Origin of the sequence: Actinoplanes sp. NBRC 101535, assembly GCF_030269225.1 — a bacterium.
Lineage (GTDB): Bacteria > Actinomycetota > Actinomycetes > Mycobacteriales > Micromonosporaceae > Actinoplanes > Actinoplanes rectilineatus.
In genome coordinates, this window is record NZ_BSSY01000001.1 from 115344 (window position 1) to 228873 (window position 113530).

Annotated in this window: 103 protein-coding genes and 7 tRNA genes (2 of these 110 only partly in view); 61 read left to right on the top strand and 49 right to left on the bottom strand. The window is 70.5% G+C overall.

Going from position 1 to position 113530, the window contains the following annotated elements:
• Positions 1 to 902, bottom strand: the 5' portion of a protein-coding gene (locus QSK32_RS00495; protein ID WP_285470913.1) for a cation:dicarboxylate symporter family transporter. It extends 457 nt beyond the left edge of the window; 902 of the gene's 1359 nt are visible here — the first part of the coding sequence; the start codon lies at positions 900 to 902; its stop codon lies beyond the left edge, outside the window.
• A 90-nt stretch (positions 903 to 992) separates the two neighbouring features.
• Between QSK32_RS00495 and QSK32_RS00500 the strand changes: the two genes are divergently transcribed.
• Together QSK32_RS00500 and QSK32_RS00505 are read left to right on the top strand one after the other, a co-directional pair.
• Positions 993 to 2546, top strand: coding sequence for a sensor histidine kinase (locus QSK32_RS00500; protein WP_285470914.1), 1554 nt, complete (start codon positions 993 to 995; stop codon positions 2544 to 2546).
• The gene (locus tag QSK32_RS00505) at positions 2543 to 3232 is read left to right on the top strand and encodes a response regulator (RefSeq protein ID WP_045742151.1); all 690 of its coding nucleotides are present in this window, start codon (positions 2543 to 2545) and stop codon (positions 3230 to 3232) included. Before QSK32_RS00500 ends, QSK32_RS00505 begins: the two co-directional genes overlap by 4 nt.
• On the opposite strand, the gene QSK32_RS00510 is transcribed toward QSK32_RS00505, so the two are convergent.
• Positions 3187 to 3993 (bottom strand): class I SAM-dependent methyltransferase, encoded by an 807-nt coding sequence (locus QSK32_RS00510; protein WP_285470915.1) that lies wholly within the window; start codon positions 3991 to 3993, stop codon positions 3187 to 3189. The genes QSK32_RS00505 and QSK32_RS00510 overlap by 46 nt on opposite strands.
• A 52-nt stretch (positions 3994 to 4045) precedes the next feature.
• Between QSK32_RS00510 and QSK32_RS00515 the strand changes: the two genes are divergently transcribed.
• The 3 genes from QSK32_RS00515 to QSK32_RS45435 all read left to right on the top strand — a co-directional run bounded on the left by QSK32_RS00515 (position 4046) and on the right by QSK32_RS45435 (position 5935).
• Positions 4046 to 4609, top strand: coding sequence for a TetR/AcrR family transcriptional regulator (locus QSK32_RS00515; RefSeq protein ID WP_045742149.1), 564 nt, complete (start codon positions 4046 to 4048; stop codon positions 4607 to 4609).
• A gap of 10 nt (positions 4610 to 4619) precedes the next feature.
• The gene (locus tag QSK32_RS00520; RefSeq protein WP_285470916.1) at positions 4620 to 5165 is read left to right on the top strand and encodes a hypothetical protein; all 546 of its coding nucleotides are present in this window, start codon (positions 4620 to 4622) and stop codon (positions 5163 to 5165) included.
• A 392-nt stretch (positions 5166 to 5557) separates the two neighbouring features.
• Entirely contained in the window at positions 5558 to 5935 is a 378-nt protein-coding gene (locus QSK32_RS45435; protein ID WP_353050955.1) for a DUF6262 family protein, read from the top strand.
• A gap of 61 nt (positions 5936 to 5996) precedes the next feature.
• Here QSK32_RS45435 and QSK32_RS00525 read toward each other — a convergent pair whose 3' ends face one another.
• On the bottom strand, positions 5997 to 6392 hold the full coding sequence (locus QSK32_RS00525; protein WP_285470917.1) for an Imm1 family immunity protein: 396 nt from the start codon (positions 6390 to 6392) through the stop codon (positions 5997 to 5999).
• A 144-nt stretch (positions 6393 to 6536) separates the two neighbouring features.
• On the opposite strand from QSK32_RS00525, the gene QSK32_RS00530 reads away from it, so the two are divergent.
• Positions 6537 to 7307, top strand: coding sequence for a hypothetical protein (locus QSK32_RS00530; RefSeq protein WP_285470918.1), 771 nt, complete (start codon positions 6537 to 6539; stop codon positions 7305 to 7307).
• Positions 7308 to 7358: 51 nt separating this feature from the next.
• Here QSK32_RS00530 and QSK32_RS00535 read toward each other — a convergent pair.
• The 8 genes from QSK32_RS00535 to QSK32_RS00570 all read right to left on the bottom strand — a co-directional run bounded on the left by QSK32_RS00535 (position 7359) and on the right by QSK32_RS00570 (position 9013).
• Positions 7359 to 7432, bottom strand: a tRNA-Pro gene (locus QSK32_RS00535).
• Between the two features lie 137 nt (positions 7433 to 7569).
• Positions 7570 to 7643 (bottom strand) — tRNA-Met (locus QSK32_RS00540).
• An 8-nt stretch (positions 7644 to 7651) separates the two neighbouring features.
• Positions 7652 to 7742: transfer RNA gene (locus tag QSK32_RS00545), tRNA-Ser, on the bottom strand.
• Between the two features lie 40 nt (positions 7743 to 7782).
• Positions 7783 to 7855, bottom strand: a tRNA-Ala gene (locus QSK32_RS00550).
• A 5-nt stretch (positions 7856 to 7860) separates the two neighbouring features.
• Positions 7861 to 7935 (bottom strand) — tRNA-Leu (locus QSK32_RS00555).
• A gap of 17 nt (positions 7936 to 7952) precedes the next feature.
• A tRNA-Leu gene (locus tag QSK32_RS00560) sits at positions 7953 to 8026 on the bottom strand.
• Between the two features lie 57 nt (positions 8027 to 8083).
• Positions 8084 to 8156, bottom strand: a tRNA-Arg gene (locus QSK32_RS00565).
• 296 nt (positions 8157 to 8452) lie between these two features.
• Complete coding sequence (locus tag QSK32_RS00570; RefSeq protein ID WP_045742147.1) at positions 8453 to 9013, bottom strand: NUDIX domain-containing protein; 561 nt, start codon at positions 9011 to 9013, stop codon at positions 8453 to 8455.
• Positions 9014 to 9053: 40 nt separating this feature from the next.
• Here QSK32_RS00570 and QSK32_RS00575 point away from each other — a divergent pair, with 40 nt between their 5' ends.
• The 6 genes from QSK32_RS00575 to QSK32_RS00600 all read left to right on the top strand — a co-directional run bounded on the left by QSK32_RS00575 (position 9054) and on the right by QSK32_RS00600 (position 14754).
• Positions 9054 to 9815 (top strand): class I SAM-dependent methyltransferase, encoded by a 762-nt coding sequence (locus QSK32_RS00575; RefSeq protein WP_045742146.1) that lies wholly within the window; start codon positions 9054 to 9056, stop codon positions 9813 to 9815.
• Positions 9816 to 9896: 81 nt separating this feature from the next.
• Positions 9897 to 10931: a hypothetical protein gene (locus QSK32_RS00580; RefSeq protein WP_285470919.1), complete on the top strand. Its 1035-nt coding sequence runs from the start codon at positions 9897 to 9899 to the stop codon at positions 10929 to 10931.
• 49 nt (positions 10932 to 10980) lie between these two features.
• A complete protein-coding gene (locus QSK32_RS00585) occupies positions 10981 to 12456 on the top strand; it encodes a nucleotidyl transferase AbiEii/AbiGii toxin family protein (protein WP_285470920.1) in 1476 nt (491 codons plus the stop codon).
• Entirely contained in the window at positions 12453 to 14009 is a 1557-nt protein-coding gene (locus tag QSK32_RS00590; RefSeq protein ID WP_285470921.1) for a nucleotidyl transferase AbiEii/AbiGii toxin family protein, read from the top strand. Before QSK32_RS00585 ends, QSK32_RS00590 begins: the two co-directional genes overlap by 4 nt.
• A 197-nt stretch (positions 14010 to 14206) precedes the next feature.
• Positions 14207 to 14422, top strand: a complete 216-nt coding sequence (locus QSK32_RS00595; protein WP_083448977.1) for a hypothetical protein — start codon at positions 14207 to 14209, stop codon at positions 14420 to 14422.
• The gene (locus QSK32_RS00600; RefSeq protein ID WP_045742234.1) at positions 14419 to 14754 is read left to right on the top strand and encodes a type II toxin-antitoxin system PemK/MazF family toxin; all 336 of its coding nucleotides are present in this window, start codon (positions 14419 to 14421) and stop codon (positions 14752 to 14754) included. The genes QSK32_RS00595 and QSK32_RS00600 overlap by 4 nt, the downstream gene beginning before the upstream one ends.
• A gap of 37 nt (positions 14755 to 14791) precedes the next feature.
• Here the strand turns inward: QSK32_RS00600 and QSK32_RS00605 are convergent, their stop codons facing one another.
• Positions 14792 to 16657, bottom strand: a complete 1866-nt coding sequence (locus QSK32_RS00605; RefSeq protein WP_285470922.1) for an elongation factor G — start codon at positions 16655 to 16657, stop codon at positions 14792 to 14794.
• Positions 16658 to 16918: 261 nt separating this feature from the next.
• On the opposite strand from QSK32_RS00605, the gene QSK32_RS00610 reads away from it, so the two are divergent.
• Entirely contained in the window at positions 16919 to 17551 is a 633-nt protein-coding gene (locus QSK32_RS00610; RefSeq protein ID WP_285470923.1) for a CPBP family intramembrane glutamic endopeptidase, read from the top strand.
• A 188-nt stretch (positions 17552 to 17739) separates the two neighbouring features.
• The gene (locus tag QSK32_RS00615; protein WP_045742140.1) at positions 17740 to 19317 is read left to right on the top strand and encodes a DHA2 family efflux MFS transporter permease subunit; all 1578 of its coding nucleotides are present in this window, start codon (positions 17740 to 17742) and stop codon (positions 19315 to 19317) included.
• Positions 19318 to 20751: 1434 nt separating this feature from the next.
• Here QSK32_RS00615 and QSK32_RS00620 read toward each other — a convergent pair.
• The 3 genes from QSK32_RS00620 to QSK32_RS00630 form a co-directional block, all read right to left on the bottom strand.
• Complete coding sequence (locus QSK32_RS00620) at positions 20752 to 21924, bottom strand: vWA domain-containing protein (protein ID WP_285470924.1); 1173 nt, start codon at positions 21922 to 21924, stop codon at positions 20752 to 20754.
• Positions 21921 to 23084, bottom strand: a complete 1164-nt coding sequence (locus QSK32_RS00625; protein ID WP_285470925.1) for an AAA family ATPase — start codon at positions 23082 to 23084, stop codon at positions 21921 to 21923. The genes QSK32_RS00620 and QSK32_RS00625 overlap by 4 nt, the downstream gene beginning before the upstream one ends.
• Positions 23085 to 23229: 145 nt before the next feature.
• On the bottom strand, positions 23230 to 24546 hold the full coding sequence (locus QSK32_RS00630) for a hypothetical protein (RefSeq protein ID WP_285470926.1): 1317 nt from the start codon (positions 24544 to 24546) through the stop codon (positions 23230 to 23232).
• Between the two features lie 688 nt (positions 24547 to 25234).
• On the opposite strand from QSK32_RS00630, the gene QSK32_RS00635 reads away from it, so the two are divergent.
• Together QSK32_RS00635 and QSK32_RS00640 are read left to right on the top strand one after the other, a co-directional pair.
• A complete protein-coding gene (locus tag QSK32_RS00635) occupies positions 25235 to 25840 on the top strand; it encodes a response regulator transcription factor (protein ID WP_045742231.1) in 606 nt (201 codons plus the stop codon).
• Positions 25841 to 25862: 22 nt separating this feature from the next.
• Entirely contained in the window at positions 25863 to 26444 is a 582-nt protein-coding gene (locus QSK32_RS00640; protein WP_285470927.1) for a VanZ family protein, read from the top strand.
• Here the strand turns inward: QSK32_RS00640 and QSK32_RS00645 are convergent.
• The gene (locus QSK32_RS00645) at positions 26359 to 27543 is read right to left on the bottom strand and encodes a glycosyltransferase (protein ID WP_045742136.1); all 1185 of its coding nucleotides are present in this window, start codon (positions 27541 to 27543) and stop codon (positions 26359 to 26361) included. The two genes, QSK32_RS00640 and QSK32_RS00645, sit on opposite strands and share 86 nt — an antisense overlap.
• Positions 27544 to 27948: 405 nt before the next feature.
• Here QSK32_RS00645 and QSK32_RS00650 point away from each other — a divergent pair, with 405 nt between their 5' ends.
• From QSK32_RS00650 to fdhA, 6 genes are all read left to right on the top strand, one after another.
• Positions 27949 to 29925 carry a nucleoside-diphosphate sugar epimerase/dehydratase gene (locus tag QSK32_RS00650; protein ID WP_063775505.1) on the top strand — a complete coding sequence of 659 codons (1977 nt, stop codon included), beginning with the start codon at positions 27949 to 27951 and terminating at the stop codon, positions 29923 to 29925.
• Positions 29926 to 29978: 53 nt separating this feature from the next.
• Positions 29979 to 31235 carry a nucleotide sugar dehydrogenase gene (locus QSK32_RS00655; RefSeq protein ID WP_045742229.1) on the top strand — a complete coding sequence of 419 codons (1257 nt, stop codon included), beginning with the start codon at positions 29979 to 29981 and terminating at the stop codon, positions 31233 to 31235.
• Between the two features lie 9 nt (positions 31236 to 31244).
• On the top strand, positions 31245 to 31958 hold the full coding sequence (locus tag QSK32_RS00660) for a sugar transferase (protein WP_285470928.1): 714 nt from the start codon (positions 31245 to 31247) through the stop codon (positions 31956 to 31958).
• Positions 31948 to 32997 carry a hypothetical protein gene (locus tag QSK32_RS00665; protein WP_285470929.1) on the top strand — a complete coding sequence of 350 codons (1050 nt, stop codon included), beginning with the start codon at positions 31948 to 31950 and terminating at the stop codon, positions 32995 to 32997. The genes QSK32_RS00660 and QSK32_RS00665 overlap by 11 nt, the downstream gene beginning before the upstream one ends.
• Before the next feature lie 71 nt (positions 32998 to 33068).
• The gene (locus QSK32_RS00670) at positions 33069 to 34418 is read left to right on the top strand and encodes a hypothetical protein (RefSeq protein ID WP_285470930.1); all 1350 of its coding nucleotides are present in this window, start codon (positions 33069 to 33071) and stop codon (positions 34416 to 34418) included.
• Positions 34419 to 35768: 1350 nt separating this feature from the next.
• Positions 35769 to 37007, top strand: a complete 1239-nt coding sequence (gene fdhA / locus QSK32_RS00675) for a formaldehyde dehydrogenase, glutathione-independent (protein WP_045747337.1) — start codon at positions 35769 to 35771, stop codon at positions 37005 to 37007.
• Between the two features lie 50 nt (positions 37008 to 37057).
• On the opposite strand, the gene QSK32_RS00680 is transcribed toward fdhA, so the two are convergent.
• Together QSK32_RS00680 and QSK32_RS00685 are read right to left on the bottom strand one after the other, a co-directional pair.
• Positions 37058 to 37870, bottom strand: coding sequence for an intradiol ring-cleavage dioxygenase (locus QSK32_RS00680; protein ID WP_045747336.1), 813 nt, complete (start codon positions 37868 to 37870; stop codon positions 37058 to 37060).
• A 197-nt stretch (positions 37871 to 38067) separates the two neighbouring features.
• Entirely contained in the window at positions 38068 to 39087 is a 1020-nt protein-coding gene (locus QSK32_RS00685) for an oxidoreductase (RefSeq protein ID WP_285470931.1), read from the bottom strand.
• Positions 39088 to 39148: 61 nt separating this feature from the next.
• Here QSK32_RS00685 and QSK32_RS00690 point away from each other — a divergent pair, with 61 nt between their 5' ends.
• Positions 39149 to 39517, top strand: coding sequence for a MerR family transcriptional regulator (locus tag QSK32_RS00690; RefSeq protein WP_045747332.1), 369 nt, complete (start codon positions 39149 to 39151; stop codon positions 39515 to 39517).
• Here QSK32_RS00690 and QSK32_RS00695 read toward each other — a convergent pair.
• Genes QSK32_RS00695 through QSK32_RS00740 form a run of 10 tightly spaced genes read right to left on the bottom strand, consistent with a single transcriptional unit; the run spans position 39486 to position 51101 of the window.
• Positions 39486 to 40496 carry a GNAT family N-acetyltransferase gene (locus QSK32_RS00695; RefSeq protein WP_285470932.1) on the bottom strand — a complete coding sequence of 337 codons (1011 nt, stop codon included), beginning with the start codon at positions 40494 to 40496 and terminating at the stop codon, positions 39486 to 39488. The two genes, QSK32_RS00690 and QSK32_RS00695, sit on opposite strands and share 32 nt — an antisense overlap.
• A 35-nt stretch (positions 40497 to 40531) precedes the next feature.
• Positions 40532 to 41761 carry an FAD-dependent monooxygenase gene (locus QSK32_RS00700; protein ID WP_285470933.1) on the bottom strand — a complete coding sequence of 410 codons (1230 nt, stop codon included), beginning with the start codon at positions 41759 to 41761 and terminating at the stop codon, positions 40532 to 40534.
• A gap of 9 nt (positions 41762 to 41770) precedes the next feature.
• The gene (locus tag QSK32_RS00705) at positions 41771 to 42793 is read right to left on the bottom strand and encodes a GNAT family N-acetyltransferase (RefSeq protein ID WP_285470934.1); all 1023 of its coding nucleotides are present in this window, start codon (positions 42791 to 42793) and stop codon (positions 41771 to 41773) included.
• 25 nt (positions 42794 to 42818) lie between these two features.
• The gene (locus QSK32_RS00710) at positions 42819 to 43958 is read right to left on the bottom strand and encodes a hypothetical protein (RefSeq protein WP_285470935.1); all 1140 of its coding nucleotides are present in this window, start codon (positions 43956 to 43958) and stop codon (positions 42819 to 42821) included.
• Positions 43955 to 45178 carry an O-antigen ligase family protein gene (locus tag QSK32_RS00715; protein WP_045747327.1) on the bottom strand — a complete coding sequence of 408 codons (1224 nt, stop codon included), beginning with the start codon at positions 45176 to 45178 and terminating at the stop codon, positions 43955 to 43957. The genes QSK32_RS00710 and QSK32_RS00715 overlap by 4 nt, the downstream gene beginning before the upstream one ends.
• Positions 45175 to 46467, bottom strand: coding sequence for a lipopolysaccharide biosynthesis protein (locus QSK32_RS00720; RefSeq protein ID WP_285470936.1), 1293 nt, complete (start codon positions 46465 to 46467; stop codon positions 45175 to 45177). Before QSK32_RS00720 ends, QSK32_RS00715 begins: the two co-directional genes overlap by 4 nt.
• On the bottom strand, positions 46460 to 47947 hold the full coding sequence (locus QSK32_RS00725; protein WP_285470937.1) for a tyrosine-protein kinase domain-containing protein: 1488 nt from the start codon (positions 47945 to 47947) through the stop codon (positions 46460 to 46462). Before QSK32_RS00725 ends, QSK32_RS00720 begins: the two co-directional genes overlap by 8 nt.
• A 21-nt stretch (positions 47948 to 47968) precedes the next feature.
• Positions 47969 to 49201: a glycosyltransferase family 4 protein gene (locus QSK32_RS00730; RefSeq protein ID WP_045747326.1), complete on the bottom strand. Its 1233-nt coding sequence runs from the start codon at positions 49199 to 49201 to the stop codon at positions 47969 to 47971.
• 3 nt (positions 49202 to 49204) lie between these two features.
• Positions 49205 to 50338: an aminotransferase class I/II-fold pyridoxal phosphate-dependent enzyme gene (locus QSK32_RS00735; RefSeq protein ID WP_045747325.1), complete on the bottom strand. Its 1134-nt coding sequence runs from the start codon at positions 50336 to 50338 to the stop codon at positions 49205 to 49207.
• Positions 50331 to 51101: a polysaccharide deacetylase family protein gene (locus QSK32_RS00740; RefSeq protein ID WP_045747342.1), complete on the bottom strand. Its 771-nt coding sequence runs from the start codon at positions 51099 to 51101 to the stop codon at positions 50331 to 50333. The genes QSK32_RS00735 and QSK32_RS00740 overlap by 8 nt, the downstream gene beginning before the upstream one ends.
• Positions 51102 to 51335: 234 nt before the next feature.
• Between QSK32_RS00740 and QSK32_RS00745 the strand changes: the two genes are divergently transcribed.
• Positions 51336 to 52343, top strand: coding sequence for a GNAT family N-acetyltransferase (locus QSK32_RS00745; protein ID WP_285470938.1), 1008 nt, complete (start codon positions 51336 to 51338; stop codon positions 52341 to 52343).
• Positions 52344 to 53613: 1270 nt separating this feature from the next.
• Entirely contained in the window at positions 53614 to 53847 is a 234-nt protein-coding gene (locus QSK32_RS00750; protein WP_285470939.1) for a zinc-ribbon domain-containing protein, read from the top strand.
• 8 nt (positions 53848 to 53855) lie between these two features.
• Here the strand turns inward: QSK32_RS00750 and glpK (QSK32_RS00755) are convergent, their stop codons facing one another.
• Entirely contained in the window at positions 53856 to 55349 is a 1494-nt protein-coding gene (gene glpK, locus QSK32_RS00755; RefSeq protein WP_045747340.1) for a glycerol kinase GlpK, read from the bottom strand.
• 17 nt (positions 55350 to 55366) lie between these two features.
• Complete coding sequence (locus QSK32_RS00760) at positions 55367 to 56125, bottom strand: IclR family transcriptional regulator (protein WP_045747323.1); 759 nt, start codon at positions 56123 to 56125, stop codon at positions 55367 to 55369.
• Between the two features lie 137 nt (positions 56126 to 56262).
• On the opposite strand from QSK32_RS00760, the gene QSK32_RS00765 reads away from it, so the two are divergent.
• The 3 genes from QSK32_RS00765 to QSK32_RS00775 are packed head-to-tail and all read left to right on the top strand — an operon-like array spanning position 56263 to position 60300.
• A complete protein-coding gene (locus tag QSK32_RS00765; RefSeq protein ID WP_045747322.1) occupies positions 56263 to 57102 on the top strand; it encodes an MIP/aquaporin family protein in 840 nt (279 codons plus the stop codon).
• Complete coding sequence (glpK, locus tag QSK32_RS00770) at positions 57095 to 58597, top strand: glycerol kinase GlpK (RefSeq protein ID WP_045747321.1); 1503 nt, start codon at positions 57095 to 57097, stop codon at positions 58595 to 58597. The genes QSK32_RS00765 and glpK (QSK32_RS00770) overlap by 8 nt, the downstream gene beginning before the upstream one ends.
• 2 nt (positions 58598 to 58599) lie before the next feature.
• On the top strand, positions 58600 to 60300 hold the full coding sequence (locus tag QSK32_RS00775) for a glycerol-3-phosphate dehydrogenase/oxidase (RefSeq protein ID WP_045747320.1): 1701 nt from the start codon (positions 58600 to 58602) through the stop codon (positions 60298 to 60300).
• Positions 60301 to 60348: 48 nt separating this feature from the next.
• Here the strand turns inward: QSK32_RS00775 and QSK32_RS00780 are convergent, their stop codons facing one another.
• From QSK32_RS00780 to QSK32_RS00790, 3 genes are all read right to left on the bottom strand, one after another.
• On the bottom strand, positions 60349 to 61257 hold the full coding sequence (locus QSK32_RS00780) for a CDP-alcohol phosphatidyltransferase family protein (protein WP_285470940.1): 909 nt from the start codon (positions 61255 to 61257) through the stop codon (positions 60349 to 60351).
• A gap of 235 nt (positions 61258 to 61492) precedes the next feature.
• Positions 61493 to 62131, bottom strand: coding sequence for a response regulator (locus tag QSK32_RS00785; RefSeq protein WP_281179133.1), 639 nt, complete (start codon positions 62129 to 62131; stop codon positions 61493 to 61495).
• Positions 62132 to 62583: 452 nt separating this feature from the next.
• On the bottom strand, positions 62584 to 63564 hold the full coding sequence (locus QSK32_RS00790; protein WP_045747318.1) for a sensor histidine kinase: 981 nt from the start codon (positions 63562 to 63564) through the stop codon (positions 62584 to 62586).
• A gap of 119 nt (positions 63565 to 63683) precedes the next feature.
• Here QSK32_RS00790 and QSK32_RS00795 point away from each other — a divergent pair, with 119 nt between their 5' ends.
• The 4 genes from QSK32_RS00795 to QSK32_RS00810 all read left to right on the top strand — a co-directional run bounded on the left by QSK32_RS00795 (position 63684) and on the right by QSK32_RS00810 (position 66021).
• Positions 63684 to 64391: an ABC transporter ATP-binding protein gene (locus tag QSK32_RS00795; protein WP_045747317.1), complete on the top strand. Its 708-nt coding sequence runs from the start codon at positions 63684 to 63686 to the stop codon at positions 64389 to 64391.
• Positions 64385 to 65137, top strand: coding sequence for a hypothetical protein (locus QSK32_RS00800; RefSeq protein WP_285470941.1), 753 nt, complete (start codon positions 64385 to 64387; stop codon positions 65135 to 65137). Before QSK32_RS00795 ends, QSK32_RS00800 begins: the two co-directional genes overlap by 7 nt.
• A gap of 76 nt (positions 65138 to 65213) precedes the next feature.
• Positions 65214 to 65798 carry a hypothetical protein gene (locus tag QSK32_RS00805; RefSeq protein WP_052721006.1) on the top strand — a complete coding sequence of 195 codons (585 nt, stop codon included), beginning with the start codon at positions 65214 to 65216 and terminating at the stop codon, positions 65796 to 65798.
• A 58-nt stretch (positions 65799 to 65856) separates the two neighbouring features.
• The gene (locus QSK32_RS00810; RefSeq protein ID WP_285470942.1) at positions 65857 to 66021 is read left to right on the top strand and encodes a hypothetical protein; all 165 of its coding nucleotides are present in this window, start codon (positions 65857 to 65859) and stop codon (positions 66019 to 66021) included.
• Between the two features lie 73 nt (positions 66022 to 66094).
• On the opposite strand, the gene QSK32_RS00815 is transcribed toward QSK32_RS00810, so the two are convergent.
• Positions 66095 to 66724 carry a DUF4360 domain-containing protein gene (locus QSK32_RS00815; RefSeq protein ID WP_045746257.1) on the bottom strand — a complete coding sequence of 210 codons (630 nt, stop codon included), beginning with the start codon at positions 66722 to 66724 and terminating at the stop codon, positions 66095 to 66097.
• A gap of 261 nt (positions 66725 to 66985) precedes the next feature.
• Between QSK32_RS00815 and QSK32_RS00820 the strand changes: the two genes are divergently transcribed.
• The 4 genes from QSK32_RS00820 (at position 66986) to QSK32_RS00835 (ending at position 71773) form a co-directional block, all read left to right on the top strand.
• Positions 66986 to 67330, top strand: coding sequence for a nuclear transport factor 2 family protein (locus QSK32_RS00820; RefSeq protein WP_052721007.1), 345 nt, complete (start codon positions 66986 to 66988; stop codon positions 67328 to 67330).
• 87 nt (positions 67331 to 67417) lie between these two features.
• Positions 67418 to 69628, top strand: coding sequence for a glycoside hydrolase family 43 protein (locus tag QSK32_RS00825; RefSeq protein ID WP_285470943.1), 2211 nt, complete (start codon positions 67418 to 67420; stop codon positions 69626 to 69628).
• 335 nt (positions 69629 to 69963) lie between these two features.
• Positions 69964 to 70536 carry a redoxin domain-containing protein gene (locus QSK32_RS00830; RefSeq protein WP_045746259.1) on the top strand — a complete coding sequence of 191 codons (573 nt, stop codon included), beginning with the start codon at positions 69964 to 69966 and terminating at the stop codon, positions 70534 to 70536.
• Positions 70537 to 70606: 70 nt separating this feature from the next.
• The gene (locus tag QSK32_RS00835; protein ID WP_285470944.1) at positions 70607 to 71773 is read left to right on the top strand and encodes a beta-1,3-glucanase family protein; all 1167 of its coding nucleotides are present in this window, start codon (positions 70607 to 70609) and stop codon (positions 71771 to 71773) included.
• Here QSK32_RS00835 and QSK32_RS00840 read toward each other — a convergent pair.
• Positions 71754 to 72341: a 3'-5' exoribonuclease domain-containing protein gene (locus QSK32_RS00840; RefSeq protein ID WP_285470945.1), complete on the bottom strand. Its 588-nt coding sequence runs from the start codon at positions 72339 to 72341 to the stop codon at positions 71754 to 71756. The genes QSK32_RS00835 and QSK32_RS00840 overlap by 20 nt on opposite strands.
• A 411-nt stretch (positions 72342 to 72752) precedes the next feature.
• Here QSK32_RS00840 and tuf point away from each other — a divergent pair, with 411 nt between their 5' ends.
• Complete coding sequence (tuf, locus tag QSK32_RS00845; RefSeq protein ID WP_285470946.1) at positions 72753 to 73943, top strand: elongation factor Tu; 1191 nt, start codon at positions 72753 to 72755, stop codon at positions 73941 to 73943.
• Positions 73944 to 74086: 143 nt separating this feature from the next.
• Complete coding sequence (locus QSK32_RS00850; RefSeq protein ID WP_045746263.1) at positions 74087 to 74839, top strand: DUF2382 domain-containing protein; 753 nt, start codon at positions 74087 to 74089, stop codon at positions 74837 to 74839.
• 158 nt (positions 74840 to 74997) lie between these two features.
• On the opposite strand, the gene QSK32_RS00855 is transcribed toward QSK32_RS00850, so the two are convergent.
• The 3 genes from QSK32_RS00855 to QSK32_RS00865 are packed head-to-tail and all read right to left on the bottom strand — an operon-like array spanning position 74998 to position 78336.
• The gene (locus QSK32_RS00855; protein WP_285470947.1) at positions 74998 to 77202 is read right to left on the bottom strand and encodes a heavy metal translocating P-type ATPase; all 2205 of its coding nucleotides are present in this window, start codon (positions 77200 to 77202) and stop codon (positions 74998 to 75000) included.
• 10 nt (positions 77203 to 77212) lie between these two features.
• The gene (locus QSK32_RS00860; protein ID WP_285470948.1) at positions 77213 to 78127 is read right to left on the bottom strand and encodes a DUF8832 domain-containing protein; all 915 of its coding nucleotides are present in this window, start codon (positions 78125 to 78127) and stop codon (positions 77213 to 77215) included.
• Entirely contained in the window at positions 78124 to 78336 is a 213-nt protein-coding gene (locus QSK32_RS00865) for a heavy-metal-associated domain-containing protein (RefSeq protein WP_045746266.1), read from the bottom strand. The genes QSK32_RS00860 and QSK32_RS00865 overlap by 4 nt, the downstream gene beginning before the upstream one ends.
• An 88-nt stretch (positions 78337 to 78424) precedes the next feature.
• Here QSK32_RS00865 and QSK32_RS00870 point away from each other — a divergent pair, with 88 nt between their 5' ends.
• Positions 78425 to 78721, top strand: coding sequence for a metal-sensitive transcriptional regulator (locus tag QSK32_RS00870; RefSeq protein ID WP_045746267.1), 297 nt, complete (start codon positions 78425 to 78427; stop codon positions 78719 to 78721).
• Position 78722: 1 nt separating this feature from the next.
• Here QSK32_RS00870 and QSK32_RS00875 read toward each other — a convergent pair whose 3' ends face one another.
• On the bottom strand, positions 78723 to 79775 hold the full coding sequence (locus tag QSK32_RS00875; RefSeq protein WP_045746268.1) for an XdhC family protein: 1053 nt from the start codon (positions 79773 to 79775) through the stop codon (positions 78723 to 78725).
• 76 nt (positions 79776 to 79851) lie between these two features.
• On the opposite strand from QSK32_RS00875, the gene QSK32_RS00880 reads away from it, so the two are divergent.
• The 8 genes from QSK32_RS00880 to QSK32_RS00915 are packed head-to-tail and all read left to right on the top strand — an operon-like array spanning position 79852 to position 88048.
• Positions 79852 to 80772: an FAD binding domain-containing protein gene (locus QSK32_RS00880; protein ID WP_285470949.1), complete on the top strand. Its 921-nt coding sequence runs from the start codon at positions 79852 to 79854 to the stop codon at positions 80770 to 80772.
• A gap of 4 nt (positions 80773 to 80776) precedes the next feature.
• Positions 80777 to 81253 carry a (2Fe-2S)-binding protein gene (locus QSK32_RS00885; protein ID WP_045746270.1) on the top strand — a complete coding sequence of 159 codons (477 nt, stop codon included), beginning with the start codon at positions 80777 to 80779 and terminating at the stop codon, positions 81251 to 81253.
• Complete coding sequence (locus QSK32_RS00890) at positions 81250 to 83622, top strand: aerobic carbon-monoxide dehydrogenase large subunit (RefSeq protein WP_285470950.1); 2373 nt, start codon at positions 81250 to 81252, stop codon at positions 83620 to 83622. The genes QSK32_RS00885 and QSK32_RS00890 overlap by 4 nt, the downstream gene beginning before the upstream one ends.
• Positions 83622 to 84530, top strand: coding sequence for an XdhC family protein (locus QSK32_RS00895; protein ID WP_083449468.1), 909 nt, complete (start codon positions 83622 to 83624; stop codon positions 84528 to 84530). Before QSK32_RS00890 ends, QSK32_RS00895 begins: the two co-directional genes overlap by 1 nt.
• Before the next feature lie 3 nt (positions 84531 to 84533).
• Positions 84534 to 85112 (top strand): nucleotidyltransferase family protein, encoded by a 579-nt coding sequence (locus QSK32_RS00900; RefSeq protein ID WP_045746272.1) that lies wholly within the window; start codon positions 84534 to 84536, stop codon positions 85110 to 85112.
• Entirely contained in the window at positions 85109 to 85972 is an 864-nt protein-coding gene (locus QSK32_RS00905) for an AAA family ATPase (protein ID WP_045746273.1), read from the top strand. The genes QSK32_RS00900 and QSK32_RS00905 overlap by 4 nt, the downstream gene beginning before the upstream one ends.
• Entirely contained in the window at positions 85969 to 86799 is an 831-nt protein-coding gene (locus QSK32_RS00910) for an SRPBCC family protein (RefSeq protein WP_285470951.1), read from the top strand. Before QSK32_RS00905 ends, QSK32_RS00910 begins: the two co-directional genes overlap by 4 nt.
• Positions 86786 to 88048 carry a vWA domain-containing protein gene (locus QSK32_RS00915; protein WP_285470952.1) on the top strand — a complete coding sequence of 421 codons (1263 nt, stop codon included), beginning with the start codon at positions 86786 to 86788 and terminating at the stop codon, positions 88046 to 88048. The genes QSK32_RS00910 and QSK32_RS00915 overlap by 14 nt, the downstream gene beginning before the upstream one ends.
• Here the strand turns inward: QSK32_RS00915 and QSK32_RS00920 are convergent.
• On the bottom strand, positions 88014 to 88970 hold the full coding sequence (locus QSK32_RS00920) for a LysR family transcriptional regulator (protein WP_045746276.1): 957 nt from the start codon (positions 88968 to 88970) through the stop codon (positions 88014 to 88016). The two genes, QSK32_RS00915 and QSK32_RS00920, sit on opposite strands and share 35 nt — an antisense overlap.
• A 150-nt stretch (positions 88971 to 89120) precedes the next feature.
• Between QSK32_RS00920 and QSK32_RS00925 the strand changes: the two genes are divergently transcribed.
• Together QSK32_RS00925 and QSK32_RS00930 are read left to right on the top strand one after the other, a co-directional pair.
• Positions 89121 to 89888, top strand: coding sequence for an alpha/beta fold hydrolase (locus tag QSK32_RS00925; protein ID WP_285470953.1), 768 nt, complete (start codon positions 89121 to 89123; stop codon positions 89886 to 89888).
• Positions 89889 to 90116: 228 nt separating this feature from the next.
• Entirely contained in the window at positions 90117 to 90824 is a 708-nt protein-coding gene (locus QSK32_RS00930) for a GntR family transcriptional regulator (protein WP_285470954.1), read from the top strand.
• Between the two features lie 122 nt (positions 90825 to 90946).
• On the opposite strand, the gene QSK32_RS00935 is transcribed toward QSK32_RS00930, so the two are convergent.
• The 4 genes from QSK32_RS00935 to QSK32_RS00950 are packed head-to-tail and all read right to left on the bottom strand — an operon-like array spanning position 90947 to position 94350.
• Entirely contained in the window at positions 90947 to 91897 is a 951-nt protein-coding gene (locus tag QSK32_RS00935; RefSeq protein ID WP_285470955.1) for a VOC family protein, read from the bottom strand.
• The gene (locus QSK32_RS00940) at positions 91890 to 92942 is read right to left on the bottom strand and encodes a 4-oxalomesaconate tautomerase (protein WP_285470956.1); all 1053 of its coding nucleotides are present in this window, start codon (positions 92940 to 92942) and stop codon (positions 91890 to 91892) included. Before QSK32_RS00940 ends, QSK32_RS00935 begins: the two co-directional genes overlap by 8 nt.
• Positions 92939 to 93631 (bottom strand): 4-carboxy-4-hydroxy-2-oxoadipate aldolase/oxaloacetate decarboxylase, encoded by a 693-nt coding sequence (locus QSK32_RS00945; protein ID WP_285470957.1) that lies wholly within the window; start codon positions 93629 to 93631, stop codon positions 92939 to 92941. The genes QSK32_RS00940 and QSK32_RS00945 overlap by 4 nt, the downstream gene beginning before the upstream one ends.
• Entirely contained in the window at positions 93628 to 94350 is a 723-nt protein-coding gene (locus QSK32_RS00950) for a PIG-L deacetylase family protein (protein ID WP_285470958.1), read from the bottom strand. Before QSK32_RS00950 ends, QSK32_RS00945 begins: the two co-directional genes overlap by 4 nt.
• A 175-nt stretch (positions 94351 to 94525) precedes the next feature.
• Here QSK32_RS00950 and QSK32_RS00955 point away from each other — a divergent pair, with 175 nt between their 5' ends.
• The 5 genes from QSK32_RS00955 (at position 94526) to QSK32_RS00975 (ending at position 98851) form a co-directional block, all read left to right on the top strand.
• Positions 94526 to 95329, top strand: a complete 804-nt coding sequence (locus QSK32_RS00955; protein WP_285470959.1) for a DUF1932 domain-containing protein — start codon at positions 94526 to 94528, stop codon at positions 95327 to 95329.
• On the top strand, positions 95326 to 96303 hold the full coding sequence (locus tag QSK32_RS00960) for an arabinan endo-1,5-alpha-L-arabinosidase (protein WP_285470960.1): 978 nt from the start codon (positions 95326 to 95328) through the stop codon (positions 96301 to 96303). The genes QSK32_RS00955 and QSK32_RS00960 overlap by 4 nt, the downstream gene beginning before the upstream one ends.
• Positions 96304 to 96414: 111 nt before the next feature.
• The gene (locus QSK32_RS00965; protein ID WP_045746300.1) at positions 96415 to 96933 is read left to right on the top strand and encodes a SigE family RNA polymerase sigma factor; all 519 of its coding nucleotides are present in this window, start codon (positions 96415 to 96417) and stop codon (positions 96931 to 96933) included.
• On the top strand, positions 96930 to 97787 hold the full coding sequence (locus tag QSK32_RS00970) for a hypothetical protein (RefSeq protein WP_045746282.1): 858 nt from the start codon (positions 96930 to 96932) through the stop codon (positions 97785 to 97787). The genes QSK32_RS00965 and QSK32_RS00970 overlap by 4 nt, the downstream gene beginning before the upstream one ends.
• Positions 97784 to 98851, top strand: a complete 1068-nt coding sequence (locus QSK32_RS00975; protein ID WP_285470961.1) for an amidoligase family protein — start codon at positions 97784 to 97786, stop codon at positions 98849 to 98851. The genes QSK32_RS00970 and QSK32_RS00975 overlap by 4 nt, the downstream gene beginning before the upstream one ends.
• Positions 98852 to 99104: 253 nt before the next feature.
• Here the strand turns inward: QSK32_RS00975 and QSK32_RS00980 are convergent, their stop codons facing one another.
• On the bottom strand, positions 99105 to 99500 hold the full coding sequence (locus QSK32_RS00980) for a spore germination protein GerW family protein (protein ID WP_045746284.1): 396 nt from the start codon (positions 99498 to 99500) through the stop codon (positions 99105 to 99107).
• A gap of 60 nt (positions 99501 to 99560) precedes the next feature.
• Positions 99561 to 100547, bottom strand: a complete 987-nt coding sequence (locus QSK32_RS00985; protein ID WP_045746285.1) for a LacI family DNA-binding transcriptional regulator — start codon at positions 100545 to 100547, stop codon at positions 99561 to 99563.
• 212 nt (positions 100548 to 100759) lie between these two features.
• On the opposite strand from QSK32_RS00985, the gene QSK32_RS00990 reads away from it, so the two are divergent.
• From QSK32_RS00990 to QSK32_RS01005, 4 genes are read left to right on the top strand one after another with little or no spacing between them, the layout of a single operon-like run.
• Positions 100760 to 101629: a carbohydrate ABC transporter permease gene (locus QSK32_RS00990; protein ID WP_045746286.1), complete on the top strand. Its 870-nt coding sequence runs from the start codon at positions 100760 to 100762 to the stop codon at positions 101627 to 101629.
• Positions 101626 to 102522, top strand: coding sequence for a carbohydrate ABC transporter permease (locus QSK32_RS00995; protein ID WP_045746287.1), 897 nt, complete (start codon positions 101626 to 101628; stop codon positions 102520 to 102522). Before QSK32_RS00990 ends, QSK32_RS00995 begins: the two co-directional genes overlap by 4 nt.
• A gap of 26 nt (positions 102523 to 102548) precedes the next feature.
• Positions 102549 to 103895, top strand: a complete 1347-nt coding sequence (locus QSK32_RS01000; RefSeq protein WP_045746288.1) for an ABC transporter substrate-binding protein — start codon at positions 102549 to 102551, stop codon at positions 103893 to 103895.
• Positions 103892 to 105892 (top strand): beta-galactosidase, encoded by a 2001-nt coding sequence (locus QSK32_RS01005; RefSeq protein ID WP_285470962.1) that lies wholly within the window; start codon positions 103892 to 103894, stop codon positions 105890 to 105892. Before QSK32_RS01000 ends, QSK32_RS01005 begins: the two co-directional genes overlap by 4 nt.
• Before the next feature lie 51 nt (positions 105893 to 105943).
• On the opposite strand, the gene QSK32_RS01010 is transcribed toward QSK32_RS01005, so the two are convergent.
• Positions 105944 to 106741 (bottom strand): AbfB domain-containing protein, encoded by a 798-nt coding sequence (locus QSK32_RS01010; RefSeq protein WP_285470963.1) that lies wholly within the window; start codon positions 106739 to 106741, stop codon positions 105944 to 105946.
• A gap of 510 nt (positions 106742 to 107251) precedes the next feature.
• Between QSK32_RS01010 and QSK32_RS01015 the strand changes: the two genes are divergently transcribed.
• The 3 genes from QSK32_RS01015 (at position 107252) to QSK32_RS01025 (ending at position 110153) form a co-directional block, all read left to right on the top strand.
• Positions 107252 to 108280, top strand: coding sequence for a hypothetical protein (locus tag QSK32_RS01015; protein ID WP_285470964.1), 1029 nt, complete (start codon positions 107252 to 107254; stop codon positions 108278 to 108280).
• Positions 108281 to 108324: 44 nt separating this feature from the next.
• Positions 108325 to 108927, top strand: a complete 603-nt coding sequence (locus tag QSK32_RS01020) for a class I SAM-dependent methyltransferase (RefSeq protein ID WP_285470965.1) — start codon at positions 108325 to 108327, stop codon at positions 108925 to 108927.
• Between the two features lie 203 nt (positions 108928 to 109130).
• The gene (locus QSK32_RS01025; protein WP_285470966.1) at positions 109131 to 110153 is read left to right on the top strand and encodes a glycoside hydrolase family 6 protein; all 1023 of its coding nucleotides are present in this window, start codon (positions 109131 to 109133) and stop codon (positions 110151 to 110153) included.
• A gap of 734 nt (positions 110154 to 110887) precedes the next feature.
• Here QSK32_RS01025 and glxA read toward each other — a convergent pair.
• Positions 110888 to 112837, bottom strand: coding sequence for a radical copper oxidase GlxA (gene glxA, locus QSK32_RS01030; RefSeq protein WP_285470967.1), 1950 nt, complete (start codon positions 112835 to 112837; stop codon positions 110888 to 110890).
• Positions 112834 to 113530, bottom strand: partial view of a glycosyltransferase family 2 protein gene (locus tag QSK32_RS01035; protein WP_285470968.1) — the 3' end only. 1091 nt of this gene lie beyond the right edge of the window; only the last 697 of its 1788 coding nucleotides appear in the window; its start codon lies beyond the right edge, outside the window; the stop codon is at positions 112834 to 112836. The genes glxA and QSK32_RS01035 overlap by 4 nt, the downstream gene beginning before the upstream one ends.

Below are 113530 nucleotides of genomic sequence, written 5' to 3' on the forward strand. Positions count from 1 at the left end.
ACCGTGATGCCGACGACCGGGCGGGAGACGCCGACGTGCTCCATCTTGGCGATCAGGCGGGGCAGCGCCGACTCGGACGACGACGTCGACACGATCAGCAGGAACTCGCGGGCCAGGTACTTGAACAGGGTGAAGATGTTGATCCGGGCGACCGCCCAGAGGATCGCGCCGAGCATGCCGAAGACGAAGAGGGCGCAGGTGATGTAGAAGCCGAGCATGATCTGCGCCAGGCTGATCAGGGCGTCGACGCCGGTCGCGCCGACCACCGCGGCCATCGCGCCGAACGCGCCGATCGGGGCCAGCCACATCAGCATGGCCAGCACCTTGAAGACGACCTTCTGGAAGTAACCGATGCCCCGCAGGATCGGCTCCGACACGGAACCCAGGCCCTGCAGCGCGAACCCGACCAGCAGCGCCGCGAGCAGCGTCTGCAGCACGTTGCCGTCGGTGAGCGGCGAGAGCAGGGTGGTCGGGATGATGCCGAGCAGGAAGTCGGCGGTGCTCTCCGTCGCGGTGTCACCGACCGCCTTCTGGCCGGCCTCGGCGATCGAGGCGTCCAGGTGCAGGCCGGCGCCGGGGTGGATGATGTTGCCGACGACCAGGCCGATGGCGAGGGCCACCGTGGACATCGTGAGGAAGTAACCGAGGGCCAGACCGCCGACCTTGCCGACCTTGGCGGCCTGCCGGACCGAGCCGACGCCGAGGACGATGGTGCAGAAGATGACCGGACTGATCATCATCTTGATCAGGTTGACGAAGCCGGTGCCGATCGGGCGCAGCTCGACCGCCGTGTCGGGGATGAGCAGACCGACGGCGATGCCGAGCAGGACGGCCACGACGACCGCCGGATACAGGTAACGGGTGCGGTCCTTGTTGACCGGCGGGGCGGAAGCGGTTTCCATGACGAGAATGTGGCCTGGGTCTCACGCCGGATCACCATTACGTTCATTCTGTTCACCCGCACGAAACAAGATCAAGATCAAGGACTCGATGTGGTACGACGCTGGAGCATCGCCCAGCAGCTGTTCGCCCTCCAGGTGCTGGTGGTGACCCTGCTGGTCGCGAGTGGCACGGCGGGTGCGGTCCTGCTCGCCCGCCGCGACGCGCGCAACGCCGCGATCGAGGAGGTCACCGCGGTGGCCGAGACGATCGCGCACTCGCCCGCGGTGATCGAGGCGCTGCACACCGCCGACCCGACACCCCTGCTCCAGCCGTACGCGGAGGAGACCCGGGTGGCCACCGAGACCGACTTCGTGGTGGTGATGGCGACCGACCGCACCCGCTACACCCACCCGACCGCGGCCCTGATCGGCCGGCCGTTCGCCGGGTCGGTCGCCGAGGCACTGGCCGGCGGCATGGTCATCGAGGAGTACCGGGGGAGTCTGGGCGACTCGGTGCGTACCGTGGTGCCGGTCCGCGAAACGGGCGGCGGGCCGGTGATCGGGCTGGTCTCGGTCGGCATCACCACCGAGGCGATCAACCGGAACCTGCTCGCCCAGGTCCCCGGCGTCGCCGCCGCCACCGGGGCGGCCCTGCTGCTCTCCGCGGCCGGCGCCTGGCTGCTCAGCCGTCGCCTGCGCCGCCAGACGCACGGACTCGGGCCGGCCGAGATGACCCGGATGTTCGAGTACTACGACGCCGTCCTGCACGCCGTCCGCGAAGGACTCGTGGTGGTCGGCCGAGACGGCCGGGTCGAGCTGATCAACGACGAGGGGCGGCGGCTGCTCGGCGCGGCCGCGGACGGCCCGGTCGAGCTGCCGGCCGAGGTCAGCGCCCTGATCACCGAACAACGCCCGACCGTCGACGAACCGGTGCTCCTCGGCGACCGGGTACTCGTGGCCAGCCGCCGCGACGCGCGCTTCGACGGGCGTACCCTCGGATCGGTCCTGACCCTGCGGGACCACACCGAACTCCGCGCGCTGACCGGTGAGCTGGATTCGGTCCGCGGCCTGACCGAGGCGCTGCGCGCGCAGGCGCACGAGGCCGCCAACCGCCTGCACACCGTGCTGACCATGGTCGAGCTCGGCCGGGTCGACGAGGCGCTGCGCCTGGGCACCGCCGAGCTGCAGCTGGCCCAGCAGCTCACCGACCAGGTGGTCGGTGCCCTCGACGAACCCGCCCTGGCGGCGCTGCTGCTCGGCAAGTCGGCACAGGCCGGCGAACGCGGCGTGGAACTCACCGTGGACGACGACTCGCAGCTCAGCGGCGAACCGCTGTCCGGTCGCGACCTGCTGACCGTGGTCGGCAACCTGGTCGACAACGCCCTGGAGGCGGTGGCCGGTGTGGACCTGCCCCGCCGGGTCCGGGTGCTGGTCCGGCACGCCGGCGGCGAGGTGCTGGTCCGGGTGACCGACAACGGTCCAGGACTTCCCCCGGAACACGTCGCCGACGCGTTCCGCCGCGGCTGGTCGAGCAAGGGACAGGGCCGCGGCGTCGGCCTGTCCCTGGTCCGGCAGGTGACCGAGAAGTACGGCGGCCGCTACGAGGTGACCGCGGCCGAAGGCGGCGGGGCATTGATCACCGTGCACATACCGGTGCCGTCGTGACCGGTCTCAGCCCGATCCGGGTGCTCGTGGTCGACGACGATCCGCTGATCGCCGAGGCGCACCAGGCGTACACCGAGAAGATCCCCGGTTTCACCGTGGTCGGCGTGGCACACACCGCCCGCGAGGCGATGAACCGCCTGCGCCGCCTCGAGGTCGACCTGGTGCTGCTCGACCTGAACCTGCCCGACAAGCACGGCCTGGAGATCGCCCGCGCGCTGCGGGCGGCCGGCAGCGGCACCGACGTCCTGGCCGTCACCTCCAACCGGGACATCGCGATGATCCGGCAGGCGGTCGCCCTCGGCGTCACCCACTACCTGCTCAAGCCGTTCACCTTCGCGGCGTTCCGCGACAAACTGGACCGGTACGCGTCGTACCGTCGCCAGCTCCTCGAAGCCGGCGAGGTGGCCGCCCAGCACGAGGTGGACCGGGTCATCGCGACGCTGCGGGCGGCCCCGCCGGACACCCTGCCGAAGGGCCTGGACCCGAAGACCTTCGACCTGATCCTCGGTGCCCTGCGGGCCGGCGCCCCGGCGGGCCTGTCGGCGGCCGAGGTGGCCGGGCGGACCGGCACGTCCCGGGTGACCGCCCGGCGCTACCTGGAACACCTCGCCGACTCCGGCCGGGTCGTCCGTAGCCCCCGTTACGGCGGTCCGGGGCGGCCGGAGGTCGAGTACCGCCCTGCATAGACCGTCACGCACGTGTACGGCACGGTGATCCGGCCGCCGCCGGCGTCGATGATCTCGCCGATCCCGGTCAGCACCGCGGCCAGCTGGTCCGGCGGGAGCAGGCTGTGCCCGCCCTGGGTGGGCACCATCGCCAGCCACTCGTCCCGGGTGTACTCCTGCTCCCAGCCGACCGTCCACACCTCCGGCTCAGTGAACCCGCCGGCCTGCCGGATGCCGGGCGCCACCCGGTCGGCGAAGAGCTGCTCGCTGCCCGGCGGCGTCGCGGCCACCGGGATCGGATGGTCCGGCGCAGCCCGGCGGTAGACGTCCAGAAAGGCCTCGGCCTGCTCCGGCGTGGGATGGGCGACGTTCCAGAACAGCGCCAGCGCGCCGCCCGGACGCAGCACCCGGGCCGACTTGGCCGCCCCGGCCACCGGATCCACCCAGTGCCAGGTCTGCCCGGCGATCACCGCGTCGAAGGTGCGCCCACGATCGTCCCAGGTCTCGAAGGTGGCCGTCTCCACCACGAAGCCGTGCCGCCCGGCGACCGCCGCCATCCGCTCGTCCGGCTCGACACCGAGCACCGTGCACCCGGCGTCCCGGAACTGCCGGGCCGCGATGCCGGTGCCGATGCCGACGTCCAGCACCTCCGGTCCGGGCAGGGCGGCGGCGATCCGCTCGATCACCGCCGGCGGGTAGCTGGGGCGGGTCCGGTCGTAACGCTCGGCGTCGGCGCCGAACGACTCGGCGACCCGGCGTTCCTCATGAGGTTGAGTGGGCATGTGCCCACTCTAATGGGCGAGCGCCCATTTCGGGGACCGGTATGCTGGTCGCGTGCCTACCGGTGTGGCCCTGCGGGACGTTCGTGAACAACTCTTCGACGCCGCCGACCGCATCCTGCTCCGCTCCGGGCCGGCGGCCCTGACCAGCCGGTCCCTGACCGCCGAGGCGGGCTGCGCCAAAGGCGTCCTGCACCGCCACTTCACCGACTTCGACGGTTTCCTCGCCGAGTACGTGCTGGACCGCGCCCACCGCCTCGACACGTTCCTGATGGACACCGTCGGCACCGGCACCGTCGCCGGCAACGTGGTCGACGCCGTCACCGCCGTGTTCACCTCGGTCGCCGTCGCGATCATCCCGCTGATCACCTTCCGCGACGAGCTCCGCTCCCGCCTGCGCCACCAGTGGCCGGCCGGCGTCCCCGTCATCACCGAAGCCGCCGAGATGATCGCCGCCTACCTGGCCGCCGAACAGGACCGGGGCCGCGTGCCGGCCGGCACCGACGTGCAGACGGTGGCCGCGATCGTGATCGGAACCACCCATCTGCTGTATGCCGACCGCACCGGCACACCACCGACCCGCGAGACGCTGGAGCGCGCCGTCAGCGCGATTGTCTAGTGTTCTCGGCATGCCGAGATACGGGGTGATCCTGCTTCTGGAACCGGCCGTCGCGGACGCGTCGATCGCCTACTCCGCCGCACTGGCCGCGGCGCATCCCACGTTCATGGCCCTCGGCCCGGACGCCCCGCCGCACCTCACCCTCCTGCACGCCGCCTGCGAACCCGCGCAGGCAGCCGAGTGGTGGTCCGCAGCCCAGCGAGCCGGCGACACGTTCGACGTCGAACGGGCCGGGCTGGTCCTCGAAGAGGTCCCGGTCGGCAACGAGTATTCCCCCGACGGCGGCGTGACCTGCGGCGTGAACATCATCCGCTCGGCCGCCCTGAACCACGCCCACGAGATCGTCCTGGCCGCAGCCCGCGAGGCGGGAGCCCGGCCGATGGGCGCCGCCGGCGACCGTTTCCGCCCCCACATCACGCTGAACTTCTTCCGCAGCTTCCCCACCGGCCCGATCCCGTTCGCCGCCCCGGCCGTCTCCGGCCCGGCCACAGTCCGTCTGGCTTTCGGCGAGCTGGGCCCGTTCGGCACCTTCCCCCGCATCCTCGAAACCCGGTAGCCCGCCGTGAACGCCGACGCTCTCGACCACCGCACGCGGACGCACACCGAGTGCATTCCGCCGGCCCTGGTCACCCGCCTCCTCGAACTCGGACATGCCGAGGAGGTGGCGGCCCAGGCCGGCCGCGGGGAGTGGTTCTGCGCCCGCGAGTGGTCCCGGGACCTGGCGCGGCGGGTCAGGCGGGCGGAGGCGCTGGAGGTACTCGCCCATTACCGAAGATCCTCGACCTGCCGAGCAGGCCTGGATCAACCAAGCCGGGCCAGAACCTCAGGCCGCATAACTCCCACCGGCCTTAAATCCTTGACACGTTCCGCCGGCCTCGAATCCGAGAAGGAATTCATCCGCGCTGAGGAGGCATCCTGAGTCAGGGCCGGGAAGCGCGAGTCGCACGCCTGCGGGCCGCCGCCCAACGCAAACACGATGAAGCCACCGCGCGCGCGAAGCGGGCACTCATCGCGATTCGTGCCCGAGGCGGCCCCATCAACTTCACCAGCATCGCGGCCGAAGCGAACGTCTCGAAGGACTTCCTCTACACCCAGCCGGAGCTACGCCAGGCCATCACGGCCGAGCGCACCGCGGTTCAAGGCACCGTGCCACTCCCGGCTGCCGAACGCTCGACCGCGAGTTCGGCGACCGTGAACCTTGCTGTCGCAACGAAGGCGCTGGCCCAACTGCGCGCCGAGAACACCCAGCTCCGCGCTGACAATGCTCGGCTACTCGGTGAACTCATGACGCTTCGCCGCACGACGTCACTGAACAGACTGGGCTGACCAAGGGAACCGGCCCGATGGTGCTCGTTCGCGACCCCCGGAACCGATCCGATAGGTGGACCTACACCTCAACCCAGTCCACCTGCGGGGACAACTCGCCGTGCTCACAGAAGTAACGAACGGCTTCGACAGCGTCCTCTACCGGCAGCGCAGCGGACGGAGGGAACCCCGTCCAGTGCCCGAAGTAGTGGAAAACCACGCCTTCGTCGTCTCGCCGCCGCGCACGTCCCTGGCTGCTGAAATAGGGCGGCATCCCGGATGCGCCTACGAAACTCAACACCGAGACCTCACGGCCCAGCCCGATCGAGAGCGAGTCACCGTCGTCAAGAGTGACTGCAGCTATCAATGGCTGACGGCCCGCGTCCTGCTCCGCCTCCGCGAGCGCATACCGGAGTTCTTCATCGCAAGAGACAAGATGACCGTCTTCGCCCTCCCGCCAACTGATCTTGGCGCGCAAGTTCCGCTCCTCAGAGTCGCGACCATAGTCAGGCAAGGCTACGAGACCCCCTGAACCCTTCCAAGATCGCAGTCAAGCTTGTCGGGATGCCCGAGCTCAAGCACCGCCCCGGGATGCCGATCGACCGTAGTGTTTGATCGTGCGGTGATCGACTGGGACTCAATACGGGATGCTCGAGGTGACTCTGGTGTCGTCGTCGATCGGCTCCGGCTTCAGCCCGATGCTGCCCTCTGGGATGAACTCGACCGACGGCTGGTCGTCGAGGACGAATGCTTCTTCGCCGTCGGGTTCGCCGCGCTTCCCGCGCTCAGCCAGCTCGCGCAGGCCGGCGACACCGAGCAGTGGGACCGAGCGCTGGATCTCGCTGCGGTGATCACACGGACGCTGCACCGAAATCACGAGGACGACCGTCTGGTCCGGGCTATTCCTGACGCCCTGGCAGTCCTCCACCGTCTCGCCCGAGCTCGCGTCGCCACCTGCGTCGGACCCACGTTGGTCAGGCGGTTGCAGGACGCTCTGGCCTTCGCCGGCTACACCTTCTGGGCCTCGATCAGCCTTGACTTCACCGACGAGCACTACCACCTCGGCTGCCCGCACTGCTCCACCCGCCTGGCGATCGTCATCGGCGATTACGGGCACTACTCAGCGATCCGCGACTACAACGACGGCGATGTTCACCGCGTCCCGCTCCGTCCGGCGGCCCCTGCCGACCTCGCGGGAGTAGGTCGATGGATGCACGAAACTGCGTCCGCCAGCGGCGACACGGCACTGGCCGACGGACTCACTTACCTGTTCGGCGACGTCGAATGCGGTGCTTGCGGCTGCACCTTCAACCTGGCCGACTGGTTCGAGGCCGAGAACAGCCCGGCTCAACCCATCGATCCCGTCGTGCCGAGAACCGACTGCTCGGCCTGACACGCCGACACCCCGGCCGGCCGAGCCGGCAAGGGTCGACCGCCGGTCTTGTCGGGATGCCCGGATTCGAACCGGGGGCCTTCCGCTCCCAAAGCGGACGCGCTACCAAGCTGCGCCACATCCCGTTACTGGTCGTCCTGTCGCCGACATGTCGGCAACGATCTGACCTGCATATTCTTCACTTTCATCAAGATAAGATTTGAACCCGCGACATCTCGCTCCCAAAGCGAGCGCGCTGACCAAGCTGCGCCACGACCCGTAGTGTCGCCGAGTGGGTTCGAACCACCGGCCTCCGCCTTATGAGGGCGGCGCTCTTGCCTGCTGAGCTACGGCGACAGGTGTTGCGGAGAGCGAGAGATTCGAACTCTCGGCAGGGGGCGTGCCCCCTGCTGCGGATTAGCAATCCGCCGCCTTAGGCCACTCGGCCAGCTCTCCTAGCTCCTGCTCCCTTAACGAAACACGAGCTGAAACTGCGTGGACCCGGCCGGTCTTGAACCGGCCACCTCCCGCTTGCAAGGCGGGCGCTCTACCAGATGAGCTACGAGCCCTTCAGTACCCGGAGCGCGATTCGAACGCGCACTGCCACCGACCTGAACGGTGTGCCTCCTGCCAGTTGGGCTACCCGGGCATATCCAAAAACGTGCGTGCCCTCGGCGCGACTCGAACGCGCACCGTCCAGGACCTCGACCTGGTGCCTCTGCCGATTGGGCCACGAGGGCGGAACCGCCGTGACGGCGAACGCCACGAGGGCGGGACCGCACGACGGCGATGGAACGTGTCCCCGGAGAGATTCGAACTCCCGACACCCGGATCCGTAATCCGGTGCTCTATCCGCTGAGCTACGGAGACATTGTTCTGCCTGTCCGCTGTGGAGTTGTCATGAGGTGGCACACGAAAAAGCCGCCCGATCCGTATGACGGAGGGCGGCGCGTGTGAGGTCTAGCGTTAAGGCTAGCCGCGCCACCGTCCCAGAAGTCGCAGTCGCAGTCGCATCGAGGCGGAGCGACGGGAACTCATGGGACTCGCAAGCTTGGCGGCCATCGTCACTCCTCCTCTCCGAAATCTGGCTCTCCGAAATCCGGTCCGGCGCTGTCGCGTCCGGCGTGACACCAAAGCTAGGCGACCCCGTGCCGCCCGGCAATCGATTAAAAGCCGGGCCGGCGCAGCTTGCCGAGGAAGCGGAAGAGGTGCGGGTCGAAGCGGGACCGGTCGGCCGACTCCAGCTCGGCGCGGGTCCACCACCGGACGGCGGCGAATTCGCCCTGGTCGGGCCGCAGGCTGCGGGCGGAGTTCAGCGCGAGGACGAACCAGAGACTCACGTCGGTGTGCCCCGCGTCGACGCCGACGGTCCGGGTGACGGTCAGGAACAATGGCTCGCCGACGGTGGCGTCGTCGATGCCGAGTTCTTCGGAGATCTCGCGGGCGGCGGTGACCGCCGGATGTTCGCCGACCTCCACGTGACCGCCCGGCGGCAGCCACAGTCGCGCGTTGACGTGGTCGACGAGGAGCACGTCGCCGGTGGCGGGGTCGACCGGCACCACGTACGACACCAGGTGCTCGGGCGGTTCGGCCGGCTTGACCCGGCGGAACACGTCGTCGGTGCTGACCAGCCAGCTGCGGACGTGTGCCTGGTGTTCGGCCTCCAGATTGTCGACCGGATCCATCGCCGTCACCATGTCGTAGACCGCTGCTACGGAGGGATGCATCCGAGCATCATGGCATCCGCCCGCTCGGTAGGGTCCCGGGATGCGTTCCTTCGACGAACTGGTCGCCGAGGCGGCGGCCGCGGACGTGACCGGCTGGGGATTCGGCTGGCTCGACGGGCGGGCCAGTGAGGAACGACCGCCTTGGGCGTACGCGAGAATGATCGCAGAACGCCTGGCCGCCGCCGATGTCGCGCTGGACCTGGACACCGGTGGTGGCGAGATCATCGCGGAGATGCCGGTGCTGCCGCGGCGCATGGTGGTCACCGAGGGCTGGCCGCCGAATGCCGACCGGGCCCGGCAGGTGCTCGGTCCGCGGGGCGTCACGGTGGTTCAGATCGGTCAGGGGCGGCCGCTGCCCCTGGCGGACGGGACGTTCGGCCTGGTCACGAGCCGGCATCCGATCGACCCGGACTGGCCGGAGATCGTCCGCGTGCTGCGGGACGGCGGCACCTATCTGGGTCAGCACGTCGGCGCCGCTTCGGCGTACACCCTGATCGAGGAATTCCTCGGCCCCCTGCCGCGGCAGAACCTGGCCCGCGACGCTGATCGCGAGGCCGCGGCGGCCCGGACGGCCGGGCTGGAGGTGGTCGACCTGAGGACCGCGCGGTGCCGGATGGTGTTCCACGACATCGGCGCGGTGGTCTGGATCCTGCGTAAATGTGTGTGGTGGGTGCCCGATTTCGACATCGACCGGCATCACGAGCATCTGGTACGCCTGGACCGCCGGATCCGTGCCGACGGCGGCTACGAATCGCACTCCACCCGCACCCTGATCGAGGCGCGGAAGCCGGGTCGGCGGTGAGCGGAAGGTGAATGTGGTGGGACGGGCTTGACAACGTCTGCGAAACTCCCGGCCATGTCATCACGACTTCTACGATCATTGATGGCGTTGGCCTTGAGTGCGGGTGCCGTCCTCGGCCTCAGCCCGGCTCCCGCGCAGGCCGCCGCGAACGATTTCACCGTCGGTGTCACCGGCACCGAGTACGTGGCATGGGACGGGTTCGGCGATTACCAGATCCGGGTCGAGACCGCGCCGAACCGGACCGACACCGCCGACATCAGAGCGGCGCTGTATCTGCCGTCGGGCGTCTCCATCCTGCCGCGCGAGCGGACCGCGGACGATTCCGGTCCCTGCGGCGACCAGGGTCACTGCACCGTCGACAAAGCCGAGGACATCGCGCGCGGTGTCTTCACCTGGACCGTCCGTCTGCAGATGGACAGCGGCGCACACCGGATGCGCATGCCCATCGACGCACGGGTCTGGATGGTGGACGCCCCGTTCGATGCCGTCATCTCCGACCAGTTCGACATTCAGGTCGGATTCCCCAACGACCTGGAGCTCACGGCGACGACTCCGTCGGCCGCGCAGCCGGGCCGGCCCGTGGTCGTCGACGTCACCGCGCAGAACACCGGCGTGAAGCCGGTCACGAAGGCGTCGATCCGCATCGGCGGGATGGCGGAGTGGTACACCGGTCTCGAGCTGTCCGTGAAGGGCTCCCGGTGCGCGCCGCTGGACAAGAATGAGCGCGTGACCTGCACCGTCCCGCTCGCCGTGGAGCCGGGGAAGTCGGTGAGCTTCCAGGCCCGGTTCCTCACCGAGGAGAACGACGACACCTGGGGCGAGTTCGGTTCGATCTTGTTCGAGTCGGTCGATGACCTGTCGGACGGCGGGACGGCCGTGTTCTTCCGGTTCGCCGCGAAGGGCGACACGCCGCCGGCCACCACGTCGCCGTCGCCCAGTTCGAGCAGCGGCGGCGACGGCGGGAACGGTGACGGCGACGAGGGCGGTCAGGGCGGGGGCCTGCCGGTCACCGGTTCGGCGACCGGCCCGCTGATCGGTGGCGGCGTCGCGCTGCTGCTGGCCGGTGCGGGCGCTCTGGCGCTGACCCGTCGGCGTCGCATCACCCTTCGTTCCTGATCGGATGGCAGGCCCGTCCGGCGGGCCTGCCACCGGATAGCCTCTCGTGATGGTCCGGGGGGCTTTCGTCACGCAGATCACCGTCGCGGCCCGGCAGGCCGGCGGGCTGGAACGTTTCGCCGCGGCCCACGGTGTGGAGTTCCGTCTGGTCGAGCGGGACCGCGGTGCCTTCCCGGTCCAGCCGATGATCGTCCTGTGTAATTCCGGTGACCTGGAGGAGCAGCAGCAGGTCGCCGAGCAGTGGTGCGACCGGCTGCGTGCCGCCGCGATCCCGCCGGCCCGCACCAGGATCGAGGCGGGTCCTGGTTCCTTCGTCGAGCACGGGATCTCCTATTTCGAGCATCTGATCGAGGTACGCCTTCCGGCGCCGGACCCGGCCGTCATCTGCGCGATCACGAACCTGGCCGAGACGTACGGCGCCCGGTTCGCCCAGGAGGACGGCCGCCGTCTCGTGACGCAGCGATGCCACGACGTGAGCCGTGCTGTCGCATCCGGCCGGCGGGACGCCCTGGTCGCCGCGCTGACCGACGCCGGTCACCTGGTGGTCGCGGCCGAGCAGCGGCAGGTGGTGGACGACAGCCACCTCGACCTCGATCACGGCTGGCTCTCTGTTGGCCCGCCACGCCGGGCGCCGCGTGACAGCCGTGACGCGGAGGCGGGTGGGGTGGAGTTCCCGCCGACCTATCAGCCGTTGAGCAGGGGCCGGGCCGTCCGGCAGCGCGGCGCGTTCGATCCGGCGCTGATCCAGTTCCCGTGTGCGTTCACCGCGGGCGAGCCGGTCTTCGCCGACCCGGCGCTCGGTCTGCGCTGGCGGCAGGCCCGCACCGCGGCGATGACGCACGTGCTCGCGGTGATCGCCGGTTCCCCGTGGGTGGAGCAGTTGGTGCTGCGCGGCAGCGTGACGATGGCGTCGTGGGTCGGTGAGGCCGCCCGGCGCCCCGGTGACCTGGACTTCGTGGTCGTCCCGCAGCAGGAGCCGGCCGACGGTCCGCTGGTCGGCGAGATCGCCGCGCTGCTCACGGCGAACCCCGGCGCGGGGATGCGGCCGCGGGACATCGCCAGGTCCGAGATCTGGACGTACGAGCGTGCCGAGGGCCGCCGCCTGGTGATCCCGTTCGGCGGGGACGGCATCCCGGACGGCACCGTGCAGATCGACCTGGTGTTCGGCGAGGACCTGCCGATCGGTCCCGAGCCGCTCGAGGTGCTCGGCGAGGTGCTCTGGGCCGCCACCGCCGAGTTGTCGCTGGCGTGGAAGCTGCAGTGGCTGGCCACCGACCGCTACCCGCAGGGCAAGGACCTGTACGACGCCGTGCTGCTGGCCGAGTACACCACTGTGGACCCGGAGCTGGTCCGTGACCTGATCCGGGCCGCCCGGGTCACCGTGGAGGAGCCGATGATCGGGCTGTACGTCGACTGGGAGAACCTCATCGACGAGTACCCGGGCATTCCCGGGACGGCCGACCAGTGGCACGGTCGTCTTGCGAGGGCCCTGTCCCGGTCCTCGTCCGATAGATTCGCGCCATGATCCACGGGGACTTCGAAACGCACATCACCGTCGCGGCGGGACAGGCCGACGGCCTCGAACTGTTCGCCGAACGGTACGGCGTGACCTTCCTCTGCATCGAACTGGACCGCGGTGATCACCGGTTCCAGCCGATGCTCACCCTGCACGGTTCCGGTTCCCTGGACGAGCAGGAGGCGACCGCGGCGCAGTGGTGCGACTGGCTGCGGTCCGCCGGCCTGCACCCGGTCCGCACCAAGATCGAAGCTACCCCGTGGGCGGACGGGGTGCCCGTATCCGATCAGGACGCCGAGCCCGGCCGCTACTTCGAGCACCACGTCAAACTGCGCCTGCCGTCGGTGGCGGCCGGCGATCTCCTCCCGATCGCGGACCTGGCCGAGACGCACGGCGCGCGGCTGTCCCGCAACGCCCGCCGCACCGAGACGGACGGCACCCATCAGCGTTTCGTCAACCAGCGGTGCCACGGCGTCGGGCGGGCCACCGCGACCCTGCGGCTGGAGAGCCTGCTGACCACCCTGCGGTACGCCGGACACGAGCCGGTCTCGGTCGAGCAGGAGTACGTGGTCGTCGACAGCCGTCTCGACCTGGACGAGGGCTGGCTCGTCGCCCGTCCGTTCGTCTACCCGCACGAGAAGCGGGGCCTGGAAGACCTTGCCCGGATACGCCAGGCACGGCAGACCCTGTCCGGTGACCGGTCCTTCCCGCCGACCTACCAGCCGCTGGCCCGGGGCCGTGGCGTCGTCCAGAGCGGCGCCTTCGACCCGGCCGTCAAGCAGTTCCCGAACGCCTACATCGCGGGCGAGCCGGTCTTCGCCGATCCGGCGGTGGGCCATGCCTGGCAATTGTCCCGCACCGCGGCGATGGCCCACGTGCTCGCGGTGATCGCCGGCTCGCCGTGGGTGGAGCAGTTGGTGCTGCGCGGCAGCGTGACGATGGCGTCCTGGGTGGGTGAGGCCGCCCGCCGCCCCGGTGACCTGGACTTCGTGGTCGTCCCGCCGGAGACGGCCGCCGACGGCCCGCTGGTCGGCGAGATCGCCGCACTGATCACGGCGAACCCCGGCGCCGGCCTGCGGCCGCAGGACATGACCAGGTCCGCGATCTGGGCGTACGAGCGTGCCGAGGGCCGCCGCCTGGTGATCCCGTTCGGCGGCGACGGCATCCCGGACGGCACCGTGCAGATCGACCTGGTGTTCGGCGAGCCGCTGCCGATCCCGCCCGCACCGCTCGAGGTGCTGGGGTCGACGGTGCCGGCGGCGACCGCGGAGCTCTCCCTGGCCTGGAAGCTGCTCTGGCTGGCCACCGACATGTACTCCCAGGGCAAGGACCTTTACGACGCCGTCCTGCTGGCCGAGCACACCACCGTCGACCTCGACCTGGTCCGTGAGTTGATGCGCCCCGAACTCGGTGACGAGGCCGACGATTTCACCCCGGCCACCGTGCTGACGTGGGACTTCGTCGACTGGGAGAATTTCGCCGACGAGTACCCGGGCGTCACCGGCACCGCGGCCCAGTGGCTCCGCCGCCTCGCCGTGGCCCTCGACCGCCCTTCACGATGATTGCCGTCGAAGCCCAACCGTGAGACGCTCGTTGTATGACATCTGTACGACAGGATGAGGCTCAGGAGGCTCTGCGAAGGAAAGCCGCCAGCCAGACCGGCCTGTCCACGCCGAAGGAGAGCCATTCACGGCGGGTCCGGCGGGAGGCGGACACCCCCGCTTCGCACATCGCCCAGGTTCGGCTGCAGCCTGACGAAATGGCGGACCTTCGTACGGTGATGCGTGCGCTCGACCTCGCCACCACCTCGGAGGCGCTGCGCGAGGGGATCCGGCTGCTGATCCGGGAAGCGAAAGAGATCGCAGCGACCCAGCAGATCAACGAGTTCTACGGCGGCCGGAAAGCGCCCCTGCCTGACGGCGTGGTGCCGGCGACCCCGGACGAGTTGGCTGCCGCGGACGCCGAGGAGTGGTGACGTCAGCTCACCTCGAACCGCTTCGGGGCGAGGTCTGGGTGTGTGCCGTGCCGATTGCCGGACCGCATCCCGTCGTGGTGCTGACCGTCAACCGGATCGCCGAACCGTTGTCGGCAGTCACCGTCGCGCTGATCACCGGAACGTCCGGCCCGGCGGCCACGCACATGCGGATCGGTCCAGAAGCCGGGATCAAGAAGTACGACGAGTCTTATGTGAACTGTGCGGACCTGCACACCGTCGACAAGCCCCGATTGCGGCGGCAGCTCGGCCGGCTGGCGGTCGCCGAGATGCGTGGCGTCGAGTCGAGAGTCCGGCAGATCCTCGGGCTGTGACGGTCCCGGCGCCTGGGGAAGGCGCCGGGACCGGTGATCACGCCGCGGGGCGGTAACCCGCCGGGCGGCTGGTGAACGTGCCCCGCCCGCTCGTGCGGCTCCGCAACAGGGTCGCGTAACCGAACAGGGCCGACAGCGGGACGATCGCGCTCACCGTGCGTACCCCGGAGTCCACGATCCGGCCGCGCCGCGCGGCGATGTCGCCGAGCACCGCGCCGATCGCGTCCGACGGGGCGTTCACGGTGACCTCGGCGACCGGCTCGAGCAACTGCAACGTCGCCGCACCCAGCGCGGCGCGCAGACCGAACCGGCCCGCCGCGCGGAACGCCATCTCGGACGAGTCCTTGACGTGCGTCTGGCCGTCGGTGAGCGTGACCCGCAGGCCGACCACCGGGTGGCCGCCGAGCGGTCCGGCCGCCAGCGTGTCCCGGCAGCCCTGTTCGACCGCGCGGACGAACTCGGCCGGCACGCGTCCGCCGGTCACCGTGGAGGCGAACTCGAAGCCTGTGCCGTCGATCGGCTCGACGTCCAGGACCACGTGCGCGAACTGGCCCGAACCTCCGTCCTGTTTGACGTGCCGGTAGACGAAACCGGTCACGCCGCCGACGACGGCTTCGCGGTGCGCCACCTGCGGACGGCCGGTGGTCACCTCCAGGCCGGTCGCCTGCCGTAGTTTCTCCACGGCTACCTCCAGATGCAGCTCGCCCAGTCCGGACAGCAGGGTCTGACCGGTTTCGGCGTCCGTGCGTACCCCCAGGGACGGATCTTCCGCGGCGAGCGCGGCCAGCGCACCCGGCAGGCGTTGCGCCTGGGCCCGGGTCTTCGCCTCGACCGCGACCGAGACCAGCGGTTCGGCGGTACGCGGCGCCTCCAGCTGCACCGGATGAGCCCGGCTGGAGAGGGTCGCGCCGATCACGGCGTGCTTCACCCCGGCGACCGCGACGATGTCCCCGGCGACGGCCCGGTCGACGTCGGTGTGCCGGTCGGCCTGCACCCGCAGGATGCGGGCGATCCGTTCGGTACGCCCGGCGCCCGCGTCCCACACGGTGTCCCCCTTCACGATCGTTCCCTGGTATATCCGCAGGTAGGCGAGGCGGTCCCGCCGTTTGAACACCAGCGCGGCGAGATCGCCCGCCGGGTCGCCGTCCGGCGCGGGGAGGTAGTCGACGACGGCGTCGAGCAGTTCCGTCACACCTCGGTCGCGGAAGGCCGAGCCGCACAGGACGATGACGGCCTCGCCGGAGAGCGTGAGGTCCCGAAGCGCCTTTTCCAAGGTTTCATCTGACATATCCGAAATCTCGGCTAAAGCAGCCAAGTGGCGCTCGGCCACCGACTCCTCCAGTGCGCGCCGGGCGTCCGCCACCGACGCCGGAGGCCGGTGCACCAGGTCGATCACGCCGCTGAAGTCGCCCTCACGGCCCACCGGCACCTGCACGACCAGCGGAACCACCTCGAGACGCTCCCGGATCGAGGCCACCGCCGCGTCCAGGTCGGCGCCCGGCCGGTCCATCTTGTTGACGAACGCGATGCGCGGCACGCCGTAGCGGTCCGCCTTGCGCCAGACCGTTTCCGACTGCGGCTCCACCCCGGCCACCGCATCGAAGACCGCCACCGCCCCGTCCAGGACGCGCAGCGAACGTTCGACCTCGTCGGAGAAGTCGACGTGACCGGGCGTGTCGATCAGATTCAGTCGGTGATCGCGCCAGTCGGTGCTGACCGCCGCCGCGAAGATGGTGATGCCACGATCCCGCTCCTGCTGGTCGAAGTCGGTCACGGTGGTGCCGGCGTCGACCCGCCCGGTCTTGTGGACGGCGCCGGTGGTGAACAGGATGCGCTCGGTCAGAGTGGTCTTGCCCGCGTCGACGTGGGCCAGGATGCCGAGATTGCGCGTGGTTGCCTGCATGATCGTTGCTTTCGAGGTGATCCGAAAAGTGGGCGGCGCCCGCCGAACCGCTCGATCGCGAGGATCAGATGCGGTCAGGCACGGCCAGCCCCGGTGGCGCAGCCGGGGCTGGGCGACGGGGACACGAGGATCAGCTCGAAACGCGACACGGGGATGACGACGGTCGTGCGGTAACGCATGACGTGTCTCCTCCCGGTCGCGGTGATGTGCGCCGACTCTAGAAGCCGGGCGCGCACGGTGTCGACCGAATATCGTCGATCGATGGCGGTCGTCATTCCGGTCTTGCTGATCATGGTGGCCTACCGCGTCTGGGTCCTCACCGGCCCGCGCCGCGCGCAGCCGATCGCCGGCCCGCTCACCGCCCTCCTCCTTCTCCTGCTCAGCGGTTCGCCGCCGGCTGAGGTGGGGCTCACCCTCACCGGTGGGGCGTACGCGGTGAGCGCGGTCGCGTCCGTCGCCGCCGGCTACGGGCTGGCGTGGCTGATCCCGGCCGGCCGTCGCGCCCTGGCCACCGGCCGGCGGTACCCGCGACCGGTACTGGCCGCGCTGGTCGGGGTGCCACTGTCCACCGTGATCTTCGAGGAGGTGGCGTTCCGGGGCGTGCTGTGGACCGTGCTCGCCGACGCCCACGGCCCCGGGTGGGCCACCGCGATCACCGCGCTCCTCTTCGGCATCTGGCACTTTTCACCCGAAGCGGGGTTCCGAAGGTCCCTCGGACCAGTGGCGTTCACCACCGTCGCCGGGGTGCTCCTGGCCCTGCTGCGGCACCTCTCCGGTGGGCTTCTGGCCCCCGTGCTCCTGCACTGGACCGCCAACGGCCTGGGCATTCTCGCCACCGCGGCGATCACGCGCCCCGGCCGGGACGCATCCGGTGAACGCCGCAACGGTCGGTGAAAGGGGCGGTGCGGCCCGGTCGGCCTGGCTAGGCTCACGACGAGGCGTCCGGTGTCTCGCCGAAGCCACGAGGGGGGAGTGGCGCGCCGCCCGGATGCTCCCTTTCTGACCTCTGTGCCGCGTGTGTCGCATACGCGGCCGTTCGGCGTTCCTACGCCACCAGCCTCGTCAGCTTCAGGAGATACGCAGTGAGCAGTCAACCCGTGGCGGCGCCGGCCAAGCTCGATGCCGCCGTCCTGAAGATCGCCGGGGTCGTCGTCCTCGGTGCGATCATGTCAATTCTCGACGTGACCGTCGTCAGCGTCGCACTCCCGAAATTCCAGGAGGTCTTCGACGCCTCGTACGCCGAGGTCGCCTGGACGATGACCGGCTACACCCTGGCCCTGGCCACAGTCATCCCACTGACCGGATGGGCCGCCGACCGGTTCGGGACGAAACGGCTCTACATGACCGCGCTCGTCCTGTTCACCATCGGCTCGGTGCTCTGCGCCACCGCGGACAGCATCAGCATGCTGATCGGATACCGCGTCCTGCAGGGCCTCGGCGGCGGCATGCTCATGCCCCTCGGCATGACGATCATGACCCGGGCCGCCGGACCCGACCGGATCGGCCGCCTGATGGCCGTCCTCGGCATCCCGATGCTGCTCGGCCCGATCGGCGGCCCGATCCTCGGCGGCTGGCTGATCGACGTACGCAGCTGGCACTGGATCTTCCTGATCAACCTGCCGGTCGGCCTCATCGCCCTGGTGTACGCCCAGATCGTCCTGCCGAAGGACAACCCGGAACCGTCCGAGTCGTTCGACTTCGTCGGCATGCTGATGCTCTCGCCCGGTCTGGCCCTCTTCCTGTACGGGGTGTCCTCCCTGCCGGAGACCGGCACCATGTCCGACAACAAGGTGTGGCTGCCGATGCTGGTCGGCGGCCTGCTGGTGATCGGCTTCGTGTTCTACTCGTTCAAGCCGAAACACCCGCTGCTCGACCTGCGACTACTCCGCAACCGCAACCTGAGCGTGGCATCGATCAGCCTGGCCGTGTTCACCGTCGCGTTCATGGGCGCCGGTCTGCTCTTCCCCAGCTACTTCCTGCAGGTACGCGGCGAGTCGACCCTCGACGCCGGCCTGCTGATGGCTCCCCAGGGCCTCGGCGCCATGGTCACCATGCCGATCGCGGGCATGCTCGCCGACAAGATCCCGGTCGGGCGTACGGTGCCGTTCGCGCTGCTCTTCATCGCGGCAGGCTTCTTCACCTTCACCCAGGTCGGCACGGACACCTCATACTGGCTGCTCTGCGGCTCCCTGTTCGTGATGGGCCTCGGCATGGGCGGCACCATGATGCCGATCATGACGTCGGCGCTGCGCACCCTCACCAACCACGAGGTGGCCCGCGGCTCGACCATCCTGAATATCCTGCAGCAGATCGCCGGCTCGATCGGCTCCGCCATCATGTCGGTGATCCTCACCGAACACCTCAACGACTCCGCGGTGGTGCCGGGCATCCCCGGCCCGGACGGGGCGCCCCTCACCGAGGCGGGCCTGGCGATCGCTTCGGTACGGGATCCGGCGGTAGCCCAGCAGATCCCGGACCCGAGCATCCTCGAACGGGGCCTGCAGTTCGTAGCCGACTCCTTCGGCGCAACCTTCATGATCGCCTTCGCCCTGGTGCTGCTGACCTTGATCCCGGCGTTCTTCCTGCCCCGCAAGCGCGAGGTGTCCCACCTGCTCGACGGAGAGGCAGCCGACCGCCCGGCCGCGATCCCGCTCCACTGACCCACCGTCGCGCCGCCGGTTCTCGGCTCCGACCAGAGAGCCGGCTCCCGGGGCGGTGGCCGCACCCGAAGTCGTCGCTCCGGGATGGCCGCGCCCGAAGCTGCTGTGTCGGACGGCTACCGCACCCGAAGTCGCAATCTTCGGGCCGGTAGGCGCACCCGACGTCGTTGTCCCGAGGGGTCGGTAGGCGAACCCGAAGTCGTTGTTCCGAGAGGTCGGTAGGCGCACCCGACGTCGCTGTTCCGAGAAGTCGTCAGGCGAACCCGAAGTCGCAGTCGTCAGGCCGGTGGGAGCACCCGAAGCTGCTTTGGGTGCGGTGACCCCTTTTGGGGGTCGGTGGCCGCGCCCGGTGTTGTGTTCGGGTGCGGTGGCCTGGCCTTTGAGGGCGGTGGCCGCACCGGGTGTCGTGTTCGGGTGCTGTGGCCCCCTTTGAGGGTGGTGACCGTGCCCGATGCGGTGATCGGGTGCGGTGGCCTGGCCTTTGAGGGCGGTGGCTGCGCCCGGTGTCGTGATCGGGTGCGGTGGCTGCCCTTCGACGGCGGTGGCCGCACCCGGTGTCGTGATCGGGTGCGCGTGCGGCGGCTGCTCGGCCTTTGCTTGGTTGTTGGTGGTGTGGCGGGTGGTGCTCGTCCGGGCGTTCCTGATGTCGCCGTCTCGGGCGGTAGGCGCACCCGACGCCGCAGCTGTCAGGGCGGTGGCCGTGCCCAGTGTCGTGATCGGGTGCGGTGGCCCCCTTCGAAGGTGGTGGCTGCGCCCGCTGTTGTGTTCGGGTGCGGTGGCCTGGCCTTTGAGGGCGGTGGCTGCGCCCGGTGTCGTGTTCGGGTGCGGTGGCCCCCCTCGGAGGCGGTGGCTGCGCCCGATGTCGTGATCGGGTGCTGTGGCCTGCCATTGGAGGGTGGTGGCGGTGCCCGGTGTTGTATTCGGGTGCGGTGGCCTGGCCGTGTGAGCGCGGGTTCGGGCGCTTTTGATGGGAAACGCCAGTGCTACTCGGGTCGCTTGCTGTTGCTGTTGCTGTTGCTGTTGCTGTTGCTGTTCGAGCTTCGCGTATCTGTTTCGAGAGCTGTCGTGCTGTTTAGGGTGGTGGGTGCACCCGATCATGGGTTTGGGGACGGGTGCACCCCCTTTGAAGGCGGTGAGCGCACCCGATCACGACACCGGGTGCGCTCACCGCCTTGGCCGGCTCTCCTTGGGCGGTGACCCCTTGTCCGCTCTCGAGCAGGCCCTGGCGGTGCGGCGTGCCGGCCCCAGCCTGGCTGGCCCCAGCCTGGCTGGCCCCAGCCTGGCTGGCCCCAGCCTGGCTGGCCCCAGCCTGGCTGGCCCCAGCCTGGCTGGCCCCAGCCTGGCCGGCCCCAGCCTGGCCGGCGACGAGGTGGCCGGCGACGAGGTGGCCCGGCTCGCGGTCGACGGCGCTGTTCCGGCCCTGATCGTCGCCTGTCAGCCGATGCCCACCACGCGTGCCCAGGCCGGCGGCGGCGTGTCGTAGTCGTGTTTGCGGCGGAACAGTCCCACGACCGTGCGGCAGTTCGGTTTGCGGGACGGCCAGGGTGTCTGTCCGTCGGTCAACGCCACCACCACGTCCGGCCGGGGCGTCGCCGACATGGCGCGGGTGAACCCGTCCCGCAGGTCGGTGCCGCCGCCCCCGATCAGTGTGATCCCCTGATCCTGACAGAGGGGTTCGGCGACCCGTGCCGCCGCGTCGCAGGAGATCACGCTGACCAGGTCGCGGCGGCCGCCCAGGGCTTTGCCGATCGCCGCCACTTCGAGGAGGGCGCTGCCCAGTTCGGTGTCGCTGACCGAACCCGACGTGTCGATCACGACGGTGACGCGGGGCGGGCGCCGGCGCAGGCTGGGCAGGATCACGCCGGGCAGGGCGGCCGAGCGCCGGGCCGGCCGGCTGTACACGTAGTCGTCGCCCGCACCGGATGCCGAGACCGCTGACCGGACCGCGGCGCCGAGCAGGTCGCGCCATGGCTGCGGCGGGTGGAAGGCCTGTTCCGCCCAGCGCCGCCAGCCCTGCGGGATGTCGCCCGGGCTGCCGGTGATGCCTTCGGCGACGCGGAAGCGGACTCCGTCGCGTTCCTGTTCGCTGAGCCCGTGCGCGCCGTCCGGTCCGAGATCCCATGGCCGGTCCAGGCCGTCGGCGCCGCTGCCGCAGTCCAGCCAGATCAGGTTGCGCAGGTAGAGGCCCGGAATGTGGAAGAGGTAGTCCTCCATCAGGAGGTCCTGCGGCAGCCGGAGATCGCCGGGCATGACAACGCCGGTGGGGCGGGGCAGGCCGTCGCCGTACACATCGTCGTTGATCTCGAAGTCGGCGGCGACGTTGACCTTGAGGCGCTGGTGGCGTTCCGGGAGGCGGTCGCCGCGGCCGTGGTGGTCGCGCAGCAGGTGGGAGACTTCGTGGACCCAGACGGAGGCCAGTTCCGCCAGTGGGGTGCGGGCCACGAACCGCGCTGAAACGTAGCACCGCCAGTGCCGGTCGACGGCCATCGTCGACACCGCACGGGATTCCACCGGATGCATGGCGAACAGCGCCGTGGCCAGGTAGGGGCGGCGGCGTACGGCGTACAGGCGGGCGGCGAAGAGTTTGTCGCGGTCGAGTGTCGTCATCGGGCCCGCCGGGAGAGGGCCAGGGCCGGGGAGAGCCGTTCGATCGCGGCGGGAACCTCCCAGTCGTCGCGGCGCAGTGTGGACAGGGTGGTCGCGGGCACCACCAGCAGGTCGGGCGCACCGGTCTCCAGGGCGCGGACCAGCAGACGCCAGGCCGCCTCCCAGCGGTCGCGGGCCGGGTCGGCGCGGACCGCCGCGACCACCCCGTCGAGTGCGGCCTGCCGCAGGTCGCCGCGTTCCGGCAGCACGGCGTTCTCCGGGTCGGCGAGCAGGCTCTCCGGGTCGGGCAGGTCCATCCGGTCCAGGGCGGCCAGTAGTTCCAGTCCGGGTCCGTCACCGACGGCGCCGCGGACCAGCATGGACAGCGCGTCCCGGGAGGCGTTCGCGGCGGTGGCGAAGGCGACCAAACGTACCGTCATGTCCCAGCTGCGCGGCGACGGCCAGGGACCGCCGCGGTTCGCCTCGTCCTTGGGCATCCGGTGCACCAGGGTGGGCCGGGCGTCGAGGAAACCGCAGACCAGTCGCCGGGCCTGGGCCACCGCGTCCGGCATGCGGTTCGCGGCGAGGCGGGGCAGGGACGCCCGGGGCCACACGCCGCCGAGTCCGCGGACCACTACGTCGTGTTCGTATCCCCATTGCAGGTGCACGAACCGGTTGGCCAGCGGCGCGCTCAGTTCCCAGCCGTCGGCGGCGGATCCGCGCGGGTTCGCGGCGGCCACGATCCGTACTCCGGGCGGCAGTTGCAGGGCACCCACCCGGCGTTCCAGCACCACACGCAGTAGTGCGGCCTGTACGGCCGGCGGCGCGGTGGAGATCTCGTCGAGGAAGAGCAGGCCGTGTCCGGCGCGGCTCAGGTGCACCGCCCAGTCCGGCGGCGCCATCGGCACGCCCTGCGTCTGCGGGTCGTCGCCCACCACCGGCAGCCCGGCGAAGTCCGACGGTTCGTGCACGCTGGCGATCACCGTCGTCAGCGGCAGGCCGAGCGACGCGGCGAGATGCCGCAGCGTAGCGGTCTTGCCGATGCCCGGTTCACCCCAGAGCAACACCGGAAGGTCGGCGCTGACCGCCAGGGCGAGCGCTTCGAGCTGCTTGTCGGGCCGGGCTTCGGTCACCGTGTCGTCGAGGAGGGCCAACAGCGTCGATGCAAGATCCAAAGTCAAATTCAACACCCTTTTCGTGTACGCGTCCGGGCAGTGCGGAAAGGTCGGGGTTCGTTGCGTGGCAGCCGCGCGACAGGGCGCGGCGCAGGGCCGTTACGCGGGTTCCGGCGGTGGCGGGTGGTCCCGCCCGATGTCGACCGGCCGGTCAGGAGTAGTAGCCGTAGCCCAGGTGGTGGTTGTTGCGCTCGTGGTAGAGCCGCTGCCGCCGACGGGTGTGCCGGGGGTCGCGCAGTGGCGGCAGCGGCACGATCCCGGCCATGCCGCTGCGGAACAGTCCGTGCGCGATCAGCCGGTCGGCGGCCGTCGTCAGCTCCGCCAGCAACTCGTCGCCGGCTGCCCGGGCGGCCGGCCCGACCAGGTCGTCGAGGACCGCCATCGCCCCGGCATGGTCACCGTGGTCGAGCCGTCCGCGGATGTGGTCGAGGAACTCCTCGTCCCGGGTGGCCTCGTCGATGGCGCGCAGGCAGGCGAGCGGCGGTCCGCCGAAGGCCGCCAGCAACTCTTCGCGTTGCAGCTCAGCGTCGGTGTGGTCGAGCGGTGTCAGCACCCCGTCCACCATGCCGAGCCGATGCTGCGTACCCCGGCAGTCCACTGTCCGCAGAGGCGCCCGGCGTTGTCGCGGGGCCCGGCGCCCAGGTGTCAGCGCCTGCGCCACCAGCGGGTGCAGGTCACCGGCGTCGATCAGTCCGGCGGCCAGCAGTTCCACGTCGGGTGGCATCCAGGTGGCGGCCCAGGGCAGCACCGGAACCGGCTCCGGACTTCGCCGGTCCACCCATCGGAGCCGCCAGTCGCCGGTGGACCGGTCCAGGAGGAGTCGCCGTCGCCCGCCGAGCCGGATCAGGACGGCGTCTGCGGGGTCGGCATCCAGGAGCAGCGCTGCCTCGTCCGGCCACCGGTGCGCGGCGGCGTTTCCGGGCAGCGACCGAGCCCCGGCTGTGGTGTCCGCGGGTGTCCAGGTGCCGGCCCCGCATCGGTTCGCGAGGTCACCGGCCCGGCGCGCGTCCCAGAGGTGCCGGTGCAGGTCGAGCCGGAACCGGGGTTCGGGACGGGGACTCCCGTCGCCGGGGTCCCACAGTGCCAGGCTGATCCGCTGCCCCGCGTCGGCCCATCCCGGGGCCGTCCGCGCCACCAGGTGTGACGTCGCGTAGCGCGCCAGCGTGATGGTGGTGCCGGGCCGGAGCAGGCCGTCCCGGGTGTTCCGGGGCAGGTGCCATCGCAGCAGGTCGGGGGCGAGATGTCGGAGGTCGTCGCGGATCCGTTGGGCCGTCTCGCGACCACGGGACCCGGCCATCGACCGGTAGGGGAGATCGACGTCCACGCGGGCGGCGGCACAGGCCCCGGCCCAGTCACCCGCGGCGCGGCGGGCGGTGGCGGTCTCGATCATGGTGGGCGGCACGGCGAACTCGCGTGTGCGCCGCCAGCTGGACAGACGGTTGTCGTCCCTCGTCCTCAGCGAGTGCATCAGCACTCACCTTGCACGAAGACGACCCCCGATCGTGAAGAGGTGGTGTTCATCGCCGAGGACAGTACATGCCGGCCGCCCGGTTGTCAGCCGGTCTGTATGGCGACGCCCGGGCGGCCGGGCTCGGAGCGGCCGGGCTCGGAGCGGCCGGGCTCGGAGCGGCCGGGCTCGGAGCGGCCGGGCTCGGAGCGGCCGGGTGACGCCTTCGGGGGAGAAATGTAATCCTTTCCAGTCACCGGCACGGCGGTGGACCCGTGAATGAATGCGCGGAAATGCTCACTCCGAGACCATGGAATGGCGAATCAACGTCACTTATCCGGTCCGATTTGTCAGCATAAGACACGTTCGTGACGAGTTTCTTGATCGTTTCCCGGTGATGTCCCGGTCATTTCGGGGGCCGAGGGCGTAGATCCGGCAGACCTGAATCAGTCGATCGGCTACGGCTATGTGCGAAGAGTGTGTCCTACCGTTACGTTGAGTACGTGCCCCGATGGTGACGCCCATTGGCACGAATTGGTGCTGAACTGGGGGAGCGCCCGTTCTTCCGGATCATCGAGAGATCAAGAAAAGGCTCGTCGCCCCGCCGTCGCCGGAATGGACACGGGGCGCTAGAAAGATATGTGCATCCAGCGTTCCTGACAGGTCGACGATCCGGCCGGCGCCGGCGTCCATCAGCGAGGGTGGTGTGATGATCCGGGTCGTCGTGGTGAGAGACGAGGGATACTTCGGTGTCCCGGTGCGTGCGTTCCTCGAGACCGAGCCGGACATGCACTATGTCGACACGCTGCCGATCGGTGGTGATCTGGCGCCGCGTGCCGCTCAGTTGTGGCCCGCGGTCGTCGTCATCGACACGCAGTACATGGTCAGTCAGGTGCTGCCGATCGCCGACGAGTTGCACGGTGCGATCCCGTCCTGCTCGATGCTGCTGCTCTGCGACCCGTCGAAACGGGGCATGCTCCCACCCCGGCGGTGGAACGGCGGTCTCAACTTCCTGCTCAAGGATTCCTCCCCGGCCATGCTCGCGGACGCGGTGCGCCGGCTGGCCCGCGGCGAGCGGGTGGTCTCGCCGATGCTGCAGGCCGCGTCGCTCAACACCGACCGTGGGCTGAGCACGCGGGAGCTCGAGGTTCTCGGACTCGCGGCGGAGGGCGAGTCCGTGAAGGAGATCGCGGGACGGCTCTACCTGTCCGGCGGAACGGTCCGCAACTACCTGTCCGCGATCATCACGAAGACCGGTGCGCGGAACCGTCTGGACGCTATCCGCATCGCCCGGAAGGAGGGCTGGCTGCGCTGACCGCCGGGTAGCGTGGGAACGGATGCCAGCACACCAGATCGTCATTCCGGCCCTGCCCACCATGCCGTTGCTGGGCGTCCTCGCGATGGTCGTGACGTGCGCCTGGTTGCACGGCCGGGGCCTGCTGTCGGCACCGCGGGTGGCGGCCGGCTGGTTCGCCGGGTGGTACGCGGTGGCCGTCGCCGGAGCCACGATGCTCCCGATGCCGCTCACCTGGGGCAGTGGCACCGGCGGCCCGGAGTTGTTCCGGTTCCTGCTGTTGCCGGTGCTCGACATGCGACCGATGGATTTCGTGCTCAACACCGTGATGATGCTGCCGCTGGGCACGGTGCTGCACACCGTCTTCGGTGTCCGCGGCCGACGCCGGGTGGTGCTCACCGGTTTCCTGGTCAGTCTCACCATCGAACTGACGCAGGCGTTCCTGATCCTCACTCTGCACGGCAACCGGTGGGCCGACGTGAACGACCTGATGTCGAACACGCTCGGCACGTTCCTGGGTTATCTGGTGTTCCAGCGGCTCATGCGTTCCGCACGTTTCCACCGGGCAGTGGAATCCTGTTCTTTCCCGCGATCCGCCCGCGAAACGTCAGCAGCGGTGCGATGACCCGGCGGCGGCCGGGCCGTTCGGTGATCCGTTCGTAGATCCGGCCGACCGAGGCGGCCAGGTGGTCGGCGCCGTACCGGGAGCTCACGGTCCGGGCCGGGAGCCGGGCGCCGCGCCGTTCGGTCAGGCAGAGCAGTTCGGCGCGCAGGGCACGGGGCAGCGATTCGCGGTCGCGGCCGGCCAGCCGGTGGGTGCCGCGGACCGGGGCGCGGCGGGCGGCCCGGTCCTCCAGCGGCGGGCATGCGGCGTACAGGGCGGGCAGGCCCGCGGCGACCGCCTCCAGGGTGGCCACCCCGAAACTCTCCTGGCCGGGGGAGACGAACACGTCCATCGCGCAGAGCATCTCCCGGGCATGCCCGACCGCCCCGGTGAAGCGGACCCGGTCGGCGACGCCCTCGATGTCGGCGAGGCGTTCCAGGGCGGTCCGGGCCGGCCCGTCGCCGACCAGCAGCAGGGTCGCCCCGGGAACCTCGCCGACCGCGCGGATCAGCAGGTCGAAACGTTTGCCGGGTTCGAGGCGGCCGATGCCGCCGACCACCGGTTCGCCGGGGGCGATGCCGAGCCGCCCGCGGGTGGCGGCGCGCAGGGCGGGGTCGAAGCCGAACTCGCCGGTGTCGATCGCCTTCGGGATCATCGCGATCCGGGAGCGGGGCACTCCCCAGGAGGTCAGCCGTCCGGCGATGGCCGGCGAGGCGGCGATGGTGACCTGGCCGAGGCGTTCGCCGGTGAGATAGAGGGCGCGGCGCCGCGACGAGACGAGTTCGCTGCCCAGGTGGTGTTCGGTGGCGACGACGTGCGGGACGCCGGCCATCCGGGCGGCGATCCGGCCCTGCACGCCGGCTCGGAACAGGTGGGTGTGCACCACGTCGTACCGGCCGTCGATCATCAGGCGGCGCAGCCGGCCGATGGCGGCCGGGTCGTGGTCGCAGTGGCTGTGCAGCCGGTGCACCGGTATGCCGTCGCCGGCCAGCGTCAACGGGACCGGTGACGGTCCGAGCGTGACGATCTCACTGTCGTACGGCAGCCGGCGCACGAGCAGACGCACCTGGTGCCCGGCCCCATCCGGTCCCAGTGTGCTGATGACATGCAGGACCCTCATCCCGTCCCCCGGTCGCATTGTCGACAGAACGCTTGCGACACCGCTGGGAAAGACGCTGCCGGAATATTCGGCCCAGCGGAAGTCCCAGATGTCACGCCTAATATGAGAACGATTCGCCGACGCCGTGACATCATCCGCCGAATGGCTGGTCCGGGAAGCCCGAAAGGGTGCCCGTTGAACGTCGATCGGTAAATGTGAGCAACTCTCACGTAGCCCGTGACAATTGCTACTGTAATCAACCCTCGGTGACTGGAACCCTGAGAATTAACTGAGGGCCGAAACGCATTTCCGAATGCTGGGAATCAATTTTCACGGCCCGTTTTCCATGATGCCCGATTTCATGACGACGATCACCGCGCGACGGGTCCGCGGCCGGCTGCGCCGGCATCGTACGAGGGGGATTCCATGCAGGTACGGCGATCAACGCCGGGCGCCTCGGCGCCCGGCGACGCGATCTCAGACGGTTGGCGGCGCCGGGGCGGGACCCCGGCGCCCTGGTTCCTGAACGCCCTGCGCGGCCGGGCGGCCCGGGCCGCCACCGACGCCGCGGCACTCGCCGCGGCACTGCTCATCGCCACACTGCTGCGGCACGACGGCCATGTCGAGAACATCGACTTCCCCGGCCTGCTGGTGCTCGCCACAGCGGCCGCGATGGTGCACACCGCCGCCGGCATCCGGTTCGGCCTCTACACCGGCCGCTGGTCGTACGGTTGCTTCGAGGAGATCGCCGCGCTGGTGAAGACCGCCGCGGTCACCACTCCGGTGCTGTTCCTGCTGGACACCCTGTTCGGTCGGCTGGTACCCCGCTCGGCGATCATCGCGGCCGGGCTGATCTGCCTGGTCCTGACGGCCGGCGTCCGCTACACGGTCCGCTCGTTGCAGGACAGCCGCCTGCGCCCGGCGAAGCCCGGCACCCGGGTCGTGGTGATGGGCGCCGGTGAGGGCGCCACCCAGGTCATCCGGGCGATGCTGCGCAGCCCGTCCAGCCCGTACGTCCCGGTCGCCCTGCTCGACGACGACCCGGCCAAACGGTCCCTGCAGATCATGGGTGTGCCGGTGGCCGGCACCCGTGCGGCGATGGCCGACGTGGTCCGCCGGTTCAGCGCCGACGCCGTGGTCATCGCCATCCCCAGTGCCAGCGCCGACCTGATCCGCGGCCTGACCGAACTGGCCCAGCCGCTCAACGTCGACCTCAAGGTCGTCCCGCCGGTGGTCGAACTGTTCGGCCGCACCATGCGGGTCGAGGACATCCGCCCGGTCAGCCACGAGGACCTGCTCGGGCGCCGCGAGGTCGGCATCGACCTGGCGGCCGTCGCGGGTTACCTCGAGGGCCGGCGGGTGCTGGTCACCGGGGCCGGCGGCTCGATCGGCTCGGAACTGTGCCGCCAGGTCGCCCGCTTCAACCCGGCCAAACTGATCATGCTGGACCGCGACGAGTCCGGCCTGCACGCGGTGCAGCTGTCCCTGGACGGCAAGGGCATGCTCGACGACCGCAACCTGGTCGTCGCCGACATCCGCGACCAGCAGCGCCTCGACGAGGTGTTCGACGAGCACCGCCCGCACGTGGTGTTCCACGCCGCCGCTCTCAAGCACCTGCCGCTGCTGGAGATGCACCCGTCCGAGGCGCTCAAGACCAACATCATCGGCACGTACCAGATCCTGCAGACCGCGATGCGGCACAACGTCGACCGCCTCGTCAACATCTCCACCGACAAGGCCGCGGCTCCGTGCAGCGTCCTGGGGTACTCCAAGCGGATCACCGAGCGGCTCACCGCGGCCGCCGACACCGCCGCCACCGGCACCTTCTGCAGCGTCCGCTTCGGCAACGTGCTCGGCAGCCGCGGCTCGGTGCTCACCGCCTTCGCCGCGCAGGTCGAGGCCGGCGGGCCGATCACGGTCACCGACCCGGAGGTCAACCGGTACTTCATGACCGTGCAGGAGGCGGTCCGGCTGGTGATCCAGGCGGGCGCGCTGGAGAGCCGGGGCGAGGTGCTGGTCCTGGACATGGGCGAGCCGGTCCGGATCGCCGACGTGGCCCGGCGCATCGCCGACGCCGCCGACCAGCACATCCAGATCGTCTACACCGGACTGCGCCCGGGCGAGAAACTCGCCGAGGTGCTGCTCGGGCCGGACGAGCCGGACCACCGGCCGAACCACCCGCTGATCTCGCAGGCGCCGGTGCCGCCGCTGGACGGGGCCGTGCTGTCGCTGCTCGACCCGTCGGTACCCCGGGCCGACCTGATCGCCGTCCTGCGGTGGCTCGCGATGAGTCCCGCGCTCCCCGGCGTACAGAAGAAGCCCCTGACCGAATGGCACCGGCCCGCGCCGCGCGGCAAACAGCGCCGGCCCGAGGTGGCCGCGGTGCCGGAAGGCAGCAAGTGACCCGATCGAAACGGGCCCGCAAGGCCCGCAGAGTGATGAAGGAGAGCACCCCCATGCGGGTCGTCGTCGCCGGTCAGGGATATGTCGGGCTGCCGCTCGCGGTCCGGGCCGCGCAGGTGGGACACACGGTCGTCGGCTTCGACGTCGACGAGGAACGGATCAAACGGCTCGCCGCCGGCGAGTCCTACGTCGACGACGTCTCGTCGGACGAACTGCGGCAGGTGCTGGCCGCCGGCCGTTTCCAGCCGTCGTCCGACCCACGGTCCTGCGGCGGCTTCGACGTCGCGGTGATCGCGGTACCCACGCCGCTGCGCGAGGGCACCCCGGACCTGCGCTACATCGAGGAATCGGCCCGGACCCTGGCCCGCTACCTGCGGCCCGGCGCGACCGTCGCGCTGGAGTCGACCACCTACCCGGGCACCACCACCGAACTGGTCGGCCCGCTGCTCGAGGAGGGTTCCGGGCTGATCGCCGGCACCGACTTCCACCTCGGCTACAGCCCCGAACGCATCGACCCCGGCAACCGCGAGTGGAACCTGACGACCACCCCCAAGGTGGTCTCCGGCATCGACGCGGCGTCGCTGGAGAAGGTGCAGGCGTTCTACGGCTCGGTCGTCGACCGGACCGTGCCGGTCGCCGACACCAAGGTCGCCGAACTGGCCAAGTTGCTCGAGAACACCTTCCGGCACGTCAACATCGCGCTGGTCAACGAGCTTGCGGTGTACGCGCACGAGCTCGGCATCGACGTCTGGGAGGCGATCGGCGCCGCCTCCACCAAGCCGTTCGGGTACATGCGGTTCACCCCCGGCCCCGGCGTCGGCGGGCACTGCCTGCCGATCGATCCGTCCTACCTGTCGTGGCGGGTGCAGCGGACCCTCGGCCAGAGTTTCCGGTTCGTCGAACTGGCCAACGACATCAACAACCACATGCCCGACTACGTGGTCCGGCGCCTGGTCACCGCCCTCAACCGGCGGCGCAAGGCGGTCAACGGCTCCACGATCCTGCTGCTCGGGCTGGCCTACAAGAAGAACACCGGCGACGCCCGCGAGTCGCCGGCCCGCCGGGTCGCCGCCCTGCTGCTGGACATGGGGGCGCAGGTCCGCGCCGCCGACCCGCACGTCGTCGAGGACGCCCACGTGGACAGCCGCGTCGCCCAGGTGGCGCTCACCGCCGAACAGGTCGCCGAGGCGGACGCCGTCGTCCTGCTCGCCGACCACGACGACTTCGACCTGGACCTCGTCGTCGAACACGCCGCCTACGTGCTGGACACCCGTCACCGGCTCACCGGGCCCACGGTCGAGTCGCTCTAGGAGGGCATCGTGGACCTCGTACGCAATCTCTGGAATCTGGCCAACCGCCTGGCCGCAGCCGTCATGCTGACCCTGCTCGCCCCGGTGGTCCTGGCCGTGGCCGTCTGGATCCGCATCGCAGACGGCAGAGGCGTCCTCTTCGTGCAGGACCGGGCCGGCAAGGACGGCGTCCCGTTCCGGATGCTCAAGTTCCGCTCGATGGTGCACGACTCGGTGGCCCTCAGCGCCCAGCTCGGCATCGACGACCCGTTCGGCCTGGTGGAGAACGATCCGCGGATCACCGCCTGCGGACGGTTCCTGCGCCGGACCAGCCTCGACGAACTGCCCCAGCTGATCAACGTGGTACGCGGCGACATGAACCTGGTGGGCCCGCGCCCGGACGTGCTGCCGCAGGTCGCGAACTACTCGGCGCAGGACGCCCGGCGTCTCGAGGTCAAGCCGGGGATCACCGGCTGGGCGCAGGTCAACGGCCGCGACGACATCGACTGGCCGACCCGGTTCAAGCTGGACCGGTGGTACGTCGACAACTGGTCGCCGGCGCTCGACCTGCGGATCCTCTGGCGTACCGCGCTGACCGTGCAACGCGGCGAGCCCCCGGTGCACGTGGACACGCTCAACATCGAGCGGTCCGGCGCCCCCGAGCTCGAGCGGTCCGGCGCCCCCGGCGAGGACACCGTCGTCATCGTGCGCGCCGAGGCCGCCGACTACGACCGTGCCGCCTGAGGGCGAGATCGGTTCGGAGTTCCACTGGGACCCGGCCGCCCTGCTCGGCGCTGAGCGGGGCGGCCTTCCCGGGTGGCTGCCGGACCGGCGCGAACTCTTCGCCACCGGCTGCGGCGCGCTCACCGCGTTGCTACGCCGGGTGCGGCCCGCCGGCCGCGTACACATTCCCTCCTTCTTCTGTACGGGAGTGGCGCACGTCCTGTCCCAGCGGGTGCGGATCGCCTGGTACCGCCACCTGCCGGACGGCCGTGGCCCGCACTGGGAGACGCTGCGCCCGGCCGAGGGCGACATGGTCCTGGCCCAGAACCTCTTCGGCCGGGAACCGGGCGAACCGTGGCGCGCGTGGATGCGGGCGCATCCGCGGATCCCGGTGATCGAGGACCATTCGCACGACCCGTTCGGCGAATGGTCCCGGACTTCCGCGGCGGCGTACGCGGTCGCCTCGTTGCGCAAGACCCTGCCGTTGCCGGACGGCGGCCTGCTCTGGTCGCCGCGGGGCATGCCACTGCCGGCTCCGACCGGGCCGGAGAGCCACGGCGCCCACCTGAAACTGGCCGCGATGCTGCTCAAGACCGCCTGGCTGGAAGGCCGGACGGTGGACAGGGACGGCTTCCGTCAGCTGCAGGTGCAGGGTGAGCAGGAACTGCTCGGCAGTGAGGGGCCGGCCAGCGCGTTCACCCGGGCGGCGCTGCCGGCACTCGACGTCACCGGTCTGCGCGCGACCGGCGAACGCCGGGCCCGGGAGCTGGCGCAGGCACTGGACCTGCCGTCCGGCGGCCCGTTCCGGGTGCAGCTGTTCTGCCGGGACCGGGCCGGCCGTGACGGGCTGTTGAGCCATCTGGCCCGCAACGGCATCTTCGCGCCGGTTCACTGGCGGCAGGATCGCACCGCATTCTGGAGCGGTGACCCGATGGCCGCGGACGCCGCCGACCGCATCCTCACCCTGCCTGTCGATCATCGGTGCAGCTCGGCGGACGTACGCCGGATCGCCGAGGTCACGCGGGCGTTCATGCCAGTCGTGAATGCCGGGGTCGCATAGATTCATCGCAGCCCATATCATCGGCGTGTGATGCGTCGATCTACCGAGAGTGATCAAGGTAGGTGGTGGGCATGAACCTGACCACCGCGGGCATGATCGCGCTGGGCCTCGCCGTCTACGGCGCCGTGGCCTACGCCGTCGGCTCGATCCTGCAGGCCGTGGGCGCCAAACGCAGCTCCGGCACGGTCAGCACCCTCGGCCATCCGCTCTACCTGATCGGCATCGTCCTGGACATCTCGGCCTGGGTGGCCGCGATGTTCGCCCTGCAACAACTCGCCGTCTACGTGGTCGAGTCGGTCCTGGCCGGCTCGCTCGCGATCACCGCCCTGGCCGCGTGGCTGTTCCTGCGCTCCCACCTGCGCCGCCGCGACGTCCTCGCGATCATCTGCACCAGCGTGGCGCTGACCGTGCTCGCCTGCTCGGCCGGACGGCAGGCCGAGATGCCGATGACCAACGACATGCGCCTGGGCTTCTGCACCGCCGCGTTCGTCGTGGTGATCCTCGGCTGGACGGCCGTCCGCGTCGGCGTCCCCGGCCTGATCGCCGCGATCGGCGGCCTCTCCCTCGGCACCGCAGCCCTCAACGGCCGGGCCCTGCACTTCCCACCCGGCACGATGGACCACTGGACGACCGCGGCCCTCACGATCGCCACCGAGCCGCTGGTGTGGACCCTGCTGATCTTCCCGGTCAACGGCATGATCCTGTACGCGAACGCGCTCCAACAGGGCGACGTCGGCAGGGTGACCGCCGTCCACTGGATCGGCGAGGTCACCGTCCCGTCGGTGATCGCCCTGACGATCCTCGGCGACACGGTCCGCCCCGGCTGGGAGACCGCGGCCATGGTGGCCGGCGTGATCACCATCTGTTCCGCCGTCGTGCTGGCCTCCGCACCCGCGGCGACCGCCCCGGCCGATGCCGTGCCCGCCGCGCTCCCCACCGGCGCCATGCCCGCTGCGCTCGCCGCCGGCACCGTGCCCGCCGCGCTCCCCTCCGGCACCGTGCCCGCCGCGCTCGCCGCCGGTGCGGTCCGCCCGGCGCTCGGCGCGACCTACGCCCGATCCGGCGCCGCCCTCGTCCCGGCGCAGGCCGCCGCGGGCCTGGCCCTCATGCAGGCCGAGGCGTGGCGCCTGGCGATCCCGCCGGAGGCGTACTGGCCGGCGCTGCAGCCCCCGCTGGTCCGCGGCTACGGCACGTTCCTGTGGTGGGGTTCCCCGCAGAGTTCCCAGGCCCTGTGGGTCCCGCCGGACCGCACGTTGACCCCGCCCGGCGCGGTTCCCGCCTGGGCAGGCCCGCAACTCCCGGAGTCCCGCCCGGCCCCGGCGTCCCCAGCCGGCTTGCGCAGGGCCCGCAGCCTGCCCGGTTCCCGGCGTTCCGCGGGTGCGCTGCCCGCTCCCCGGTCCGCCGGCCGCCACGCCGCCTAGTCGTCCGTTCGTCCGCGTGCCTGTTCGTCCACGTGCCTGTCCGTTCGCGTGCCTGTTCGTCCACGTGCCTGTCCGTTCGCGTGCCTGTCCGTTCGCGTGCCTGTCCGTTCGCGTGCCTGTCCGTTCGCGTGCCTGTCCGTCCACGGGCCCGTCCGTTCGCGGGTCCGTCCGTTCGCGAGTTGTAGGTGCACCCGATCACGGGTTCGGGTGCGCTTGCATGCTTTGTTCGGTGGGTGGTGGCACCCGATCACGTGATCGGGTGCGCCTGTCTCGAGTTCTTGGGTGCGCCTGCCGTCCTGCCGTCGCCGCTGTCGTGCTGATTGGTGCGCCTGCCGTCCCGCCGTCGCCGGTCGTTGTTGCCGCTGTCGTGCTGATCGGGTGCGCCTGCCGTCTGGCCGTCCTGCCGGCTGTCTCGCGGGCTTGTTGTTGCCGACGTTGTGCCTGGTGGGTGCTCTCGCCGTCTGGTTGTGTGGGTTCGAGTCGTGGGTGCCCCCGATCATGCTTTCGGGTGTGCTTGCATGCTTTGTTCGGTGGGTGGTGGCACCCGATCACGTGATCGGGTGCGCCTGTCTCGAGTTCTTGGGTGCGCCTGCCGTCCTGCCGTCGCCGCTGTCGTGCTGATTGGTGCGCCTGCCGTCCCGCCGTCGCCGGTCGTTGTTGCCGCTGTCGTGCTGATCGGGTGCGCCTGCCGTCTGGCCGTCCTGCCGGCTGTCTCGCGGGCTTGTTGTTGCCGACGTTGTGCCTGGTGGGTGCTCTCGCCGTCTGGTTGTGTGGGTTCGAGTCGTGGGTGCCCCCGATCATGCTTTCGGGTGTGCTTGCATGCTTTGTTCGGTGGGTGGTGGCACCCGATCACGTGATCGGGAGCGTCTACCTCGGAGGATTGGGTGCGTTGGCCGTCTCGCCGTCTCGCTGTTCTGCCGTCTCGCCGTCTCGCTGTTCTGCCGTCTCGCCGTCCTGCCGTCCTGCCGTCTTGCTTTCCTGCGGTGCTGCGCGTCTTGCTGTTCCGCTGTTTGCCCGTTTTGCGGTCTCGGAGGTCCGTCGGCTCGCGGTCTTGCTGTGGTGCTGTTCGGACTCCTTGGCGTGGGGGAGAGCTGGCGTGGGGGGAGTTGGCGTGGGGAGTTGGGCGGAGTGGGAGCGGGGCGGAGGCGGGAGTCTCTGGGGCGGGTGAAGGCGGGCGTGCTTTGTGGCGTACCCGAAAAGGTGCGGGAGCGCTGGACGTGGCTGGACGGCGTGGGGGTGGTTGGCGGAGGCGGGTCGGTGGGGGAATCGGCTTGTTCTGTGACTACTGACGGTTCTGTTGTGGTTGCTCTCGGGGAAGCATGGCCTTGTCGACGACGAGGGGAGCGTGACATGTCAGGCAACAGAGCCGTTGTCTATCAGGGTCCCGGCCGGGTCGGGGTTCAGGACATCGAATACCCGTCCTACGAGGTCAAGGACGGTCCCGGAGTCAACAAGGAGAACGTCGGGCGGCGTACGCCGCACGGGGCCATCCTCAAGACGGTGGCCAGCAACATCTGCGGCAGCGATCAGCACATGGTGCGGGGGCGGACCACCGCGCCGGAAGGGCTGGTGCTCGGGCACGAGATCACCGGTGAGGTGGTCGACGTCGGGTCGGACGTCGAGTTCGTGAGGGTCGGCGATGTCGTGTCGGTGCCGTTCAACATCTCGTGTGGGCGGTGCCGCAACTGCAAGGAGGGTAGGACCGGGATCTGTCTGCAGGTCAACCCGGACCGGCCCGGATCAGCCTACGGGTACGTCGACATGGGCGGCTGGGTCGGCGGGCAGGCCGAGTACGTGATGGTGCCGTACGCCGACTGGAACCTGCTCCGGTTCCCGGACCGGGACCAGGCGCTGGAGAAGGCGCTGGACCTGGCGATGCTCAGTGACATCTTCCCGACCGGGTATCACGGTTGTGTCAGTGCGGGCGTGACGACCGGGTCGACCGTCTACATCGCTGGGGCGGGGCCGGTCGGGCTGGCCGCGGCCACCTCGGCGTTCCTGCTTGGCGCGGCCGTCGTCATCGTCGGTGACCTCAATGCGGAACGTCTGGCGCAGGCTCGCAGTTTCGGCTGCGAGACGGTGAACGTGGCGGACGGCGATCCGGCCGAACAGGTGCAGAACATTCTGGGGCGGTCGGCTCCGGCGATCGGCCAGCCGCTGGTGGACGCGGCGGTCGACGCGGTCGGGTTCGAGGCGCGCGGCCACGGGGCGGACGCGCGGACCGAGCAGCCGGCGACTGTGCTGAACTCGCTGATGGACCTGACCCGGGCGGGCGGGGCGATCGGCATCCCCGGCCTGTACGTGACCGGCGACCCGGGCGGCGTCGACGAGGCGGCCAAGGTCGGTTCGTTGTCGATCCGTCTCGGACTGGGCTGGGCCAAGTCGCATTCGTTCGTGACCGGCCAGTGCCCGGTGATGAAGTACAACCGGAACCTGATGATGGCGATTCTGCACGACCGGGTGCGGATCGCGAAGAACGTCAACGCGACGGCGATCGGGCTCGACGACGCCCCGCAGGGCTATCAGGACTTCGACCGGGGTGCCGCCCGGAAGTACGTCCTGGACCCGCACGGATATCTGAAGCGGTGATCCGGCCTGCCGCGCCGGGGGCGTGAGACCCGGCGCGGCAGGGGTCCTCGCTACACCGGGACGGTGATCGTCAGGTTCGCCACGTAGCCGGCGGACACCGAACCGGTCACCGTGGCCATCTGCGTGGCGGCCAGGTCGTCACCGAACACCATGTCGCTGGCCAGCGTGATGCGGCCCAGGTTGGTGACGCTCGCCGAGTAGCCGGTGGCGCTGGTGTACACCGTCCGGGACACGGCTTCGGGCAGCGCGATCTGTGAGGTCTTGCGGATCGGGCCGGAGCCGCTGGTGGCCTGCGCCAGCGACGAGTACACCTCGAAGTGGATGTGCGGCCACCGGCCGGAGTAGCACCCGGGGAAGATGCTGGTGAAGGTGACCGTTCCGGACGAGTTGGTGACCTGGATGCCGCGCAGGTAGTTCTGGTTGGTGACCCCGGACGAGTACAGCGAGTACCGGCCTTCCCGGTCACAGTGCCAGGCGTAGATCGCGAGACCGGCGACCGGCGTGCACGCCAGGTTGAGCGCGGTCAGCGAGAACTGCAGCGGCACGCCGCCGGCGGTGGTCGTCGACGTGCCGAACGACGACCGGATGTCACTGCGGACGATGCCGGACAGTACGCGCACGTCCGGGCCGTTCGAGCCGTCCGCGGGGTACGGTCCGGCGGTCTCGGAGTCGACCTCGGCGGCGCACGCGGCGGTGGCCGGGTCCGCGTCGGCTCCGGTGAGCAGCCCGGCGCCGACGACGGCGAGCGCTCCGGTGCCGCCGACGACGCCGAGCATCCGGCGCCGCGACATGACGGGCAGGTCGTAGGTCAGGCCTTTGTCGTGCACCTCGCGTACGAACGCCTCGTTGTCCTGGTCCTGCATGGTTCCTCCTTCTGCCGTTGGGGGAGGACAGGAGCAAAACATCGAAGCCTATGAATGACCTGTGGTTGATCTCGTGACGGTCATACCGATCGGGTCATTTCGCGGGGTGAGTGGCGATCTCAGCCTGGCGGTGGCGGCACGGGCGTGAGTGGGCAGGGGGTCGCGGGGGAGGCGCGGGACTTCCGTCGACGCGTACCCTAGAAGTAGGTGTTTTCGTGCTCTTTGCGGTATTTCTGGATCTTGGAGGAGCAGCCTGAAGCGGTGAGGGCGGGCCAGGTCGGGTTGGCCAGGAGGATGCGGCCCAGGGCGACCAGGTCGTAGTCGCCGGCGGTGAGGGCGGTGTGGAGTTCGGCCTGGTGGGAGATCTGGTCGGTCAGGGCCACCGAGCCGACGGTGATGGCGGGCAGGCCGGTGAGGTGCTTGGCCCAGGCGGCCAGGTTGCGCGGGGAGCCCGGGAAGGCCGGCTCCCAGAAGCGGCGCTGTGAGGCGTGGAAGGCGTCGGCTCCGGCGTCGGCCAGGGTCTGCAGGATGGTGGCGAGTTCGGTGGGGTCGGCGGCGATGGTGGCGTCGTGGTCGCGTTCCTTGAACTGGGAGAACCGGACGATCAGCGGCATCGATGCCGGGATTTCGGCGCGGACGGCGCGGATCACTTCGGCGGGGAACAGGGCGCGGGCGGCGGGGGAGCCGCCGAAGGCGTCGGTGCGGCGGTTGGTGGCCGGCCAGAGGAACTCGTCCAGGAGGTATCCGTGGGCGGCGTGCAGTTCGACGGCGTCGAAACCGGCGCGGACCGCCACCCGCGCCGACGCGGCGAATTCCGCGACTATTTCAGAAATGTCGGACAAGGTCATGCTTGACGGTGTCCATGCCGCCCCGGACCGTTCACTGCCCAAGTGCCATAGCTGCGTCGCGATCCGCCCACCCGCAGCGTGCACCTCCGCCGTCACCCGCCGCCAGCCCTCCTCGGCGGCGCCCGCCGTCATCGTCGGTACGGTCGTCTCGTGAGTCGCGCTGGGATGGCCGATCACCGTCCCCTCGGTGATGATCAATCCGAGGCCGGAAGCCCGCCGCCGGTAATAGTCCGCCACCTCCGCCGTCGGCACGCCGCCCGGTGATCGGAACCTGGTCATCGGCGCCATGACCAGGCGATTCGGCAGGGTGAGGCCGGCCAGGGCGGTGGGGGTGGCGAGCGGTCCGAGGAGCGAGGTTGTCGTGGTCATGGGGAGACGGTAAAACTTGACATCTGTGTCAGGGTCAAGCGTTGTGACGGGGGAGACATCCATGAGGATCGGTGACCTGGCCGGGGCGACCGGGGCCAGCGCGCGCTCCCTGCGCTACTACGAGGAGCAGGGCCTGCTGAGCAGCGAGCGCGGCACCGGCGGACAGCGGCGGTACCCGCCGGCCGCGGTGGACCGGGTCGGGCTGATCCGGTCACTGCTCGCGGCCGGGCTGACCACCGCGGTCATCCGGGACGTGCTGCCGTGCGTGGCGGACGAGACGATCCGCACGCCGTGGCTTGCCGGGCGGCTCGGCGAGGAACTCGGCCGGGTCGAGGCGCAGATCAAGGACCTGCACCGGACCCGGGAGATCCTCGCCGGGCTCGTCGAGCGTTACCGGGTCACGAGCGGTACGGCGGAAAGCGTCCGCTGAGCGACTCCGGCGTGCCACCCAGCTTCTCGAAGGCGACCGGGTCGGCCACCACCCGCCAGGTGTGGAAATCCTGACGCCCGGAGCCGAACGCCGCCTTGTAACGGAACAACGAGTCGCCGGAACCGCCCACCCCGCCGCCCAGGTGGTAGACCCGGTTGCCGCGCTCCCGCCCCCACAACCGGATCTCGTGGTATAGCAGCTTGTCCGCCCACCAGATCTGACCGTCCCGGGTGGACTGCAGGTGGGTGTGCATCAGACCGTCGTGTTCGAAGAACAGGTTGCCGCCCAGCACCTCGTCGTCCCGGACCGCCACCGCCAGGTGGATGCTCGGCCCGAGCGCGGCCCGCAGCCGGTGGAAGTGCCCCGGTTCGAAGAAGTAGAAGTCCGTCGCACCGACCCGTCGCATCGTGGCGTGGTAGGTGCCGATCCACGCGTCGAGCCGGTCCCAGTCGTCCAGGACGATCCGCACCCCGGCCCGGGTCGCCTTGCCGATCTGGTTGCGGTGCGTCCGGTGGGTCTCCTGCCACATCTGCTCGGGGGTGAGCGTCAGGTCGAGCGACACGGTCTCGCCGTGCCGGACCACCGTGCCGGCGGTCTCCAGCGACACCACCGGAGCCGGCAGCAGCGGGTGCAACCGGACGAAAGCGGTGATCACGTCACTGGTCCGGAGCAGCGCGGTGAGGGCCCGCGCCGCGCGCGCCCAGAACCCCGTGTCGGTCACCGGGGCGTTGCTGACCGGACCCGGATATCCGTACGGGGAGACCGCGTCCCGCAACCCGGTGGCGGGCACGTCGCGCAGCACCAGGGGAAGGAGCAGCATCAGCGGCCCCTCGTCGTACCGGAACGCGGCCGGCATGCCTCCGGAGAGCCGGGCGTCCAGGCGTACATAGTCGGGCAGGTGGTAGACGTCGTGGCGGAGGTGCCGCAGCGCCTCCGCCCACGCCGTGTCGTCGTGTTCCAGTAGGGCGCCTTCGGCCATCGGTCATCCCTTCGCTGTTCACTTGTCACCGCGCGTCACGCGGTATGCGGTATCACCTGACCCGCCGCCACGGTCGTCGTGCCCGGCCGCCTCCGGGCCCGGCTCCACCGGCGGGCGCTCAGGGTCCAGCGCAGGAGCGTACGCGGGACCGTGTTCTGGGTGGAGATGTGCAGCGCGTACCGCCACACCGGGAATTCGCCGCGGCGGTTCGACAGCGCGTACGAGAAACGCCGGGCCGGCAGGTCCGCGTAGTCGCCGACGTGCTCGAACCAGGAACTGCTCGCCCGCGCCGCGCGCTGCAACGGCGCCATCGCCGCCTTCCGGCGGTGCTCGTATCTTTCCAGGGCCACCGGCAGTTCGTCACCGGACGCGACCGCGTCGGCGAGGGCCATCGCGTCCTGCATGGCCAGTTTGGTGCCGGACCCGATCGCGAAGTGGGTGGTGTGCGCGGCGTCGCCCATCAGCACCACGTTGCCGTGGTCCCAGCGCTGCGCGGTGACCCGGCGGAAGTTCAGCCAGCCGGTGCCGCCCAGGTCGGCGCGCTGGTCGATCAGCGGCTGTCCGTTCAGGTGGCCGGCGAAGATCTCCCGCAGCCGGGCGGTGCCGGCCGCCGCGTCCATCGTGTCGAAACCCAGACCGGACCAGGTCGACGGCGTGCACTCCACGATGAACGTGCTGGTGGTGTCGTTGAACGGGTACGCGTGGTACCAGATCCAGCCGGCCTCGGTGCGGACGAATCCGAAGGTGAACGTGTCGAAGACGTGCGGCGTGCCCAGCCAGATGTACTTGTTGTCGGCCACGTCGACCTCCGCCCCGAAATGCTCGGCGTTGCTCTGCCGGATCCGGCTGCCCGCCCCGTCGCAGGCCACCACCAGGTCGGCCGGGGGCAGCGCGGACGGGTCGCCCAGGTCGTCGGACCAGCTGATCCGCACGCCCAGTTCGGTGGCCCGGGTGGAGAGGATCTCGAGCAGCTTGTGCCGGCCCAGGCTGAAGCCGTACCCGGGCAGGTGGGTGACGGGTTTGCCGGTGGCCCGCACTTCGTACTCGTCCCACTGGCAGGCGGCCTCCCAGATCCGCTCGGCGCTGACCGGGTCGTACCGGAACAGGTCGTCGAGCAGGTCGTCCCAGAAGACCACACCCCAGCCCCAGGTGACGCCGGCCGGGTTGCGTTCCAGCACGGTGATCTCGTGGCCCGGGTCGGCGAGTTTCGCCAGCACCGCGAAGTACAGACCGGCGGGACCGCCGCCGACGCAGGTGATCCGCATGACGGGCTCCTAACGGTAGGACGGGAAGGTGGCGGTCAGGTCGGCCGGGTCGGCGTCCGGGCGGCGCTCCCGGACCAGCCGCTCGTACGCCTCCGGGTCGCACACCACCCGCCAGGTGTGGAACAGGTGCCGGCTCGGCGAGAACCCGGCCTTGTACGAGAACAGCGAGTCGTTGGCCCCGCCCTTGCCCCCGCCCAGGTGGAACACCCGGTCGCCGCGTTGCCTGCACCAGCGGCGCACCGAGTCGTAGAGCAGTTCGTCGGCGTACCGTTTGGGTGCCCGCCGGGTCGACGAGACGTACCCGGTGGCGATCCCGTCGTACGAGAAGAAGGTGTTCCCGCCGACCACCTCGCCGTCCTCGAGGGCGACCGCCAGGTGCATCCGGTCGCCGACCGCGTCGTGCAGCGCCGCCAGGTGTTCGGTGGTGAAGAAGTAGTACGACGTCGCCCCGACCCGCCGCATGTTGTCGTGGTACACCTCGACCCACTCGGGCAGCCGGTCCCAGTCGTCGAAGACGATCTCGGTGCCGGCCTTCCTCGCCCGGTTGATGTGGTTGCGGTGGTCGCTGCGGGTCTGCCGCCACATCTCGTCCTCGTCGACGGTCAGGTCCATCGAGACCGTCTCGCCGTGGCAGACCAGCGTGCCGAACCGTTCCAGGGTGGGTGGCGGGGAGCCGAGCAGCGGATGCATCCGGACGAAGGCGCTGACGATGCCCGCGGACCGCAGCGTGTCCCGCATCGCCGCGCAGGCCGGCTCCCAGAACGCGGCGTCCTCGGCGACGGCGTCGCTGACCGGCCCCGGATAGCCGTACGGGGAGATGGCGTCGCGCAGGTCCGAGTCCGGGACGTCCCGGACGATCAGCGGTACCAGCAGGCGGCGGCCGTTCCGCTCGTACCAGAACGCGGCCGGAGCGCCACCGTAGAGCCGGGCGTCGAGGACGACGTACTCCGGCACGTGGTACATGTCGTGGCCGACGTGCTGCAGCGTCTCCTTCCACTCGCGAGCCGCCGGTTCCAGCAGCGAAGCCGTCATGTCGTGTTCTCCTTCTCCCGCCGCTCTACGCCCGCAGGATCCGGGCGTTGAGCGCCATGTTCGCGGCGAACTGATCGTTCACCACCTGGTGGTTCTCCAGCCGCAGCTGCACGGCCGGGTCGTAGCGGCCCAGCTTCACGAAACCGTCGGAATACCAGCCGTTGTCCTTGCCGGTGCCGTCCACGTACGCGTGATAGGTCGTCCCGGACGGCCAGACCACCGTGGTGAGCGTCGCCGCGAACGCCGCCACGTCCGCGTCCGTCCAGCCGCGCCCGTGGTCGCGGGCCTCCACCACGTACGTGATCACGCCGTTGCCATGCCCGGCGTCCTGACCGGGACGTTTCGCCGACCCCCACACGTCGCTCCAGAAGTACGCGTGCCCGTCCACCGGGTTGCGCCGCAGCTGCTTGCGGATCCGGTCGCCGATCGTGGTCAGCACCGTGGTGTACCGGCCGCGGCGGCGTTCGTCGGCGGTCAGCTGGGACAGGTTGAGCGCGATCAGGGCCCAGTGCGCGGCCATGTGGGTCCGCTCGCGGTAGATGTTGTCGTCCTGTCCCCGCGAGTACCACTTCTCGAAGATCTGCACCTCGGCGAAGGTCAGCAGGGTGTCGTACCGGGCCCGATAATTCGGGTCGGCGAGGATCGCCGGGTTCTCCTTCATGGCGGTCAGCAGCGTGGTGGCGTACCGCCAGAAGTAGCTCTCGTAGAGCGGCACCTCGTTGCCGCCCTCACCGGACCGGACCGACGGCCAGCCGCGGTACCCGTCCTTGGACGGCACGGCGGCCGCCACCACGTTCTCCACGTAGTCCAGCGCCCGGTCCAGGAACCGTCTCTGGTCGGTGGCCCGGAACATCGCCACGCAGGCGTCCAGTGAGTACGCCAGGTCGTAGTGGTCGCGGCTGTCCCTGGACCTGCTCAGCGGGATGCTGTGTTTCTCCTGGTAGTCCCAGCTCTGCAGGAAGACGCCGGTCCAGTGGGCCACCGTCTTGACCTTGAGTTTGTCGGCGGTGGCCGGGGCCGCATCGGGCAGCGGCGTGCTCTCCCCGATGTCGTCACCCCCGGCGGCGTAGCGGGTGGCGCTGTGCGCTGCGGTGGCGGCGGCCACCGAACCCAGGCCCAGCATGATGAGGGCACGCCGGCTCAGCCGGCTCCTCCGGTCGGTCATCGCGGTACCGGCTCTCGCTCGGGTGTGTGCGGATCGGACACCGGGGCCCCGGACCGCGAGACAGCGGCCGCGGCGGCCACAGCGGCGAAGATCCACGCTAGGCGGGCGTCGTAGTAGTCGCCGGAGAAAAGGCTGCTCAGTCCCACGAAAACGGCCGACGCGACGGCCAGCCCGGTCACCTGCGGACGCAGGCCGCCGCCGTGGACCACCCGGGTCCACAGCACGATCGAGGTGCCCAGCAGGCCGAGCCCGAGCAGACCGCCCTCGGCGGCGACACCGAGCACGTAGTTGTGCGGGTACTCGACCATCTGGTTGACGCCGATCTCGCCGTAGAACCCGTCCAGCCCGGCACCGGCGACCGGATGGACGAGGAACAGGTCCACGGCGGCCGCCCAGATCGACGTCCGGTCGGACATGTACTGCTCCTGGACGGTCTGCTCGACGAACCGCTCCTGGAACAGGCTGGTGAACTCGGGCGGGGCGAACACCCAGAGCGCGGCGCCGGCGGCGGCCAGCACCAGGCCGGCGGCGACCACCGGGCCGGGCCGCAGCCGGTGCCGCAGTTTGAGCAGGGCGACTGCGCCCACCGCGGCGCCGGCCAGCAGACCGGCCCGCGACCCGGAGAGCACCGCGGCCAGCAGGAACAGCGGGGTCACCAGCAGCGGCCAGACCCGTCCGGTGAGCATGAACAACGCCACCGCGCTGATCACCCCGAGGATCTCGATACGGACGAAGACGTTCGGCCCGCCGCCGAACGCCGAATAGCGCCCCTGCTCGCCGGGGCCGTTGACGAGCAGCGCGGCCAGCGCGAAGACGATCGCGGCGACGAACAGCAGACGGAACAGGAGCAGGCCGACGGTGTCCGGGTCGCCGGCCGCGTACGCATAGAAGGCGATGGTCAGCACGGCCAGCAGGACCAGGTCGAGGGTCTGCGGCCCGACCCGGGAGGCGGACGGCGCCCAGAGCGCCGACGCGATCTGGAAGACGAAGAAGATCAGGGCGGCGACCAGCCAGCCCTCGTGCCGCAGGCCGTCCATCGGGTGCGGCCCCGGCTGCCGGGCGGCGTCCAGGGCCAGCACCACCAGGGCCAGCACCAGGCCGATCACCCGCAGGTCGACCCAGGCGAGATCGAGGAAACCGGCCCGGTCCAGGGTGTACCGCCCGCCGATCGCCACCAGGACCAGCAGCAGACCCGGCGCGACGAACGCCCGCGGCCTCACGGTCTCTCCCGGGCCAGCGTCGTGGCCACCAGCGCGAACACCAGGCAGGCGCCGTAGCCGAGCAGCGAACCGTAGGCGGCACCGAGGATGCCGAGCCGGGGGATGAGCAGCACGTAGGCGGCGAAACTGACCACGAAACCGGTGATCTCGGCGACCGAGACGAGACCGCCGCGGCCCTTGGCGATCAGGAAGCCGAGACTGACCCGGGAGACCGCGTACAGGCCGGCGGCGACGACCAGCGGCAGCACCACGGAGCGGGCCGCGGCGTACTGGTGGCCGAAGACCGGGACGATCAGCAGGTACAGCCCGCCGGCCACGACCGGCACGATGACCAGCACGTAGACCGCGACCGCCACCAGGACCGGGCGGGTGCGCAGACCACCGTCGCGGTGCGAGGCCCGCCAGCGGCCCAGGCGGGAGTCCGCGTACGCCCGGATCGGCCAGGCCAGCAGCTCGGTCAGGGTGGCCACCGAGGTGTACAGGCCGAGCGCGGCGGTCGACGCCAGCACCGGGATCACCAGGCGGTCCACCCGCAGCATCGCCATGTTGGAGATGGCCGCCGGGAACAGCGCCAGGCCCTCCCGCCGGACCTGGCGGTTCTGGTCATCGGCGACCGGGGCGGCGTCCGGCGACACCGGCAGCCGCAGCCAGATCACCAGGTAGACGACGGTCGGCACGGCGCCGGCGACCACGTAGGCCAGGAACCAGTACTCCGGATGCGACGCGCCGGCGAGGTAGAGCCCGACGAGCATGGCCAGGAGCAGCACCGCCTCGAGGATCCGGGCGACCAGGAAGTCACGGACCCGGCCGACGGCGATCGCGATCGAGCGGGTGGCCAGGGCGGCGGCCTCGATCAGCGCGTACCAGGCGAGCATCGCGATGATCACCGGCCCGGGGGAGATCCGGGCCGGGGCGATCACCGCGTAGACCACGGCGCCGGACAGGGCGACACCCGCGGGGATCAGGAGCAGTTTCGCGTACGCCCGGACCGCCGGCGCCGGAGCGACGTTGTGATAGCTCGCCACGAAGCTGCGCTCGGTCCCCAGCAGGAGCACCTGGGTGACCAGGTAGACCACCTGGAGCATGAGCGCGACCTCGCCGCGGTGCGTCGGGGTCAGCGACCGCACCATCAGGATGTTCGCGGCGGTGGCGACACCGCCGGTCAGCACCTGGGAGGCGAGGAGCTGGACGCTGGGCTCGGCGACCAGGGTGCGCAACCAGGAGAACGGGTCGGCGCGGCGTGGTGGGGCGAGGTCCCCGGCGGCGTGTTCCGCCCGCAGTTCACTCATCGGATTCGTCGGACTTGTCATCGCTTTTGGGGGACTCCTCGGCGGGAGTGGCAGCCTCCACCACCCGGGCCCGTCCCCGGGCCGGCCCGACCGTGGGCAGCGAGACGAACGTGTCCCCGTGCCAGTCCGGCGAACCGGCGTCGGCCAGCTCCGGCTTGTCACCGAAACCCGGCACCCCGGACACCTCGTCCACCGGACCGGTCGGCAGTTTGCGCGGCAGCGCGTTGAGCACCGCCCCGGCCAGCCGCGCGCCGACCCGCTCCAGCAGGTCCATCGACCGTCGCACGTCCGCGGCCCGGGTCCGGCCGGCCCGCACCACCAGCAGCGCGCCGTCGGTCACCTGCCCGATCACCGCGGCGTCCGCGACGTCGTGCAGGGCCGGCGCGTCCACCAGCACGATGTCGAACCGGTCGGTCAGGGTCCGCACGGTGCTGCTCAGCCGCGGCGAGGCCAGCAACTCACCCGGGTCCGGGGCGTCCTCACCGGCCGGCAGCACGGTGACCCGCCCGTTCAGGGCCTTCTGCAGCACGTCGCGCATCCGGGCCGAACCGGCGAGCACCTCGGCCAGCCCCGGCGACGGCTCCAGAGCCAGATAACGACCCACCCCCGGGGTACGCATGTTCGCGTCCACCAGCGCGACCCGTGCCCCCGTCTCGGCCATCGCGATGGCCAGCCCGCAGGTGACCGCGGTGGTGCCCTCCTTGCGCCCGGAGCCGGTGAGCAGCAGCGACTTGCCCCGCCCCGGCCCGTTGTGCGGGTCGGCCAGGTCCGGCAGCAGGCTGCGCAGCCGCCGGAACGCCTCGGCCAGCGCCCGGTCCGCGTGATCACCGCGCCCGAACCGGCCGCCTATCGCGATCGCCCCGACCGTGCCCACGCCCAGCCGGCGCAGGTCGTCCTCGTCGGCCACCGTCCGTGCGGTGGCCTCCCGGACCGCGACCGCGATCAGGCCGATCAGCAGGCCCAGCACGGCCGCGAAACCGGCGTCCCGGCCCAGCGTGCCGGGCTCCTCGGTGGTCTCGGCGTCCTGCAGCACCGAGATCGCCGGGGTCTCGGCGTCCGGGTTGTCGGCGCTGCCGATCTGCCGGGCCAACCCGACCAGCACGGTCGCCGCGGTGGTGACGATCTGCTCGCTGCGGGCCGCGTCCGGGTCGGTCGCCGAGATGACCAGCAGGTCGGTGCCCTCCCGGACCTGCGCGGACAGGCTCGCGCTGACCTGCTCGGGGGTGATGCCCGGGCCCATCCGGTCCACCACGCCCTGCGCCACCCGGGGACCGGTCAGCAAGGCGATGTACGAGTTCAGCCGGCGCGCCCCGGCGTCCGGATCGCCGTTCCCGGAGCTCGCGAAGAGCACCATCGACGACCGGTGTGCGGGCTCACCGGCCGTGCCCATGCCGGCGGCGATGCCGGTGGCGAGCAGCACCGGCAGCACGAGCCAGAGCCATCGGCGCCGGCACGCCCGCACGTACGCACGCAGTTCCACGCTGACTTCCCCCGTATTTCGTCAGGACAGGGCGGTTTCCCGGTGGCGTGGCGCCGACCGGTGGAGCACCGCCTCGAAGCGGTCGAAGAGCATGTCCCGTGAGAACTGCTCGACGGCCAGCCGATGCGACGCCGCCCGGGCACGCTCCAGCCAGTCGTCGTCACGGACGTGCTTGACCAGCAGTTCGGCCGCCGCGCCGGTGTCCTCCGGATCGAGCACCAGGCCGGCGCCGGAGTCACGCAACATCTCGGCCTGCCATCCGCCGTAGTTGATGGCGATCGGGCGAGACGCCGCGAGAGCGTCGAAGAACTTGTTGGCGGAGTTGTCCCAGAGCCCACGGATCGGGCGGACGAAGCTGGTGGACATGGTCGCGGCGCCGAGGATCACCGGCAGTTCGGATTTCGGGACCTTCTCCCACATCCGTACCGTCTCGTCGAGAAGTCCCAGGTCGGCGGCGAGCCGCTTGGTGGGCTCCCACTCCTTGCCGTGCCCGACGATCAGCACCCGCACGTCCGGGTCCAGTTCCCGCATCCGGTGCGCGGCCCGGACCAGGTAGTCCACCCCGTTGACCGCGCCGAGCGCGCCGGTGTAGACGATCAGCGGCCGGTCACCGAGCCACTCGTGGCCGGCCCGGAACCGCCGGACCTGCTCGTCGCCGACCGCGAACAGTTCCAGGTCGGCGGCGTTCGGGATGACCGTGGTCGGTGTCTGCGGCCGGCGGGCCAGCACCCCGGCGGCCATCCCGGGGGAGAGGGCGATGACCTCGCTGGCGTTGCGGTAGGCGAAGTTCGCCAGCGCACCGGCCAGCCGGCGGGCCACCGGGTTGCGCAGGGCGCCCATCTCGATCGGCACCTCGGGCCAGAGGTCGCGGACCTCGAAGACGAACGGTGCCCGGCGCAGCTTGGCCGCGATCACGCCGGGCACCGCGACGGTGAGCGGTGTGCTGGTGGCGAAGACGAGATCGGCCCGCAGCCGGGCGGCCTTGACCGCGGCGAGGACCATGAACTCGGCGAAGGCCCGCAGCCGCCGCGCGTAGGACATGTCGTTGGAGTACGGCACCCGGAACCAGTGGACGGTCACGCCGTCCTCCCGGGTGACCCGCCACCCCAGCTCCCGGTCGCCCGGGGTGATGTCCGTGGTGATCACGTCGACGGTGTGTCCCCGGGCGACCAGGCGGCGGGCCTGCTCGTACGACCGGATGCCACCGGCCATCGACGGATTGCAGTAGTACTGGTGGATGTAGACGATCCGCATCGGTCAGCCCTCCCGGCCGGTGACGGCGGCCCGGACGGCCCCGACCACGCGGTCCCGGTCGTGGTCGGTGAGCGCGGACCCGCTGGGCAGGCAGACGCCCCGCCGGAAGAATCCCTCGCTGACCTCGCCGCCGCGCATCACGCAGTCCCGGAAGACCGGTTGCAGGTGCATCGGTTTCCACGCCGGCCGGGCCTCGATGTCGCGGCCGGCCAGCTCCGCCAGGATCCGGTCACGGTCCGCGGGGGAGTCGACGAGCACGCAGGTCAGCCAGTGGTTGGGGGTGCCGTACCCGGCGACCGGCAGGAAGGCCAGTCCGGGCAGGTCGGCGAGGGCGGCCCGGTAGTGCTCGGCGGTCCGCCGCCGCGCCTCGATCATCTGGCCGAGCCGCTGCAACTGTCCCCGGCCCACCGCGGCGAGCAGGTTGCTCAGCCGGTAGTTGTAGCCGACGCTGCGGTGCTCGTAGTGCGCGACCGGCTCGCGGGCCTGAGTGGCCAGGTGCCGGGCCTGCTTGGCGACCGAACCGTCGTCGGTCACGAGCATCCCGCCGCCACCGGTGGTGATGATCTTGTTGCCGTTGAAGGACAGCACCCCGGCGAGACCGAACGACCCGGCCGGACGGCCCCGGTAGGTCGCACCCAGCGCCTCGGCGGCGTCCTCGATCAGCGGGACGTCGTACCGGTCGCAGGCGTCGAGCAACGGCTGGTAGTCGGCGCACTGGCCGTACATGTCGACGGCGATCACCGCGCGGGGCAGCCGCCCCCGGTCGGCCCGGGACCGCAGTTCCTCGGCGACCAGCTCCGGATCCACGTTCCAGTCGTCCGGCGCGCTGTCCAGGAACACCGGGCGGGCGCCCAGGTAGGTCACCGCGTTCGCGGTCGCCGCGAAGGTGAACGACGGGACCAGCACGGTGTCGCCGCGCCGCACCCCGGCGGCGATCAGTGCCAGGTGCAGCGCGGCGGTGCCACTGCTCAGCGCCACCGCGTGCCGCACGCCGACCAGTTCGGCCGTCTGCGCCTCGAAGGCGTCCAGGTCGGGGCCGACCGGCGCCACCCAGTTCGAGTCGAACGCCTTGAGCAGCAGCTTGCGCTCCAGGTCGCTGACGTCCGGTGGCGAGAGGTAGATGCGCGTGTCAGTCATGAACCCGGGTCCTCACGGCCAGCATGGGCCAGGCCGGGTGCAGGCCCTGGCGGTGGATGAACATCGGCGAGCCGCCCACCCGCATGGCCGGGCGCAGCGTGGTGGCGAAACTGCGGTAGCCGGCCTCCCGCGCGACACGCACGTCGCGCTCCCGGAAGTCGACTGCCGGATGCCCGTACGGCGCGGCGAAGTCCCGGATCTCGACGCCCAGCTCGGCCTCGATGTCCCGTTTGGAGTCGACGATCTCCCGGGCCGCGTCCTCGTCGCCCTGGTCGGCGAGCCGCCGGTGGGTGACCGTGTGCGAACCGAAGTCGAAGCCGTCCGCCACCAGGGCGCGGCAGTCGTCCCAGGTCAGGTTGCCCGGCGTGCCGACCATGCCGGAGGTCAGGAAGAACATCGCCGGCACGCCCAGCTCCAGCAGGATCGGGGCGGCCACGTCGCGCCAGGTCGGGTGCGCGTCGTCGAACGACAGGCAGAAGACCGGACCGGTCATCGGCCGCTCGCCGGCCAGCACCGCGAGCGCGTCGTCCCACGACACCAACGGTCCGATCCGGCCCAGGGCGAGCAGGTGACGGCGCATGTCCTCGCCGTACTCCGGGAGGACGTCGTGGTAGAAGGGGAAGTAGAGGCCGGGTGCGCTCGGCAGGCGGCGCAGGAGACCGGCGGGCGCGAGGATGCGCCCCTGCGTCCTCGGCCGGGCCCGCAGACGGCTGCGCAGTCCCAGCTCGTTCAGGCGTCGTTTGATCGCTGTCGGTGGCTGCATGCGATCGGCACCCTCCCGCTCGTCGTGCTCGGACCCGGCCCCGGACACAACGAACCCCGCGGCCTTCACCAACCTTTGCAAATACGTACGCGGTCCCGGCAGTAGCAATTGTCATAAGGAATGCGAGTAATATTCACGTCAATTCGAGAATAGGCCGATCGGCTGTTGCAAAATGCGCGTACGGGTGTCCATCATCGTGCGTCGGGACCTCAATGGGAGAGCGGGGCGTGCACGATGCTGCGACTGCGACAGGTGGAGCCGACCGCCGCCGGATGGGCCGACCGCGCCGGCTACGACGACCGGCTGATCTTCCACACGCCCGAGTGGGTGAACTTCGTCGCCGAGAGCCAGGGCGCCGAGCCGGTCCTCGCCGAGGTGCACGCCGACGGCCAGACCCTCGGCCACTTCACCGGCCTGCTCACCCGCAGGTACGGACTGCGCATCCTGGGCAGCCCGATGGCCGGCTGGACCACCTCCTACCTGGGCTTCCAGCTGCGACCCGAGGTGTCCCGGCGGTCCGCGGTCGCGGCGCTGCTGCCGTTCGCCTTCGACGACGTCGGCGCCGCCCACCTGGAGGTCCGCGACCGCGGCACCACCGAGGCCGACCTGCACGGCCTCGGCCTGCGCTGGGACACCGCGCCGACCGCCGTGATCGGCCTGGCCCCCGACGAGGACACCCTGTTCGGCGCGATGGCGAGCGCCTGCCGCCGCAACATCCGCAAGGCCGCCAAGTCCGGCGTCACGATCGAGGACGCCACCGGCGACCCTTTGTTCGCCGCCGAATTCTACGATCAATTACGCGACGTTTTCGCGAAGCAGAATCTGGTCCCCACCTATTCGGTGGAAAGGGTCGAGTCGTTGATCCGTCACCTGACTCCGGCCGGCAGCGTCCTGCTGCTGCGCGCCCGCGACCCGGACGGCCGCTGCATCGCCACCGCGATCCTGCCCTGGCACCACCGCACCATGTATTTCTGGGGCGGCGCGAGCTACCGCGAACACCAGCACCTGCGCCCCAACGAAACCCTGATCTGGCACGCGCTGCGCTGGGCCAAGGCCCGCGGCGTGACCGAGTTCGACTTCGTCGGGGGCAACGCCTACAAGGCCAAATACGGCACCACCGAGGTCCCGGTCCCCTGGGCGCGCCGTTCCCGATCACCGCTGGTCGCCCGCCTCCGCGACGCCGCAAAACAGGGCTACGCCCTGAAACAGAGGGCGACAGCCAGGGTCATCGGCGCCGCCTGATTTCTGGTACGCGCGACGCAGAGTCCCGTGGCGCACCCAGGTCTGCTCGGCTCACACCCCTCTTCTGCTCGCCCCGGCCCCCAATCCGCGCGTGATCGGCGTTGCGGCCGCGGGGCACACGGTGCCCCGCCGCTGCTCTCACCCGACAGCCGGACTTGTCGACCTCCCCGGTTCTCGCCCGTGGCCGTCTCCGGGGGCGGTTGGTGGCCGTCTCCGGGGCGGTTGGTGGCCGTCTCCTGGGGCGATTGGTCACCGTTTTCGCGGCGGTTGGTGGCCGTCTCCGGAGCCCGGCCGTCGACGGTGGTAGTTCGCCCGCCCGCGACGAGCCGCCGATGACGGCTCGAGTCGTCGGGCCGTCGTACGCGGCTGAGTTCGCCGGTCGGCTCAGCCGTAGACGACGGCTGAGCCGGTCCCGCCGTTGCTGATGGTCGAGTCGCATCTGCTGGGCAGCCGTGGTCGACGGCTCGCCCGGTCCCGGCCGTCGTCTGCGGTCGGTTTGCGGGCCGGATCGGACCGTGGGCGACGGCTGGGTCGACCTGGCCGTCGTTGGTGGTCGGTTTGCGGGCCGGATCGGACCGTGGGTGACGGCTGGGCTAGACGCCTTCGTGCTGAGGGTGCGAAGCCCGTCCGCGTGGTGAGTTTGGGCGTGCTGGGGGCCCGAAGTCACCACGCCCGTGGTGGAGCGTGGTGATTGCGGGCGCGCTGGGGGCCCCAAGTCGCGACACGGACGCTGACCACGAAACGTGTCTATCCCCGGCCGTCGTTGGTGGTCGGTTAGCGGGCCGATGACGACAGCGCTCGACGGCTGGGCTACTCCCGGCCGTCGACTGTGGTTGTTTTGTCAGCCGGATCGGACCGTGGGCGACGGCTGGGCCGACCTGGCCGTCGTTGGTGGTCGGTTTGTGGGCCGGATCGGACCGTGGGCGACGGCTCGGCCTGGCCCGGCCGTCGACCACGGCTGTTCGCAAGGATGACAGCCGTGGGCGACGGCTCGGCCTGGCCCGGCCGTCGACCACGGCTGTTCGCAAGGATGACAGCCGTGGGTGACGGCTCGGCCGGTCCGGGGCACTCGACGGCGGGTTCGCCGGGGAGCCGCAACCGACCGGGCAACGGTTTTCGCGACGTGGGGGCGGGGGACTGGGGACAACGGCGGGGAGGTGGCCCACCTGGGGCATGGCGGGACGAGCCGGTGCGGTTGAGGGAGGTGTGGCTCGTACTCGGCAGAAGGTTTGACCCGCGGTGGGATCCTGGGGTGAGTGGAGGAGGGGTTTTGTTCCTGTTGTTCGGGCTTCGGTCCAAGGATCATGTGATCGGCACGCCGTCGATGACCTGCGAGATCTGTGGGTGGGCGGCGCCGCAGACGGTGCTGCGCCGGAGCACCAAGTTCACGCTGTTCTTCGTGCCGCTGTTCCCGGTGCGGCCGAGCCGTTACTACCTGGTGTGCGGTCATTGCCGTGGTTTTCGCGACGCCGACCCCCGGATGGTGGAAAGTCTCGTGCGCTGAACACCGGGTCAGGCGGGCTGGATCCAGTCGAAGGTCCGTTCGACCGCCCGCCGCCAGTGGGCGTATTCGGTCTCGCGGATCTCTGGTCGCATCGCCGGCATCCACTGTCCGGCGATGTGCCAGTTGCTGCGCAGGCCGTCCAGGTCGGGCCAGTATCCGACGGCCAGGCCGGCGGCGTAGGCGGCGCCCAGTGAGACCGTCTCCACCGCCAGTGGCCGGACCAGCGGCACGTCCAGGACGTCGGCGATGATCTGCATGAGCAGGTTGTCGGCGGTCATCCCGCCGTCGACCTTGAGGGTCTTCAGCGCCAGCCCCGAGTCGCGAGCCATCGCGTCGACCACTTCGCGGGTCTGCCAGGCGGTCGCCTCCAGCACCGCGCGGGCCAGGTGTCCTTTGGTGATGTACGAGGTCAGCCCCACGATCACACCCCGCGCCTCACTGCGCCAGTGCGGTGCGTAGAGCCCGGAGAACGCCGGCACGATGTAGCAGCCGCCGTTGTCGGCGACCGTTCGTGCCAAAGTTTCGATCTCCGGGGCGCTGGAGATCAGCTCGAGTTGGTCGCGGAACCACTGGACCAGGGAGCCGGTGATCGCGATCGAGCCTTCCAGCGCGTATGTCGCCGGGGCGCCGGCGATCTGGTACGCCACCGTGCTGAGCAGACCGTTCTCCGGCCGGACCGGTTCGGTGCCGGTGTTGAGCAGCAGGAAGCTGCCGGTGCCGTACGTGCATTTCGCCTCGCCGGGGGTGAAGCAGGTCTGCCCGAACAGGGCGGCCTGCTGGTCGCCGAGGGCCGCGCCGATCCGCACGCCGGGGAAGGCCGCCACGGCGGTGCCGAACACGCCGACGGAGGGCCGTACCTCGGGAAGCATGTCGCGGGGGATGCCGAAGAAGGCCAGGGATTCCGGTGACCAGTCCAGCGCGCGGACGTCCATCAGCATGGTGCGGCTGGCGTTGGTGACGTCGGTGACGTGCAGTCCGCCGGTCAGGTTCCAGATCAGCCAGGTCTCCATCGTGCCGCAGAGCACCTCGCCGCGTTCGGCGCGTTCCCGCAGGCCGGGCGTGTGGTCGAGCATCCAGCGCAGTCGGGGGCCGGAGAAGTAGGTGGCCAGCGGCAGCCCGCACCGGTCCGTGACGGCCTGCGCGCCGGGCAGTGCGGCGAGTTCGTGGACCAGGGCGTCGGTGCGGGTGTCCTGCCAGACGATCGCGTGGTCCAGCGGCCGGCCGGTCCGCCGGTCCCACACCACGGTCGTCTCCCGCTGGTTGGCGATGCCGACCGCTGCCACCTGGTCGCTGGTGATGCCGGCCCGTTGCAGTGCCCGCGGGGCGAGGCGTTCCACGTTGCGCCAGATCTCCATGGCGTCGTGTTCGACCCAGCCGGGTTTCGGGAAGTACTGCTTGTGTTCCTGCTGGGCGAGGGACACGAGCTGTCCGCGCCGGTCGAACACGATGCATCGCGTCGAGGTGGTGCCCTGGTCGATCGCGACCACGTAGCTCTCGGTCATCACGGTCCCTCCGTCGTTCACTGGCGGGCGGCTCCCAGATCCCTCGAGACCGCGCGGGCGGCGTCGCGGACACAGGTGACGAGGTGCTGGCGTGGCCGGTACCGGCTGTCGCAGATGCGTTCCACCGGTCCGGAGACGCCGATCGCGCCGACGACCAGGCCGCCGTATCCGCGGATCGGGGCGGCCACCGCGGCCTGCCCGAGCGTCAGCTCTTCGACGTCGGCGCCCCATCCGGCCTCACGGACCTGGTCCAGCGCGGTGGACAGCTCACGCTTGGAGATCACAGTCTTTCGGGTGTACGCGTCGAGCTGCGCCGCCGTGGCGCCTCCGGCCCGGTACGCGAGCAGCACCTTGCCGAGGGCGGTCGCGTGCAGGGGCAGCAGTGAACCGACGTCCAGGGTCTGGAACGTGTCGTCGGGGCGGAAGACGTGGTGCACGACCAGCACCCGGCCCTCCAGGACGGTGCCGATCCGGACCGCTTCGCCGCTGCGGGCGGCCAGCGGGTCCGCCCAGTTGATCGAACGGGACCGCAGTTCGTTGATGTCCAGGTAGCTGGTACCCAGGTGCAGCAGTGCCCCGCCGAGCTGGTAGTGACCGGACACCCGGTCCTGTTCGACGAAGCCGACCCGTTGCAGGGTCCGCAGGATGCCGTGGGTGGTGCCTTTCGCCAGGTCCAGGGACCGGGCGATCTCGCTGAGACCCAGGCGCCCGGGACCGCCGGCCAGGGTTCGCAGGATCGCGGCCGCACGTTCGATCGATTGCACCGTACCGGGCATGTTTCGGACTCTATGCCAACTTGTGTCCTGCGTCCCCGATTGATGTTCGACAATGCCGACCGACGTTCGTTGCCGGGGGCTCGGCGGCTTCCTAGCGTCCGTGGCAACTGCACCAGTGCGGTTCGTAGGGAGGGAGCATGTCCGAACGACTCAAAGTTCCCGGTCTGCTCGGCGAGCTAGCGGCCGAGTTCGCCGGCACGATGATCCTCATCCTGTTCGGTGTCGGGGTGGTGGCACAGGTCGCCGCGGCCGGCATCGGTGATCACGACAGCATCGCCTGGGCGTGGGGCCTGGGCGTCACGCTCGGCGTCTACGTCGCGGCCCGGATCAGCGGCGCACACCTCAACCCGGCGGTCACCATCGCGCTCGCCGTCTTCAAGGGGTTCTCCTGGCGGAAGGTCGCCCCGTACTCGCTCGCCCAGTTCCTCGGCGCGTTCGTCGCCGCGCTGCTGGTGCGCTGGAACTACACCGAGGTCCTGCACGCGGCGGATCCGGAACTGACCATCAAGACCCAGGGTGTCTTCTCCACCCTGCCCGGCAACGGGACGCTGGCGGTCAGCGAATGGGGCGCCTTCCGCGACCAGATCATCGGCACCGCGATCCTGCTCTTCGTGATCCTGGCGCTGACCGACATGAACAACAACGCCCCGGCCGCGAACCTCGGACCGGTGGTGGTGGGCCTGCTGATCGTGGCGATCGGCATGGCGTGGGGCACCAATGCGGGGTACGCGATCAACCCGGCCCGCGACTTCGGCCCGCGACTCGCCAGTTTCCTGACCGGCTACGGTGGCGCTTTCCGGGATCAGACAGGGTATCTCTACTTCTGGATCCCGATCGTCGCGCCGATCATCGGTGGCGTGGTGGGCGCCGGGTTGTACCAGACTTTGATCGGGCGGTTCCTGCCCTCGGCCGAGCCACCGGAGCCGGGACGGGTACCGACCCCGAACGACGAGACCGTGGAGGCGAGCCGTGGCTGACTTCGTCGGCGCAGTGGATCAGGGAACCACCAGCACCCGTTTCATGATCTTCGACCATGGCGGCAACGAGGTGGGCCGGCACCAGCTCGAGCACGAGCAGATCCTGCCGCAGGCCGGTTGGGTGGAACACAACCCGATCGAGATCTGGGAGCGGACCGTCGCGGTCGTGCGCACCGCGATGCAGAAGGCGAACCTGCAGGCCAGTGACCTGGCGGCGGTCGGGATCACGAACCAGCGGGAGACGACGGTGGTGTGGGACCGGCGGACCGGCCGGCCCTACTACAACGCGATCGTCTGGCAGGACACCCGGACCGACCGGATCGCGTCGGCACTGGACCGCGACGGGCGCGGCGACGTGATCCGGCGCAAGGCGGGACTGCCGCCGGCGACGTACTTCTCCGGCGGGAAGATCCAGTGGATCCTGGAGAACGTCGACGGTGTCCGGGAGGCCGCCGAACGCGGCGACGCCCTCTTCGGCAACACCGACAGCTGGCTCCTGTGGAACATCACCGGGAACCACGTGACCGACGTGACCAACGCCAGCCGCACGATGCTGATGAACCTGGAGACGCTGGACTGGGACGACGAACTGTTGTCCTTCTTCGACATCCCCCGGCGGATGCTGCCCGAGATCCGGCCGTCGTCCGACCCCGCCGGGTACGGCGAGGCCCAGGTGTCCGGCCCGCTCGGCGGGTCGGTGCCGCTCACCGGTGACCTCGGCGACCAGCAGGCCGCCACGGTCGGCCAGGTCTGCTTCGCCCCCGGCGAGGCGAAGAACACCTACGGCACGGGCAACTTCATGCTCCTGAACACCGGCAACAACCTGGTGCGCTCGGAGAACGGGCTGCTCACCACGGTCTGCTACAAATTCGGCGACGCCGCCCCGGTGTACGCCCTCGAAGGCTCGATCGCGGTGACCGGCTCGGCCGTCCAGTGGCTGCGCGACCAGCTGCACATCATCAACTCCGCGGCGGACAGCGAACGGCTGGCCGCCTCCGTCCCGGACAACGGCGGCGTCTACTTCGTCCCGGCGTTCTCCGGACTGTTCGCACCCTACTGGCGGTCCGACGCCCGGGGCGCGATCGTCGGCCTGTCCCGGTTCAACACCGACGCGCACATCGCCCGCGCCACCCTCGAGGCGATCTGCTACCAGACCCGGGACGTGGTCGACGCGATGGCCCAGGACTCCGGCGTCACCCTGGACGTCCTCAAGGTCGACGGTGGCATCACCGTCAACAACCTCTGCATGCAGATCCAGGCGGACGTCCTCGGCGTGCCGGTCAGCCGCCCGGTGGTGGCGGAGACGACCGCGCTCGGGGCCGCGTACGCCGCGGGTCTCGCCGTCGGTTTCTGGAAGAACACCGACGAGCTGCGGGAGAACTGGAACGAGTCGCAGCGCTGGCAGCCGGGCTGGTCGCGGGATCAGCGCGAGCAGGGCTTCGGCAAGTGGAAGAAGGCGGTGCAGCGGACCCTCGACTGGGTGGACGTGGACTGACCATGGTTGATCTCTCGCCGTCCTACCGCGACGCGGCCCTCGACCGCCTCGCCGGTGCGGAACTGGACGTGCTGGTCATCGGCGGCGGAGTGGTGGGAGCGGGGTGCGCCCTCGACGCGGCCACACGGGGTTTGACCGTGGGCCTCGTCGAGGCGCGTGACTTCGCCTCCGGCACCTCCAGCCGGTCCAGCAAACTCATCCACGGTGGCCTGCGGTACCTGGAGATGCTCGACTTCGGCCTGGTCCGCGAGGCGCTGCGGGAACGCGGCCTGATCCTGCAGCGCCTCGCCCCGCACCTGGCCCGGCCGGTCCGGTTCCTCTACCCGCTCAAGCACCACGGCTGGGAGCGCCTGTACGCCGGGGCGGGCGTCACCCTCTACGACACGATGGCCCTGTCCGGGTCGCTGCCCCGGCACCGGCACCTGACCCGGCGAGGGGCGCTGCGGGCCTGCCCGGCACTGCGGTCGGATTCGCTGGTCGGGGCGCTGCAGTACTACGACGCGCAGGTTGACGACGCCCGGCACACGCTGTTCCTGGCGCGGACCGCGGCCGCGTACGGGGCGCATGTCGCGTCGCGTACCGAAGTGATCGGGTTCCTGCGCGAAGGCGCCCGGGTCACCGGCGTCCGGGTCCGCGACCTGGAGTACGACCGGGTCGTGGAGATCCGGGCCCAGCAGGTGATCAACGCGACCGGGGTGTGGACCGACGACACGCAGTCGCTGGTGGGGGAGCGGGGACAGTTCCACGTCCGCGCCTCCAAGGGCATCCACCTGGTCGTGCCGCGCGACCGGATCCAGTCGTCGACCGGGCTGATCCTGCGGACCGCGTCCAGCGTGCTCTTCGTGATCCCCTGGGGCCGGCACTGGATCGTCGGGACCACCGACACCGACTGGGCGCTGGACAAGGCGCATCCGGCGGCCTCCCGCAAGGACATCGACTACCTGCTCGCCGAGGTGAACAAGGTCCTGTCGACGCCGCTCTCCCGGGCAGACGTGCAGGGTGTGTACGCCGGACTGCGCCCGCTGCTCTCCGGCGAGTCCGACTCGACGTCCCAGCTGTCCCGCGAGCACTCGGTGGGCAGTCCGGTGCCGGGGCTGGTCGTGGTGGCCGGCGGGAAGTACACCACCTACCGGGTGATGGCCCGGGATGCGGTGAACGCCTGCGTCCACGGCCTGGGCCGCTCGGTGCCGCGCTCGGTGACCGACCGGGTGCCGCTGCTCGGCGCGGAGGGATACCCGGCGCTGTGGAACCGGCGGCGCCTGCTGGCCACGTCGTCCGGCCTGCACGTGGCGCGGGTCGAGCACCTGCTCGGCCGGTACGGGTCGCTCGTCGGGGAGTTGCTCGACCTGATCCGCGCGACGCCGGAGCTGGGCCGGCCGCTGGACGGCGCCGAGGACTACCTGCGGGCGGAGGTGGTGTACGCGGCGGCAGCCGAAGGTGCCCGGCATCTGGAGGACGTGCTGACCCGGCGTACCCGGATCTCGATCGAGACGTTCGACCGTGGTGTGGAGGCCGCGCCGCAGGTGGCCGAACTGATGGGCGAGGTGCTCGGCTGGAGCGCCGAGCAGCGGGAACGCGAGGTCCGCAATTATCGGCTGCGGGTGGAGGCGGAACGCGCCTCGCAGGAACAGCAGGACGACGAGACGGCGGACGCGGCACGCCTGGGCGCCCCCGACGTGGTCCCGCTGCGCATCACGCCGTGACCGTCGTGTGGTGACTTCACCGTGTGAAGTCACCACACGACACCGGCGTCAGACCAGTACCGGAGCGGCCTTCGCGGCGATCTCGTCGGGGAGCGCGGCGATCCGCTTGTTGAACGTCTTCGTGGTGGTCCACAGTTTGAAGACGAGCAGCGCCTCGAACGTCAGCACCAGCACCGCGGAGACGATCGTGGTGATGACGATCTGGCCGATCATCGGGCCGACGATGAACACGAACATCATGAACTCGATGCCACTGAAGACATGCGCCCGGATGCGCTGCCGCAGCAGGAAGTTGCGAATCCGGACGAACAGGGTGTAACGCTCACGGAAGTCTCCGTGCACGTCGACCCGGGAGCGGATGCTGTCCCGCGACTGCTGCGGGCCGAACGGGTCCTCCTCGGCAGTCTCCTCGACGACCTCCGGAGCCGGGGCGCCGGCCTCCTCGTACGCGGCAAGCAGCTTCTCCTTCATGGTCTGCTTGACCTTGCCCATCTGCAGGGCGTTCAGGTAGCGGAACATGTCGAGGAAGATCACCAGCGACGCCAGCCACAGGTGGACGACGTCACCGGTGAGCACGTACTGCCCACCGAACAGGCCGATCGCGCAGGCCAGCACCCGCAGCCGGTCGAACACGTAGTCCAGCCAGGCGCCGAACAGCGAACCGGTCCCGTTCAGCCGGGCGATCTTGCCGTCCATGCAGTCGAGCACAAAACTCAGGTGGTACAGCACCGCGCCGACCAGCAGCCAGGCGTAGCTGCCCTGCCAGAACGCGGCGGCGGAACCGAGACCGACGAGGAAGGCCCCGACCGTGAGCCGGTTGGGGGTGAACCAACGCCACGGTGCGACAAGCCAGACGAGCCGCGAAGCCAGCGGATCGACCAGCCAGACCGTCCACCAGGCGTCCCTGCGCTTGTATGTGCGCTCCCGGATCTCCGTGAGCGTTGTGCGTTGTGCCATGCCGTGTATCTCCGACCGAAGGCGCAGGAATATGAACGGGTGGCGGCGCGGACTCGTCGGACGGCCGAACGATCGATGCACATCAGGGAGACCGCGCTCGCGGAACATAATCTAGGAAGCCCGCGCAAGGGGCCAGAGCCGTTGCGCCCGGACCGGGTTCGTTCGTTCAGCCGGTTGCCGCCGGCCGCCCCGGAGATGCCGGGCCATCGACGCAGCTGAGGCGTCGTCCTCGGGCTCAGCGGGGATGGACCAGCCCGGCGTTGAAGGCGGCGATGACGAGCTGGGCGCGGTCCCGGGCAGCCAGCTTCGCCAGAAGATGACCGAGATGGGTCTTTACCGTCTTGACGGAGACGAGCAGCGACGCGGCGATCTCATCGTTGGAGAGTCCGTTGCCGACCAGCGCCAGCACCTCGACCTCCCGGGGCGTGAGGCGCCGAAGCCCCGCACCGTCCCGCTCCGGCCGGGGCGACGCCACATAGTGCCGGACCAGCCGCGTCACAATCGAAGGAGCGAACAGAGACTCCCCTTCATGGGTACGCCGGACGGCATCCAGCAGGACCTCGGGCCGCGCGTCCTTGAGCAGAAACCCGGAGGCGCCCGCCTGAAGCGCCTCATACACGTACTCGTCCATCTCGAACATGCTCAGAACCAGCACCCGGCTGCCGGAGAGCGCCGCATCCGAACAGATGAGCCGGGTAGCGACCAGCCCGTCGACGCCCGGCATCCGAACGTCCATCAGAATCACGTCCGGCCGTGCTGCCCTCGCTTCGCGAACCGCCTCCGCCCCGTCCCGAGCCTGCCCCACCACCGTCAGGTCCGGCTCCTTGTCGATGACGATCGCCAAACTGTGCCGAAGCAGAGCCTGGTCATCCACCAGCAGAACCCGAATCGCCCGCCCGTCCCCGCCCTCCGGAGCCCTCCGGCCATCCCCGGCCTCGCCCTCCGGATCCGCTGGTGCCGAGGCCGCTGCCGCCGGAGTCGCCCAGCCTGAAACCGCTGATACCGGAGCCGCTGGGGCCGTGGTTGTGGCCGTCGGTGCTGGGTTTGCCGCGTTTGGGTTTGCCGCGTTTGGGGTCGCCGGGGTTGGCGTTGTCGAAGCCGGCTGTGGCGAGCACGGAGGCCGCAGCGGTGTCGAAAGGGCGGTGGGGTGGCGGGACGGAGGGTGCGGCGGTGTCGAAAGGGCGGTGGGATGGCGGGACGGAAGGTGCTGCGAGGCGGCGGGATGGGAGGCACGGCGGGGTGGAAGTGGAAGAGGTGCAGCGGGAAGTGGCTCGGCGGGAAGTGGGTGTGGAGGACGTGACCGGATGAGGGGAGTGGGGCGTGCTGTCACTGCGCGTCCTTGTTGTCGGGGATTCGGGCTGTGAGCCGGAAGCCCGCTTCGACCGGGCCGGCCGTCATGACGCCGCCCAGGGTGCCCACCCGCTCTCGTAGGCCGGCCAGGCCGTGACCGGCGCCCGGCATGGCCCGCCAGCCTGGGGCGGGGCCCCGGTCGGCCACCGTGACCACCACCCACCCGGCGTCGCGGTGCACGCTGACGGTCACATCGGTGGGCCCGGCATGCCTGGCAACGTTGCTGAGCGCCTCGCGGACTGTTTTGCAGACCGCGAGCTGCACGCCCGGCGACACGTCCGTGATCGACGGGGCGTTCACCGTGGCCGCCGGCATTTCGGGGTCCGGCTCGCACGTGCCCGTCGACGGATCGGCCGGAGTGCCCGGTGCCCTCAGAGCGGCCGACGGTGGGTCGGTGGCCGGGGTGGGTGGCTGGAGGTTGATGGTCAGGGTCGGGCGGAGGCCGGCGGATGCGGCGGCTCGGACGATGTCGGGGAGCGTCTCCAAGCCCTCGGCCGGGGACCGGGGGCCCGCGCCGGCGGGCTCGCGCAGGACCGTGAGCATGCGGCGTAGCTCGGCGGTGGCGTGGCGGCTTGTCTCCTCGATGTCGGACAGGGCGGAGCGGATGTCGTCGGACTGGGGCAGGTGGCGGGTCGAGGCGGCTCGGACCGTGATCAGGCCCAGGCCGTGGGAGGCCAGGTCGTGCAGGTCGCGGGCGATGCTGATGCGCTCGGCCAGCACAGCCTCGGCGGCGGCCCACTCGGTGAGACGGCGCTCGTAGTCGGCGCGGTCGGCACGCCAGCGGTGCACGGCCCAGAGGCCCACGGCGACGGCGCTGACGGCGATCACCGTCGGGATGAACCTCGCCAGCGGGCCGGACGCCCCGACCGTGCACATCGCCAGCACCAGGAAGCCGGCGAGGAGGGCCGCGACGGTCGCCGCGCGGGTGCGCCAGGCGGGCCGGGGAAGCGTGTTCACCGGCCCGACAGTAGCCACCACCGTGCCACCCGTCGTCGGACCTGGGTCTGAGATTCCGGGGGAGAACCTCGGTTCCCGGTCCGATGTGGCCGGGCGGGGGCGCCGGTTGACTGGGCCGCATGATTTCCGTCCAGCACGTCAGCAAGGCGAAGGGCCGGGCCCGGATCCTGCACGAGGTGAGTTTCGAGGCGCGGCCGGGCCGGGTCACCGGGTTCCTCGGGCCGAACGGCGCCGGCAAGACCTCCACGGTACGGGTCCTGCTCGGACTGGACCGTCCGGACAGCGGCACCGCCCGGGTGAACGGGCGGCGCTACCCGGAGTGGGACCGGCCGCTGACGGTGGTCGGGGCGCTGCTCGACGGCAGTGGGGCGCACCGGTCCCGGTCGGCCCGCGCCCACCTGCGGTGGATGGCCGCGAGCAACGGCCTGGCCCGGTCCCGGGTCGACGAGGTGCTCGACCGGGTGGGCCTGACCGCGGACGCCGGGAAACGGGCCGGCCGGTTCTCGTTGGGGATGAGCCGCCGGCTGGGGCTGGCGGCGGCGCTGCTCGGTGACCCGCCGGTGCTGGTGCTGGACGAGCCGGTGAACGGGCTCGACCCGTCCGGCATCCGCTGGATGCGGACCTTCCTGCGGGACAGCGCTGCTGAGGGGCGTACGGTGCTGCTCTCCAGTCACCTGATGGGTGAACTGGCCGAGACCGTCGACGACGTCGTGGTCATCGACCAGGGGCGGATCGTGGCGGGCGGCACGCTCGCCGAGGTGGTCGGCGGGCACGCCACGCTCGAGGACGCGTTCTTCGCGCTGACCTCTGGGGGCCGGACGTGGTGAGCCTGGTCCACGCCGAGCTGCGCAAACTCCTCGGAATCCCGACCGCCTGGATCGGTGTGGTGTTCGGGTCGGCTGTCGGACCGCTCCTGGTCGTGGTGAACGCCTCGGCGGCCCGTGAGGCGATCGCCGCGGGGCTGACCGGTGACGCCTCCGACACGGGTCTCCAGTATCTCGGGATCGGCCTGCTCGGCGCGATGATCCTCGGGGTGGTCGCGGTCAGCAGCGAGTACACGTCGACCGGCGAGGACGCTCCGGGGGCGCGGCAGCTCACCGCGACACTGCTCGCCGTACCCCGGAGAACCCGGCTGCTGGTCGCCAAGGCCCTGGCGCTGACGGCGGTGACCACGGTGCAGGGCGTGACCACGGTGGCCGCGACGCTCACGCTGACCGGGCTGGTCCACGGTTCACTGGCGCCGGCGCCGAGTGCCGGCCGGATCGCCGCGGCGGTGCTCTACTGGGTGCTGATCGGGCTGCTGGCCTTCGCGATCACGCTGCTCGCCCGTAACGGCATCGTCACGCTCACCCTGCTGATCCTGAACACCGCGGTGGTCTCGGTGTCGTACCTGCTCACCAAGATCACGCCGTGGGCGGCCTACCTGCCGGACATCGTCGGCGCGCACATGTTCCTGCGCGGAATGCACACCGACGTGGTGATCGCGCCGCTCACCGCGGGCCTGGTGATGACCGCCTGGGTGGCCGGCCTGCTCGCCCTGGCCGGCCTGCTCCTGAACCGGCGCGACGCATGAGAGCGCGACGCATGAGGGCGGGGCGCATGAGGGCGCGACGCCTGAGAACGCGACGCATGAAAGCGGCGGGGAAGACATGATCGCCCGCTGGACCCGCGCCGAGGTGATCAAACTGAGCACCCTGCCGTCGCTGCGCCTGACCGCCCTGCTCACCGTTGCCGCCACCCTGTTGCTGACCACCGCCGACGTGCCGGGGCCGGTGCTGGTGCACACCCAGGCCGGGTTCCTGGTCCTGGGGGCGCTGGCCGGCGCTCACGAGCATCAGGGCGGCCGGCAGATCGATGCGACCCTGCTGGCGATGCCGCGCCGAACGGTGCTGCCGGCGGCCCGGTCGGCGGCGCTCGCGGTGGTGACAGTGCCGGTGGCGCTGCTCGCCGCTACCGGTGACGGCCGGCCGGGTGCGTGGCTGTACCTGACCGCCACGACACTCACGGCGGCCGGCGTGGGCGCGCTGCTGCGCAATCCGGTGGCGGCGGTGGGCGCGCTGCTCACCGCGTACCACATCGGGTTTCCGATTCTGATCGCCCGCCTGCCCGCCGCCGGGGCGTGGAGCCCGGGCACCGCCCTGCTCGAACCGGGCCGGGGCGCCGCCGCGATGATCGCCGGGACGGTGCTGGCGCTGCTGGCCGCGACGGTGAGCCTGGCGCGGCGCGACGCCTAGAAGGTCACGAAAGGCTCAGGTCGCGACGGCTGCGGCCGATGTCGGCGTCGTGACCGATGTGACCGAGCCCGTGGACATCCGGCGGCTTGCGGAGCAGTTCAGCTCCCGGCACGGCTATCGGGTGCTGTGCGACGGGCCGCATCAGGTCCTGACCACCGAGCGGGTGCCCGCCCTGGCGGACGACGCGCAGACGGGCGCCGAGACACGCCCACGGGCGGCCTGAGGCCGCGGACGGCCCCACCTGAGGACGCGGACGGCCCCCACCCGAGGGCGGAGGCCGTCCGGAGCCGGAACCGTCAGCACTTCAGCCAGGTGACGTGGTAGACCGTCTCCAGGCTGCCGTCCGAGGAGTCCATGGTCAGGAAACTGACCGCGTTCTTCGACGAGTTGTTCTGGTTGACGCGCAACTCGGTGTTCACGTTGAGATAGCGCTTCTCGCCGCACGGTAGATAGGACGTCGAGGTGATGGCGACCCGGTCGCTGCGCTGCCAGGACTCCTCCATCCAGCCCTTGAAATCGTATTTGCTGACGGTGGTGTGCGGTTCGCCCTGGAAGTAGTAGAACGCCGTCTCGGAACCGGTCGCGCCGGCCTCCAGGCGTGCGAAACCGCGGTAGTCGGCGCCGGCGATCGCGTAGGTGAAACCTGACGGGACCTTGACGTCGAGGGCCATCTGACAGTTCTTGCGGAAGTCGGTGGGTTTGGCGCCGGGCCCCACCTGGGCGGTGAACTGGCTGTAGGTCACGGTGAACGCCTTGTTGTCCGGGGACACCGTCACCTCGGCGGTGCCTTTGGGGCAGCCCGAGCCGTTCGCCGCCACCACCGCGATGGTCATTTCGCCGGTGGGTGGTGGGTCGGACGGCCCGCCTGGGACCGGTGCTCCCAGCGTCGCGGCGAGTAGTGCCCCGGCGGTGATCGTGGTCAGCATCTTCTGCCTCCGGATTCGGTCGTGGGAAATGCGCCGTGAATCGCGCCGCTGGAAAACGTACGTTTCGCCGGTCGGGCGGCGCAGCGGATAGCGCGAGCGCAACGCCTCCCGGTGGTGGTCCGGGGCGGTTTATGACCGTCCGGGCGCATCGCGAACGGCCGTCCGGGCAGATATTCCGGAAATGCCGGACGGGTCGGTTCGATCAATGGTAGGCAGGGGCGCCGGTCGACATGCGGGCCCGCCGATGCGACGGTGGAGGGCATGACTGATTTCGATGTCGCGGAGGAGAACAAGGCGAAGTTCCTGGATGCCTTCGGCCGGTTCGCGGCCGGTGACACCAGCGTCCTCGTGGAGATCGTCCGGGAGGACTTCGTCTCGCACACCCCGGGCGCGCCTCCCGGACGGGACGCCTGGATCGAGTTCATCAAGGCGTCGCCGATCGCCACCGCCGAACTCGAACTGCTGCACGTGATCGCCGACGCCGAGTTCGTGGTCGCCCATTACCAACTGACCCCGCAGACCGGGCCGGCCGAGGTGGTCGTCGACATCTGGCGCTTCGAGGCCGGCCTCATCGTCGAACACTGGGATGTTTCGAGACCTCTTTAAAAGCCGGAAAAATGCCGGGGCGTTGCCGGAAGAATTCGGTCAACCCTACGGTCCTGATGACAAAACGGTCGTCATCAGGAGTGCGACATGAGAGTTCGACCCCTTCTGGCCGTGGCGCTGCTGATCGTGACGGGCCTGATCCCGGTGCCCGCGCGCGCCGCGCCGACGGCCACGACCTACACCAATCCGGTCAGTGCCGGGACCGTCGACACGTTCCCCGATCCGGCGGTGATCAAGGCCAAGGACGGTCTCTGGTACGCGTACGGCACCACCAACCCCATCCACCAGAGCGCGGGCGAGACCGGCGAGCACATCCTGCCGGTCCTGTCCTCCGCCGACCTGGTTCACTGGACCCACCGTGGTGACGTCTACGCCCTGGACGCGAAACCGTCCTGGTGGCCGGCCGGCACCCGGGCGTGGGCCCCGGACATCCGGTACATCGACGGGTCGTACCACCTGACGTACTCGCTCTCGGTCGGCGGTGTCGCCCTGCTCACCGGGCCGACGCCGCTCGGGCCGTGGACCGACCACGGGCTGATCGTGCCGTCGGCCGGCAGCGGCTGCCCGACCGGCAACATCGACCAGGCGCTGTTCACCGACACCGACGGCACCCACTACCTCTACTGGGGCAGCTACGACACGATCTGCGTGCAGCGGATGAACACCTCCGCCACCGCGCGGGTCGGCGAGATCGTCCAGGTCGGGCGGGGACGCCGGGCCGAGGGGTCGTTCGTGGTGCACCGGGACGGCTTCTACTACCTGTTCTTCTCGGACGCGGGCTGCTGCGACGGTGCGTTCAGCGGATACACCGTGAAGGTGGGCCGGTCCACCAGCCCGCTCGGCCCGTTCGTCACCCCGACCGGTGTCGACCTGATGGACCTGACCAGCAAGGACGGCATCGTCCTGACCGCGAACGGCGACCGCTGGATCGGGCCGGGTCACAACTCCGTCGCCACCGACCTGGCCGGCCAGGACTGGCTGGTCTACCACGCGATCTCCTCGGCCGACCCGGACTTCCCGCCGGTCACCGGCGCGAACGGGGCCACGCTGCGACTCACCAAGCGGCCCCTGATGATCGACCGGCTGGACTGGATCGACGGCTGGCCGGTGGTCCGCGCCGGGGCCGGGCCGTCGAACTCGCCGCAGGCCGCGCCGGTCACCGCGCCGGTGGTGAGCGTCTCCGGCGGGCCGGGTGCGTGGCCGGTGGTGGACGGCGCGCTGGTGGCGGAGGGTCCCGGGACGTCGTTGAGCCGCCGGACGGTCTCCGGGGACGTCCGGGTCGAGGCCGACCTGCGGGACGGTGCCGGGCTGGTGATCGCCTACCGGGACAGCGCCGACAACGTGACCGCGTGGCTGGACGAGAGCGCCGATCGCCTCGTGGTGGAAACGGCGGCTCACGGACGGCGTACCCGGAAAGAGGTAGATCTGCCTGATGGTTTCTCGCACCGGAACTGGCACACGGTCGCGGCGGAACGGCGCGGCCGGACCCTGACCGTCGAGGTCTCCGCGGACCGTCTGCGGGATGCGGTCGCCACGGTCACCGTCACCACAGCGCTGACCGATGGGCGTATCGGTGCCGCCGCCCGTGGGAAGGGCGCCGCTGCGGACAACATCAGCGCCGCCCCGCTCGCGGAACCGGTCACCCGCCGCGTTCCGGATCCGGAGATCGGGGCCCTTCTGCCCGGCTATTCCGACGAATTCGACGGCACCGCCGACCCGGCGTGGCAGTGGGTGCGCGGCGACGCCGCCACCGCGACGGTGCGCGGTGGCGCCCTGGTCTGGCCGACGCGGGCGGGCGAGTTGTATCTGGGCGACAACACCGCGCCGGTGCTGACCCGGCCCGCTCCCACCGGCGATTTCACCGTCGAGACGAAACTGACCTTCGACGGTACGCGGGGCAACCAGCAGGCCGGTCTGCTGCTCCATCAGAACGACGATCGCTATTTCAAACTCGTCCATTCGGTCCTGCCGCTGAGCGGGTCGAACGAGGTCTTGCACCAGACCGAGTTCGGCAAGGAGGGCGAACGGCCCACCTACAGCCCGCCGGTCGCGGTGGCGAACGCGCCGATGTTCGCCGGTCCGGCGCGGGCGACGACGTGGTTGCGGCTGCGCTACACCTTCGACGCGGTGCACGGCGAGGACGAGGTGCGGGCGGCCTCCAGCGTCGACGGGGTGACGTGGACGTGGGCCGGGGTGTGGACGCTGCCGCACACGGGTGACTACCGCATCGGGTTGATTTCGATGAATGCCACCGGGGCCACCGGAACGTTCGATTACGTTCGCAGTCACCAGATGTGACCGCGGTCGCGGGCCCGCCGGATGCCCGTCGTGAGTTCGGTCTCATCGGCGGCGTGATTTTCCCACGATCTGGCGGGCCGCGATCGAACACGGAGTGAACGGCGCCGATCCGAAAAGGAAAGATCATCGTGGCGGTCGCGGTGACGTGCCGTTTCGCGCACTCCCTGTGCCGGTAAGCGAAAGATCTTGCGATAGCGATCCCGGTCACTGATCCGACGGAGATTCGAAGGTTACGGCGAGTTCGCCGTAAGCTCTCCTCGACACAGTGCCGTACTCTAGAATTCCTATAAGTCTAGTGGGTATTATGTGGACACCCCTGACGACGGGAGACCGGGATGACGACCGTGCACGATCTGCGACGTGTCGATGATGAGGCGTTCCAACAGCTTCTCGACCGCAACGCCGTATGGCAGCGGATGGTGGCCGTCGGGGACCGGCTGCCGGATCTGCCGTTGCTCGAGGCGGACCTCGGGCCGATCCACCTCGACCGGCTGCTCGACACCGGGCCGGTGGTGCTGATGTTCGTCCGGTTCGCCGGGTCCGCCGACTGCGAGGCCGCGCTGCGCGCGTACCGGAAGAGCCTGCTGCCCGAACTGACCCGTCTCGACGCGCACCTGGTCGCGGTCAGCCCGCAGGCGCCGGCCCGGCTCGCCGCCGTCAAGCACCGCGAGGAGCTCGACTTCTTCGTCGCCTCCGACCCGCGGCACGTGCTGATCGACGCGCTCAACATCGGTTTCAGCAGCCCCGGGGCCGACCGCGTGCTCGGCACCCGCCGTTCGGTGCTGCCGTTCGCCTCGGTCGTGGTGGCCGACCGGGCGGGTGTGGTGCGGTTCGCGGACATCCGGGCCAACTGGTCCGATCCGGTGCCCGCCGCCGAGATCGTGCAGACGGTGGCATCGATGAGTTGACATTAGTTAACAATCCATACGACTCTTTGAGAGCGCTCTCCCCGCGCGCTCCTGAAGGGAGTCGTTCCCCATGTTCAAAAAAGCCACCCTTCTCCTGCTCACCCTGCTGAGCGGCCTGCTGGTCGCACCCACCCCCGCCCAAGCCGTCGGCCCGGCCCTGCTCCCGGTGACCCTCACCAACACCACCGGACGATCCGAAGCCGTCTACCTGTACGTCCTCGGCACCAACCTGAGCACCGGCCGCCTCGGCTACGTCAACGCCGCCGGCACGTTCACCGCCTGGACCGGCGGCTCGGTGCCCCCGTCGGCGGCACCCGACGTGTCCATCGCCGGCCCGGCCAACGGCCAGAGCAAGACCATCCAGGTACCGCGCGGCATCTCCGGACGGATCTACTTCTCCGTCGGCAAGAAGATCGACTTCTACCTGGTCACCGGCGGCGCCCTCGTGCAACCGGCACCCTGGGCCGCCGGCGACACCAACCGGGACACGCTCTTCGACTGGAGCGAATTCACCTACAACGACGCCGGGCTGTGGCTCAACAGCTCCCAGGTCGACATGGTGAGCATCCTGCACAAGGTCCAGGTGACCGGCGCCAACGGCGTCACCACCAGCACCGGCACCCCGGTCTCCGGCGGCCGGAACAACATCATCAACGGCATCAAGGCGCAGCCCGACTTCGCGGGCTCGGTCTACACCCGATCCTCGGACGGCCTGGTGCTGCGCGTCCTCGCCCCCGGCAAAGCCGGCATCAGCGGGACGTTCTTCGAGCCGTACATCACCAGCGCCTGGAACGCGTACGCGAGCAAGACCCTGACCGTGGTGCCGTTCGCCGACCAGCCCGCCGTCAAATACTTCGGGCGCACCAGCGGCAGCGTCATGACGTTCACGAACACGTCCGGCGCCACCGTCGCCAGCTTCACCAAGCCGTCGGTCGCCAACGTGTGGAACTGCGACGGCAACCTGTTCGCCCCCAACGACCTGGTGGTCGGGCCGATCGCACGGACCCTCTGCGCGGCGCTCAACCGCACGACGCTCGGGACCATCGACACCCAGCCGAGCACGAACGCCGCCCAGTTCTACACCGCCACACCCACCAACCAGTACGCCAAGCTCGCCCACCAGAACCACGTGGACGGTCGCGCCTACGCCTTCGCGTTCGACGACGTCGGCGGATTCGAATCACTGGTCTCCAGCAACGACCCGCGCGCCGCCGGAATCACGCTGAGCCCGCTCTGAGCCGATTGGTTTCCCCGGCTCTTTCGGCGAGCATCGCGCAGAACAGTTCGCCCTGCTCGATCGCGTCGTCAAGCGCCACATGAGTGTGCCGTGCCGCGCCGAACCACCGGCGCGGCATGGCCCTTTTCACGGTCGCCCGGTAATCGGTGCCGAGAAGCGCCATCGCGTACGTCTTGAGATCGAGTGCCGAATGCGCGAACGGACTCGAACCCGCGAACCGGATCAGGTACCAGTAGACGAACATGAAGTCGAACGCCGCCGGATAGCCGACGAAGACCGGCCTGCCCGGAAGCTCCTCCAACCACGAGCGATAGCGGACCATCACCGATTCCGGGTGCTCGGTGTCCGCGCGGCAGGCCGCCCACGCCTCCGGCTGGGTCTCCCACCAGGCCATCGTGTCCGGGTGCCCAGCCGCGTCCGGCAGCGTCTCCAGGTTCGCCGAGAAGGTGGCGGCGAGCCTGCCGTCGGCGGTGAACGCGGCGGACCCGAAACTCAGCATCGAGTGCGGCCCGGGAATCGGGCCGTCGGTCTCGACGTCGGTGCTCACGTAGATCTCCGGTCGCCCCATGCCGCGAATCCTAAGGGGCACCGGTTCGTCCCACGCCGCTATCGGCCGACCGCGTCGGTGGAGGAGGCCACGGTGGATCGCCGCGACATCGCCGGGGAGCAGGGCGTTTCTCCTGCGCTTTTCTCGGGGTACGCGCACAGCACGGTCCCGCCGTAAACCGGTGGCAGGCCGGCCGTTCGGCGAGCTACTGTCCTCGGCATGTCTCTCGTGCACGGTCTGCAGCTGCCCTCAGTGGTGGCTCCCGTGTGCGTGCTCAGCCTTCGCAACGGCGCTGATACCCGAGTCTGACCCTTCCCCGCCAGCAGCAGAACCCAGGGGAAGGGTGGCTGCTCCGTGCGCGGTTCTGGCGCGTCCCGTCTGGCAGCGGAACGCGTTCCGTCCATGCCTCGCATCCAGTGAGGGTGATCAATAATGGCCAAGAGCCAGTTCGTACGCAACAAGCCGCACGTCAACATCGGCACGATGGGGCACGTCGACCACGGGAAGACGACCCTGACCGCCGCGATCACCAAGGTCCTCGCCGACCGGGACCCGGCCTCCAACCGGTATGTCGCGTTCGAGGGGATCGACCGGGCGCCGGAGGAGGCGGCCCGCGGCATCACCATCACCATCGCGCACGTGGAGTACGAGACGGCGGCGCGGCACTACGCGCACGTCGACATGCCCGGCCACGCCGACTACGTGAAGAACATGATCACTGGGGCGGCGCAGGTGGACGGGGCGATCCTCGTCGTGTCGGCGCAGGACGGGTCGATGCCGCAGACACGGGAGCACGTCCTGTTGGCGCAGCGGGTCGGCGTACCCCATCTGGTCGTCGCCTTGAACAAGAGCGACATGGTGGACGACCCGGAGCTGCTCGACCTGGTCGAGTTGGAGGTTCGTGAGCTGCTGAGCGAGTACGGGTTCCCGGGCGACGAGGTGCCGGTGGTGCGGGTGTCCGCGCTGAAGGCGATCGAGGGTGACCCGCGCTGGGTGGGTTCGATCGTGGCGTTGCTCGACGCGGTCGACGACTACGTGCCGGTTCCGCCGCGGGAGTTGGCGGAGCCGTTCCTGATGCCGATCGAGAACGTGTTGTCGATCAGCGGGCGGGGGACCGTGGTCACCGGCAAGGTGGAGCGCGGCGAACTGCGTGCCGGTGAGGCCGTGGAGGTGGTCGGTCTGGGGCCGACGATCGCCAGTGTGGCCACCGGTCTGGAGACGTTCGGCCGGGTCCTCGAGTCGGCGCAGGCGGGGGACAACGCCGCCGTGCTGCTGCGCGGGATCAAGCGTGAGCAGGTGCAGCGTGGCCAGGTGCTCGCGGCGCCGGGTTCGGTGCGCCCGCACCGGGTCTTCCGGGCCCGGATGTACGCGTTGACGAAGGAGGAGGGCGGACGGCACACCCCGTTCGCGGCGGACTACCGGCCGCAGTTCTACTTCCACACCACCGACGTGTCCGGTGGCATGGACCTCGGCGACCGTGACCTGGTCATGCCGGGGGACACCCTGGAGGAGGTCACGGTGACCCTGGGGAAGGAGATCGCCCTGGAGGCCGGTCTCGGCTTCGCGGTCCGGGAGGGCAACCGGACGGTGGCCGCCGGGACGGTGACCGCGGTCCTGGACTGATCACCTGAGGGGCCTGGCGTGACGCGTCAGGCCCCTCAGTGATCGACAAACCCTGTTCATGAGTATCGAAATGGTGAATCTCCCTTCGCATAGGCACAAATCCGGCGGGGTATCGGAGTGGCATCCGACGAAAGGAGACCCTCATGATCACGAACGAGCAGGTGGGAGCCCTCTACGGAAGCGACGTCTACGACCGGGACGGCGATCGGATCGGTGAGATCGGCGCGGTCTGGGGCGACGCCACCGGTACGCCGACCTGGGCGAGCGTCCGCACCGGACTGTTCGGACTGGGCGAGTCGCTCTTCCCCCTGCGGGGCGCGGACCTGCGGGCCGGGCGGGTGACGGTGCCCTACGAGAAACGCCAGGTCAAGGACGCTCCGAACGTCGACGCCGACCACGACGAGCCACTGGAGGAAGACGAGGTGGAGCGCCTGTACGCGCACTACGGACTCAACAGCGGCACCGCCGGGCGTACCGACCACGACTGGGATCACGTCAACCGCGCCGACGACGCCATGACCCGCTCCGAGGAACGGCTGGAGGTCGGCACCGAACGGGAGGCGGTCGGCCGGGCCCGGCTGCGCAAATACGTGACCACCGAACAGCAGCAGGTCCGGGTGCCGGTGGCCCGGGAGGAGGTGCGGCTCGAACGTGAGCCGATCACCGCGGCCAACCGGGACCGGGCGTACTCCGGACCGGAACTCTCCGAGAGCGAACACGAGGTGACCCTGCACGCCGAACGCCCGGTCGTCGACCGGGAGACCGTGCCGGTCGAGAGGGTCCGCCTCGGCACCGAGACCGTCACCGACGAACGCACCGTCGACGGCGAGATCCGCAAGGAACACATCGAGGCCGACATCCCCGGCGACCGCCGGGGCCGGCACGCCGTCGACTGACCCCCGACCCGACCGCCCCCGGCCGTCACAGCCGGGGGCGACCCACGTCAGCGCAGGTCCGGGACGTCGACGACGATCAGTTCGGTGTCGCCGGCACGGCCCGGTCACACGGGCCGGCGAGCACCGGTACTGGCTGGACTCGCCGGACGGTGTGCCGGTCAGGTGACCGGCCGGAAGCGGCGCAGGCGCAGGCTGTTGGCGACCACGAAGACCGAGCTGAAGGCCATCGCCGCGCCCGCGATCATCGGGTTGAGCAGGCCCGCGGCGGCCAGGGGCAGGGCGGCCACGTTGTACGCGAACGCCCAGAACAGGTTGCCCTTGATCACTCGTAGGGTGCTGCGGGAGAGGCGGATCGCGTCCACCGCGGCGGTCAGGTCGCCGCGGACCAGTGTCAGGTCGGACGCCTCGATGGCCACGTCGGTGCCGGTGCCCATGGCCAGGCCCAGGTCGGCCTGGGCGAGGGCGGCCGCGTCGTTCACGCCGTCGCCGGCCATCGCCACGACCCTGCCCTCGGACTGGAGGCGCCGGACGACGGCCACCTTGTCGGCCGGCAGCACCTCGGCGATCACGTCGTCGATGCCCACGTCGGCGGCGACCGCGCGGGCGACCGTCTCGTTGTCGCCGGTCAGTAGTACCGGGTGCAGGCCGAGGCGTTTGAGGCCGGTGACGGCGTCACGGCTGGACGGTTTGACCGTGTCGGCGACGGCCAGCACACCCCGGGCCGCGCCGTCCCAGCCGGCGACGACCGCCGTCTGACCGGCCGCTTCGGCGTCGGCTACGGCCTTCTCGACCTCGGCCGGGATGGCGAGGTCTTCGCGCCGCAGCAGGGCGATCCGTCCCACGAGGACGGCCCGGTCGCCGACTCTTCCGCGTACCCCGAGGCCTTCGATGTTCTGGAAATCGGTCACCGGGGACTTGTCGGCATCAGAGAGCGCGACGGCGATGGGATGTTCCGAGCCGGCTTCGACCGAGGCGACCAGGGTGACCAGTTCGTCACGGGAGACGCCCGGGGCGGGGACGACGGCGGCGAGCGACATCGTGCCGGTGGTGACCGTGCCGGTCTTGTCCAGGACGATCGTGTCGATGCGCCGGGTCGATTCCAGCGCCTCCGGGCCCTTGATCAGGATGCCGAGCTGGGCGCCCCGGCCGGTACCGACCAGCAGGGCGGTCGGGGTGGCCAGGCCCAGGGCGCACGGGCAGGCGATGATCAGGACGGCGACCGCCGCGGTGAACGCCGTCGTCCAGCCGGCACCGGCGCCGAACCACCAGCCCAGGGTGGCCACGGCCAGGGCGATCACGATCGGGACGAAGACGCCGGAGATCCGGTCGGCGAGCCGCTGCACCTCGGCCTTGCCGGCCTGGGCGTCCTCGACGAGGCGGGCCATCTGCGACAGCTGGGTGTCGGCGCCGATCCGGGTGGCCCGGACGATCAGCCGGCCGCCGGCGTTGACGGTGCCGCCGGTGACGTCGCCGCCGGGGCCGACCTCCACCGGCACGCTCTCGCCGGTGAGTAGTGATCGGTCGATCGCCGAGGAACCCTCGTCGACGACGCCGTCGGTGGCGATCTTCTCGCCGGGGCGGACCACGAACCGGTCGCCGACCGCGAGCTGTTCGACCGGGATCCGGACCTCGGTGCCGTTGCTGAGCACCGCCACGTCCTTGGCGCCCAGTTCGAGCAGGGCGCGCAGCGCGTCACCGGCCCGCCGCTTGGAACGGGCCTCGAACCAGCGCCCGGTCAGCAGGAACATCGTCACGCCGGCGGCGGTCTCCAGGTAGATGTTGCCGGTGCCGTCACCGCGTTCGATGGTGAGGCGGAACGCGTGGGTCATGCCGGGTTCGCCGGCCGTGCCGAGGAACAGCGCCCACAGGGACCAGCCGAACGCGGCGATCGTGCCCAGCGAGATGAGGGTGTCCATGGTCGCGGCGCCGTGCCGCAGGTTGATCGCGGCGGCCCGGTGGAAGGGCCACCCGCCGTAGACGACGACCGGCGCGGCCAGTACCAGGGACGCCCACTGCCAGTAGGTGAACTGCCAGGACGGGACCATGGCGAGAGCGATCACGGGTACGGTCAGCGCGATCGTGACGAGTAGCCGGGTGAGCAACGGGTCGGATCGTTCCGGCGGCTCGGGCGTGTCGGCGACGGGGAGCGCGGCGGTGTAGCCGGTCTTCTCCACCGTCGCGATCAGGTCGGCGGCGGTGATCGCCCCGTCGACCGTGACGGTGGCCTTCTCGGTGGCGTAGTTGACCGACGCGGTCACGCCGTCCATCCGGTTGAGCTTCTTCTCGATCCGGGACGCGCAGGAGGCGCAGGTCATCCCGCCGATCGCCAGTTCGATCCGCTGGGGGGCGAATTGCAGGGCCATCGCTTGCCTCCTATTCGTGGGTGTGGCCGTCGGCGTCGTGGCCCGTGGGATCCGCGGGCGGGGCGACGCCGGAGGTGGTCGCCGTGAATGCGGCCGTGTGCACCTTGTCGCCGTGCTGGAAGTCCAGGTAGAGACGGTAGACCCCGGCGGACGGGACCTCGGCGGAGAAGGTGACGGCCGGGCCGTCGGACGGGTGCACGTGGAGGTACGCGAGATCGCCGTCCCGGAGCACGACCAGATGTCCGAGCGCTCCCAGGTAGGGCTGCAGGTCGGTGACCGGCTGCCCGTCGCGGCTCACCGTCAGGGTGAGCGGGGAGGAGGTTCCGGCGACCAGGTCGCCGGTGAGCGTCACGGTGTAGCCGTCGACCTCGGCGGTGCGGGCCGGCGCCGGGAGCGGAACCGGCTGGTAGTCGCCGGGGGCCGGCACGTCCACGCCGAGGGTGAGCGCCTCGTGGCCGCTGGGCTGGAAGTCGGCGAACACCCGGTACTGACCCGGATCGGTCACGGCGAGCGGGACACTCCAGGTGCCGTCGCCGTCGAGGGTGGGGTGCACGTGCTGGAAGCCGGTGAGGTCACGGCGGACCACGATGAGGTGCAGGTCCTTCTCGTGGTTCGGGGTGTAGGCGGTGACCGGCGCGCCGTCGGGTCCGAGGATCCGGAAGCGGAACGGCTGAGCCGCATCGAGGCCCAGGCGGGTGGTCAACGGCTCGAGACGGTAGCCGTCCTCGACGACCTGAAGGCCGCCGGGAAGAGCGGCCTGAAGGCCGCCGGGAAGAGCCGGAACGGGACTTTCGGTAGGGGCGTGACCATGCGACACCGGGGCAGGATCAGTGGAAGGCCCGACCACCCGGCCCGCGCCGGCTGCCGCACCGAAGACCAAGATCAGCCCGATCGCGTACGCGGTCAGCCGGACCGGTGTGTTCACGAGGCGCTGCCCAGCTCGTATCCGGCCTCGTCGACGGCCGCCCGCACGGTCTCGAGGTCGAGGACGTCCTGCGAGGTGACGGTGACGGCGCCGGTGGGCAGGTCGACGTCGACGCCGGTGACGCCGGGGATGCCGCTGATCTCGGTGGTCACCGATCCGGCACAGTGCCCGCAGGTCATGCCGAGGACTGAATAGGTGGTGGTCTGCATGGCGGACTCCTCTTCGTCGGTGGTTCGTCTCCCACGTTACACATACCGGGTAGGGGTATCAACGTCGGCTCACGGTAGGATGACACCCATGACCAACCCGGCGCCGACCCGCGGATACACGGCCAGCAAGGACAACCTGCAGTCGCGGCTGCGCCGGATCGAGGGGCAGGTCCGGGGCATCGACCGCATGGTCGAGGACGACCGCTACTGCATCGACATCCTCACCCAGATCTCGGCGATCCAGGCCGCCCTCGACAAGGTCGCACTGGGGCTGCTCGACGGGCACGCCCGGCACTGCATGCACGAGGGCGCGCAGGAGGGCCGGGCCGACGAGATGGCCTCCGAGCTGATGGCCGCCGTCGGCCGCCTGATGAAACGCGGCTGAGCTACGACGCGTGGATCGGGTCGGACAGGTCCCGCAGGGGAGTTCCGGAGCCGCCCCAGGTCGACGCGACGATCTCGGCGGCGATGGCCACGGCGGTCTCCTCGGGAGTGCGCGCGCCCAGGTCCAGCCCGATCGGGGCGCGCAGGCGGGACAGCGCCTCCTCGGTGACGCCGAGTTCCCGGAGCCGGGCGAGACGGTCCTCGCAGGTGCGCCGGCTGCCCATCGCCCCGATGTACCGGGCGGGGGTATGCAACGCGACCTGCAGCAGCGGCACGTCGAACTTCGGGTCGTGGGTGAGCACGCACAGCACCGTGCGCTCGTCGACCACGGTCCGTTCGAGATAACGGTGCGGCCACTCGACGACGACCTCGTCGGCCTCCGGGAAACGGGCCGGGGTGGCGAACACGGCACGGGCGTCGCAGACCGTCACGTGGTAACCGAGGAACGTGCCGATCCGGGCCACCGCGGCGGCGAAGTCGATCGCCCCGAACACGATCATGCGGGGTGGAGTGGCCCAGGACTGCACGAACACCTCACGACCACAGGACTGGACCATGCCGGTACGCCCCTGGGCGAGCATTCCGGCGGCCTGCTGAGCGGCCGAACGGTCCAGCTCGGCGTCACCGAGCGTGCCGGTCACATCGCCGTCCGGGCGGATCACCAGGTGGGCGCCGGGGACCGACGCGACGGCCACCGGGCGGCCCTCGGCGAGATCGGACAGCCACGCGTCGAGACCGGGCATGGCGGTGTCCGGCTGGACCGTGATCTCGATGGTCCCGCCGCAGGTCAGCCCGGCCTCCAGGGCATCGCCGTCGCTCACCCCGTACACCTGTGTCTGCGCCTTGCGGGTTTGGATGACCTCCTGGGCGGCGGCGTAGACGGCCCCCTCGACACACCCTCCGGAGACGCTACCGAGCACCTCGCCGTGCTCGTTGACGGCCATCGCGGCACCCGGCCGGCGGGGTGCTGAACGCCAGGTGTGCACCACCGTGGCCACCGCGAACGCGGTTCCGGCGGCGCGCCAGGCGAGGAGGCCGGGGGCGATGTCGCGCATTCCCCGCACGATCCGTGATCTTCGCGGCGGAGTCAACGACCGGTTAAGCGAACGCTTAGGTCACTGTTGACATTGGATGCCCGCGGCGGGAGGGTCGGCGCGACTTCGCGGGAGGTGCAGGGTGCAGGTGCCGGCTCCGTTCGAATACGAACGTGCCACGAGTGTGGATCACGCCATCGGTCTGCTGGAACGGCTGGGAGGCACGGCCCGTCTGGTGGCCGGCGGGCACAGCCTGCTGCCGATGATGAAGCTGCGGCTGGCGAACTTCGAGTATCTGATCGACATCAACGATCTGCACGGCGAACTGGGCTACATCCGGCTCGGCGCGGGCGAGGTGCGGATCGGGGCGATGACCCGGCACCGGGAGCTGCTGGAGTCGGACGGCCTGGCCACCGTCCTGCCGATCTTCCGGGACGCCGAGCGGGTGATCGCCGACCCGATCGTGCGCAACCGGGGCACGCTGGGCGGTTCGCTGTGCCAGGCGGATCCGTCCGAGGACCTGTCCGCGGTGTGCACGACGCTGGACGCGAGCTGTGTGATCCGCGGTCCGGGCGGCGCCGAGCGGGTGGTGTCGATGGAGGAGTTCCACGTCGGGCCGTACGAGACGGCGGTGGCGGAGAACGAGATGCTCACCGAGGTGCGCATTCCTCTCAAAGTGGGCCGGACCGGGAGCGCCTACGCCAAAGTCGAGCGGCGGGCCGGTGACTGGGCCGTCGTCTCGGCCGGCTCCGCGGTCGTCCTCGAGGACGGCAGGATCGTCGACGCGCGCGTCGGGCTGGCCGCGGTCGGGCCCAACACCACCGGCATCCCGGAGATCTCCGCGGCGCTGCGCGGCCACGAGCCCGGCGAGGACATGTACGAGCTGGCCGGCGCGATCGCGGCCCGCAGCTGCGACCCGTCGACCGACAGCCGCGGGAGCGCCGACTACAAGCGGCACCTGGCGGACGAGCTGACCCGGCGCACCCTGCGCACGGCCGTGGAACGGGCGAGGAGCTGAGCTGATGCAGGTCACCATGACCGTCAACGGGGACGAGTACACCCGGGAGATCGAGGGCCGGCTGCTGCTCGTGCACTTCCTGCGCGACGTGCTGAGCCTGACCGGTACGCACTGGGGCTGCGACACCAGCAACTGCGGCACCTGCGTGGTGTGGATGGACGGCGAGCCGGTGAAGTCGTGCACCGTGCTCGCGGCGATGGCCGGCGGGCGCGAGGTGCGCACCGTCGAGGGCCTCGCGAACGGCGCCGAGCTGGACCCGATCCAGGAGGGTTTCCGGCAGTGCCACGGCCTGCAGTGCGGGTTCTGCACGCCGGGGATGCTGATGACCTGCCGGGCGCTGCTCGACAAGAACCCGGACCCGTCCGAGGCGGAGATCCGCGAGGCGATCTCGGGGCAGATCTGCCGGTGTACGGGCTACGCATCCATTGTCCGGTCGGTGAAATGGGCGGCTTCTCAGGAGAACCAGGCGGTGACGAAGTGACTGCGGTTTTCGAGAACAACGACCTCAAACCGATCGGCTACGGCCGGATGCTGCGCAAGGAGGACCCCCGTCTGCTGCGCGGGCGCGGGAAGTTCACCGACGACGTGCAGCTGCCCGGCATGCTGCACCTGGCGATCCTGCGCTCGCCGTTCGCCCACGCCAGGATCCTCAGCATCGACACCAGCGCCGCCGAGGCCTCGCCCGGGGTCAAGGCGGTCGTCACCGGCGAGACCCTCAAAGGTCTGGGCCTGGCCTGGATGCCGACGCTCTCCAACGACGTGCAGGCCGTGCTCGCCACCGACAAGGTGCGCTTCCAGGGCCAGGAGGTGGCGTTCGTCGTCGCCGAGGACCGCTACCAGGCCCGGGACGCCCTGGAGCTGATCGACGTCGAGTACGACGTGCTCGACCCGGTGATCGACGTGCGCAAGGCGCTCGCACCGGACGCCCCGCTCATCCGCGACGACCTCACCGACAAGACGGACAACCACGTCTTCGACTGGGAGACCGGCGACGAGGCCGAGACGAACCGGGTCTTCGAGCGCGCCGACGTGATCGTCAAGGAGGACATCGTCTATCCCCGGGTGCACCCGGCGCCGATGGAGACCTGCGGTTCGGTCGCCGACTTCGACCCGGTCGAGGGCCGGCTGAAGCTCTGGTCGACGACCCAGGCCCCGCACGCGCACCGCACCCTCTACGCGATCGTGGCCGGCCTGCCGGAACACAAGATCCAGGTGATCGCGCCGGACATCGGCGGCGGCTTCGGCAACAAGGTGCCGATCTATCCCGGGTACGTGTTGAGCATCGTCGGCTCCATCGTCACCGGCAAACCGGTGAAGTGGATGGAGGACCGGTCGGAGAACCTGATCAGCACCGGTTTCGCCCGCGACTACATCATGCGGGCGGAGATCGCCGCGACCCGCGAGGGCAGGATCCTGGCCATCCGTACGAACGTGCTCGCCGACCACGGCGCGTTCAACGGCACGGCAGCCCCGGTGAAATACCCGGCCGGTTTCTTCGGGGTGTTCACCGGCAGTTACGACATCGAGGCCGCGCACTGCAAGATGACCGCGGTCTACACCAACAAGGCGCCGGGCGGGGTCGCGTACGCCTGCTCGTTCCGGATCACCGAGGCGGTCTACCTGGTCGAGCGGATCGTCGACTGTCTCGCCCACGAGCTGGCGATGGACCCGGCCGAACTGCGGCTGAAGAACTTCATCCAGCCGGAGCAGTTCCCGTACACCACCAAGACCGGCTGGGTGTACGACTCCGGTGACTACGAACCGACCATGCGGCTGGCCATGGAGATGGCCGGCTACCAGGAGCTGCGCAAGGAGCAGGAGCTCAAGCGGGCCCGCGGCGAGCTGATGGGCATCGGCATCTCGTTCTTCACCGAGGCGGTCGGCGCCGGCCCCCGCAAGAACATGGACATCCTCGGACTGGGCATGGCCGACGGCTGCGAACTGCGGGTCCACCCGACCGGCAAGGCCGTGGTGCGACTCTCGGTGAAGACCCAGGGCCAGGGCCACGAGACGACCTTCGCGCAGATCATCGCCGAGGAACTGGGCATCCCGCCGGACGACATCGACGTGGTGCACGGCGACACCGACAACACGCCGTTCGGGCTCGGCACGTACGGCAGCCGGTCGACGCCGGTCTCCGGGGCGGCCGCCGCGCTGGTGGCCCGCAAGGTCCGGGACAAGGCGCAGCTGATCGCCTCGGCGATGCTCGAGGTGTCGGTCGCCGACCTGGACTGGGTCAAGGGCGGCTTCCAGGTCAAGGGCGACCCGGGCAAGTCCGTGACGATCCAGGACATCGCGATGCGCGCGCACGGCGCGGGCGACCTGCCGGACGGCATGGAGGGCGCGCTCGAGGCGCAGATCTGCTACAACCCGTCGAACCTGACGTACCCGCACGGGGCGTACATCTGCGTGGTCGACATCGACCCGGGCACCGCCGAGGTGAAGGTGCGCCGGTTCATCGCGGTCGACGACTGCGGCACCCGGATCAACCCGATGATCATCGAGGGGCAGGTGCACGGCGGCCTCACCGACGGCGTCGGCATGGCACTGATGGAGATGATCTCCTTCGACGAGGACGGCAACTGCCTGGGCGCCTCCCTGATGGACTACCTGATCCCGACCGCGCTCGAGGTGCCCGACTGGGAGACCGGCTACACCGTCACCCCGTCGCCGCACCACCCGATCGGCGCGAAGGGCGTGGGGGAGTCCGCCACCGTCGGCTCGCCGCCGGCGATCGTCAACGCCGTCGTCGACGCGCTCAAACCGTTCGGGGTCCGGCACGCGGACATGCCGCTCACCCCGTCCCGGGTCTGGGACGCGATGCGCGGCCGGGCCACCCCGCCGATCTGATGCTCACCGAACGCGTATCCCAGTTGACGGCGGCCCGCCGGCCGTTCGTGCACGCCACCGTGGTCCGGGCCCAGCAACCCACCTCCGCCCGGGCCGGCGACGACGCGGTGATCCTCGCCGACGGGTCCATCGAGGGCTTCGTCGGCGGGGTCTGCGCGGAGACCTCGGTGCGGGCCGCCGCACTGGACACGCTGCGCGACGGCGACTCGGTCCTGCTGCGGGTCCTGCCCGAGGACGCCGAGACCTTCCCGGACACGCCAGGCGCCCTCGTCGTGGTCAACCCCTGCCATTCCGGCGGAGCGATCGAGATCTTCCTGCAGCCGGTCCTTCCCCGGCCCCTGGTCGCGGTCGTCGGACACACCCCGATGGGTACGGCGGTCGCCGAGCTCGCCGGATACCTGGACTTCGAGGTCGCCCCGCCCGGTGAGTACTCCGGGGTGACCGCGGTCGTGGTCGCCGGACTGGGCAGGGAGGAGGAACCGGCGATCCGGGCGGCACTGGACGCCGGCGCCGGATACATCGCGCTGGTCGCCAGCCACCGGCGCGCCCAGGCGATGCTGGACGCGATGAACCTCGACCACGGCGAGCGGGCGCGGATCCGGCCGCATCCCGGGATCGACATCGGTGCTCGTACCCCCAAGGAGATCGCCCTGTCCGTCCTGGCCGAGGTCGTCCGGGAGATCCGGGTCGGCGGCCTCGCCGCCCCGGCGTCCACAGCCCGCAGCGGAGGCACCCACGCCGAGGCGATGGCCCTGACCATCGTGCCGCTGGGCAGGGCCGAGACCGCGGTCGACCCGGTCTGCGGGATGACCGTGGTGATCGGCCCGGACACGCCACACGCGACGGTCGGCGGCGAACAACACTGGTTCTGCTGCCCCGGCTGCCGGACGAAGTTCACGGCGGCCTGATCCATGGGAGTGACCGGACTGGTGCTCGCCGCCGGGGGATCACGGCGTCTCGGCGAGGCGAAACAGCTTCTGCCGTTCCGCGGGCGCACGCTCCTGGACGCCACCCTGGGCATGGCCCGAACCTGCGGCTTCGACGAGATCCTGGTAACCCTGGGCGGTTCGGCCGAGGCCGTGCGGGCACGGGTGGATCTCTCCGGGGTACGCGTGATCGAGAACGCCGACTTCGCCTCCGGCTGCGGATCGTCGATCAGTTCCGTGGTGCCGCACCTGAGTGACGTCGCCGACCGGCTGGTGCTCCTGCTCGGCGACCAGCCCGGCGTCCGTCCCAGCGACGTCCGCCGTCTCGCCGAGACGGACACGCCGCTGGGGGTCCTCCGGTACGCCGACGGGCTCGGCCACCCGTTCCTGTTCCGCCGCGAGGTGTTCGGCGACCTGTCCCGCCTGCACGGCGACAAGGCGGTCTGGAAACTGCTGCACTCCGGCCGCTATCCGGTGACCGAGGTGGACGCGGGCGGGACGGTGCCGATCGACGTGGACACCCGCGACGACTACGAGCGTCTGCTGGCGGGCGAGGCACAGTGAAGGATCCCGCCGACGTCGCCGGCCGGCTCGACGCCGTCGACTACCTCGTCGACGACGGCCTGGCGATGGCGTTGTTCCTGGCGTTGCGCCTGGGCAAACCGCTGCTGCTCGAGGGCGAACCGGGCGTCGGCAAGACCGCGGCCGCGAAAGCCCTGGCCCGCGCGCTGGACACCCCGTTCATCCGGCTGCAGTGCTACGAGGGCCTGACCGCCGGGGAAGCCCTGTACGAGTGGAACTACCAGCGGCAGCTGCTGCACATCCGGCTGGCCGAGGCCCGCGGGGCGACCGTCGGCGACGCCGACCTGTTCACCGCCGACTTCCTGCAGGAACGGCCGATCCTGCGTGCGGTACGGCACGACGGCCCGACCCCGCCGGTGCTGCTCATCGACGAGATCGACCGGGCCGACGACGAGTTCGAGGCGCTGCTCTTCGAATTCCTCGGCGAAGCCGCGATCACCGTCCCGGAACTGGGCACGTTCGCCGCGACCCGGCCGCCGGTCGTGGTGCTCACCTCCAACCGCAGCCGCGACCTGCACGACGCCCTGCGCCGCCGGTGCCTGTACCACTGGATCGAGTTCCCCGCGCCGGACCGGGCCGCGGCGATCGTCCGGCGGGCCGTCCCCGGCGCGGGCGAACCACTGATCCAGGACGTCACCGTGTTCATCGGCAAGGTCCGCCGGCTCGACCTGGACAAGGCGCCCGGACTCGCCGAGACCATCGACTGGGTGTCGGCGCTCGCCGCGCTCGGGGCCACCACGCTCGCCCACGAGGACGTCCTGCGCACCATCGGGACCATCGCCAAGACCCCCGACGACCGGATCCTGGTCGCCGAGGCCGTACACCGGGAGACCCGACCATGAAGATCACCAACGAGTTCGTCGTGCACACCCCGATCGACAAGGCCTGGGAGGTCCTGACCGACCTGGAGGGCATCGCGCCGTGCATGCCGGGAGCGCAACTCACCGGGGTGGAGGGCGAGGTGTACAAGGGCAAGGTGAAGGTCAAGGTCGGGCCGGTGATCTCGGACTTCGCCGGGACGGCGCAGTTCACCGCCAAGGACGACGCGGAGTACCGGGCGGTGATCGACGCCAAGGGGCGGGACGCGCGGTCGGCGGGCAACGCGGCGGCGGTCGTGACGGCGTGGCTGACGGCGGAGGGCCCGGACAGCACCAAGGTCAGCGTCGACACCGACCTGAAGATCAGCGGGAAGCTGGCCCAGTTCGGCAGCGGCATGATCAAGGAGGTGTCGGGGAAGCTGCTGACGCAGTTCGTCGCCAACCTCGAGGCGAAGCTGGCGTCCGACACGGCTGAGCCCGTCTCGCCTGCGCCGGTTTCGCCTGCGCCGGTGTCGTCCGTGCCGGTCTCGCCTGCGCCGGTCTCGCCTGCGCCGGTTTCGTCCGTGCCGGACCCCTCCGCGGGAGAGGTCGACGAAGCCGCCGGGCGGGTCGCGACCGCGGCGGGCACCCCCGATCCGATCGCCCCGCTCAACGCCACCGACGGCGACGTCCAGAAAGCCGCCGACATTCCGCAGGCCGCCCCCCGGACCACCTTCACCGTCCGGGACGAGCCCGCGCCGATCGACCTGCTCGACGTGGCCGGCTCGTCCGTCTACAAGCGGGCCCTCCCGGTGATCGCCGGCGCGGCTGTGGTCGTCGCCGCGGTCGTCTGGTTCGTTGCCCGTCGCTGACCCCGCACCCGGAGGCGGCAAGGCTCTGGCACCGTCCGCGCCTTTGATGCTCCGGGGCGTCGACCGGGCCGCGTTCGCCGTCGCGTTCGCGGCCCGGCTCCGCCGCGCGGGACTCCCCGCCGGCCTGTCCGAGACCGGCGACCTGATCCGGGCGCTGGACGCCGGCCCGCCGGACTCCCGCACGACGCTGTACTGGACGGCGCGGGTCACGCTGGCCCGCCGCCACGCCGACCTGGCCGTCTTCGACCGGGTCTTCGCGGCTGTCTTCGACGACACCCCACCGTTGCCGCTGACCCGCCCGGCCGCCCCGCCGAACCGCCGCGACGACACGGTGCACGTCCCGGTCCCGGCGGGCGGCGACGACACCATCGACGGAGGCGGCCTGCCCTGGGCCACTCTGCCCCCGCCGGTGGCCGCCGACGACACCGGTGCCGACTCCGGCCTCGCCGTCCCCGACCTGCGCCCCAGCGAACTGGCAGCCCTGGCGGAACGACCGTTCGAGGAACTCGACGAGACGCAGACCGCGGCGCTCGGGGCGATGCTGGCCGAGGCGCTGACCCGGTGGCCGCGACGGCGTACCCGAAAACACGCTGTCGACCCACGCGGCCGGCGCGTGTCGTTGCGCGCCACCATCGCCCGCGCCCGCCGGACCGGATGGGAAGCCGTCGACGTGGTCCGGGAGCGTCCGGTCCGCCGCCCCCGCCGGATCGTGCTGCTCTGCGACCTCAGCGCGTCGATGAGCGCGCAGGCGGCCGCCTGTCTGCAACTCATGCGGGCGTTCGCCAGGGTCGCCGACGCGGAGGCGTTCGGGTTCGCCACGACGCTGACCCGGCTCACCCCGGCACTGCGGCACGTGTCGGCGACCGAGGCGGTGGCGCAGGCGTCCGCGGCGGTGGGGGACCGGTTCGGCGGAACACGGATCGCCGCGAACCTCGGGGCTGTTCTCGACTCCCACCACGGGAACGCCCTCCGCGGCGGCGTGGTGATCATCGCCTCGGACGGGTGGGACAGCGCGCCACCGGAGGCCATGACGGCGGTGATGCGGCGGTTGCGGCGGCGCGCGTACACCGTGATCTGGTTGAATCCCCGCGCCGGAACACCCGGCTTCGCCCCGCGGGTGGCCGCGATGGCCGCCGCCCTGCCCTTCTGCGACCTGCTCCTGCCGGCCGCGACCTTCCAAGACCTGCTGGACCTGGCCGGGCACCTGCGGGATCTCAGCTCCAGAGGGTCACGTGGACGGACGGTTTGAAGCGGGCCACGTTGACGCCGGTGCCGCGCATCATCGCCTGGATGGCGCGCGGCGTGGACGCGAACCGGGCCAGTTCGGCGGCAGCCGACGGATTCCCGGGCTCGGTCAGGATCTGCGAGTGCCAGACGTCCTCCAGGGTCGCGTGCGGGCACCCGAACTGCACCAGATGTCCCTTGCGGACGTCCTGCGCCACGGTGAACGCCAGGGCGGCGGCCACCCCGCGTCCCCGTTTCGCCTCCTCGAGCGCCGCCGTATGACTCTGGAAGATCTGTTGACGGTCGTCCGGGACACCGAGCCGGCGCAGCAGCGTGCGGATCGCCCCGGCGTCGGCCACCGCCGATGGTCCGAGCAGCCAGGTCTGGTCGCGCAACTGTCTCGCCGACGGTGACGCCCCCGCCAGCGGATGATCCGGGCCGGTCACCGTCACGATCTTGTAGTACATCACCGGTCGGCAGGTCACGGCCGGGTCCGGCACCACCGGCGGCGGTCCGATGGCGATGTCGACGGTCCGGTCCAGCAGGCCCGCCGCGAACGTCCCCGGGTTGCGGACACTCAGCTCCAGGTCGAGGTCGGCGGCCCGGCCGGCGAACAGCTCGATCAGCCCCGGCGCCGCGTGCTCGGCGAACAGGCTGGACGCGCCGACCCGCAGCAGCCGGCGCCCCTGACCGGCCGAACTGACCTCCAGCACGGTGATGTCCTGCAGCCCGAGCAGTTCGGTGGCCCGGCTGGCCAGGCGCAACCCGCCCGGTGTGAAGCTGAGACCGGCCCCGGTCCGGGAGAACAGCTGGTCGCCGAGCTCCTTACGCAACTGTCCGATGTGCAGCGACACGGCGGACTCGGAGACCTCCAGCTGGGCCGCGGCCCGCTTGACCGAGCCGCAGCGGACCACCGCGGAATAGGCGCGTAATTGGGTGGGGGTCACAGCCCGGCTCGTCCCCTCGGCAGTGATGGGAATCTCCCTGGAAATGTATCGCGATCGTGGTCCCCCGGAGGTCCTCGACGGTCGCTGATTCGGCGGGGCCGGTGATTTCGCCGATCCGTGACGTTCGATCAGGGGCTACCCTCCGCGGTTATGCCCACCTTCCAGGCCACCGACGGCGTAGAGATCTCCTACCGGAGCTGGGACGGCGACCCCGGTCTGCCGCTCGTCCTGCTGCATCACGGCTTCATCGCGAACGGACACACCAACTGGGTGCAACCCGGCGTGGTGGACGCGCTCACCGCGGCCGGCCGGCGGGTGGTCGCCGTCGACGCCCGCGGCCACGGCGAGTCCGGCAAGCCGCACGATCCGGCGTTCTACGGCGAGTCGCGGATGGCGCAGGACGTGATCACCCTGCTCGACCTGCTCGGCGAACCGGCCGTCGACCTGGCGGGATATTCGATGGGGGCGATCGTCGCCCTGCTGTCCGCGACCCGGGACACCCGGATCCGCCGCCTGGTCGTCGGTGGCGTCGGCGCGGGAGTGGTCGAACTCGGGGGTCTCGACACCCGGGTGATCGGCGGCGACGCGCTGCGCCAGGCCCTGACGGCCGAGGACCCGGCGACGATCACCGATCCGCGGGCGGTGGGTTTCCGGACGTTCATCGACGCGGTCGGCGGCGATCGGGTGGCGCTGGCGGCCCAGGCGGCGTCGGTGCACGCCGAGCCGATCCCGCTCGATGCGATCACCGTGCCGTCGCTGGTGCTGGCGGGCCGGTCCGATCCGCTGGCGACCCGTCCCGAGCTGCTGGCGAAGGCGATCCCCGGCGCCCGGCTGGCACTGATCCCGGGAGATCACCTGGGTGCCGTACGCCGGCCCGAGTTCATCACCGAGCTGGTGACGTTCTTCTCCGCCCGGTAGTTCCCCTCCGCCCGGCCGGTCCTGTCCCCTCCACCCGGCGACCGGCTCCTCTCTGCCCGGCGGCAGGCTTCTCCCCGGTCCGGCGGCGGGCTCCTCTCCGGCCGGTGACCGGCCGTATCAGCCCGGCGCCGGACGGATCCGGGGGAGGGGGCGGTATCGTACCGGCACCCGGTGTGCGGCAGCCGCCGGTGGGACCGCTCGCGACGGCGCAGGCGAACAGGAAGCACAATGGCTGCGGACAAGAACCTCACCGGCGTACGCCGGAGCCGCCCGCGTCGCGACGACAGGACGGCCGACAAGGGCACGACCCGCGACGCGATCCGTGCGGCGATCCTCGCCGGCGAGTTCACGCCCGGTGAACGCCTGGTCGAGGCGCTGCTGATCGAGCGGTTCGACGCGAGCCGCTTCAACGTCCGCCTCGCCCTGCAGGACCTGGCCGGTGAGGGCCTGGTCGAGATCCAGCGCAACCGCGGGGCCCAGGTCCGCAAGATCTCGCTGAGCGAGACCATCGAGATCACCCAGGTTCGGATGGTGCTGGAGGGCCTGGTCGCCGCGCAGGCCGCCGAGCGGGTCACCGACGACGGCGCCAGCGAGCTCGACGAGATCGGCCTGCTGATGCGCCGCGCCGTCGAGGCGGGGGAGTATCGCCGCTACAGCGACCTCAACCAGCGCCTGCACGGCCTGATCCGCCGGATCGCCGACCACCACACCGCCGACCGCCTGATCAGCACGCTGCACGCCCAACTGGCCCGGCACCAGTTCATGCTGTCGCTGCTGCCCGGCCGGCCGCAGGCGTCGCTGCCGCAGCACGAGCGGATCATCGACGCGATCCGCCGCCGTGACCCGGTCGCCGCCGAACTGGCCATGCGCGAGCACATCGCCAGCGTCGTCGAGGTGCTGCGCACCCTGGACGACCAGGCCGTGCCGCACCTCTGACCCCCGGCCCCTGGCCCCTGTCCCTGGCCCCTGGCCCCTGGCCCCCGGCCCCCGGCCCCCGGCCCCCGGCCCCCGGCCCCCGGCCCCCGAGATCCGGGCTCCGGGCTCCGGGCTCCGGTGCCCTACTCGACCGGCGGGGTGCCGTGGGTGTGGAACGACTCGATGGTCTTCAGACCCCAGGCCTGGCCCTTGGCGCGTTCCGTCTCGGTCCAGGTGACCACCTCGTGGTCCGGGGCGAGCAGCAACCGGGCCCCGGCGTTGCAGAGCTCGATGCGGTTGCCACCGGGCTCCCAGACGTACAGGAAGAAGGTCTGCTGGATTGCGTGCTTGTGCGGGCCGGTCTCGATGTGCGTGCCCGCCTCCAGGAACACGTCGGCGGCGCGCAGGATGTCCTCCCGGGTGTCCGTCGCGAACGCCGCGTGGTGCAGCCGTCCCGTCGTGCCGGTCCAGTCGCGGGTGTAGACCAGGTCGTACGACTTGTCGGTGAACGTGTACCAGACGGCGGCCTTGGTGCCGTCGTTCAGCACGATCTGCTCGCTGGCCCGCCCGGTCAGCGTGCCCGCCAGGAAGTCCTCGTTCGCCGGCACGTCGCGGGCCAGGAAGTTGACGTGGTCGAGCCGCCGGACGTTGGCGCCGCGACCGGGGAAACGGGCGGCCTGGTTCTTCAGCGAGGGCCGGCTCGCCGCCGTGGCGCGGTATCGCTGCGTCTCGTAGTAGATGCCGAACGGGTGCCCGTCCGGGTCGGTGAAGTGGAAGACCGGGCCGTACCCCGGCTCGTCCTTGCTCCACCCCGCGCCGAGGCCGGCCGCCTCGATGTCGCGGACCCGGCGTTCCAGCGCCTCCGGACTGCGGGCCCGCAGCCAGGTCCGGCCGATGCCGGAGGTGCCGCCGCCGGTGACCTTCACCGTGAAGCTCTCGTAGTCGTCCCACGCATGCAGATAGGCGCTGTCGCCGCGCCGTTCGACGACCTCCATGGCCATCTGGTCGGTGAAGAACCGGACCGTGTCGTCGAGGACCGGCGTCAGCAGCTCGACCGCGGACACGTGCGCGATGTCGCGGATCTTCTCAGCCATGGGTGACGACTCCTTCCAGGGTCTGCCGGGGGAAGACCCGCCCCTGCAGGAGCAGGCGTGCGGTGCTGACGACCGCCGAGCGCCCGGCCGCGAGGTCCACGACCACGTCGGAGAACCCGCCGGGATGTTCCAGCCGGATGGTGCCGGAGATTGCTGTGAAGGCGACGCTGCCGGGCATCGCGACCGCGGTGCCGACCGTGACCGCGGCCAGCACGCCGATCGACGTGTGCACCCGGTGTGGGATGAACATCCGGGTGCTCAGGGTGCCGCCGTGCGCGGGCGGGGCGATCAGGCACATCTTGGGGACGGTCGTGCGGCTCACGTCGCCGAGCCCCATCAGTTCGCCGGCTTTCAGGCGCAGCGTCTCGATCCGGGCGCGCAGCCGTTCGTCGTACTCCAGGCGGGTGGGGGTCTCGTAGCCGGTGACCCCGACCGAGCTCGCGGCGATCAGCACCACGGGCATCCCGTTGTCGATGAGGGTGGCCGGAACGCCGTCCAGGTCGTCGGATTCCCGGCCGGTCGGCAGTAGTCCCGGGGCGACCGACCCGGCGGTGTCCCGGAACTCGACCTCGATGCGGGCCGCGGTGCCGGGCACCCCGCTGAGGGCGGTGTCGCCGGAGTATTCCGGGCGGCCGTCCGGTGTGGGCACCGAGACCACGGCGAGCGCGCCGGTGTTGACCATGCGGACCCGGACCGGGGTGACCGGGCCGGACGCGGTGACCAGTCCACTCTCCAGGGCGAACGGCCCGACACCGGCGAGGATGTTGCCGCACGGCTGCTCCGCGCTGACCCGGGCCTGCTCCACCTGCACCTGCAGGAAGAGGTAGTCGACGTCGGCCGCCGGGTCCGCCGACCGGCTCACCACGGCGACCTTGCTGGTCAGCGGATGCCCACCGCCGATGCCGTCGATCTGCCGCGGATCCGGCGATCCCATGATCGAAAGCAGCAGCCGGTCGCGGGCGCCCGGTTCGGACGGCAGGTCGTCGCGCAGGAAGTAGGCGCCCTTGGAGGTGCCGCCGCGCAGGATCATGACGGGTACGCTCATGCCGGACCGTCGTCGGCATAGGTGACGCCCAGCGACTCCAGCAGCGGCCGGAGCCGATAGATGTCGAGTCCCAGCTCTCCGGCGGCCAGCCGCTCCCGTTTGGCGGTCTCGGCGTCGATCCGCTTGCGGGACGCCTCCAGCACCGCAGCCGCCCGGTCGAACGGGATCACGACCACCCCGTCGTCGTCGGCGACCACGGCGTCCCCCGGCCGGACGATCGCACCGCCGAGCACGACCGGCACGTTCACCGACCCGGGGCTGGCCTTGACCGTGCCCTGGGTGCTGACCGCCCGGGACCAGACCGGGAATCCCATCTCCCGCAGCTCGGCCACGTCGCGGACCCCGGCGTCGAGCACCACCCCGATCGCACCGTGGGCCCGCAGCGAGGTGGCGAGCAGGTCGCCCAGCATCCCGTCGGTCGACGGCGACGTGGTCGTCACCACCAGGACGTCGCCGGGCCGGACCTGCTCCACCGCCGCGTGGATCATCAGGTTGTCGCCGGGGTGGCAGGAGACGGTCACCGCCGACCCGGCGATCCGGGCGCCGGGCCAGATCGGCCGCAGGTCCGGCCCGATCGCCCCGCGGCGCCCGTCGGCCTCGTGGGCGGTCGCCGCGCCCGCCTCGGCGAGTCCGGCCAGCACGTCGCCGGGCAGCCGGCGGGTGCTGCGGACCACCACGTGCCGGGTCACGACAGCTCCCGGGTGACCTGCGGGTAGATCCGCATGTAGGCCTCCGCGAACACCTCCGACGCCAGGCCGAGGTTGGGCCCGGAGTTGCGCGACGCCTGCAGGCCACGGCGCCGGCCCAGGTCGGTGTAGTAGCCGTGCAGGTGTGCCTGGGCCGCGAGGATCTGCATGGCCTCGCGTTTGCGGTCCCACACCTCGGTGATGTCGAGCAGCACGTTCGGCAGGAAACCGCACTGTTCGGGCTGGTGCGGCTCGAAGCAGAACACCGGGGGAGCGCCGATCACCTCGCCCGGGCCCTCGACCCCGGGCGCCTGCGCGAGGATCCGCGACTTGAGCGCGATGGCGTGCGCGAACGCATGGTCGCCGTTGTAGGGGTCGGCCGCCGCGTGGGTGAGCACCACCGCGGGTTGCACCTCGCGGTAGAGGTCGATCAGGCCGTGCAGCAGCTCGCGGGTCTCGACCAGCGGGTAGTCGTCGGCGTCGAAGAAGCGGATCTCGGCGCCCAGCACCTCGGCCGCCTGCTCGGCCTCGCTCCGGCGGTGTGCCTTGACCTGGTCGAGGGAGTAGCCCTTGCGCCACAGCGAGGCCGACTCGCCGCGCTCGCCGAAACTCATGCAGCCGATCACCACCCGGCCGCCCCGCGCCGCGGCCAGGGCGATCGCGCCGCCGGCTCGCCAGACGAAGTCACCGGGATGGGCGGTGAGCACCAGGGTGTCCGTCATGGCACCCTCCCCTCAGGATCAGCGATAGCACCCTCATGATTGACGACAGGATTGTCGACAATCACCGAGACGGCCGTCTCCAGCGCTCACAGCCTAGGCTCCAGGGGTGGCCGAGGCAATTGTTGACAATCGAGAAGCGGGCCGGGAAGACTCGGCGTCAGCGAAGGGAGGCACCATGTCCGAGGTCATCGCGGTGCTCGGGTTCGGCGAGGCCGGCGGGCTGATCGCCCGCGATCTGGTGGCCGCCGGGGCGACCGTCCACGGCTACGACCCGGCGGTGCCCGCCCCGCCCGGCGTGATCGGCGCGAGCGACGAGGCGGCCGCCTGTGCGCCGGCGTCCGTGGTGCTCAGCGTCAACAGCGCCGCCGACGCCGAGCAGGCGCTGCGGTCCGCGCTGCCGGCCTGCCGGCCCGGCACCATCTGGGCCGACCTCAACACCGCGACGCCCAAGCTCAAGCAGCACCTCGTCACGGTCGCCACCGAGGGGGTCCGTGTGACCGACGTGGCCCTGATGTCCCCGGTCCCCGGCCACGGGTTGCGCACGCCGATGGCCGCCAGCGGGCCGGCCGCCGCCGAGTTCGCCGCCGTGCTGGGTGCCCTTGGCGCGAGTGTGGAGGTGCTGGACGGCCCGGTCGGCACGGCCGCCACCCGCAAACTGCTGCGCAGCGTCTTCTACAAGGGGATGGCCGCCGCCGTCCTCGAGGCGCTGGCCGCGGCGGAGGCGGCCGGGCTCGAGGAGTGGCTGCGCGGCAACATCCGCGACGAGCTGATCCGCAGCGACGCCGCCACACTCGACCGGCTGGTCGACGGCTCGCGCAAGCACGCGGTCCGCCGCCGCGAGGAGATGGCCGCGGCCGCCGAGTTGCTGACCGACCTCGGTCTCGAGCCGCGCATCGCGACCGCCGCCCGCGACGTGCTCGACGACCTGATCCGATCCGCGGGCAACCTTTCCGGCGCCCCGGCACACAGGTGGGGGTGACCATTCGCAAACTTCTGCTGACCGCGGTGACCGGTCTCGTCGCGATCTCGGCGAGCGTCTACGGCTTCACCAGGGCGGACGCCGCGACCTACCCGAATCCGGGCGTGGTGGCCGGCTCGACCTTCGCGCACGACCCCACCATGATCAAGAAGCCGACAGGGGGCTACCTGCTGGCCTACACGGCACCCGGGATCGGGCTGAAGACGTCCACCGACCGGACCACCTTCACCGATGCGGGCAAGGCCTTCCCGAACGGGACACCGTGGGCCGACGCCTACACCGGTGGGGACACCAATCTGTGGGCGCCGGACATCTCGTACCAGGGCGGGAAGTACCTGATGTACTACTCCGCCTCCACGTTCGGCTCCAGCAAGTCCGCGATCTTCCTGGCCGGCAGCACCACCGGCGCGGCCGGCACTTGGACCGACTACGGCAAGGTGGTCGAGAGCAGCGCGACCAGTGGGTACAACGCGATCGACCCGAACCTGACCGTCACCTCCTCCGGCGAGTGGTGGTTGAGCTTCGGCTCCTTCTGGAGCGGCATCAAGATGGTCAAGCTGAACCCGTCGACCGGCAAGACCGCGAACAGCACGATCGTCGCGGTGGCGGAACGGTTCACCAACAGCAAGTCGATCGAGGCGCCGGTCATCGTCCAGCGGGGCGGCTACTACTACCTGTTCGTCGCGTTCGACCTCTGCTGCAAGGGGGCTTCCAGTACGTACCGGATCATGGTGGGCCGGGCGAAGTCGGTCACCGGGCCCTACCTCGACCGGGCCGGCACCGCGATGACCGCGGGCGGCGGCACCGAGATCCTGGCGAGCCACGACGCGATCCACGGGCCGGGACATCCGGCGGTCTTCCAGGACGGTGACCAGACCGTCCTGGCGTATCACTACTACACCGCCGCGGGGGATGCGAAACTCGGCATCAACCTTCTCGGCTGGGACTCCTCGGCCTGGCCGTACGTGTACTGAGACCCGGGGACGAGCCACGACGGGAGCCCGGTGCGGACACTCGGTGGGATCTGTCGAAAATTTCTCGGAGTCGCAGTGCACAACGAGCGGACCGCGCGCATTCAAGAGGGTGTGACCTTCGAGCAATTCGCGATGGCCCGCCTGCCGAGCCTCCTGCGCTATGCCGTAGTCCTGACCGGGGATCGCGACCTCGCTCAAGACGTGGTGCAGGAGGTTCTGGCACGGACGCAGGTCAAATGGCGACGGATCAGCGAAACGGACTCCCCCGAGGCGTACGTTCGCCGGATGGTACTCAACGAGTACCTCTCCTGGCGGCGTAGCTGGGCGGCGCGCAACGTGCACGCCGCCGGCGAGCGTCTGGTGGAGATCGACGACGCACGAGGCGGGGTTCGTGACCACGCCGAGGGTGTGGTCGAGGCCGATGCGCTGTGGCACCGTCTGGCACTGCTGGGACGTAAACAGCGGGCGGTCCTCGTTCTGCGGTATTACGAGCAGATGGAGGACGAGGCCATCGCCGATCTGCTGGGGTGCGCCCCGGCGACGGTGCGCAGCCATGCATCGAGGGCGCTGAAGACGCTCCGGCTCAACTCCGAGCAGGAGCAGAGAGTCCATGCCGAGGAGAGGTCGTGACGGAGCACCAGGACCGGCTGCGCGAAGCCTTTGATTCGCACGAGAACCAGGTTCCCGACCCGGCGGTCGTCTACGCCAAGATCGAGGAGCTTTCCAACAAGTACCGGTGGCGGCGTCGTGGTGCCCAGGTCGCGGGTGGCGCGGCTCTGAGCATCGGGCTCATCGCCGGCGTCGCGAACCTGCCCGCGCTCTTCCCCGGCAACACCACCCCGGGCGTGTCCCAGGGCATCCCGGCAGCGGGCGAGGGGGCCCCGGCCGTCACCCCCTCCGCGGGTGTGTCGACTCCGCCGACCGAGGAGGAGACGGAGCGTTACCTGGCCGCCTACTTCAAGGCCGGTTACGACTACGACGCCGCGGTCGAGCTCGCCGAGCTGTGGAACAGCAAGGACGAGATCGGCACGGTCAAGGCCGAGGCGGGACGCCGGCTGCTGGCCGGCGAGAACCTGCCGGTCAACCCGGCGACGCCCGGTGGCGAGACCGAGGAGCCGTCGGCCGACCCGGTCGACCCGGAACTCGACAAGAAGTACGAGGCGTTCTTCTCGGCGGGTTACACCTACGACTCCGCGGTGGCCCTCGCCGAGCTCTGGAAGCTCGACGACGCGTCCGACGCCAAGATCATGGCCGGCGAGAAGCTGCTCGCGGGCGAGAAGCTGCCGGCGTCGGTCAAGCCCGACCCGGAGGCGAAGAAGGAGTACGAGGAGTCGCAGGACGCTGTCGCGTTCTGGGACGCCGGCTACGACGCCGACGACGCCGAGAAGCTCGCCGAGCTGTGGAAGCTCGACGACACGTACGAGGCCAAGGTCATGGCGGGCAAGAAGCTCCGGGCCGGCGAAACGCTGCCGATCCAGCCGTGACGCACCGACTGCGCCGGCGTATCGGCTTCGAGATCGAGCTGATGGCACCCCCGGGTGCCAGCCGGCGCACGCTGGCCGAGGATCTCGCCGGACGCTGTGGGGGCAGCGTCCGGCCGGTCTGGCACCACGACAGTGAACCGTCGCTGGTGCCGGGCCTCGGCCGGTTCCTCACCCTGACGCAGGGGTTCGAGGTGCTGCGGGCCGACGGCTCCCCGCTCTGCACCCTGGTCGACGACGTCACCCTGGTCGACGGCCTGGACCCGCGTCAGCCCCCGCCGCCCGGCTGGTTCCGCGTCCTCACCGACGACGCCCGGCTGCTCAACCTGCTCGCGGTGCACTGCGATCCGGGCGGGGAACTCGGCGAGGTCCTCGACGTGGCGGCCCGCCTCTGGGGTACCGAGGTCGGCAGGCACGGCGTGATCCGCCGGCTCGACGACCGGTCCGGCGCCACGATCGCGCTGGCCGCACCGCAGGGCAGCGGGCGGGAACGCCCCTGCGAGATCATCACCCCGCCGCTGGCCACCGGGCATCACGACGCTCTCGAGGAGCTGCTGGCGCCGGCCCGCGAACTGGGGTTCACCGTGCCGCACGAGGCCGCCGTGCACCTGCACCTCGACGGCGCGCCGTTCCGGGCGCCGGAGGCGCTGGCCAACGTGGTGCGGTTGTTCGCCTGGTGGCGGGAGCCGCTGCGGCTGCTGCTGGCCACCAACCCGGCCTGCCGCCGATTGGCACCGCTGCCGGAGCAGCTGGTCACCGCGGTGACCGGTCGGCCGACGACGGCGGATCTGCGCAAGGCCGCCGCGGACGGTGGCCTCGGCAAGTACTTCGACGTCAACCTGACCCAGGTGCTGACCGACACCCCGCGCCGCGACACCGTCGAGATCCGGATCCTGCCGGGGGCGGTCGAGGCCGGCCCGATCGTGGACCGGGCCGCCCTGGTCGAACTGCTGCTCGAACGCTGCCTGGACCCGGAACCGGTGCCCGTGGCGCCGGCCGGCCCCGACGCCGCGATCTCCGGACTGATGGAGCTCGCCGCGGACGCGCTCGCGCGCCGTTCCTCCTGAGCCTCTTCTGCGGTACGCGGTGAGCACGCGCGACGCCGCGGCCGCCCGTAACCCGGCAGCCGGGCACGGCCGGCCTCCGCCTCGGCGCGCGGGCCGGGTCCGGCACGCTCGGGTCCGGTGGTTCTCCGGGCCGGCTTGTTGCCGGGTGCGGTTCGCCCGGATCCGGCCGCTCTCCGGGTTCGCGTCGTTTCGGCGTACCCGGAGAAGGTGGTGAAGGCCGGGCTCGCCGCACGAAGCAGGCGGACCGCGGGGATCAGCGTCGGCGCCGCCGGCGCAGGACGGACCGGGCGACCAGGAACGCGACCACGGCGACCAGCTGGCCGCCCAGGACGATGCGGTTGACGTCGACCGCCGGTTTCCAGGTCGCCTCGCCGTTGCGCAGGACGTAGACGCCGGCCGGCCGGGCGGAGAAGCCGAAACCGCCGCCACCGCCCTCGCCCTCGGTGTCCGGTTTTCCGCCGTCGTCGGTGGCGTGGGCGCCGGTGCCGCTGCCACTGCCGCCGCCTCCGCCGCCGCTCACGACGGCGACCGGGATGACGAGGGCGCCGTCGCGCTCGACGGGGGTGCCGAAGACCCGGCTGACGGTGGCGTGGTCGGTGGCCTCACGAGCCTGCGCGAGGATGTCGCTGCTGTGCGTCACGGTAGCCATGCCGACAGCATCCTCCGGGACGGCCGACGGCGCTGTCCCGTGGACGACTGGACGTGGGGCTCAGGAGGCGGGCGGGGCGGTGCTGTCCCGGACCACGAGCATGGTCGGGACCAGGTCGGTGCCCGGTCCGGCCGGCTCGTCGTGGATCTGGCGCAGCAGCGACTCGACGCAGCGTTTCCCTATCCCGGCGAAGTCCTGGTGCACCGTGGTCAGCGGCGGCAGGTAGGACGCGGCGTCGGCGATGTCGTCGAAACCGACCACGCTGACGTCCTGCGGCACCCGGCGGCCGCGTTCCTGCAGGGCGCGCAGCACGCCCAGGGCCATCTGGTCGTTGGCCACGAAGATCGCGGTGCACTCCGGGCGGTCGGCCAGGCGCAGGCCGGCGTGGTAGCCGGAGTCGGCCGACCAGTCGCCGCGTTCGATCGCCGGGACGTCGCGGCCGGCCTGTTCGAGGGCGGTACGCCAGGCGCGGGCTCGGCGTTCGGCGGAGAACGACTCGGCCGGGCCGGACACGTGCCAGACGGTGCGGTGGCCGAGGTCGAGCAGGTGCTGGACGGCTTGGCGGGCGCCGTCCGCCTGGTCGGTGTCGACCACCGGGTAGCGGTCGCCGGCGTCCGAGTCGACCACCACGACGTGTACGCCGGGTGGCAGGTGCACGGTGCTGGAGTCGAGCAGCTGCACCTCGAGGATGACGACGATGCCGTCGACGGCGAGCTCGCCCATCCTGGTGAAGGCGCCGAGCACGTTGTCCTGGGTGGGGGCGCCGACCGGGATCAGTGTGATCGCGTAGCCCTCGGTGGCGGCGTGCACGGCGATGGCCTCGACGGTGCGGCTGTTGCCGGTGGAGGCGAGGCTGAACAGGATCACGCCGAGCGTGTTGAATCGGCCGTATCGCAGCGAGCGGGCCGCGCTGTTGGGACGATAACCGAGTTCGCGCATGGCCGCGAGCACGTGTTCCCGGGTGGACTCGACCACGCCGGGTTGGCCGTTGGCGACGCGGGACACGGTCTGTGACGAGACGCCGGCCAGTTTGGCGACGTCGGCCATCGAAACACGTTGTTTGCGACGACCGCCCGGCACATCCGAACCGGCACGTAACCGCTGGATCTCGATGTTTGACACCCCCGCTGGAGTCCCTTGACCGCTCTGGTGACGCGTGCCACTATACGCGAACACGTTTACGTAAACACCGTGTCATGTACTTGAAATTGTTAACGTAAACATCGGATCTTTCGGAAACATCGGACGGAGGGGGCGCATTGACTCGGCGTTCCTGGATCGGCTGGCAGTTCACCGGCCCATTCCTCGCGGTGTTCGCGCTGGTATTCCTCGCGCCGATCGGTTACTCGGCGTACCTCAGCGTGTATCGCACCCAGCTCGTCGGAGGCACCGCCTTCGTCGGAATCGACAACTACACCAAGGCCCTGAGCGATCCGCAGTTCTGGGAGGCGATCACCAGAGTCGCCCTCTTCCTGCTGGTCCAGGTTCCGGTGATGCTGATCCTGGCCCTGCTGATCGCGCTGGCGATCGACAGCGGCCGGCTCTACGGGGCGTCGTTCTTCCGCATCTCGGTCTTCCTGCCCTACGCGGTGCCCTCCGTCGTGGCGGCCCTCATGTGGGGCTTCATGTACGGCACCAACTTCGGCCTGATCGGCAACATCAACGAGGCGCTGGGGACGGCCATCCCGAACCCGTTGGCGCCCGAATGGATTCTCACGGCCATCGGCAACATCGTGACCTGGGAGTTCATCGGCTATAACATGATCATTCTGTACTCCGGCCTCAAGGTCGTGGACACCTCGCTCTACGAGGCGGCCGCGATCGACGGTGCCGGGGAGTGGCGGATCATCCGGGCGATCAAGCTGCCGGCGCTGCGCGGCCCGATCGTGGTGGCGACGATCTTCTCGATCGTGGGCAGCTTCCAGCTGTTCAACGAGCCGCAGATCCTCGACAGCCTCGCGCCGAACTCGATCACCACGTACTTCACGCCCAACATCTACGCGTATCAGCTGTCCTTCGCCGGCCAGCAGGTCAACTACTCGGCGACGATCGCCCTGATCATGGGCGTCACGACGATGGTCATCGCGTACCTCTTCCAGCGTCGCAGCATGAAGGGAGCGGGTTCATGACCGCGCCCACGATCCGCCCGGCCGCCCGTGCGCCGAAGGCCGGCAAGAAGAAGAACAGCCGCAGCCTGTCCCTGACAGCGGTCACCGCGATTGCGGTGGTCTACACGCTGCTGCCGCTGTTCTGGCTGGTGGTCAGCGCGACGAAGTCGCAGGAGAAGCTGTTCGACTCGTTCGGCCTCTGGTTCGCGAACGACTTCTCGCTCTTCGACAACATCGCCGACACCTTCGCCTACCAGGACGGCATCTTCGGCCGCTGGCTGCTGAACACCCTGGTCTACGTGGTGATCGGCGCCGGCGGGGCGACCCTGCTTGCCTCGCTGGCCGGGTACGGCCTGGCGAAGTTCGACTTCATCGGGCGCAAGGCGGTCTTCGCGATCGTCCTCGGCGGCATCGCGGTCCCCCCGACCGTGCTGGCGGTGCCGACCTTCCTGATGTTCGCCAAGCTGGGCCTCACCGACACCGCCTGGGCGATCATCATTCCCTCGCTGGTCTCGCCGTTCGGCCTGTACCTGATGTGGACCTACGCCACCGAGGCGGTGCCGAAGGAGATCCTGGAGTCGGCCCGTGTCGACGGCTCCGGCGAGTTCCGCACCTTCTTCTCGCTGGCCCTGCCGCTGCTGGCCCCCGGCGCGGTGACGGTCCTGCTCTTCAACATCGTGGCGACCTGGAACAACTTCTTCCTGCCGCTGATCATGCTGAAGGACTCGGAGCTCTACCCCCTGACGCTCGGCCTCTACACGTGGAGCCGGCAGGCGAACACCGTCGGCGGCGAGGTCGTCTTCAACCTCGTGGTCACCGGCGCGCTCATCACGATCATCCCGCTGATCACCGCGTTCCTTCTCCTCCAGCGCTACTGGCAGTCGGGTCTGTCTGCCGGCAGCGTCAAACAGTGATAATTCCGTCCTCGAAGGGAAATTCCATGGGAATCACCCGCCGGCGTGCGCTCATCGGCGCCGCCCTGTCCGTGACCCTGATGGCCGCTGGTTGCAGCTCGTCGGACTCCGACTCCGAGGGAACCGAGGCGGCAGCCACCACTGTCACCGACGCCGACGTGGAGGCCGCCCTGCAGAAGGGTGGCAGCCTCACCGTCTGGGCGTGGGACACCACCATCAAGCCGGTGTCCGAGGCGTTCATGAAGAAGTACCCGAACGTCAAGATCAACGTGGTGAACGCCGGTACCGGCAACGACCAGTACACCGCGCTGCAGAACGCGATCACCGCCGGCACCGGCATCCCGGACGTCGCGCAGATCGAGTACTTCGCCCTGCCGCAGTTCGCCCTGGCGAAGTCGGTCGTCGACCTGAACACCTTCGGCGCCAAGTCGCTCGACGGCACGTTCACCCCGGGCACCTGGAACAACGTGCACTCCGGCGAGGCGATCTACGGCTTCCCGATCGACTCGGGCCCGATGGCGCTCTTCTACAACAAGGAGGTCTTCGACAAGCACAAGATCGCTGTGCCGACGACCTGGGAGGAGTACGCCACCGCGGCCGAGACGCTGCACAAGGCGGACGCCAAGTCCTACATCACCTCGGACAGCGGTGACGCCGGCTTCACCACCAGCCTCATCTGGCAGGCCGGTGGCAAGCCGTACACCGTCGACGGCACCAACCTCACCATCAACTTCGCCGACGACGCCGGCTCGCAGAAGTTCGCCACCACCTGGCAGAAGATGATCGACGCCAAGGTGTTCTCGCCCGCCGTCGGCTGGACCGACGAGTGGTTCAAGGGCCTCGCCGACGGCAGCATCGCCTCCCTGGTGACCGGCGCCTGGATGCCCAGCAACCTCGAGGGCAGCGCCGCAGCCGGCAAGGGCAAGTGGCGCGTCGCGCCGATGCCGCAGTGGGAGACCGGCGGCAAGGCGACCGCGGAGAGCGGCGGCAGCTCGCTGGCGATCCCGGAGAAGAGCGAGAACAAGAACATCGCGTACGGCTTCCTGAAGTACGCCGCCGTCACCGAGGGCGTGCAGATGCGCATCGACAACGGCGCCTTCCCGGCCACCACCAAGGAACTGGCGGCTCCCGAGTTCCTGAACAAGGAGTTCGAGTACTTCGGCGGCCAGAAGATCAACGAGATCCTGTCGGCGTCGGCCTCCGAGGTCGTCACCGGCTGGAACTACCTGCCCTTCCAGGTCTACGCCAACAGCATCTACGGCGACACCGTCGGTAAGGCCTACCTCGGCCAGTCGACGCTCGCCGAGGGTCTCAAGGCCTGGCAGGACTCCTCGGTCAAGTACGGAACGGAACAGGGTTTCACCGTCAAATGACGATCAGTAACGGTAAGACGCACCGGCGCTGGCTTCGCCGCGCCGGTGCGGCGCGTCTGGAGTACGGCGCCGACTACAACCCCGACCAGTGGCCCCGCGAGGTGTGGGACGAGGACGTGGCGGCCATGCAGGCCGCCGGCGTCACCGTGGTCTCGCTCGCGATCTTCTCCTGGGCGCGGCTCGAGCCGAGCGAGGGCACGTACGACTTCGCCTGGCTCGACGAGGTGATGGACCTGCTGCACGCCGGTGGGATCTCGGTCGACCTCGCCACCGCGACGGCGTCCCCGCCGCCCTGGCTCACCCGCAAGCACCCGGAGATCCTGCCGGTCACCCGGGAGGGCGAGATCCTCTGGCCGGGCGCCCGGCAACACTGGCGCCCCACCTCGCCGATCTTCCGGGAGCACGCCCTGGGCCTGGTCCGCGAGCTGGCCACCCGGTACGCCGACCACCCGGCCCTGGTCGCCTGGCACGTCAGCAACGAACTGGGCTGTCACAACGTCTACGACTACTCGGACGACGCCGCGGTGGCGTTCCGGGTCTGGCTGCGGGCGCGGTACGGCACGATCGAGGCCCTGAACGATGCCTGGGGCACCGCGTTCTGGTCGCAGCGGTACGCGGACTTCGAGGAGATCCTGCCCCCGCGGCTGGCCGCCTCGCACCCGAATCCGACCCAGCAGGTCGACTTCAAGCGGTTCTCCTCGGACGCGCTGAAGGACTACCTGATCGCCGAGCGGGACCTGCTGCGCGGGATCACGCCCGAGGTGCCGATCACCACGAACTTCATGGTGATGGGCGAGACCCGCGGCATGAACTACGCCGACTGGGCGTCCGAGATCGACTTCGTCTCGAACGACCACTACGTGCTGCCCGGCCCGCAGGCCCGCGACGAGCTGTCGTTCTCGGCCAACCTGACCGGCAACATCGCCGGCGGCCGGCCGTGGTTCCTGATGGAGCACTCCACCAGCGCGGTCAACTGGCAGCCGGTGAACGTGGCGAAGAAGCCGGGCGAACTGGCCCGTGACTCACTGACCCACGTGGCGCACGGTGCCGACGCGGTCTGCTTCTTCCAGTGGCGGCAGTCGAAGGCCGGCGCGGAGAAGTACCACTCGGCGATGCTGCCGCACGCCGGCACCGACAGCGAGGTGTTCCGGGGCGTCGCCGCGCTGGGCGCGCGTCTCAAGGAACTGGCCGTGGTGGCCGGGTCGGAGCGGACGACGGCACCGGTGGGCATCGTCTTCGACTGGGAGTCGTGGTGGGTGTCCGAGCAGGACTCGCACCCGACGGACCGGCTGCGCTACCGCCAGGAGGCGCTGGACTGGTACACCGCCCTGCTCAACGTGGGCGTCCGCGCCGACGTGGTGCCGGTCGGCGGCCCGCTCGAGAACTACCGGGTCCTGATCGCCCCGGTGCTGCACGTGGTCCCGGCGGCGCTCGCCGACCGGCTGCGGGCGTACGTCGCCGACGGCGGTCACCTGGTCACCACGTACTTCTCCGGCATCGTGGACGAGAACGACCACGCGTGGCTGGGCGGGTACCCGGGCGCGTTCCGGGACCTGCTGGGTATCCGGATCGAGGAGTTCGGCCCGCTGCTCGACCACGAGAGCGTCACCCTGGACTCCGGGGCGGTCGGCACCCTCTGGACGGACCGGATCGACGTCACCGGCGACGGGGTCGAGGTGCTGGCCACGTACAAGACCGGCGACCAGGCGGACCGTCCGGCGGTCACGCGGCGTAGCGACGGTACCGGTTCGGCGTCGTACGTCTCGACCCGTCTCGGAGCCGAGGGCCTGACCGCACTGCTGCCCGCTCTCCTCGGCCCGGCCGGGGTGGTCAGCGAGCTGCCGGAGCAGTTGCGGGGCCGGGTGGAGCTCACGATCCGTGGTGAACACCGCTTCCTGATCAACCGGACCGACGAGCCGGTCGAGCTGACCGGGGTCGACGGGGCCTCCGGGATCCTGGAGCCGCGCGGCGTTCTGGTGGTTCACGAGAAGTACTGAGATATGGCTGAGTGGCCCGGCCCGAGGGGGGTGACGGCCGGGCCACTCAGGTCACAGGGGCGACCGCGGAAGGAAAGCGGTCGCCTGTTTGGCGTCGGTGTCCGTGATATAGAGGCTGCCCCGATGGGCCACCACGTGGTAGCTCGGGTAATTGACTGACCTCAGGGCCAGTGCGCTGCCGTCACGAATTGTCACCGTGCAGAAAGTCGCGTCCTTGTCGAACAGTTCAGATCCGTCTATGCGTTCCAGGCGGATTTTGTAGTCCCGGTGTCGCAGGAAATAGCCGGGAAAGTTGACTGATTCCAGGGAGACGCAGTTATCGTCGGCCCGTCCCTTACGGACAGTGAAGCGGGTGTCGGCCCGATCGGCCGCACTGCTCGACGCATTGACGCTGTCCAGCCGGCCGAGGTTGTTGCGGTGACGCACCCGGTATCCGGGCTGGTCCACCGACTCCAGACCGACGGTGGCCCCGACCTTCAGTGAAGGGGCGGCCGGCTTGGCCGGTGCGGCGGTGGTGGGTTTGGCGCTCTTGCTGGTGGGAGCGCCGGTCGCCGCGGGGGGCGTGGTGGTGTTCTCCTGATTCACCTCTCCGGCGGGGTTCGCAACCGGGTTGAGCGGCGCGGGGACGGTCGTGGGGGTGTAGCTCGGGCGGACCGAGACCGGCACCTGCGGTGTGAACGCTGCGGAGCCCGGCAGACTGGTGGCGGCCGCCACCGGTGCCTGACTCCGAACCTCACCGTTGTCGCGATTGAACATCACGGCGACGGCGGCGCACGCGGCGCAGCCCAGGGCCAGAGCGGCGGCCAGAATGAGCCGTGCACGGGGCGGTTGATCCCCGAGTCGGCGCACTCCGGTCAGTCGGGTACGCGGGGCGGCGTAAAGGCCCGCCCGTTCGTTCGGTCGGGCGGAGCGGTGGGGGCCCTCTCCGTCCGGCGAATACGGCGGAATCCAGCCACCTACGCGAAGCCCGTTACGGGCGTCATCATCCGGCATCAATTTCGCTTCCTGGAGAACCGTCGCATAGTTGTTTAATGATTCGATAAGGATCTACACGCTGCCGGTGCTACTGAGCAAGGGGGTGGACGTGAGCAATTCTTCTGGGAGCGATCCCATTCGAACCGAAGGGCTCGCGCGTGCGTACCCCCGTGCGGAACCACCCCGTCCGCCTCCAGCCGCGGGTGGCGACACCGAGGAGAAACCAGCGTGGACAGTCCTGCCGTTTCCGATGCCGAAGCCCCCGCCGACTCCGGGCCCGCAGCCGCCTCCGGGCCGTCGCCGGCCGCTGAGCCCGCCGCGCCCGAAGCGCCCGCCGGGCCCGTACCGGCCGCCCCGCCTGTGACTCCCAAACCGACAGTGGTCATGGACACCGAGGGCTCACCCGACCTACCGGACATCTCCGAGTTCTGGCCGGACGCCCCGCATCGGTTCGGTCCGCCGGCCGACCACTACGAACCGCCCGGCGCCGACCCGACCCGGACCGACCCGGCCTGGCACCCCGCCCCCGGCCCGAACCGCCCGACGGTCGAGCTGACGGCCGGCGTACGGGCCAACGCCGGCCGGCCCACCGTCGAGCTGCCCCGGCCGCCGAAGCCGTCGGTGGTGCGCAGCGGTGCCATCCTGCTCTCCGTCCTGGCCCTGGGGGTGGCCGCGGCCTGGCTGATCGTGCGGCCGGACGCCACCAGCCCCACCCGGCCGGTCTTCGGCGACGGCACCACCACCCCGGCCCCGCCCGCGGCTGCCCCGGCGAACCCGCCGGTCTCCATCGAACCCCGGCAGCCGAGCGCCGAAGCCGGCACGCTGCTGCCGGTGCCGTCCGGCGACACCGCCACCTTCGAACTGGCCGAGGGCATCACCGACCTGACCGTGACGATCGGCCCCCTGGACCAGGGCTGGTTCTCGGTGGTCACGCCGGACGACGCCAGCGTGGTGGCCCGTACCGACTTCGACGACGACACGGTCCGCCTGCGCTTCGACGACAGCGGCAACAAAGGCGGCCCGGCCCGCGCCGACGTGGTGCTCAGCGACAGCCTCACCTGGGACGTCCGGCTCAGCGGCGGCGTGAGGAACGCCGCCGTCGACCTCACCGGCGGCGCCGTCAGCGGGGTCCAGCTGCTCGGCGGCGCGGCCACGGTCGACCTGCGGCTGCCCGAACACGGCGAACAACTGCCGATCACCATGACCGGCGGCGTCAACCAGTGGCGGATCAGCACCGCCGGGCAGGCCCCGGCCGGCGTCGTGCTGCGCGAAGGCGCCGGAACCGTCGAACTCTACGGCGAGAAGCGCAAGGGCCTCGCCAAGGGCACCCAGCTCAGCGTGGGCGAGGGCGAGGGTGGCATCGCCATCGACGCCGAGGCCGGACTGGGCACCCTGACGGTCACCGCGCGGTAGGCCCTGCTGGCGGCGTCGATCCCGGGGTCCGGCACAATTCGGGCGTGACACGGACCGAGGGCGACGCCGCAGCACCGGAGAGCACCGTCTCTCTGGACCACTTCACCGGGCTCTACGAGGCGAAGGACGACCCCTGGGACGTCGCCACCAAGTGGCACAACCAGCGGAAGTACGCGGTCACCCTGGCGAGCCTGCCACAGGAGCGGTACCGCCGCTGCTACGAGCCGGGCGCGTCGATCGGCCTGTTCACCCGGGAACTCGCGGCCCGCTGCGACGAGGTGCTCGCCACCGACAGCGTCGAGGGTGCCGTGCAGCAGGCCCTGGCGAACACCGCCGACCTGCCGAACGTGCGCGTCGTCTGCGAACAGGTCCCGGCCGCGATGCCGGACGGCGTCTTCGACCTGGTGGTGATCGGCGACCTGCTGTACTACCTGTCCGCGGACGACCTGGAGACGTTCCTGACCGGCCTGCTGGAGCGGGTGGAGACCGGCGGGGACATCGTCGCGCTGCACTTCCGCGACCGCGGCAACACCAGCTACGACGGCCACAACGTGCATGCCGCGGTGGCGGCCCGGCCCGGCCTGGAACGGATCGTGCGTCACGAGGACGAATGGTTCCTGCTGGACGTCTTCCGCCGCGTCGCCTGAGACCCCGCGGTGGTCCGGCCAGGCGGTGATCCTCCGCTTCCTCAAGGGGTACGCCTACGCATGCTCGTGGCTCGTCGTTAGGCATCGCGGGCACCCTGGTGAGCGCGGCAGCGCTCGAGCGTGTCGCTCTTTCGGTGCGAAGATCCGGATAACGCCCGTTGAGCTTAGAGTGATAATCCCTGATCAAGTACCGTTGTTCGGCGATGAGACGTCTATCCAGGGCACTGCTGAGCGTCACGACGGTGGCGACGCTCGGTGTCGCGGGCTGCTCCGACGACCCCTCCACCCCGACGACCGCGGACTCCCCACCGGCTGCGGGTTCCCCGTCGGCCGCCGTGGAGAACGCCGGTGAGTTCTACGTCGAGCCGACCGGGCCGGCGGTGGACCAGGTCGCCCAGTGGGAGGCCGCCGGCCGGACCGCCGACGCCACGGCCATCCGCCGGATAGCGGCCGCGCCGATGGCCGTGTGGTTCGCCGACGGCAACCCCGGATACGCCGACCGGGCCCGGGCCCTGGTCACTGCGGCGTCCACGGCGTCGACCACCCCGCTGCTGGTCGCGTACCACGTGCCACAGCGCGACTGCGGCGGCTACTCCGGCGGCGGCGCCTCCGACGCAGCCGCCTACCGCACCTGGATCGCCGCCCTGGCCGACGCGGTACGCGGCTCCGGCGCGATCGTGGTGCTGGAACCCGACGCGATCACCCACGTGCTCGAGGGCTGCGTGACCGGGACAGCCGTGACCGAACGGTACGCGCTGCTCGCCGAGGCGATCCGCGAACTCAAGAAGGACGGTTCGGTCCGCGTCTACCTGGACGCCGGAAACCCGAGCTGGATCAAGGACGTGGACCGGGTCGTCGACGGTCTCCAGCAGGCCGGGGTGGGCGACGCCGACGGCTTCAGCCTCAACGTGGCGAACTTCGAGACCACCGAGGCCAACATCGCGTACGGCGACGAGATCTCGAACCGTCTCGGCGGCAAGAACTACGTGATCGACACCAGCCGCAACGGCAACGGCCCCGCTGAGGTGGGCTCCGGCGACGGCCACTGGTGCAACCCGCCGGGCCGGGCACTGGGCGCAACCCCCACCACTGCCACCGGCCACGACCGCGTCGACGCCTACCTCTGGATCAAACGCCCCGGCGAGTCCGACGGCGCGTGCGGCGACGGAGCCCCCGAGGCGGGACAGTGGTGGCCCGACTACGCCTTGGGCCTAGCCACCAACTAGACACGTTGCGCAGTCAGGGTCTGCCTGCGTGGTGACTTCGGGCGCGCAGCCCGCCCGTATTCACCACACTCCCGCGGGTGTGGTGATTTGGGGCGTCCAGCGCGCCCGTATTCACCACGCCCCTACCGGTGTGGTGATTTGGGGCGTCCAGCGCGCCCGTATTCACCACACCCCCACGGGTGTGGTGATTTGGGGCGTCCAGCGCGCCCGTATTCACCACACCCCCACGGGTGTGGTGATTTGGGGCGTCCAGCGCGCCCGTATTCACCACACCCCCACCGGCGTGGTGACTTCGGGCGTCCAGCGCGCCCGAAATCACCACGTGGACGGGCTTCGCATGCTGACCACGAAACGTGTCTTGACGGCTCGGTCGCTTTCGCCGTGCTCGAGGGTTCGGTCGTCTCAGCCGTCGGTCGTGGCTGTTCCGTGGGCTGATCTCTACTGTGGGCGACGGCTGGGTGGGTGCGGGCCGTCGTCGGTGGTTGAGGCTCGGTTCGTGGAGAGCTGTGGGCGACGGCTCGGCGGGTTCAGCCGTGAGCCACGGTCTGTTGCTGATGACCGGCGACTGTTCGAAGGTGTGACCGTGCGATGGGGACGGTGGTTCGGGCGGCGGTTTGACGGCGTGACCGAGCGCTCCGAGGCCGGCGGGCGAGGTGCGACCGGTCGGGAAAGGGAACGGCCGGGCAGCTCTGGGCTGACCGGCCGTTCTGGAGGGTGCTGGGGGGAGGGGCGTGTCAGGTGACCTTCACCCAGCGGGCCTCGGACGGGACGCCGCGGTCGTCGGTGACGAAGAGCATGTACCAGCCGGCGGGGACCAGGCCCCGCTCCTTCGGGACGGTGACCGTGACGCCGTGTGGGCCGGTGGTCATGTCCAGGGCCACTGAGCGCTGGTCCACGTCGGTGGCGTGGGTGACGGCGCTCGGGCGGACCAGGCGGGCGGCGCGGACCGTCGTCGGGTCGGCGACGGTGAAGGTGCCGGTGCCGCCGTTCTTGAGCAGCGTCGGGCCGTCGGTGATGGTGGGGCGGTCGCCCTGGAACAGGTACGGCGGGCTGTAGATCTCGATGCGCTGTTCGAACGTGCCGGGGTTCTTGCCCGTCTCGTCGTAGATCGGGTCGCTGCCCATGGTGACCACCCTGCCATCGGGGAGCAGCAGCGCCTCGGAGTGGTAGTTGCGGCCCACGGTCGGTGCGGCGGCGGTGGTGAACGTGTTCGTGTCCGGGTGGTAGATCTGTGCGGTGAGCAGGTCGCTGCGCTTCTTGTCCTGGTACGGCCCGCCACGGTAGCCGGATGATCCGTGGCTGGTGAAGACCGTGTCGTTCGGCAGGACGACCGTGCTCAGGTACCGGGTGGGGTGCGGCAGGTTCGGTCCGGGGCGGTAGGCCGGGTTCTCCTCGTCCAGGTCGGCGATCGCGGTGCGGGCGGTGGAGACCGGCGAGTCGCCGACCGCGCCACCGCCGAGGATCATCACCTTCTGGTCCTGGGCGGGCGGGAGCAGCACCGAGGAGCTGGTCTCGGTCATCGTCACGTCGGTCAGGCCGGGGATCTCGCGGAAGTCGTTCTTGTGCAGGTCCCACAGGCCGGGGGCGCGGCCTTCGGTGTCCGAACCGTATCCGGCGTTGGAGCCGGAGAAGAAGAGCTTCTCGTCCTTGGTCAGGAACAGCGCCGGGTACGTGGGGAACACCCGGTGCAGTGACGGGGCGGGAACCCAGCGCTTCTCGGCGGTGCGGTAGGTCTCGTTGACGCCGGGCAGCATCCGGCCGAACTCGTCGAGGCCGGAGACGGCCAGGATGTCGCCGCCGGGCAGCGGTGCGAGCGTCGGGTACCACCGGTGGTCGACCATGTCGGCGGTGCGGATGTAGCGCTCGGTGGTCGGGTCGAACTCGTACGACGTCTTGTCGCCGCCGTACTCCTGCTTCTCCCGGGTGATCTTCTCGGCGACGCCGTAGAGGTTGTTCGCGTCGTCGCCGGTCAGGCCCGCGACGGAGTATTGCGCGGGGGAGCTGACGATCGCGCCGTCGCCCTCCTCCTCGGCGTCCACCCAGACCTCGACCTCACCGGCGTGCACCATGGTCTTGGCGCCGTGGGTCATCTTGCTGGCGGCGGGCACGGTCACGTCGGCGCGGGTCAGATAAACCTTGCCGTTCTTCCCCAGGAACCGGGTGCCCTTGCCGAAGGTACGGGAGCCGTGATCCGGCGACTCGTTCTTGATCTTCATGACGCCGGCCGGGTGGGTGATGTCCGCTTCCAGCTTTTCGTACGACTTGGTGCCGCCGGCCACCAGCAGGTTGCCGGTGGGCAGGAAGGTGTGCCCGGCGCAGAACAGGTCGGTGGGGGTGGGCACCAGCGAGAACTCGTCGTCGGACGGGTCCCAGAGCACGGTCTGGAAGGTGCCGGCCTCGAAGTTGTCCCGGTTGTTGCCGGAACCCGCGATGATCAGCACCTTGCCGGTGTTGAGCAGCGCCGCGTGGATGGCGTTGACCTTGAAGCCGGCCGGCACGGGAAGCATCGACCAGTGGCCGTAGGTCTTCTTGTAGGAGTCCCGGTTGATGCTGAACTCGTGGTACCGGTCCGCGGCGAACGCCACCATCGGCCGGTTCACCACGATCACACCGGCCGCGATCAGCAGCGCGGCGAGGCTGCTCAGCAGCCGTCTGGCCAGGGTCGGTTTGGGGCGGGGGATCATGCGTACGTCTCCACGGGTGTCGTGTCCACGGTGTGTGCGGATTCGGCGGGTCGGGGGAGGCGTGCCGCGCGACGGCGGGCGTACGCCTGCATCGCGTAGATCGCCGGCGGCACCAGGCAGAGGGCGAGGTTCAGGGAGGGCCAGAGCCACATGAAGCCGTGGGCGTGGCCGGTGAACGCGGCCACCACGAGCAGCGCGGCGTAGAAGCCGGCCCAGCGCAGGTGGGTGCGGAAGGTGAGCAGCCGGTCCGGGCTGGCCGAGTCGCCCTTGGGGGTCACCACGAAACCGGCCGTCCGGCGCAGCAGGGCCTGCAGGAACGAGGTGACGTAGATCGGGGCGCACAGGGTGGACAGCAGCATGCCGGTCAGACCGGAGGATCCGGCGTCCTCGTGCGGGCTGACGTTGTGCCGCCGGTTCCACAGGTAGAGGCCGACCTGGAAGAGCGCCGCGTCCACGTACAGCATCAACCAGACCTCCTGCGGCACCTGTACGCCACGGGCGCCGAGCACGATGTGGCAGACCGCGGTGGTCGCGCCGAGCAGCCAGGAGATCGCGGTGAGCGGGTAGTACGCCATCAGCAGCGCGTAGTGCACGGTGCGGCGGAAGCCCAGCCGGCGGACCGCCTTGGCGAAGCCGGCCACGAACACCTCGTCGGTGCCGCGGGACCAGCGGTGCTGCTGGCTGAAGTAGTCG

Excerpts from the sequence above, each read along its gene's own strand:
- QSK32_RS00855 (WP_285470947.1), bottom strand. The coding sequence starts at position 77,202 with ATGGCCCTGCAATTCGCCCCCCAGCGGATCGAACTGGCGATCGGCGGG.
- QSK32_RS00580 (WP_285470919.1), top strand. The coding sequence starts at position 9,897 with ATGGCGTTGGCCTTGAGTGCGGGTGCCGTCCTCGGCCTCAGCCCGGCT.
- QSK32_RS00765 (WP_045747322.1), top strand. The coding sequence starts at position 56,263 with ATGTCCGAACGACTCAAAGTTCCCGGTCTGCTCGGCGAGCTAGCGGCC.
- QSK32_RS00835 (WP_285470944.1), top strand. The coding sequence starts at position 70,607 with ATGTTCAAAAAAGCCACCCTTCTCCTGCTCACCCTGCTGAGCGGCCTG.
- QSK32_RS00585 (WP_285470920.1), top strand. The coding sequence starts at position 10,981 with ATGGTCCGGGGGGCTTTCGTCACGCAGATCACCGTCGCGGCCCGGCAG.
- QSK32_RS00875 (WP_045746268.1), bottom strand. The coding sequence starts at position 79,775 with ATGCGCGACATCGCCCCCGGCCTCCTCGCCTGGCGCGCCGCCGGAACC.
- QSK32_RS00670 (WP_285470930.1), top strand. The coding sequence starts at position 33,069 with ATGAACCTGACCACCGCGGGCATGATCGCGCTGGGCCTCGCCGTCTAC.
- QSK32_RS00620 (WP_285470924.1), bottom strand. The coding sequence starts at position 21,924 with ATGACGACACTCGACCGCGACAAACTCTTCGCCGCCCGCCTGTACGCC.
- QSK32_RS01005 (WP_285470962.1), top strand. The coding sequence starts at position 103,892 with ATGACGATCAGTAACGGTAAGACGCACCGGCGCTGGCTTCGCCGCGCC.
- QSK32_RS00825 (WP_285470943.1), top strand. The coding sequence starts at position 67,418 with ATGAGAGTTCGACCCCTTCTGGCCGTGGCGCTGCTGATCGTGACGGGC.
- QSK32_RS01000 (WP_045746288.1), top strand. The coding sequence starts at position 102,549 with ATGGGAATCACCCGCCGGCGTGCGCTCATCGGCGCCGCCCTGTCCGTG.
- QSK32_RS00635 (WP_045742231.1), top strand. The coding sequence starts at position 25,235 with ATGATCCGGGTCGTCGTGGTGAGAGACGAGGGATACTTCGGTGTCCCG.
- QSK32_RS00930 (WP_285470954.1), top strand. The coding sequence starts at position 90,117 with ATGGCTGCGGACAAGAACCTCACCGGCGTACGCCGGAGCCGCCCGCGT.
- tuf (WP_285470946.1), top strand. The coding sequence starts at position 72,753 with ATGGCCAAGAGCCAGTTCGTACGCAACAAGCCGCACGTCAACATCGGC.
- QSK32_RS00820 (WP_052721007.1), top strand. The coding sequence starts at position 66,986 with ATGACTGATTTCGATGTCGCGGAGGAGAACAAGGCGAAGTTCCTGGAT.
- QSK32_RS00575 (WP_045742146.1), top strand. The coding sequence starts at position 9,054 with ATGCGTTCCTTCGACGAACTGGTCGCCGAGGCGGCGGCCGCGGACGTG.
- QSK32_RS00605 (WP_285470922.1), bottom strand. The coding sequence starts at position 16,657 with ATGCAGGCAACCACGCGCAATCTCGGCATCCTGGCCCACGTCGACGCG.
- QSK32_RS00650 (WP_063775505.1), top strand. The coding sequence starts at position 27,949 with ATGCAGGTACGGCGATCAACGCCGGGCGCCTCGGCGCCCGGCGACGCG.
- QSK32_RS00985 (WP_045746285.1), bottom strand. The coding sequence starts at position 100,547 with ATGGCCGACGTCGCCAAACTGGCCGGCGTCTCGTCACAGACCGTGTCC.
- QSK32_RS00695 (WP_285470932.1), bottom strand. The coding sequence starts at position 40,496 with ATGGCCGAAGGCGCCCTACTGGAACACGACGACACGGCGTGGGCGGAG.
- QSK32_RS00705 (WP_285470934.1), bottom strand. The coding sequence starts at position 42,793 with ATGACGGCTTCGCTGCTGGAACCGGCGGCTCGCGAGTGGAAGGAGACG.
- QSK32_RS00865 (WP_045746266.1), bottom strand. The coding sequence starts at position 78,336 with ATGCAGACCACCACCTATTCAGTCCTCGGCATGACCTGCGGGCACTGT.
- QSK32_RS00830 (WP_045746259.1), top strand. The coding sequence starts at position 69,964 with ATGACGACCGTGCACGATCTGCGACGTGTCGATGATGAGGCGTTCCAA.
- QSK32_RS00900 (WP_045746272.1), top strand. The coding sequence starts at position 84,534 with ATGGGAGTGACCGGACTGGTGCTCGCCGCCGGGGGATCACGGCGTCTC.
- QSK32_RS00880 (WP_285470949.1), top strand. The coding sequence starts at position 79,852 with ATGCCCGCGGCGGGAGGGTCGGCGCGACTTCGCGGGAGGTGCAGGGTG.
- QSK32_RS00720 (WP_285470936.1), bottom strand. The coding sequence starts at position 46,467 with ATGAGTGAACTGCGGGCGGAACACGCCGCCGGGGACCTCGCCCCACCA.
- QSK32_RS00690 (WP_045747332.1), top strand. The coding sequence starts at position 39,149 with ATGAGGATCGGTGACCTGGCCGGGGCGACCGGGGCCAGCGCGCGCTCC.
- QSK32_RS01025 (WP_285470966.1), top strand. The coding sequence starts at position 109,131 with ATGAGACGTCTATCCAGGGCACTGCTGAGCGTCACGACGGTGGCGACG.
- QSK32_RS00995 (WP_045746287.1), top strand. The coding sequence starts at position 101,626 with ATGACCGCGCCCACGATCCGCCCGGCCGCCCGTGCGCCGAAGGCCGGC.
- QSK32_RS00895 (WP_083449468.1), top strand. The coding sequence starts at position 83,622 with ATGCTCACCGAACGCGTATCCCAGTTGACGGCGGCCCGCCGGCCGTTC.
- QSK32_RS00590 (WP_285470921.1), top strand. The coding sequence starts at position 12,453 with ATGATCCACGGGGACTTCGAAACGCACATCACCGTCGCGGCGGGACAG.
- QSK32_RS00595 (WP_083448977.1), top strand. The coding sequence starts at position 14,207 with ATGGCGGACCTTCGTACGGTGATGCGTGCGCTCGACCTCGCCACCACC.
- QSK32_RS00925 (WP_285470953.1), top strand. The coding sequence starts at position 89,121 with ATGCCCACCTTCCAGGCCACCGACGGCGTAGAGATCTCCTACCGGAGC.
- QSK32_RS00710 (WP_285470935.1), bottom strand. The coding sequence starts at position 43,958 with ATGACCGACCGGAGGAGCCGGCTGAGCCGGCGTGCCCTCATCATGCTG.
- QSK32_RS00775 (WP_045747320.1), top strand. The coding sequence starts at position 58,600 with ATGGTTGATCTCTCGCCGTCCTACCGCGACGCGGCCCTCGACCGCCTC.
- QSK32_RS00730 (WP_045747326.1), bottom strand. The coding sequence starts at position 49,201 with ATGCGGATCGTCTACATCCACCAGTACTACTGCAATCCGTCGATGGCC.
- QSK32_RS00935 (WP_285470955.1), bottom strand. The coding sequence starts at position 91,897 with ATGGCTGAGAAGATCCGCGACATCGCGCACGTGTCCGCGGTCGAGCTG.
- glpK (WP_045747340.1), bottom strand. The coding sequence starts at position 55,349 with ATGACCGAGAGCTACGTGGTCGCGATCGACCAGGGCACCACCTCGACG.
- QSK32_RS01015 (WP_285470964.1), top strand. The coding sequence starts at position 107,252 with ATGGACACCGAGGGCTCACCCGACCTACCGGACATCTCCGAGTTCTGG.
- QSK32_RS00870 (WP_045746267.1), top strand. The coding sequence starts at position 78,425 with ATGACCAACCCGGCGCCGACCCGCGGATACACGGCCAGCAAGGACAAC.
- QSK32_RS00685 (WP_285470931.1), bottom strand. The coding sequence starts at position 39,087 with ATGACCACGACAACCTCGCTCCTCGGACCGCTCGCCACCCCCACCGCC.
- QSK32_RS00680 (WP_045747336.1), bottom strand. The coding sequence starts at position 37,870 with ATGCAGGACCAGGACAACGAGGCGTTCGTACGCGAGGTGCACGACAAA.
- QSK32_RS00655 (WP_045742229.1), top strand. The coding sequence starts at position 29,979 with ATGCGGGTCGTCGTCGCCGGTCAGGGATATGTCGGGCTGCCGCTCGCG.
- QSK32_RS00760 (WP_045747323.1), bottom strand. The coding sequence starts at position 56,125 with ATGCCCGGTACGGTGCAATCGATCGAACGTGCGGCCGCGATCCTGCGA.
- QSK32_RS00940 (WP_285470956.1), bottom strand. The coding sequence starts at position 92,942 with ATGAGCGTACCCGTCATGATCCTGCGCGGCGGCACCTCCAAGGGCGCC.
- QSK32_RS00640 (WP_285470927.1), top strand. The coding sequence starts at position 25,863 with ATGCCAGCACACCAGATCGTCATTCCGGCCCTGCCCACCATGCCGTTG.
- QSK32_RS00780 (WP_285470940.1), bottom strand. The coding sequence starts at position 61,257 with ATGGCACAACGCACAACGCTCACGGAGATCCGGGAGCGCACATACAAG.
- QSK32_RS00740 (WP_045747342.1), bottom strand. The coding sequence starts at position 51,101 with ATGCAGCCACCGACAGCGATCAAACGACGCCTGAACGAGCTGGGACTG.
- QSK32_RS00850 (WP_045746263.1), top strand. The coding sequence starts at position 74,087 with ATGATCACGAACGAGCAGGTGGGAGCCCTCTACGGAAGCGACGTCTAC.
- QSK32_RS00815 (WP_045746257.1), bottom strand. The coding sequence starts at position 66,724 with ATGCTGACCACGATCACCGCCGGGGCACTACTCGCCGCGACGCTGGGA.
- QSK32_RS00795 (WP_045747317.1), top strand. The coding sequence starts at position 63,684 with ATGATTTCCGTCCAGCACGTCAGCAAGGCGAAGGGCCGGGCCCGGATC.
- QSK32_RS00630 (WP_285470926.1), bottom strand. The coding sequence starts at position 24,546 with ATGCACTCGCTGAGGACGAGGGACGACAACCGTCTGTCCAGCTGGCGG.
- QSK32_RS00955 (WP_285470959.1), top strand. The coding sequence starts at position 94,526 with ATGTCCGAGGTCATCGCGGTGCTCGGGTTCGGCGAGGCCGGCGGGCTG.
- QSK32_RS00570 (WP_045742147.1), bottom strand. The coding sequence starts at position 9,013 with ATGCATCCCTCCGTAGCAGCGGTCTACGACATGGTGACGGCGATGGAT.
- QSK32_RS00980 (WP_045746284.1), bottom strand. The coding sequence starts at position 99,500 with ATGGCTACCGTGACGCACAGCAGCGACATCCTCGCGCAGGCTCGTGAG.
- QSK32_RS00510 (WP_285470915.1), bottom strand. The coding sequence starts at position 3,993 with ATGCCCACTCAACCTCATGAGGAACGCCGGGTCGCCGAGTCGTTCGGC.
- QSK32_RS00910 (WP_285470951.1), top strand. The coding sequence starts at position 85,969 with ATGAAGATCACCAACGAGTTCGTCGTGCACACCCCGATCGACAAGGCC.
- glxA (WP_285470967.1), bottom strand. The coding sequence starts at position 112,837 with ATGATCCCCCGCCCCAAACCGACCCTGGCCAGACGGCTGCTGAGCAGC.
- QSK32_RS00805 (WP_052721006.1), top strand. The coding sequence starts at position 65,214 with ATGATCGCCCGCTGGACCCGCGCCGAGGTGATCAAACTGAGCACCCTG.
- QSK32_RS00735 (WP_045747325.1), bottom strand. The coding sequence starts at position 50,338 with ATGACTGACACGCGCATCTACCTCTCGCCACCGGACGTCAGCGACCTG.
- QSK32_RS00700 (WP_285470933.1), bottom strand. The coding sequence starts at position 41,761 with ATGCGGATCACCTGCGTCGGCGGCGGTCCCGCCGGTCTGTACTTCGCG.
- QSK32_RS00950 (WP_285470958.1), bottom strand. The coding sequence starts at position 94,350 with ATGACGGACACCCTGGTGCTCACCGCCCATCCCGGTGACTTCGTCTGG.
- QSK32_RS00885 (WP_045746270.1), top strand. The coding sequence starts at position 80,777 with ATGCAGGTCACCATGACCGTCAACGGGGACGAGTACACCCGGGAGATC.
- QSK32_RS00520 (WP_285470916.1), top strand. The coding sequence starts at position 4,620 with ATGCCGAGATACGGGGTGATCCTGCTTCTGGAACCGGCCGTCGCGGAC.
- fdhA (WP_045747337.1), top strand. The coding sequence starts at position 35,769 with ATGTCAGGCAACAGAGCCGTTGTCTATCAGGGTCCCGGCCGGGTCGGG.
- QSK32_RS00610 (WP_285470923.1), top strand. The coding sequence starts at position 16,919 with ATGGCGGTCGTCATTCCGGTCTTGCTGATCATGGTGGCCTACCGCGTC.
- QSK32_RS00745 (WP_285470938.1), top strand. The coding sequence starts at position 51,336 with ATGCTGCGACTGCGACAGGTGGAGCCGACCGCCGCCGGATGGGCCGAC.
- QSK32_RS00840 (WP_285470945.1), bottom strand. The coding sequence starts at position 72,341 with ATGGGGCGACCGGAGATCTACGTGAGCACCGACGTCGAGACCGACGGC.
- QSK32_RS00645 (WP_045742136.1), bottom strand. The coding sequence starts at position 27,543 with ATGAGGGTCCTGCATGTCATCAGCACACTGGGACCGGATGGGGCCGGG.